This is a genomic window from Kribbella sp. NPDC055071 (assembly GCF_053608045.1).
Genome location: NZ_JBSGUS010000025.1, coordinates 1 through 92370 on the forward strand (window position 1 = coordinate 1; position 92370 = coordinate 92370).

Genomic DNA, 92370 nt, shown 5'->3' on the forward strand with positions numbered 1-92370 from the left:
CCACACAGCCAACGAAGCCACCAGGCGCCCGCCCCGGAACACATCCGGGACGGGCGCCTCGGCCTGCCCCTTGACAAGAGGTCTCGACATATCAGTCGCCAAGCGCTACCGCCTCGACACCCGCGATGCCCGGCGTGATGTCAAACTCGCTCGCTCCCTGCCCCAACACCTCATCGTCGCCGCCGCCCTCACTGACCCGGCCCAGCCATTGCACCCGGCCAAAGCCGCAGTCATCACTGCGGCGCTGGACCGCATCGCCGCCCGGGTCCCTGTCGAACACCGCGACATCGCCGAAGAACAACTCGTCAAACTCGCCGCCCACCTGGCTCCCAGTGAGCTGGCCAAGTCCACCCGGGAGATCTGCGAACTGCTGGATTCCGACGGCCCAGAACCAGACGAGAACGCTGCCTATGCGCGCGAATCGCTGATCCTGATCCCCGCCGAGGGCGGCGTGAAGTTCCGCGGCTACCTCGCCAAGGAGCACGCCGAACTCCTCTGCTCGACGACCGACGCCGGCGCCCGCCCCCACAAGACCCCTGAGGGCGAACTCGACCCCCGCTCCCGAGCAAAGCGCCAAGCAGACGCCCTCACCGACACTCTCCTGATCGCCGCCGCAGCCATGGACGCCGCCAGCACACCCCCCGCCGGCGCCACAGCCAGATCAGCCACCACCGCTGACGCCAGCGAGACCGCCCCTACCGCGAGCGCAACCCCGCCCGAAGCCGAAGCTGCTGCCACTGCCCAGAACCAGAGCAGCACCGCCGACAACGCAAGCCGGTCCGAAGCCGAAGCCGCTGCCGGCACCCAGAGCAGCACCGCCGACAACGCAAGCCGGTCCGACGCCGAAGCCGCTGCCGGCAACCAGAGCAGCACCGCCGAGAGCGTAGAACCGGCCGGAGGCGGAGACGGAAGCGACACCGCAATCGGAGCGGGAGCCGCGGGAGCCGCCGACAAGGCAGCCGATACACCCACCATCGGCGCCGGCCAGACCGGAGTAAAAGGCAATGGCGCTGGGGTAGGCGGTCGTGCGGCCGGAGTCGACGGCAGTGGGGCGCGAACGCGCGGCGCTGGACCTGAGGTAGGCGGTGCCGTGCCTGGCTACGGCGCCAAGGCCACCATCACAGTCACCATCGACTACGACGACCTCAAAGCCGCCACCGCTCGGGCTACCGGCGACCTCGTCTACTGCGACGGACTCTCTGCCGCGACCATCAGACGGCTTGCCTGCGATGCGAAGATCATCCCGCTGGTGATCGGCTCGACCTCCGAACCACTCGACGTCGGACGCAGCCAACGCTTGGTTACCCGGGCGATGCGCCGGGCGTTGAATGCACGCGACAAAGGGTGCGTCATCTGTGGCGCCCCGCCGATCCACTGCGACGCCCATCATCTTCAATCGTGGATCGACGGCGGCGCCACCGCCACCCACAACCTCGTCCTGCTCTGCCGTGGGCATGCCGGCTGGCCTGCTGGGTGGTCGGGTGACTAGTGAGCTGGCCGGGTGGCTTCGGGGGCGGCTGTTCGCGGGACGTTGTTGTGGGATTACGGGAGGGTGAGGATCTGGGGGCCTTCCGGGGTTATGGCTACGGTGTGTTCGGCGTGGGCTCCTCGGGTGTGGTCGGCGGAGCGGAGGGTCCAGCCGTCGTCGTCGATGCTGTAGGCGGAGCCTGGGCCCGACCAGAACCAGGGCTCGATGGCGAAGACGTGGCCCGCGCGGAGTTTGAGGCCTCGGCCGGGCCGGCCGTCGTTCGCCAGGTGTGGTTCCTCGTGCATCCGGCGGCCGATGCCGTGGCCGCCGAAGTCGAGGTTGGTGCCGACCCCCGCGGCCTGGCGGATCCTCCCGATGGCCGCGCCGACGTCGCCGAGGCGGTTGCCCTCGACCGCGGCGGCGATACCGGCGGCGAGCGCCTTCTCGGTGGTCGCGATCAGCTCCAGATCTTCGGGCCGCGGCGTACCGACGCAGAAGCTCGTCGCGGCGTCCGCGCACCAGCCGTCGATCGACGCGCCGCAGTCGACGTTGAGGAGATCGCCGTCCTCCAGCCGAAGGTCGGTCGGCAGGCCGTGGAGCACGGCGTCGTTGACCGACGTACAGATGACACCGCTGAACGGGCTGGTCGCGAATCCCGGCTGGTAGCCGTCGAAGAGTGAGACCGCGCCGGCCGACCGGAGAACCTCCCGTGCGACCGCGTCGAGCTCGAGCAGCGAGACCCCAGCAGCGGCCGCTTTCTTCACCGCTGCCAATGCCTGGCCGACGACGCGACCGGCCGCGCGCATCTGCTCGAGCTGTGCCGGTGTCTTGAGGTCGACCATCTGTGCTTCCTTCACTTGACTGGAGTTCTCAACTTCACAACATAGTTGTCCTGCGGGGCGCAGCGCGGGCGACTTGGCCGCGTAGATCACAATCGGGGCACCGCCTCAACCAACCACGGAATCCCGGCGTCTCCTTGCCTGACAGGGGTTGAGGCTTGGGGGCTTGCGATGGTGGTACGTCGACGTGCGGTGCTCGGGGGATTGCTCGCTGGAGTCGGTGCACTGGCAACTGCCGGGTGCGCTGCCGCCACAGCAGCGGACACCGGCGGCGCCCCCAAGGTCAAACACTCCGGACCCGAAGCAGGCAAGGGGAATCGGCCCGACCGGCTCACCCTGGTCGCGACCGGAGACGTCCTGTTGCACGAACGGCTCTGGACTACCGCGAAGCGTGACGGCAACGGCGGCGGTTGGGACTTCGCACCGTTGATGGCGAGCGTCAAACCCCTTGTCCAGAAGGCCGATCTCGCCATCGCGCACCTCGAGACGCCACTCGCGCCACTCGGCGGTCCGTATCACGGCTACCCGCTGTTCCAGGGACCGCCGCAGATGGCCGCCGCGCTCAAGCAGACCGGGTACGACCTCTGCACGACAGCAAGCAATCACAGCTTCGACGGTGGCGCGGCCGGTGTTGATCGGACCCTGAAGACTTTGGAGCAGGCGGGTCTTCGTCACGCGGGGACGGCGCGGACCCGAACGGAGTCGGAGACGCCGACCATCATCGACGTACAGGGTGTGAAGATCGCGTCGCTGTCGTTCACCTTCGGCTTCAACGGCCTCCCGTATCCGAACGGTCAGGCCTGGCGGGCCGGCACACTGGACGCTGCGACGATCCAGCGGAAGGCGAAGGAAGCTCGCGATCGCGGCGCCGAGATCGTCGTCGTCAGCTGCCATTGGGGGACGGAATACTCCAAGTCGCTGAACGATCAGCAGCGCGAGCTCGCTCCGAAACTGCTTGCTGATAGCAACATAGACCTGGTGATCGGGCATCACGCGCATGTCGTGCAGCCGATGGAGCAGCTCAACGGGAAATGGGTCGCGTACGGTCTCGGCAACCTGGTCGCCGCGCACCGCGAGCCCAGCAGTACCAAGGCCGAGGGGCTCCTGGTTCGGTTCACCTTCCGGCGCGATGGTGATCGGTGGAGCACCGAGCAGGCCGAGTACGCGCCGTTGCTGATGACGGACACGTTGCCGGTCCGGGTTCTCGACGTACGGCGGGAGCTCGCAACCGCCACCGGGTCGAGGCGTAGTCGGCTGGAGCTGGCGGAACGTCGTACGACGGCAACCGTCACGGCGCTCGGTGCGGCACCGAAAATGCTTTGAGCGCGGGTGGTCGGGCGGTCTAGGGTCGGCGCATGATTACGTACTTCGTGATGGTCCGTCGTGCCCGGCTACGGGCAGGCTCGGGGTGCCTGGGGATGGCATCCGCTCGATAGTCGTTGGGCCCAACGGGTTGTGGACGCAGCCGGGATCAAGCCCGGTGAGCTCGTCCTCGACGTCGGAGCTGGGCTCGGTGCGCTGACCGCACCGCTTGTCCGGGCCGGAGCTCGGGTCATTGCTTTCGAGCTTCATGCCGGCCGGGCTGATCGGTTGCGCCGGCGGTTCGAGGATGCGTCGGTGACGGTGGTCCGGGCCGATGCGACGGATCTCCGGTTGCCGGCTCGGCCGTTCCGGGTGGTGTCGAGTCCGCCGTACAACATCTCCACCGCTCTGCTGAAGCGCTTGCTGGCGCCGGGGACTCGCCTGGTGTCGGCTGATCTGGTGCTGCAGCGGCAGGTGGCGAATCGGTGGGTGCGCGGCGACGTGCCGGGAGCGAACCGATGGCTCCGACACTACGACCCGTCGATCGGCCTCCGGCTACCCCGCAATGCCTTCACCCCACCACCCCACGTCGACTCAGCCGTACTAATACTACGAAAACGCTAGAAAAGCAGCCAAATCCCCCCACCCGATCGGGTGGGGGTGATGGGGAAGCGGGTTAGCCGTGCCAGGAGTGCCATAGGGCGGCGTAGGAGCCTTGGCGGGCTACCAGGTCTTCGTGGCTGCCTAGCTCGGTGATGCGGCCGTCCTCTACTACCGCTACGCGGTCGGCGTCGTGGGCGGTGTAGAGGCGGTGCGCGATCGCGATAACCGTCCGGCCTTCGAGTACGGCGGCCAGCGAGCTCTCCATGTGGCGAGCGGCCCGCGGGTCGATCAGCGAGGTCGCCTCGTCCAGCACCAGCGTGTGTGGATCCGCCAGCACGAGGCGCGCCAACGCCAGCTGCTGTGCCTGCGCAGGCGTCAGCGCCAACTGACCCGACCCAACCCGCGTGTCCAGACCGTCCGGCAACGCCTCCGCCCAACCCCGCGCGTCAACGGCAGCGAGCGCGTCGAGCAGCTCGGCATCGGTCGACGACGGACGCGCCATCGCGAGGTTGTCGCGCAGCGTGCCGACGAACACGTGATGCTCCTGCGTCACCAGCGCCACCTGCTTGCGCAACTCGTCCAGCGGCAGTTCGGTCATCCCAACCCCGCCGACCGTCACCGAACCAGTCCGCGGTGGGTGGATCCCCGCGACCAACCGCCCCAGCGTCGACTTGCCTGCGCCGGACGGGCCGACCATCGCGATCCGCTCTCCGGGCTGGATGACCAGCTCGACCCCGTGCAGAACATCGCGGCCCTCGACGTACGAGAATCGCACGTCGTGCGCCTCCACCAGCTCACCCGACGGCGTGCGACCCGATGGCGTCCGGTCGTCCGGTACGTCGCTGATCCCCAGCAACCGTGCGAACGCCGCACCACCCGACTGCAGCTCGTCCATCCACGAGATCAACCGGTCGACCGGATCGATCAGCTGGTTGACGTACAGCACGCCGGCCGTGACCGCGCCGAGTGAGACATGCCCGTTGAGATGCAGCCAGCCGCCGAACAGCAGCGTCCCGACGACCGGGACCAGGTACCCGATCTCGACGACCGGGAAGTACACCGTCCGCAGGAACAGCGTGTACCGCTCGGCGAGGTATGAGCCGCGGATGTCCGCATCGCTGCGGTGCACGCGCTCGTCGTACCGGCGCAGGGACTCGACCGTCCGTGCGCCCTCGACCGTCTCGGCCAGCGAGCTCGTCAGTTGGGCGTACGCCGCGTTCTCACGCAGGTAACCGTCCTTGGCGCGACGCAAGTACCACCGCGTGCTCAGCCAGAGCAGCGGCACCATCGCAGCCATCGGCACCAGCACCCAGGCGCCGACCAGCACCGCGGCCGCGACCGTGAACAGCACCGTGACGAACGCGATGATCGTCTCGGGTACGGCGAATCGCACCGTCCGCGAGAGTGTGTCCACATCACGCGAGGTCCGGGACAGCAGGTCGCCCGTGCCGGCCCGCTCGACCGTGCCGATCGGCAGGGCGAGGGCATTGTCGACGAAGTCCTCCCGCAGCTCGGCGAGCACCTGCTCGCCGAGCGCGAATGATCGGTACCGCGCCCAGCGCGTCAGCAACGACTGCGCGACGATGAACACCGCGATCACGATGATGACCTGGTTGACCTTGCCGGCGGTTGTCCCGTTCTGAACGTCTTCGACCAGGTTGCCGATCAGACGTGGCGCGGCCAGCCCGGTGACGGCGGCCAGCGCGTGCAGCACCAACGCGATCAGCAGCGGCCGCGGATGCCGTTTGGCGAGTCGACGCGCATGCCGCCGGATCTCAGCCGGTCCGGCCACGGGCAGGATCTGCCTCATCGCAGCGCCTCCTCCTCTTCGGTCTGGCGGGTCACGGTCCGGCGGTACCGCGGATCGGTCTCGAGCAACGTGCGGTGGTTGCCGGTAGCAACAACACGGCCGGCGGCGACGAAGATCACCTCGTCGACCTGGTCCAGCAGCAGCGGGCTCGCGGTCAGTACGACGGTGCTCCGCCCGGCCCGGTAGGCACGCAACCGCTCCGCGATCCGGGCCTCGGTGTGCGCGTCGACCGCCGACGTCGGCTCGACCAGCACCAGCACGGACGGATCGATCAGCAACGCCCGCACCAACACGAGCCGCTGGCGCTGCCCACCGGAGAACGACCGGCCCTTCTCCTCCACCTCGGAGTCGAGCCCGTCTGTCAACGCGACCAGCACGTCCTCGGCGGACGCCGTGTGCATCGCGGCCATCACTTCGTCATCCGTACGACGGCCGCCCGGATCGAGCTCCGCCCGCAACGTGCCGGTGAACAGTTGTGAGCCGGTGTCGCTCACCAGGATCCGCTCACGCACGTCCGCTCGTGATGCACTGGCCAGCGTGACTCCGCCGTACCTGACTTCGCTCGACTCGTCATAGCGACCTAGGCGGTCAGCCAGCTCGGCGTACCGGTCTGGCTCGGCCGAAACGATCGCAGTGAGCAGGCCGCCGCGGGCGCGGATGCCGGAGACCGGATCGACCAGATCACCGTCGGAAGGCAGGCGCATAGGATGCGCCGGCTCGGTGATGTCGGGCTGCAGCCGCAGCACTCGAATCACTCGGCCGCCGGCGACCAGACCGCGCATCAGTTGGTTGGCGAACTCCGTGGCAGTCCGCAGCGGCAGCACCAGGAAGGTCGCATAGCCGTAGAAGGCGACCAGCGAGCCCGCGCTCAGCTCCCCGCGCAACGCGAAGTGCGCCCCGAGGCCGACGACGAGCACGACGAAGATGCCGGGCAGCAGCACCTGCGCGGCATCCAGCACGGACTGGATCCCCGCAACGCGAACCCCAGCCTTCCGGACCTGCTGTGACTCCGCGCGGTACCGCCGGGAGAACGACTCCTCGCCACCGATGCCACGCAGCACTCGCAGACCGGCCACGATGTCCGAACCCAGCGAGTTCAGCTCGCCGACCGCCTCGCGTTGCGCGAACTGCGTCTTGTGCAGCGGGCGCAGCATCGGGCCGAGGGCGAACAGCATCACGGGCACACCGATCAGCACGACCAGACCGAGCGTGGTCGACGACGAGAGCAGGATCGAGGCGACCACGAAGAACGCCACGATCGCGCCCGCGAAACGGGCCGAGTTCTCCATCAGGTTCCCGACGTACGACAGGTCGCCGGCGCCGACGCTGACCACCTCACCGGTCGCCAGGTGCTTCGGCAGGGTCGCGCCGAGGTCGGCCGACTTCCGGGTCACGACCTGGACCGTGCGGTACGCGGCGGTCAGCCAGTTCGTCACGGCGAACCGGTGGCGCATGATCCCGGCCAGCGCCTGCACCACGCCGACCCCGAACAGCACCGCGGTCCATTGCAGCAGCCGCTGACCGTCGCGCGCCGCGATGCCCTCGTCGATCGCCTTGCCGAGAACGGCGGGGATGAAGGCCTGCGCAGCCATCCACACGATCCCGAACGTCATCCCGCCCAGCATCGTGCGCGTCTGCCGCCGCGCCACCCACCACAGGTAGCGGGCCGGCGAGCGGTCATCGGGAACGCCGGGATCGGCGACAGGAAGTTGTCTCATGGCACTCTCAGGCTAGGCGCGACCACCGACACTCCGCATGCGAATTGATCGCGGCTGGTGCCCCGGCTTGTCAGTACCAATGCGTGACATCGTGCCGAGCGTTGGTGACAGTCGGTAGACCTTCACCTTGCGTTGGGCAACGAGTTCCCGATGAGCAATGTCCTGCCCCTGTCCTGGGATCATGTTGGTGATCGCGCATCGGGGAGCGAGTGGCTACCGCCCGGAACACACGGCGGCCGCGTACCGCCTGGCCGCGGCCCAGGGGGCCGACTACCTCGAGCCCGACCTGGTCGCCACCCTCGACGGCGTGCTGGTGTGCCGTCACGAGAACGAGATCTCCGGTACGACGGACGTCGCGCGGCACCCGGTCTTCGCCGACCGCAGGATCACCAAGATCGTCGACGGCACCGCCGTGACGGGCTGGTTCGCCGAGGACTTCACCTACGCCGAGCTGCGGACGCTGCGCACCGTCGAACGGATGCCGGGTCTGCGCGCGAGCAACACGGCGTACGACGGCATCGAGGAGATCCCCACGTTCGACGACGTGGTGGCACTCGCCCGGCGGGAATCGCTGCGGCTCGGGCGGCAGATCGGCGTCATCCCGGAGATCAAGCACCCGCAGTACTTCCGCAGGCTCGGACTGCCGCTGGAGGAGCTGCTGACCGAGCGGATCCTCGCGCTGGGGCTGCGTGAGGACGAAATCATGGTGCAGTCGTTCGAGCCGACCAGTCTGCGTCGGCTGTCGGTGATGACGCGCGTACCGCTGGTGCAGCTCGTGGACTCCGAGAGCGCGCCGAGTGACTTCCTCCGCGCCGGTGACGGGCGCACCTACGCCGATCTGATCGAACCAGCCGGCTTGCGCGAGATTGCGACGTACGCGCAGGTCCTCGCACCCCACAAGGACCTCGTCATCCCACGCACCGCGAACGGCGCACTCGGCCAGCCCACCCGCCTGGTCGACCAGGCTCACCGCGCCGGCCTGGCCGTCCAGCTCTGGACGTTCCGCGCCGAACGCCGCTTCCTCCCCACAGCTACCGACTTCCCCACCGAACTGGCCCGCTTCGCCGCTCTGGGCGTCCAAGGCATCTTCTCCGACCAGCCCGACCAGGCGGTCGCAGCCCTGCGCAAACCAGCCCTCAACGTCTAGAACTCAGCCCTGAGCCTGCGGAGCAACCTCTCCGCGGTCGGAATGAGCTCCTGGTCGATGTTCCGCGACTCGTTGGTCCCGAGTACGACGCGTGCCGCTGTCGATGGCCTGGTGCGGATGAGCTTGGCGCGTAGGTAGGTCGGGGGATGGGTGGCGTCCGTTCTGGTCTCGCGGATCCGGCTGGCGCGGAGGCGTCGGTCGATCTCACGCTTCGGCACCTCGGTGACGGTACGACGAACGGCGTCCAACGGCTCGATCCCGGCCGGGAACCGCAGTGCGCGCAGCATCGCGTCGTACGAGGTATCGGCGAGCAGTGTGCGCTCGAGCGCCTGTGCCATCGCTTCTGACCCGGCGATCTCGCCGGCAGCGCGGTCGGCGAGGTATTCGTTGCGTTGACTGCTACGCAGTGCCAGACGGTCCAGTACCCAGCCGGTGATCCCTGCCATCGCGCCGATCGTCGCGTTGAAGATCCGGCCGAAGAGGCCGGCACCGGATCCGTCGCGCCAGCCGGCAGCACGGCGGATCCGTTCGAGGTGACCCGGTCTGAACGTGTGCCGAAGTTCCGCCAGCACGCCCTGTGCGTTGCCGATGAGCCAACCGCTCAGCAGATCGCCGTGACGGCCGTGGCCCAGTTCGTGCGCGAGGATCGCCACGCGCTCCTGGGGCTGGAGCCCTACCCAGAGCGGCAGGCCGATACCGACTACTGGCCGGAAGCGCCATCCGATCTGCCCGTACCAGAGGTTTGCGTGTGTATCGACGGCCACGGTGACTCGACGGGTACCTACGGCGTCGGCGAGCTGGTCGAGGACGGCGTACAGCGCGGGGGCGTTGGCACGAGGTACCAGCTCAGAGCGGCTGGGGAGCGAGAGCAGACGTGGCCGGAGGAGGAAGGCCACTGCGAGTGCGAGCACTACCAGCGGGATGCTGAACCACAGTGGGCGCAAGAAGATCAGCAGGTAGACGCCGGTCACGAGTGCGACCAGAGGCAGCAAAAGGATGAGCACGGAGAGCAGATGCGCTGCGATCCGGGCAGCCTTCCAGCCGGCGCGGTGGACGTTGCCCTCCAGCAGTTCGCCGTACAAGGACTCTGCCAGCCGGTGTTCGAGTTTCAGTCGCCAGGGCGGCGTCTGGTTCGGTGTGTGCGTCGGATCGAGGTTCCACTCGCACTTGTCGCACCAGGTGACGTACCGCCGGTCGATGCGGATTTGGTGTCCGCAGTCGGGGCACCGGGTGAGCTCATCGGCTTCTTGCACCGGCAAAGTGTGTCAGTGCGGCGGCAGGGTGAACAGACTGCTGTCACCCTGCCGCCAGTCCCGGCTGAGTGCGCCCTGGGGGAGGCGCGGGGGGATCACGCCGCCGGGGGCTTGTTGTTGGTGTCGTCGTAGATTCGGGAGGCGATGTCGGCCTCGGGGGTGGTGCGCTGGTCGTTGACCGACTGCTGGACGTTCTGCCAGACGGCCTTGCCGTCGGCCTCGGGGATCACGATCCAGGCGACCGCGTAGCCGAGCAGTGCGGTGCCGCCGGTGATCAGGGTGAGGCCGACGATGCCCAGGCGAACCAGGGTGACGTCGATATTGAAGTACTCCGCGATACCGCCGGAGACACCGGACAGCATCCGCTGCGAGCGGGAACGACGGAGGACCTTGCCGGAGAGGTTCGAGAACGGTGCGTTGGAGTTCGTCATGGCTCAACTCTCCCGTCCGGAGCCCCTCCACCACATCAGGATCGGTACCGACCGACCCCTGATCCGACCCCTGGGACCCTGATCCGGCACCCCTGACGACTTTCGTACCGAACTGTCGGTGGCGGTGGTTAGCGTGCTGGCATGGACGTCGACGTACTGAAGAAGGTGCTGGCGGGGCTGCCTGGGGTCGAGGAGCACGAGGGCTGGGCGGGGCAACCGGTCTTCAAGGTACGGAACAAGAGCTTCCTGTACATGTCGGAGGACGGGTCCAGTCTCCATCTCAAGGCGTTGCGGGAGGAGCAGGAGGCGCTCGTGGCCGAGGATCCGGACGTCTACGCGCCGTCCTGGGCGGGCGGCCGGTTTGCGTGGCTCGAGGTGGACATCGCTGCCGCTGACGGCGAGGAGCTCACCGAGCTGATCACCGAGGCGTGGCGGCTGACCGCTCCCAAGTACCTGATCGCCCAGCTGGAGGTCTAGTTCAGCTGCTGGCTTAGCCCAGCGTGCGCCGCTGGGGGCTGGCTTGCACTCACTTGGGGCGAGTGCTAATACTTGGTTAGCACTCAATGGGTGAGAGTGATAACTCCTGCCCGGACGGTGTGACAGAACAAGACGGCCTCGATGAGGTGCCGGAGTCGTGACGGGACGTGACCGTCATGGGACCGGCTCCGTCCGTCGCGGGCATCCGGCCGGCTGAACCACAATGACTCGACGCGGGAGGACTCGCGGAGAATGCCCAAGCTGATTGCTTTCAATGAAGAGGCGCGCCGCGGCCTCGAGCGGGGTATGAACACCCTCGCTGACGCCGTGAAGGTGACGCTCGGCCCGAAGGGCCGCAACGTCGTGCTGGAGAAGAAGTGGGGCGCACCCACGATCACCAACGACGGCGTCTCCATCGCCAAGGAGATCGAGCTCGAGGACCCGTACGAGAAGATCGGGGCCGAGCTCGTCAAGGAAGTTGCCAAGAAGACCGACGACGTCGCGGGTGACGGCACCACCACCGCCACCGTGCTGGCCCAGGCTCTCGTCCGCGAGGGTCTGCGCAACGTCGCGGCCGGCGCCAACCCGATGGGCCTGAAGAAGGGCATCGAGAAGGCGACCGAGGCGGTCAGCGAGCAGCTGCTCAAGCTGGCCAAGGACGTCGAGACCCGCGAGCAGATCGCGTCGACCGCGTCCATCTCGGCGGCGGACAACCAGGTCGGCCAGATCATCGCCGAGGCGATGGACAAGGTCGGCAAGGAAGGCGTCATCACCGTCGAGGAGAGCAACACCTTCGGCCTCGAGCTCGAGCTCACCGAGGGTATGCGCTTCGACAAGGGTTACATCTCGCCGTACTTCGTGACCGACACGGAGCGGATGGAAGCGGTCCTCGACGACCCCTACATCCTCATCGTGAACAGCAAGATCTCGAGCATCAAGGACCTGGTCCCGGTGCTGGAGAAGGTCATGCAGACCGGCAAGCCGCTGGCCATCATCGCCGAGGACATCGAGGGCGAGGCGCTGGCGACCCTGGTCGTCAACAAGATCAAGGGCACCTTCAAGGCCGTCGCCGTCAAGGCGCCGGGCTTCGGTGACCGCCGCAAGGCCATGCTGGTCGACATCGCGGTGCTGACCGGCGGCGAGGTGATCTCCGAGGAGGTCGGCCTCAAGCTCGACACCGTCGACCTGGAGCTGCTCGGCCAGGCCCGCAAGATCGTCGTCACCAAGGACGAGACGACCATCGTCGAGGGCGAGGGCGACGCGGACCAGATCTCCGGCCGGGTCAACCAGATCCGCGCCGAGATCGAGAAGTCCGACTCCGACTACGACCGCGAGAAGCTGCAGGAGCGGCTGGCCAAGCTGGCCGGTGGCGTTGCGGTGATCAAGGTCGGCGCGGCCACCGAGGTCGAGCTGAAGGAGCGCAAGCACCGCATCGAGGACGCCGTTCGCAACGCGAAGGCGGCCGTCGAGGAGGGCATCGTCGCCGGTGGTGGCGTCGCTCTTCTGCAGGCGTCCGTCGCGGCGTTCGAGAAGCTGGAGCTCGAGGGTGACGAGGCGACCGGTGCGCAGATCGTGCGCCAGGCCGTCGAGGCCCCGCTGAAGCAGATCGCCGTGAACGCCGGCCTCGAGGGTGGCGTCGTGGTGGAGAAGGTTCGCAACCTCGAGCCGGGCTGGGGCCTCAACGCCGCGACCGGTGAGTACGTCGACCTGATCGCCACCGGCATCATCGACCCGGCCAAGGTGACGCGCTCGGCGCTGCAGAACGCGGCGTCCATCGCGGCCCTGTTCCTCACCACCGAGGCCGTCATCGCCGACAAGCCGGAGAAGGCAGCAGCCGCTCCGGGCGGCGCCCCCGACATGGGCGGCATGGACTTCTGATCCCCTGAAGTCCGACAACACAAAAGCAGTAAAAGATGGTCCCGGGCGCTTAGCCCGGGACCATCTTGCTTTGTTGGAGAAGCAAGAAAAGAAGAGAGAGGTTATTCAGAAGAGGGTTATTCATAACCCCAGAGAAGAAAACAAGGAAAGAAAGAACAGAGACAGAGAAATAGAATGGCTGGGTGCCTGGCGGGCTCGGTGCGGAGGTGCGGCCGGTCGGTGGCCGGCGGGTGAGTGCAGCGACTCCCCGCATGCGAGGGATCGGTGCTGCCGAGGACCAGTCGGTGAGTGAGCGGGCTCCAGGCCATCACAATCCACGGTTCCGGTGGATGTCAGCCGTGAATCGCCTGCTGGACGACGATTGTGATGGCCTGGCGGTCGGGTGCAGCTGCTTTGAATGCTTGCCTAATGAGCCGAGGGCGTCATCAGCAAGCGGAACACAGTCCGGTGCGCGATCTCGCCGATCGTCGGTTCACCCGCCACTGCTCGCCACCATGACGCCGACCCTAGCCACTCTGTCTCTCATTTACCTGTTCTTATAGTCGGTGTGAACAAGAAATGACCTGTGCACACCCGCCACGAGCCTGCTGATCCGTCGGCCCGGAACAGTCAGCTTCGGGAGGATCTCTCCCCTGGTCAGGCGCGATATCCTCCCAAAGCTCCTTCCCGCCGCCGACCTCAGCCAGGGACCCAGTTCCCTGTTATTTTTTCTGCCCCTGTCTTTCCCTGCTTTTGTTCTTTTCTATTTTTCCTTGAGGGTTCTGAATAACCCTCTTTCTTTTAGGTGCCGGTTATCAGGGCGTGGGCGAGGGTGGGGGAGAAGGTGGCGAAGGGGAGGGTGGGGGTTTGGCCGCAGGGGCCGTCGGATTCGCCGGGGGGTTTTAGCCAGAGGGTCAGGTCGAGGGGGGTGGTGGCTCGGGCGGGTGGGGTGCCTAGTTTTCGGCCGGGTGGGTTGCAGGAGCTGCCGTTCGAGCCGTTGCCGTTGCGGCTGGTGTCGATCACGTAGTGGAGTCCGCCGCCGAGCGCGGTCAGGATCTCGCCGGCCCGGGCCGTCGACTCCGACGTCGTGTAGTAGTTCGCGGTATTGACCGCGAACCCCCGGATCTTGCCGACATCCGCGAGCCGCAAGCGCCGCGCCAGCTCGGCCGAGTCACCCGACGACACGTTCCCGGCGTCCAGATAGGCCCACGTATTCGGGTTCTTCACGGCAAAGAGCCCCACCGCGTACTTGAGCAGTGCGATCCGCCCCGCCCACTCCGCGTCCGGAAAACACTCGAGCCGCGCCAACGCATCCGGCTCGATTACCACCACCGCCGGCCGCGCTCCGATCCCGGCCGACACCGCCGCGATCCAGGTCCGGTACGCCGCAGCCGTCGCGGCCCCGCCTCCGGTCCCGCACTGGCGTCCCGGCAGATTGTCCGTCACCAGCACCGGCAGCTTGTCTGCCTTGTCCGCAGCCGTCGTGTACGACGCAACCGCGGCCTTCACGTCTCCACTCCAGGCGCCGAACCACCGCGCCGACGCCTGATCAGCGATCTTGGTCGCCAAGACGGTGTCCTCGGGGTGCCGCCGTACGTAGGCCGCCGCGCTCGAACCGGGATCGACGTAGAAGCCGCTGGTCAGTGTCAACGGATCCCCGGTTGCGACGGCCAGCCACGGTGAGGGCTGGCCGCCGATCAGTCCGAGAGCGAGCAGAGCACCTGCGACACGCAGCGCCGACATCGTGAAGGCCCTTCGATCAAGAGTAGTCACTCAACGTGTCGACGACGTTACCGTGTGCCGGTCAGTGGTTCGCGTCGACCTCGCAGAACGACGCGTAGTGGTTGCCGGTGTAGTAGACGTGCGCCGGGTTGGTTTTGGCGCCGCCGCCGATCAGCCGGCGGGCACCACGGTCGGATGAGCCCGGGGTCTTCACGGTGTACTCGTGGTAGTAGCTGCTGGACTGCGCCGGCAACAGGCCTTCCCGGTTCTGGAACACGACTCCGTCCTGGCTGTACGGGAACGGCCCGCCGGAGTGGATGAGATTCAGCGTGGTCCGAGCCTGCGACGGCAACGTGCTCAACGCACACGTCGGCAAGGCAGCCGGCAAGGCACTGGGTGCTGCGGAGACAGCAGGAGCGCTAGTGGGTACGGCGTACGCCGGAGAGCCCAGCGTGGTCGCGGTGACGAGGGTGAGGGCGGCGATGAGGGTTCTCATGCCGAGAAGGTTTCCCAGCCAAATCGACACCGGCACATCCCGGACGTGAATAACAGTTGGACTATGACCCCACGAACCTCTTGGATCCTCCTGGAGGTTCTATGCACATCCGCACCACCGTCGAGGCAGACCTCGACACGATTCACGCCCTGATCGAGAACCAGTCGGTCAACACCGTCACGCGCGAGCGCTACGACGAGTACGTTGCCGACGGCTACTACCGCCACGACTGGACCTGGGTCGCCGAGGAGGACGGCACGATCCAGGCCCTGGTGATCTGGTGGGGACCGCCCGAGGACGAGCAGCCATTCAGCATCGACGGGCTGTACTACGCCGGCGAAGGCGACCCTGTCCCGGTCTGGACCGCGCTGATCGCGCACATCCTTGCGAACCGGCCGGCCGACGCCGAGCCCCCGGAGTACCACCTCTTCCTGGACAGCGACTGGCGTGACCACCCTGAGGTGGTCGCCGCGGTCGAGACCCGCAGTCGAGCGGCCGCCGCGGCCGGGCTCACGGACGTCACCGACCGGCTGCGGTACGAGTGGAAACCGGAGTACGGGCTGCCGAAGCGGTCAACCCGGCTGCGGTTCGAGCCGGCCGACGACGAGGCGTTCGTGGACGTGTTCATGCGGGTCGCCCAAGGCAGTCTGGACGCCGGGACCGCGCGGGAGATCGCGCACCGCGGCGCCGAGGGTTCGGCACGCTTCGAGCTCGAGCTGTACAAGTCCATGCCGGCCGACCGGGGCTGGTGGCGGCTCGCGTACGACGACCAGGGCGGGAGCCTCGTCGGGTTCGTACTGCCGTCGGCCAACCAGGGTGGGCCGACCGTCGGATACCTCGGCGTCCTGCCCGAGCACCGCGGTCACGGGTACATCAATGACCTGCTGGCGGAAATCACGCACTTCCTCGCGGAGGCGGTGCTCCCGGAGACCGGCGCCGAGCACATCCGGGCCGACACCGACTTCGGCAACGTGCCGATGGCCAGGTGCTTCGAGCGCCAGGGATACCGGAACTTCAAGGTCCGCAGGGTGCTGTCCTACCCGCCGAGCTGAACCGCTGAGCTGAACTGCCCGTCGTCGAGGTGCTGACGGCGGGCATTCCGCGCCCTATGCTCCCTGACATGTCAGCAAGCTCCGGGGGGAGTCAGGACGGCGATGCGTGATATCGCGCTCATTCTGCATGTCGTAGCAGGGGTGTTGGCGGTCCTGGTCGGGCCGCTGGCGATTGTCCTGACGCTGCGGCGGCGTGGCCTGAACTGGGCCGGCGAGGTCTATCACTGGGCCGTCGCGCTGGTCTGCCTGTCCGCGCTCGTGATGGTCCCGTACGACTGGCGCCGGCTGTGGTTCTTCGGTCCGATCTCGATCGCGTCGTACCTGTTCGTCTACATCGGCCAGCGCGCCGCCGAAGCGCCCGGCGGTCTCTGGTACCGAGGCGTCCTGCGCGGGTACGGCGGTGGCTGGATCGCCCTGTGGACAGGCATCGCCGTCATCAGCCTGCCCCACACTCCGTGGGCGTGGGCCATCCCGCTCGTCGTCGGCTCGATCACGATCGAATGGCTCTGCTTCAAGCCCTCCCCAACCTGGACGCACCAGACCCAGTCCGGCTGACCGCGGCCCTCAGCGGAGTTAATCTCCCGCAGTGGACTACGACAGCTCGCTCAAACTCCCTCGCATCACCGCACTCGCGCTTTCCCGCGACGGATCCCGGTTGGTCGCGACGATCTCGCAGTACGACGAGGAGTCCGACAAGCAGGTCTCGTCGCTCTGGGAGCTCGATCAGACGGGTGCCGGTCAGCCGCACCGCCTGACGCACTCGGCGGAGGGGGAGAGCCAGCCCGTCTTTCACGACGACGGTTCGCTGTACTTCGTCTCCAGCCGGACGAACGACGGTAAGGCCGCGCTCTGGCGGCTGCCGGCGGTCGGTGAGGCCGAGAAGGTACTCACGAGGCCCGGCGGCATCGACGCCGTACGGACCGGTGGCGGGACCGTCGTGGTCCGTACCCCGGTGATGCCGGGCGCCGACGACGCCGAAGCGGACAAGAAGCTCCGGGAAGACCGCAAGTCCAGCGGCATCCTGCACACCACCTCGCCGGTGACCCATTGGGACCGTGAGCTCGGCCCCGACGAGTTGCGGCTGCAGGTCGTCGACGGCGTCGACCTCACCCCGGATCCCGGGCACGCACTCGTCGAGACCGACTGCGCGGTCGCGCCGGACGGCGGCACGGTGATCACCGGATGGACTGCCCCTGACGCTGGCTGGGCGCAGATCCAGGTGGTCGCGATCGACACGACCACTGGGGAACGCTGGGTGCTCGCGGACGATCCTGCCGCGGCCTTCCACGCCATGACCGTCTCGCACAACGGCCAGTACGTCGCTGCCAGGCGTGCTCAAGTCCCGCAGCCGGATGTACCCCCGTCCCAGTCACTGGTCCTGATCGATCTGACCACCGGGGAACTGCGCGACCTGGTGAACGCTGCCGACGCGTGGCCGACCTATCAGCCCGCACTCCAGTTCACCGAGGACGACAGCGCACTGTTCTTCGTCGCCAACGATCACGGCGAGCAGCCGATCATGCGCGTCGACCTCCAGACCGGTGAGCTGACCCGCATCACCCGGGACGGCAGCTATGCCGAACTGCAAGTGGGTACCGATGCGATCTACGCCCTCCGGCACAGCGTCGATTCGCCACACAGCCCGGTCCGAGTCGACCTCACCACCGGCGAGGTCGTCCACCTGATGCCACCGACCACTGTCGGGAAGGTGGAGCGAGTGGTCGTCACCGTTGAAGACGGCGTCACGGTCGAGGGCTGGCTGTTGCTACCCGACTCCACTGAGCCGGCACCGCTAGTCATCAACATCCACGGCGGTCCGCACATGGCCGCGGGCACCTGGAACTGGCGCTGGAACTCCTGTCTCTTCCTCGACGCCGGGTACGCCGTTCTGCAGCCGGACTACTCGTTGTCCGTCGGGTACGGGACCGCCTTCATCCAGCGCGGCTGGGAGGGCTGGGGCGCGACGGCGTACGACGACCTGATGGCAATCACCGATGCGGTGGTGCTGCGTCCGGACATCGACGCAGACCGGACCGCGGCGATCGGCGGCTCGTTCGGTGGCTACATGGTCAACTGGATCGCCGGTCACACCGACCGCTTCCGCTGCCTGGTCAGCCACGCCGGCATCTGGTCGTTCGAGAGCCAGAACATGGCCTCGGACTCCCCTGGGTACTTCGGACGCCAGTTCGGCTATCCGGAGGAGCGGCCGGAGCGGTACGCCGACCGCTCACCCAGCCGCTACCTCGCGAACATCACCACACCCACCCTGGTCATCCACGGCCGCAAAGACGAACGCGTCCCGTTCGGACAGAGCATCCACCTCTTCAACGACCTGCAGCGTCAGGGCGTCGAGTCGTCGTACCTGTCCTTCCCCGACGAGGGTCACCAGGTCTTCAAACCAGCCAACTCCCGCCTGTGGCACACCACTGTCCGCGACTGGCTGGCGAAGTACCTCTGATCAGGCCTGGCCGTTCTGCTCCTCCGGGGTTGCTTTGCGGACTACCAGGCGGGTCCAAGCGCCGACGTAGATGCGGTCGTCGGGATCCAACTCCTGGCGTTGGCCCGGGATGATCGGGTCCTCCGGGAGGGGGCCGGCGGCTGGGGCCACGTAGGTGCCGTTGGAGGACTGGAGGTCCTCGACCCACCAGCGCTGGCCATCCGTGGTGAGCTGGGCCTGGCGGCGGCTGACGCCGGTGTCGTCGCCGCAGTCGATCTCGGGGGAGATGGCCCGGGTCCGGGACGGGCGGCCGATCAGGACGCTCGTCTCGGTCAACGGGATGACCGCCGGGAGGCCCGGCGAGGGGCACGGGTCGTCGGACTGCTGTACGGCGTACCAGTCCGGGTCGACCCAGCGTTCTACGACCCACTCGGCGGTCTTCGCAGGCGCCGGCGGCACCGGGGGGACCGACGTCCCGGGGAGGTCGAGCAGGGACGCCGCCCGGGGCATCGTGCCGGTGGTGAAGTCGTAGCCGCAGTTCTCGCAGAACAGGGCGTCCGTCGGCGAGGGTGCCGAGCAGTTCGGGCAGGTCTGCGTGGCCGGACCAGGTGCCGCGACGGCCGGTGCTGGGACCGACGTTGCCGCCGGAGTGGCGGCGGCGCCGATCGGCAGGCCGCAGACGTCGCAGTAGTCGGTCGAGACGGACGGGTGCCCGCTCGGACAGTTCACGGTCATTTCTTCACCCGGGTGGTCTTGGTGGAGGCCGTGTCGAGGGCCATCTCGTCGGCCTTCTCGACCGTCCGCTTCAGCCGCACGGTACCCGCTTCCTGGTTGTCGATGTCGACGACCTTGCGCAGGCGGGTGGTGGCTTCTTCGTTGCCGGTCTGGGCAGCGAGCTGGACCGCACGGCCGAGCTTGGTGGTCGCGGTGGCGGTGTCACCGGCGGCCTTCGCGGCCAGGCCGTCCTGGATCGCCTCGGCCAGCTCGGTCTGTCCGGTGTAGTGCGCGACCTCCGGGCTGATCCGCGTGGTCAGCGCGTCGTCGGCGGACCACAGCGCCTTGACCAGACCCTGTGCGACCACGTCCGAGCCGATCCCCAGCTGGACCCGAGCGGCGAGCTGCTCCTGGCCGATGCCCTTCGCGGCCAGTCGGATCGCCACGTGGTAATCACGGGACTCGTCGCCCCACGAACCGGTCGGATACGAGCCCGTCAACGGATTGATCGCCGTACGACGAGAAGTCAGGTCCTCGACCGTGGGAGCGACCTGGCGGACGAACAGCACCTCGGCACCCTGCGGCGCCCAGACCCGCAGATCGGCCTCGGCCACACCGCGGCTCATCGCGTTCCGGATCAGCTTGGAGAACTCGGCGGCCAGCTGGTCCGGCGCCGGGATGATTCCGACCGTCCCCAGCAGCGCCTGCGCGATCCGGCGTACCTCGTCGACCTGCCAGGCCACGCCGACACCGCGGGTGTCGCACTGGAACTGGCCGGTGACGGCCCGGATGGTCTCGGTCAGCACCTCGGGCGTCTCGTGCTGGTTCTCGCCGTCGGTGAGCAGGATCGCGTGCTTCTGGATCAGCGACGGTACGGTCGCGAACACCCGTGAGGCGAGCCGCAGCCAGGTGCCCATCGCGGTCCCGCCGTCGGCGTAGAAGCGGGCGACCGCGTCCTTGGCCGCCTGCCGGGTGAACTGGTCCATCTTCACCATCACCGGCTCCGGCGACGGCGGGAACGCCAGCTGCGCCCGGTCGTTGCCGGAGATCACCGCGAACCAGACCCCGTCGAGGATCTGGTCGAGCGCGGTCTGCGCCGCGTACGCGGCGGCCTGGACGCCTTCGCGACCCATCGAGCCGGAGGTGTCGACGATGATGATCTCACCGGCGTCACCGCTGCCGGACTGGCCGGCCGCGCCGGCGCCCTTGCAGTTGATCGTGACGATCGCGTGGACGTCGGTTCCGCCGTCCGGCAGGAACTCGTTCTGGTACACGGTGGCGGTGAACTCGGCCATCTTCGGGTTCCTCCCTCAAATCCGCGCAAGCGCGACGGTGATGTTGTCCTGACCGCCCTGGGCGTTGGCCCAGTCGACCAGGGCGGACGCGGTGGCCAGTGGCTCGCCACCGCAACCCGCAGCGGTCTGACGGACGAGGTCGGCCAACGGTGCCGCCTCGGAGCAGTAGTTCCAGAGGCCGTCGGAGCAGACCAGGACCCAGCCCGGTCCGGCGACCCGGAGTGTCGTCGTACGAGGTGTGTGGTCCGGTGCGTCCTTGCCGAGCCAGCGGGTGATCGCGTGCGCGTGCGGTCCGGACTCGGCCTCCGCACGCGAGATACCGGTCGCGATCAGCTCGGCGGCCCACGAGTCGTCCACAGTCAGCGCCACCGCCTCGGCCGCGTCCGGGAACCAGTACGCGCGGCTGTCCCCGACGGTCCCGGCCACAAGCAGACCGTCCTCCAGAACCGCCGCCACGAACGTGCACGACGCCGGATTGGGGCTGTCAGGACTCGTGTTCGCCAGTACGGCGTCATTGGCCGCATCCGCTGATGCGTTCAGCCGGGCCACGATCGCGCTGGCCCGAGACGTCTCAGTGCCCATGCCCAGAGCGTGCCCAGCGGTCAGTACGTCGCGAGCCGCGCGGGCAGCCGCGAGTGAGGCGACATCTGAGTCGAGGGACGAGCTGACACCGTCGCAGACGACCAGCAACGCCCGACTGCCCGGCTCAAGGTCCGCGGCGATCGCCAGTGCGTCCTCGTTGCGACTGTGCCGGATCCCGCGGTCACACACCCCGGCCACCCACGGACTGGGCTGTTCGCTGAAGTGATCGCGGACCTTGGCGGCCTTGGTGCCACAGGTCTCGCAGTAGCCTTCCGCACCGATCACGCCGCCGCAGGACTGGCAGGGACCGGCCACTGGGGCGCCGGTGTCGATCTCGACCGTCGGCTCGGTGTCGGTGTCCAGGGCGGGCGTGCTGGGAGAGCTGGTGCCGGGGTTCAGCTCGGCGCCACACGCCTCACAGAACCGGTCGGCCTCCGACACCGGCCCGCCGCAGTTGGGGCAGACCGTTTGGGTCGTACTCGTCATCGCAACGTCCATCCTCGAACCTCGTTGGCCAGGTCGACCAGGGCGATCCGTTCCGACCGGTTTTCGGTCTGGCCGGCCAGCTGCCGGTAGGTGGCCTCGAGCCCGTCCCTGAGGGCGGGCTCGGTGGCCTCCCGGCCGTCGATCCGCAGTCCTTCCTGCGGACCGGACTGCTGCACCTCGGCCAGGGCGGTCCGGAACACGTTCGCGGCCAGGTTGGCCCGGTCGACCGGGTCGATGGTCAGCGTGTTGATGCTGTCCATCGCCTGGGCGAGCGCGGGAAGGCCACGCCCCGATCCTGCCAGCAGTCCGGCTCGCTGGCGACGCGCCGTCACGTACGAGCCGCTGGTGCGCGGTACGAGGTCCAGCGCGGCGAGGGCTCCGTCGAGGTCCTTCCGCTTGGTTCGAATGGCCGTCAGCCCGAAGGCCGAGGGCGCGATGTAGTTGGCGTCCGTGCGCGCACAGGTCTGGTAGAGGCCCTCGGCAACGTCGTACTCGCCGCTGAGCTGACAGGCGATCGCCAGCGCGAGTTTCGGCGCCAGCTCGCCTGGGACCTGGCCGTAGACCGCGTTGAAGGCGGACTGGGCCGCCGCTGCGTCACCTCGGGCCAGAGCGACCAGACCGGCCATCCAGACCGCCCGCCACTCCCACGGGTCGTCGGCCAGCAGGTCCGCGACCGCAGTGTCGACCATGTCGTAGCGTTCCGGGCCGGCCTCGAGCGCGGCCTCCGCGATCTCGAGCAGGATCTGTGGTGTCGACTCGGGCGCGTCGACCAGCAACTCGAGCCGCTTGGCGGCGTCCGGCACGCTGACGGTCTTCAGCCAGCCGGCCATCTTGTCGCTGTCGTCGGAGATCAGCGACGGCAGTTGCTGCCAGGGTGCGGCTGAGTCGCCGAGGCTCATCGACTTGTCGCCCGGCGAACCGAACAGCAGCGACGAGGCGGAGTGCTGCGCCGCCTTGACACCCTGCTTGTCCGCGACGATCTCCCGCAGTACGCCGAGCAACTGCACCCGGAGCTCGTCCGCGGACTGGAAGCGGTCCGCCGGGTCCTTCGCACAGGCCTTGAGCAGCAGGCGGTAGACCGAGTCGTACTGCTGGAACAGCGGGACCTCGCTCACCGGCGGCAGCGTGTCGACGTACCGGCCCTGGTACCCGCGGAACTCCATCGCCAGCACGCACAGCGTCCGGCCGAGCGTGTAGATGTCGGAGGCGACCGACGGGCCGACCTCGGCCACCTCGGGGGCCTGGAAGCCGACGGTGCCGTAGATCGCCGAGTCCGGGTCGTCAATCTTGCGGACAGCGCCGAGGTCGATCAGCTTGACCGCGTCACCGACCTGGATGATGTTGTCCGGCTTGAAGTCGCAGTACACCAGCTTGAGGTCGTGCAGGTACGAGAAGGCCGGCAGGATCTCCAGCATGTACGCGATCGCCTGGTCGATCGGCAGCGCGTCGTACTGGCCGTGGTTGGCGGTCATCCGTTGCTTGAGCAACGTCTTCAGCGACGTGCCGCCGACGTACTCCATCACGATGTAGCCGGCGCCGTCGTGGGTGACGAAGTTGTAGATCTCCACGATCAGCGGGTGCTCGACCCGGGCCAGGAACTGCTGCTCCGCGATCGCGGCGGCGACGGCGTCCGGGTCCTCGGAGTTCAGCAGGCCCTTCAGGACGACCCAGCGGTCGGACACGTTCTTGTCCTGGGCCATGTAGATCCAGCCGAACCCACCGTGGGCGAGGCAGCCGCGGACGACGTACTGACCGCCGACCACGTCGCCCGCCTTGAGCTTCGGCGAGAACGAGAAGCGGTTGCGGCAATGCGGGCAGAAGCCCTCGGTCCGGCCGGGCTTGCCGTCGCGGGACCGGCCGACCGGGTTGCCGCAGTTCGGGCAGTTCCGGCGGTCCTCCGGGACCTGCGGGTCGGTCAGGATCGCCTTGCTCGCGTCGATCGGCGGGATCGTCGGTACATGCGTCAGCCCGGCGCCGAGCCGCGCTCCGCGCAACCGGGTCGACGCCGTGCCGAGCTTGCGGGTCAGCTTCGACCCGGCCTGGGCGGCCCGGACCGAACCCAGTGGCGTCGAGGCGAGCCGGTTCGACGCGCGCGAGACGGTCGACGGCGTGCTGATCGGGTCCAGTGGCGTGTGCTCCGGAGCGGCGACGTCAGGGGCGCCGGCGACCGCCGACGGACTGACCGCGCCGGCCGGTGCGGGCGAGCCGCAGACGTCGCAGTACCCGTCGATGATCGTGCCCGTGCAGCCGGGCTGCGTGCAGGCGGTGGTCGTGCTCATTGGGTCCCTCCCGTGCTCTCCAGGTAGGCCTGGTACGCCGTGACGAGTGCGCCGAGCCTGATCAGGTCGACCGGCTCGGCCGCGATCACCGCGTGCCCACGCCGGGACAACTCCGCGAGATCTTCGTTGCCGTGGGCAACACTGTCCGCCTTGACCTGGTATGCGTCCAGGCGGGCGGCGAGCTCGTCGCGTCGTTCGAGTGCCGCGCCGTACGCCGATTGTGCCTGCCCCAACGCCCGTCGTACGGCGTCCAGCCGGGCAAGGTACTTCTCCAGCTCGGCCGGGGTGTTCGGCACCGGGCCGAGCGCGGTCACATCCGGTACGGCGAGGCGCGGGGCCGGCTTCACCGCGGCGACCGCCTTGCCGGCGAGCGCCCGTACTGCCGTGCCCTGGGCCTCGAGCTCACCGCGGAGCGTGCGCGCCCGGGCGACGTCGGCTGAGCGTTCCTTGCGGGTCGCGGCCCCGACGATCAGGTCGCGTTCGGTCCGCGCGGCGTCGATCTCGAGCGGGCCGATCAGCCCGCCGATGTCCGCACCGCGTTTGTTGCGGTCGGCAAGGTCTGTCACCCGGCGATCGAGATCGTGGTGCTCGGCGAGCGCGACGTTCCGGACGTTCACGGGCTCCAGCTTGACCAGGTCGCTGATCCGCTCGACGCCCGCCCGGAGTTGGCGCAGGCGCGCGGCCAGGTCGGCGTCACCGGGCTCCAGCGCGAGCTTGGCCCGCAGGCTGGACGCCAGTGCATCCGACAGTTTGCATGCCTCCGGCAACGAAACCGCCAGCGATCCGCCCGCGCCGCCGGTGTCCAGACCGCCCCAGATCAAGGTGGAGATCCGTTCGGTCTCCTTGACCCCGACCCGGCCGGAATCCCACGTCACCAGGATCAGTTCGTACCGATCCGACACGGCCTTCCACACGGCCATGCTGAGGACGACGTCCGCACTCAGCGCATCCGCGTCCGGCGCGTGCAGCGCCGCCTGGTCCAGCTCGTCGAGCTCGGCCTTGCGCCGGTCCCGCCAGGTCCCGAGCGCATCGAGGAACGAGAGCAGCTCCGTCGCCGGAATACTGCTCCCGATCCGCCCCGGCGGTGCCGGCGCGCTGACGGTCGGCGTTCGAACGGTCATTGCGTCCGGCCGTAGATCGCTGTCGGCGGCGCGGGCGCCGGGCCGAGCGCGGGCGCCAGCCACTTGTCGTACGAGACCTTCCACGCACCGCTGGCCTTCATCTGTGCGAGGGCGAGGTTCACGAACTTGACGAAGTCCTTGTTCTTCAGCGAGATGCCCAAACCGTACGGTTCCTGGCTGAAGGTCTCGTTTGGGATCACCCGTGCATAGGGGTCCTGGGCGGCGTCACCGGCCAGCACGGTGTCGTCCCCACTGATCCCTTGCGCCTTGCCTTGCTGGAAGAGCACCAGGCAGCCGGTGTCGGTGTCGGCGGTGATCGGAATGACCTTGTCGTTCTTCTTCTTGAGGTTGTCCAGGCTGGTCGATCCGGCCGGCGCGCAGATGGTCTGGCCGTCCAGGTCGCCGACGCTCTTGGCCTTCGAATCACGCTGTACGAGCGTCTTCTGGCCGGAGCGGTAGTACTCGGCGGAGAAGGCGATCTTGCTCCACCGGTCGCAGTTGATGGTCATGTTCCGCGCGACGATGTCGACCGGGTTCTTCGAGTCCAGCGACGGGATCCGCTGTGGGCTGGAGATCACCCGCAGCTCGACCTTGTGCGGCTGGCCCGGCGCGGGCGCGCCGAAGATCGCGTCGGCGACCATGTTGATCATGTCGATGTCGAAGCCCTCGATCACCCCGGTCAAGGGGTTCCGGGAGCCCAGGTTCAGGCTGTCGGCCGAGACACCGGCGACGAGTCGTCCATTCGCCTTGATCTTGGCCATGTAGGAGCCCGCCGGCATCTCCTTGGCGCCGGGGGCGGGGGTCGAGGCGTCCGGTGCGTACGACGCCAACGGTCCCTGACCGTCCGTGCACGGCTTCGGTGCGGGGGGAGCCGTCGTGGTCGTCGGGCCGGCTCCCGGCTCGACCGGGAGCTTTGTCTCCGCGTAGTTGCCGGAGCTGCAGGCGGTGAGCAGGACAGCGGCGGCGACTACGGCCGGGATGAGCTTCTTCATCGGTACTCCTCCAGTCGCTGCGCCATGCCCCATGCGACGAGCAAGGCCGCGAGGATTCCGATCGGCAGCCCGAGCCACCCGAACAAGCGAATTCCGCGGCGCGCCTCGGAGAGGTTGTCGGTCACGTCGCCGCTGGTCTGCGCCAATTGGTCGGCCGAGCCCTTGTCGAACGCGGTGAACGTCTCGACCGAGTTGTCGGTGAACTTCGCCGTACCGACCGCCATGGCCACGGCGTCGTCCCACTTGCCGCCGGTGTCGGCCGTGCGGATGGCAGTGTGCACGTCCTTGTAGGCCTTCCACAGCCCGTCCAGGCCGTCCGTCGTACCGGAGGCCTTGCGGAGCGAGTCGTCTACTGTGGCGGCCGACTCGTTGTAGGCCGCGTCGAACGCGTCACCCGAACCCCGGGCGATGAGGGTGAGGCTCTCGTTCGAGCGGGCGTCGTACGCCGCGATCCGGGCCGTCGACAACGCCAGCGTCTTCGCGTAGGCGTTGGACCGGGTGTCGGACGCGCTACTGGATGCTGTGGACAGTGAGGCCAGACCGACGATTGTGGTCAGCAGGATCAGCACTCCGCCGGCCGCGATCGGGATGTTGAGGTAGCGATGCGTACGCCGGGCCAGCCAGCGCAAGGTGATGAAGAGAACGACCAGCGCGAGCAGACCGAGGATCACAACCCAGTAGATGCCGTAGCCGATGCCGTCGAACTCTGTATCGGTCCGCTTCTCGTTCGCATCCACCAACGCCTTCACCAGTGGGAGCGAGTCGTTCTGCAGTACGGCGTTCGCGTCCTTGAGGTACTGCGAGCCGATCGGGAGCCCCTGGCGGTTGTTGGCGCGCGCCTGCTCGATCAGACCCTGGTAGGTGATCAGGGTGGTGTTCAGCTGACCCAAGGCGTTCTGGTCCGCGGGCTGCGCGGTGGCCGCCTCGGCGATCGCCTTGGCGGCCGCAGCCATCGAGTCGACGAAGTGCTGTCGTTGCGCGGGCGGCTCGAGGCCTCCGACCAGGAAGGCGTTGGTCGCGTCGGCGTTCGCGCTGACCAGGTTGGTGTGGATCGCCTGGATGCGGACCAGTTGGGCTGCGTTGGCCTCCGCGCGTTCGAGAGCGCCGTTCGACTGGCTGTATCCCTGGGCCGCGGCGAGGCCGAACACGATGCTGACCACCGCGCCCAGGATGAGGAACGCACGCATCCGGCCCGGGGTGCCTGCGAACCAGGCGCTGATGGCGTTGCGCCTGCTGGTCTGCGTAGGGCCGGACGGCTGCACGGTCTGTGGGGCCGGTGGCGACCAGGTCGCGGGCGGCGCACTCTGGGTTTGGGTCACGCCTCATCTCCTTGCTCGGACTGGTCTGCTGCCCCAGCGCCAGTTGCAGCGTCAGTTGCAGGGTCAATTGCAGCGTCGGGCTCGTCCGTCAGGTCCGCTGGAAGGATCTGACGCAGTTGGTCGGTCGTCGGTGCCGTCACGTCGCGGAGCCGCCAGGCCTGCCGGCCGATCGCGGCCTCCAGCACGTTGCGCGCGAACCGGCCGTTACCGAACGAACGGTCCCGCGGCGTCGCGGTCAGGATCTCCCGGAACTTCTCCAGCGCTTCGGGCACCAGCTCGTAGTCGGCGGCCTCGGAGAGCCCGCCGAGGATGTCGATGAGCTCGTCGTTGCTGTAGTCGTCGAACTCGATCGTGGTCCGGAACCGGCTCGCCAGCCCCGGGTTCGCTTCGATGAACGTCGCCATCGGCTCGGGGTATCCGGCCACGATCACGACCAGGTCGTCGCGCCGGTCCTCCATCTCCTTGACCAGGGTGTCGACCGCTTCCCGCCCGTACTGGTCGGCGCCAGTGTCACCGGACGTCAGGCTGTACGCCTCGTCGATGAACAGCACTCCACCGACCGCGGATGCGACCACGTCGGCGGTCTTCGTCGCTGTCTGGCCGAGGTACCCGGCGACCAGCTCGGACCGGTCGACCTCGATCAGCTGGCCCTTCGACAGCAGGCCGAGCGCTTTGTAGATCCCACTGACCAGCCGCGCCACTGTGGTCTTTCCGGTCCCTGGATTGCCCACAAAGACCAGATGCCTGGTGATGGTCGGACTCTTCAGACCAGCCTCGGTCCGCAGCTTCTCCACCCGCAGTACGGCGACCTGGCGGTGCACTTCCCGTTTCACTCGGGCCAGGCCGGTCAGGTCGTCCAGCTCCGCCAGGAGCTCCTCGACAGTCTTCGCCGGCTGTACCGCCGCCTCCTCGGCTGCCGCTTCCGCGGCTACCGTCTGCGCGGTGACTGCCGGAACCCCGGCCGGTCGGGTGGCGTCAGCCGGCGGAGTCATCAGACCAGCGCCTACCTGCAACGTGCGTGCGCCCGCGGCCTGCAGCTGCGCAGCAGCCGCCACGGATGCGTTTCCGACGACCCGCATGGTCGGCTCACCCAGCGTGCAGGCTGCGGATGCGATCTCGGCCAGCGCTTCGGCGTACGCCGCCTTCTCCGGCGAGGACTGCGCTACCAGCTCGGACAGCACGGCAGTCGGTGCACCACGCCAACGACGACCACGTACTGCGGCGTCGAAGAAGTCCTGTGTCGTCGCACCCTCGACTGCCTTGCCCCAATCGGCCGGTGCGCCCGGCGCGGACTCGGCCAGGGCGGCGGCCAGCGACAGCCCCTCTGCCCGGGCCTTGTCCTCCCCGACCCCGGCCCGAGCAGCCACTGCCTGCAGCTGTGATAGTGCCGCGGGTAGTCCCCCCTCGCCGCTCATGCCCCTCCTCGTCCAGGTGGTGGTTGTAACGGCCCGCTCGAGCCGGTGTCCGGTGGCGGCGTCGACGCAGTCGGACCGAGTGCCAGGCCGCCACCCGTCGAGCCGGTGCCGAACTTCTCCTGCAGGAACCGCCCGTGCGCGATCAGCGCCGCCGCGTCGGCGCGGTTCACTGCGTCGAACACTTTGTCCATCGTTGCGGCCAAAAGGTCCAACTGGTCGATCAGGATCATCAATGACGTCTTGCCGCGGTCGACCGGCCGCGTGTCGGCCCACTGCCGTGGCAGCCGCAGATACCCACCGATCGCCTCGGGCAGGTAGTCCGTCGCCGTCGCCATCACGGAGTACGCCTGCGCGCTCCCACCGAGGTTGCCGAGCCGCGGGATCGTCTCCCGAACGACGCGAACCACCCGGCCGACCCGGGACGCGACCACCGCCGGTACGGCGCCGTCCGCGACCAACTGCTCGACGCGGACGAGGGCTGCCAGCAGGTCGTCGTTCGTCGGGGCGCGGGGAGTCGGGGCAGGCTCGGGCTCCTCCTTGCGGCCAGTGAGCCGCGCGATGAAGTCACCGAACGCCATGCAGTTCCCCGTCCCCCAGCCGACGTTGGATCAGCGACCGAGGTCGAGGTCGAGGCTGCCGTGCACAACCCGCTGGTCCTGCTGCTCGACCCGCTCCAGGTAGCTGCGGGACTTGGTCACCTCGGTCTCCAGCGTGCCGATGGTGGCGGCCATGTTGTCGAGTGCCTCGACCTTGAACGTGTCGATCGCGTCCATGGTCGCGTAGATGTTCGCGAACGCCGCCTGCAGCTGCGGCAACCCGATCGTCGCCGACGCGGCCTGCTGCTGGATCGCCACCGAGTTGTCCCGCAGCATCTGCGAGGTGCGCTCGATCATGCCGCTGGTGGTCGTGTTCAGGGCGGTGATCTGGTCCAGCACGAGCTTCTGGTTACCCAGGGCCTGCGCGACGATGACCGCCGTACGCAGCGCCGAGACCGTGGTGGTCGACGCTCGGTCGACGCCCTTGATCAGCTCGATGTTGTTCTTGATCACGATGTCGATCGCCAGGTAGTTCTGAATCGACACGGCCAGCTGGGTGAGCAGGTCCTGGTGCTTCTGCCGGACGTAGAACAGCACGTCCTCGCGGAAGGCCTTCGCCTTGTCCGGGTTGGTCACCTCGAGCTCGGCGATCGCCGCGGACAACCGGGCGTCGAGCCGCTCGGCGACGTACACGTACTGGTTCAGTCGGCCCATCGCGTCCCAGAGGTTCTGCTTCTCCAGGTTCAGCGCGGCGTTGTCCTTGCCGAGCTCGTCCTGACCGTTGCGCAGGCTGTGCAGGATGCCGTCGAGATGGCTCTGCGCGCTCTGGTACTTGCGGAAGTAGTCCTCGATCTTGTTCCCGAACGGGATCATCCCGAGCAGCTTCTTCGGCCCGGAGGCTTCCTTCGGGTCCAGGTCCTCGACGGTACGGCGAAGGTCGAGCAGCGTCTTGCCGACGGTCGAGCCCTCGGACAGGCCGCCTTCCTGGAGCGCGCGGACCGGCGCCTTGAGCAGTCGGTTCGAGCTGTCCGCGGCGGCGCGGATGTCGACGTCGCCCATGCTCCGGACGTCGGTGGCCCTGGCGGCGAACTCCGGCGAGCGCGGCTCGGCGCTCATCAGCGCGGACAGGAACGAGTCGACCTTCGAGTCCAGGCCCGGGAGCGCGGCGGCGTCGACGGCCGGCGCGAGACTCGGCGCGGAGGTCGCGACCACGGCCTGTGAGGGCGGCGGCGCGGTCAGTATCAGGCCCGGCGCGGTGGCCGTCGGCGGCTGCAACGGGGCCATCGCCGGCTGCGCCGCCGCGGCACCTGCTGTGTTGTCTGCTTCGGTCATCGTCGTTCCCCTCCGGTGGCCTCTGCGAAGCGTCCCCAACGCCCGCGTGCTGTCACCTCACGTGACGCGCACACAATCTACGCGGTTCCAGGTCTTCCCGGTGGCCTCGATATCTACTCGTTGTTACCTGATCGGTCAGACGGCGATGGGGGCCTTGATGCCCGGGTGGGGGTCGTAGCCGACGAGCTCGACATCCGCGATCTCGTAGGAGTCGATCGAATCGCGCTTCGCCAACTCCAGGGTCGGCAGGGCGCGGGGCTCGCGGGTGAGCTGCAAGCGGGCCTGGTCGAGGTGGTTCAGGTACAGATGCGCGTCGCCGAGGGTGTGCACGAAGTCGCCGACCTCGAGGCCCGTCTGCTGCGCGACCATGTGGGTCAGCAACGCGTACGACGCGATGTTGAACGGGACTCCGAGGAAGATGTCGGCCGACCGCTGGTAGAGCTGGCAGGAGAGCCGGCCGTCGGCGACGTAGAACTGGAACATGGTGTGACACGGCGGCAACGCCATGTCGTCCACGTCCGCGACGTTCCACGCGCTGACGAGGTGGCGGCGGGAGTTCGGGTTCGTCTTGATCGACTCGATCACCTTGGTGATCTGGTCCACGTGCCGTCCGTCCGGAGTCGGCCAGGACCGCCACTGGTAGCCGTAGACCGGGCCGAGCTCGCCATCCGCGTCGGCCCACTCGTCCCAGATCGAGATGTTGTTCTCGTGCAGCCACTTCACGTTCGTCGACCCGCTGAGGAACCAGATCAGCTCCCCGATCACGGACCGCAGGTGCAGCTTCTTGGTCGTCACCGCCGGGAAGCCGTCGCGCAGGTCGTACCGCGACTGGTACCCGAACACGCTCAGCGTCCCCGTGCCGGTCCGGTCTCCCTTCTCGACTCCGTTGTCCAGGACGTGCCGTAGAAGATCCAGGTACTGCTGCATGCCGCCAACTTACAGCCCTGGCAGACTCGCGGCGTGGAACAGGTGCTGACTCTCGTGGTGCGAGTCGAGAAGAATGCGCGTCCGGCGCAGACGGACGCGTTGGAGACGGCGGCGCGGGCGGTGCTGGCGATCCTGGCCGACGAGCGGTCGGTCGGCGAGGGGGAGTGGGCCGAGGCGATGACTGCGTGGCAGGACGACCGGATCCGCAAGATCGTGAAGCGCTGCCGCGGGATCGAGTGGCGGCGGGCTTCGGCGCTGCCGGGGATCACCATGTCCGGAGTGACCGCGGAGGTCCGGGTGTTCCCGCCGACGCCGATGGACGCCGTACCGGCTGAGCTTGCGAACCTGCAGGTGAGTGGGACCGACTTCGAGGATCCCGACGAGCTTCCGGCGGTCGAGCCCGGCGTACCGGTGCTGTGGGTCAATCCGTCGCTGGAGATGTCCAGCGGTAAGGCGATGGCGCAGTGCGGTCACGCCGCGCAGCTCGCCTGGTGGGAACTGTCCGCCGAGGGCCGCAAGGAGTGGGCGGCGACAGACTTCGCGCTCGCGGTGCGTACGGCGACACCCGCGCAATGGGAGGCCTTGCTGGCCAGCGGCCTACCCGTGGTCCAGGACGCGGGCTTCACCGAGGTGGCACCCGGGTCCCGGACCGTCGTCGCGGATCATCCTTTGCTGACGCGATAATGCAGATGGGTGACCCGGTCGCCCTGGACGACGCGCGGGTCGTCGAGAAGGATCTGGTCGCCGACGTAGTCACCGAAGAAGCGGACGCCGGTGCCGAAGACCACTGGCGCGACGTTGTACGAGATCTCGTCGACCAAGCCGGCCGCGAGCGCCTGGCCGCCGATGTTGCCACCGGTCACCGTCACGTAGCGGTCGCCCGCGAACTCCTTGGCCTGCTTGATCGCCGCCTCGATCCCGTTCACGAACGTGAAAGGGGCATCGGGGAACGGCCAGTCCGTCGGCGGCTCGTGCGTGACCACGAAGACGTGGTCCCCGACGGCGGGTACGCCGTTCCAGCCGTTGGTGATGTCGAACAGGTGCCGGCCGATCACGCAGGCTCCGACCGTCGGCCAGGTCGAGTTCATGTAGTCGGCGCTGGCCTGGCTGACGTGGAACGGCCGACCCTGATCGGTGCCGTACACCTCGACCGGTCCGTTGTTGTACCAGTCGAACAGCGGCCCGACCGCGTCGTCGGTGTCGGCCACAAATCCGTCCAGCGACACCACTGCAGAGACGACAACGTTGCCCATAGCTACTTCTCCTTCGTGACTCGATAAGTGAGGTGTTGCGCGGCCGGAGTCGAGATCGACTCGACCAGCTCCAGGCCGATCGGCGGTGCGGCCTCGGCCGGGAACAGCCGGGTGCCGTCGCCCAGTACGACGGTTGCCACGTGCAACCGCAGTACGTCGGCCAACCCGGCGGCGAGGACCTCGTGGCAGATCTGGCCGCCGCCCATCACGACCACATCCTTGCCATTAGCAACTTCCTTGGCGCGGGCGACCGCTTCGGCAGGAGAGTCGACGAACGTGAACCGATCCCCGAGTCGCGTCTTCTCCGGTGCGGAGTGGGTGACGACGAAGATGGGTGGATTCACCACGCCGGTCCGGTTCGCGTGGTACCCCAGCTCGTCGCTCCACCCCTGCGGACCATCGATGATGTCGAACAGGTTCCGCCCCTGGATCACCGCGCCGGTGGTGTCGAACGCCGCGTCGAGAACAGCCTGGTCCGCGTCGTTGCCGTGGAAGACCCAGTCGTGCAGGGCCATACCGCCGTCGCCGAGTCCGTTGTCGAGAGCGACGTTCGGGCCGGTGACGTAACCGTCGAGAGAGACCGAGATCTCGACGACGACCTGGGTCATCGGTCAGCCCTCCTTGGCGACGAGCTCGGCGAGGCGGTCCATGGAGTCGCGGATGCCGTGTTCCATGCACTCGATCGACTGGTCCCGGCTCTGCACCGATGGGAAGACCGACTGCTGGTGCAGCCGGACGCCCTTCTCGGTCGGCTCGAAGGTCGCCTTCTCCAGGCAGACCTCGCCCGGAGCGCCTTCCCACTCGAAGGTCTGGACGATCAGCTTCTCCGGCTCGACGGTGTGGAAGACGCCACGGAACGCGTACTCACCGGAGTTGTCGCGGTGGATGTAGCGGTAGGTCCCGCCCGGGCGTACGTCGTACTTCTCGACGGTCGCCTCCAGTTCGCGCGGGCCGAGCCACTGCGCGACGAGGTCGGGGTCGGTCATGATCCGGAAGAGCTGGGCCGGCGTGGCGTCGAACTCGCGGGTGACCTCGACGAACGGGGTGCCGGCCGGGGTGTTGATGACGGTGCCAGTCACTGGTTCTGCTCCTTCAGTAGTGCTTCCATCCGGCGGAAGCGGCGTTCGGTCTCGAGCCGGTAGTTGTCGATCCAGCTCGTGAGTGCTTCGAGGGCGGTCGGCACCAGGTGGCACGGGCGGCGTTGCCCGTCGCGGGTCCTGGTGATCAGCCCGGCGGTCTCGAGCACCTGGATGTGCCGCGACACCGCCTGCTTGGTGATCGGGAACGGTTCGGCCAGTTCGTTCACGGTGGCCGGGCCGCGGGACAGTCGCGCGATCATCGCCCGCCGGACCGGATCACCGAGCGCGGTGAAGGCCCGATCGAGCTGCTCGTCGTCAACCGTCATCTTTATCAACCATTTCCTTGATCAACTGATGTGTTGACTATAGGAACGGATCGCGGCTGTCGTCAAGGGCTAGCAACCCAGGTTGACAACTGCGACCTGTCAACCTAAGTTGCTTATATGACCGAGTTGGTGGACCCCAAGGACCCCGCGGCCGGACTCGCCGCGGTGGTTGCGTTACGCCGGCTGGCCGACCGGCTGGAGGACAGCCAGGTGGAGCAGGCGATGCGGGCCGGCTGGAGCTGGGCCGAGGTCGCCGAAGTGCTGGGGATCACCCGGCAGGCCGTGCACAAGAAACACGCCCGGCGGCTGATGGCCGCCGGAGTCACCCTGAGGAGGCGCTGATGCCGTCGGATGCACCCGGACGCGATGAGCGGTCCAGTGATGTCAAGGATGTTCGCGCGCTGCTGGTTCGCGGCGCGCGCGAGGAGGCCCGTCGGGACGGGTCCCGCACGGTCGAGGCGGAGCACGTGCTGCTCGCTCTGGCCGCGACCAAGACCACGTCAGCCGCGCGGATGCTGGCCGAGGCGGGTCTGACCGAGGACGCGATCCGGTCCGCGCTGGATCGCGAGTGGGAACACAGCCTGGCCGTCGCCGGCGTCCTGTTCCGGGTCGGTTTGTTGCCATCGGCAACAGTGGACCGACAGCGCGAACCGTCGATCGGCGAGACGACGAAGCTGGTGCTCAGGCGTGCCATGGACGCACCCCCGAAACTGTCCGGCCGGATCGGTCCGACCCGGATCCTGGTAGGCCTCCTCGACACCGACCGCGGCCGAGTGGCCCGCGCCCTGGAGGTAGCAGGCGTAGACCGAGCCGCCCTCCGCGAAAAGGCAGCAGGCGCCCTCGCCGACGGCGACCACTGACGGAGAACCATCAGGTATTGGCCGGAGGCTAGGTGAGGTGGCCCAGGGGTGCGACGGTGATGCCTGCGCGTTCGCAGACCCAGTGGGGGTCGGGGCCGAGCTCGGGCTCGATGCGGAGCTCGTGGTCGTGGAGGTCGTCGCAGGCGGTGCAGCGCGGCCAGCGAATGCCGGAGTCGACCAGACGGTCCTGGACGTCCTGGGCGACCAGCCCGGCGATGTGCTCAGCGCCGTCCGGCCACTGGTCCAGCCACCACTGCCGCCCGGCGACCGCGTCCTCGAGCAGCGACACCATCACGGCGTCGTCGAATCCCCGCGCGGCCAGATCATGCAAGATCATCGCTCGCGCGGTCAGTAACACCCCTGGCTCACTCATCGCCCTTCAGAGTGCCAGACCCAACCGACAAAACCCCACCCCAGCCGGGCGACCCCCGCCGCCGGCCGCTCGCCGCCGGCCGCCGCTCGCCGCCGCTCATGGCGACTTTGTGCACGGGATCCGTACGTGAGTGGCGTCTGGATGCGGATCCGGTGCACAAAGTCGGCTGTGGTGGGTCGGTTCGGGTGGCGGAGGGGCGGGCGGGTTCGGGTGGTGGTGGGTTAGTTGCAGGTGGGGTTGGGGTCGAGGCGGTTGGCGAGGCGGAGTTCGCGGTCGGCGGTGCTGCGGAGGGTGGCGCTGAGGCGGGCGCGGACCGCGGTGAGGCGGCGCGGGGCCGGCTCGTCGTACGGCTGCTGGGGAGCGTTCGGGAGGGCCGACTGTGCCAGGGCCCGAGCGTTCTCGACTGCGGTGTTGGCGGCGAAGAAGGACATGGTTCTGCTCCCTTCTGAGAGCATGGTGGGTCGGCCGGCGGACCGGGTGGCCGTCGGAAGTCGTGCGGTATCACCCCGGGAACCCGAGTGGGTCCTGGGTGCGGTGTGGAGTTGTCAGCGCTTCGGTGCGGGTCCGCTGCTGGAGCGGACGACCACCTGCGTGGGCATCAGGATCTGGCGCTCGGTGGCGGCCGGGTCGAGCAGGATCCGGCCGACCGCGCGGCCCTTGTCCTTGATCGGCTGCCGGACCGTGGTCAGTCCGGCCGGTGCGGCGGCCGGGATGTCGTCGAACCCGGCCACGGTCAGATCCCGCCCAGGGACCAGTCCGCGGACCTTCATCGCCTCCATCGCGCCGAGTGCCTGTACGTCGCTCAGTCCGACGATCGCAGTGGGTCGATCCTGCGAGTCGAGCACCCACTCCGCGCCGGCAAGCCCAGAACTGAAGGCGTTGTGACCACCCGAGACGATGCGCAGCCGGGCGTCCGGCATGGCCTTCTGCAGGCCGCGAATCCGCAGCTCGCAGTCGGTGTAGCCGACCTCGTCAACTGACAGCTCGACCGGACGTCCACCGGCCGCCTGGGCGTTGTCGACCAGTACTACGATCTCGCGGTGACCGAGCCGGGCCAGGTGCTCGCCCAACTGCGCCGCCGCCTCCACCTCGTCGATGGCGACCCAGGACAGGTCCGGGTGGTCGCCGCGGTCGGTGGAGACCGCCGGGATGCCACGGTTGGCGAGGATGTCGAGGGCCGGGTGTCCACTCGGCACGCAGAAGATCGCGGCCGCGTCGATGGCTGCTTGCTGGACGGCGTTGCTGCCGCCGGCGATGTCGGTCGAGCTGAGCGGCATCAGCATCAAGCTGGTGCTGAACTCCTCTGCCACCTCGGCCAGGCCGGCCAAGAAGCCGACCGCGTACGGATCCGAGAAGGCGTAGGAGAGCTTGTCGGTGAAGAGCACCCCGATCGCACCGGCCTTGCCGCTGCGCAGAGCCCGGGCGGATGCGTCCGGACCGGAGTACCCGAGCTCCTGGGCGGTGCTCAGGATCCGCTCGCGCAGCGCGGCGGACAGTTGGTCGGGTTTGTTGTAGGCGTTCGACACGGTCGACGGCGACACCCCGACTGCCTTGGCAACCGTCTTGAGCGTGACCCCGGCCATCGCGCCCACCTTTCTGCATCGTTCTTCTAAATCGTTCTTCTAAATCGTTCTAGAAAAACGATACAGAAGACCCCGGCGGAGTGCAACACCAATTTCTGTGACGTCCGGGGGATGATTGCGCCCATGGGTTCGTTGCTCGAGATCATCGCCTTGCACCCAGCGGATGCCGAGGCGGCGCAGGAGGGTGGGGCGGACCGGCTGGAGTTGTGCGCGTCGATGGAGGCCGACGGGTTGTCTCCGTCGGTGTCGACCGTCAGCGCGATCCGGCGGTCGACCGATCTGCCGTTGCGGGTGATGCTCCGGCTGACGAACTCGTTCACGATCAACGGCGCCGAGCAGAACCGGCTCACCGCGATGGCCCAGTCGTACCTGTCGGCCGGCGCGGACGGGTTCGTGCTGGGGTTCCTGACTCCCGACAACACGGTGGACGCGGAGTCGGTGGCTGCACTCGTGAGCACCTTCGCCGGGACGCCGTGGACATTCCATCGCGCGATTGACGCCGTACTCGAGCAAGCGTCGGCTTGGCGGGCACTGCGGTCTCTGCCGGGGCTGGACTGTGTGTTGACCGCAGGGTCGTCGCTCGGTGTCGGACATGGGCTCGATGACCTGTGCAGGCTGGCAAAGGAGGACTCCGCCGTGGCCGGCGTGATGATGGCCGGCGGTGGTCTCCAGCCAGAGCACGTGCCCTGGCTGTACCAGAGCGGCGTACGGCGATTCCACGTCGGCTCATCGGTCCGTCAGGACGGCTCGTGGACCAAGGCGTACGTGAACTCACGGTTCGTCCGGGCCTGGCGCAACCTGCTCGACGCCCAGGACGCGCGCGAATGATCCTCATCGACCCACCAGCCTGGCCTGCCTGGGACAGAGTCTGGTCCCACCTGGTCAGCGACGAGTCACTCGAAGAGCTGCACACGTTCGCCAAGGCCGCCGGCATCCCGGCCCGCGGCTTCGACCGCGACCACTACGACGTCCCCAGCGACCGGTACGACGCCCTGGTCGCCGCCGGCGCCGTACCGGTCTCCAGCCGCGAACTGGTCAGCCGCCTGATCGCCGCCGGCCTCCGTCACCGCAAAGGCACCTGACAACGGAACGGCCCCCAACCGTGTGGTTGGGGGCCGTCTGTCAGTCGAGTAGCTCGGTGACTGTGCCTGCGGCGACTGTGTGGCCGCCTTCGCGGACTGCGAAGCCGAGGCCCACGTTCATCGCTATGGGCTTCTCCAGCTGTACTCCGAGCTCGATGGTGTCGCCCGGCATGACCAGGTTGATCTCACCCAGGTCGATGCCACCGGAGACATCCGTCGTACGGAAGTAGAACTGTGGGCGGTAGTCCGCCGCGAACGGCGTGTGCCGGCCGCCCTCGGCGGTGGAGAGTGCGTGCAGGTTCGCCCGGAACTTCCGGTGCGGGTGCACGCTGCCCGGCAACGCCACCACCTGGCCGCGACGGACCTCGTCGCGCTTGATGCCACGCAGCAGCACCGCCGCGTTGTCGCCCGCGTCCGCGGACTCCAGCGACTTGCCGAACGTCTCCAGACCGATAGCCGTACTGGTGACCGTCGGACCGAGACCGACCACCTCGACCGCGTCGCCCAGCTTCAGCGAACCACGCTCGACCGCACCGGTGACCACTGTCCCGCGGCCGCTGATGGTGAGCACGTTCTCGATCGGCATCAGGAACGGCTCGCCCAGCTCACGGTCCGGCACCGGCACGTAGTTGTCCACCGCGTCCAGCAGGTCACCGATCGCCGCGGTCCACTGCGGGTCGCCCTCGAGCGCCTTCAGGCCGGACACGCGCACCACCGGTACGTCGTCACCCGGGAAGCCGTACTCCGACAGGAGTTCACGGACCTCCAGCTCGACCAGGTCGAGCAGCTCGGGGTCGTCGACGGCGTCCGCCTTGTTCAGCGCGACCACCAGATACGGCACGCCGACGCGCTGCGCGAGCAGCACGTGCTCACGCGTCTGCGGCATCGCACCGTCCTGTGCGGAGACGACCAGGATCGCGGCGTCGACCTGCGCGGCGCCGGTGATCATGTTCTTCACGTAGTCGGCGTGACCGGGCATGTCGACGTGCGCGTAGTGACGGGTCGCCGTCTCGTACTCGACGTGCGAGATGTTGATGGTGATCCCGCGCTGGACCTCCTCCGGCGCCCGGTCGATCCCGTCGAACGCGACGAAGCGGTTGACGCTCGGGTCGCGCTCGGCGAGCACCTTGGTGATCGCGGCGGTCAGAGTGGTCTTGCCGTGGTCGACGTGACCCATCGTGCCGATGTTGAGGTGCGGCTTGGTCCGCACGAACTGGCTCTTGGCCATGAGTGTTTCCTTTGCTGGTCAGAAGATTGTCGAAGAGCCAGGACCCTCCGGCAGGCCTTCCGCAGCGCTGTCACCGCGCGGAGGGGGCCGGTCTCGGGCCACCCTCCTCCGCGGGTCCTGATCTGCAGGAGGAGGGTCAGCTTCGAGTAGCGGCTGAATCGACTGACGCAGCCCACGTGGGAGCGCCCGTCAGGCCGGTGCCTGACAGGTCGAGCTCGAAAACCACGCGGTACATGCGGATCACGGTAGTTTCCAACACCCGACCCGGCAACGTAATTCCCAGGTGGTCAGTTGAGGGCGAAGAGCCTCGTGCCGTCGGAGAAGACCGGGCGGGCGCCGGCCACTGTGACGGCCGGCTTGTTGCAGGTGACCTCTTCGGACTGGGCTACCGAGGCGGCGGTCGGGCCGGCCACGATCTGGCGGGGCTGGATGCCGGTGGTGCCGATGAGAACCGGGGAGCAGCTGCCGTTCTGTTGCGGCATCAGTGTGACCACGCGCCCATCCGGGAGCAGTCCGAAGCCGTCCCGTGGGTACTCCGGCTGCTGCAGCTTCGGTGGTACCTCCAACAGGTGGTGCCACTGCGGCGTGCCATCGGCCGGGCTCAGCGCGGAGACGTCGTACGTCTGGGGCTGTCCGGAGTCGGTGGCGTTCCGGCAGGTGATCAGCACGAGTGAAGCGTGGGTGGCGGCCAGTTGTGCGTCACACGACGAGGAGCCGAGTCGAGGCCGCGGTGTGCCCGGCACTGGCGTCGTCCAGAGGATGCGGCCTTCGCCGACGTCGATCGACCACTGGTACAGCGTCCCGCCCGCGGCAGCGGTCCAGATCAGACCAGACACCTCCCGGGTGTCAGGTACGGCGACCAGATCGCCAACCCACGTGGACGGATCCAGCTCGGCACTGAGGTCGAACCTGTCGCTCAGACTGACCTCCCAGCGTTGATCGCCGGTCTTGAGGTCCAGTCCGCGTACGACGGCGCCGTTGCCACCACATGCGTCCACGACGACCGCCTGGTCGCCCATCAACTCGCCCTGCGTCACCTGGCACCGCAGTTGGGTCCGCCAATGCGTTGGACTGCTCACGCCGTGCGCGACCACGTAGTTGCCTTCAGCCACGAGCAGCTGATCCCGGGAAACGGCCAGTGCGGTCCCGTCGGTGTGGACCTCGGTCAGGACCTGACCGGACACCGCATCGAGTACGGCGTACGTCGGCAGGTCGATGCCCGCCGGTTCGCGGTACGCATACGGAAGGTGCGCCGCGACAGTCTGCCCATCAGCCGATACCAGTAGCCCCTTGGAGCCGCTGGAAGCCGCGTCCCGAACGTCGGTCCGCGAGTACCGCCACCGGATCTGACCAGTGGTCGCGTCGGAGACAACGACCCCGTCGGACCGCAGCTCGGCCACTCCACCCGCTGTACCCGCGATAGCGCCGGTCGCGGGCACCTCGCGGCTCCAGGCGAGCGTTCCGTCGAGCTGCACGGGCAGCTGGTTCGGTTGGATCGTGGTCGTCGTACTGACCGTGTTGGCGGTCTCCAGCCGGGCCTGCACGAACGGCTCACCGGCCGACACCACAACCCAGGCCAGCAACGCCCCACACACCACAGTGACGCCGAGACCCAACGCGCGGGGCGGAGCCTGTGCGTACGGCGGTGCGAGCCGCAACCGCCGTGCCAACGCCAGTAGTGCACCCACCAGCACCAGGGAAACCGACGCGAGCATCAGATACGGCCAACGCTCGGACAGCGCCGCACCGGGCTGTGCGGCCGGCCAGCGCCACCAGCAGAGTCCAATGGCGACCAGCCCGACCGCCACGAACACGAGCGCGGGGATCGTGAGCAGTCGCGCCTGGGACCGCCGGAACCATGCACTCGCCAGGCCGGCTGCCAACGCCGTACCGGCGATCGGGGCCCAGACCGGGAAGCCGCCGCTGTCACTCGGGTCGGCCGGCCACTTGGCAGCCGCACCGAGGCCACGTCCGAGCAGGACCGAGGCTGCGATCAGCACTCCGAGCGCAGCACCGAAGTAGACGATCGGGATCAGCCCGCCGATCGGCCGGGCCGCCTTAGGGCCCAGAGACTCGATCTCCCTGGCGATGTTGTCCCGGGCGGCCCGTTCCCACTCGCTGTGCCCTCGGTCGGTCGCGTACAGCCGCGTTTCGGCCAGGCTCTGCAGGAACGACATCCGGCCGCGGGCGAAGTCCCGGTCGCTGACGTGTCCGTACTCCTGCCGGATGCCGGCCGCGTACTCGTCGTACCGCTCCGGGGACAGGCTGAGGATGCGCAGGTCCGCGTCACACAGGACGGCGCCGTTGTGGTCGTCCGGATCGCAGTCGTGCTTGGCGGTCAGCCGGACCAGCCGGCCGATCTCCTCGACCCGTTCGGCCTCGACGCCGTACGCCGCCAGCTCGAGCTCGGCCAGCTGGGCCGAGACCTCCTCGTTCTCGCCGGGGTCGGCCTGCGGGTCGTAGATCGCGTCGTGGAACCAGGCCGCCAGCCGTACCGCGTTCGCGTCGTCGGCGGTCTCGGCCAGTTCGTCGATCGTCTGCAGCATCTCGGTGAGGTGCCGCTGGTCGTGATAGGAGCGATGTTGCTCTGCGTAACGACCCAGCAGATCCTCGCCCAACGGCTGCGCGTGCGGCAGCAGGCGATTCCACTGGTCGCGCAGGTCCATGGCATGGGAGTCTCGCACCTGCCGGGAGTCCCCGCCGACCGATCCGGGGGTCACGGATAGTCTCGTGGCCAAAGCGATATCGGCTCGTGTCCTAGCGCCCCTCAAAGGGAGGGTCGAAGGGTGCGGCAGGCATCGAATTCCAGCGGTGGAATTGCGGTACAGGTCACAATTTCTGGTGAGGAGCGCTGATGCGGTTCGGCTTGGTGGGCACGGGTCCGTGGGCGCGGATGGCGCACGGACCGGGGTTGCTGGCCGCGCCCGAGGTCGAGTTGGTCGGCGTCTGGGGCCGGCATCGTGACAGCACCGTCGCCTTCGCTACAGAGTTGGGCGTGACTCCGTACGACGATTACGCTGAGTTACTCGAATCGGTGGACGCCCTGGCGTTCGCCGTACCGCCGAAGGTTCAGGCCTCGATGGCGCTGGAAGCGGCCGCCGTCGGCAAGCATCTGCTGCTCGACAAGCCGGTCGCGGACACCGTCGACGACGCTCGCGCACTCGCCGACGAGGCCGCGAACGAGGGGATCGCGTCGGTGGTGTTCTTCACGCAGCAGTTCGATCCGGTCATGCGCGAGTTCTTCGCCGACATCAAGGCGCGTGGTGGTTGGCGCGGTGGCTGGGCCCGGCTGCTCGCCTCGCTGGACGCGCCGGACAATCCGTTCCGGGAATCGGTCTGGCGACGCGAGCCGTGGGCGGCCCTGTGGGACGTCGGTCCGCACGCCCTGTCGAACCTGACCGCACTCCTCGGCCCGATCGCAGAGCTCACCGCAGTGGCTGGAGCAGACGGCCTGGCCCACTTTGTCCTTACCCACGAGTCAGGTGCGACCAGCACTGCCAGCATCACCCTGTCCGCCCCACCCGGCGGCACCAGCTTTGAGACGGCGGTCTGGGGCGAGTCCGGTACGGCGTACCTCCCGGACAGCCCCACCTCCGGCGCGGAGTCCATTCCACTCGCCGCTGCGGAGCTGATCGCCGCGGCCGAGTCAGGTGAGTCGCATCCGATCGATGTCGCCTTCGGGACTCGCGTGGTCGAGCTACTGGCATCCGCCGAGCAGCAGCTGCGCTAGTGCAATGCGATGACGGTGTTGGTGCCTGACGCCAGCACCAGGTTGCCGATGGCGCGGGGGTCACGGCCGCACGAGATGCCGGTGGGGAGTGGCACCTGACGGAACGCCGTCCGGCTGATCACGCTGGCGACGCAGCCGGTCGCGCCGAGCCCAAGCGAGATGACGCGGCCGTCGGTGGTCACGGTGACCTTCACCCGTGGCCTGACCGGTGCGGTCCGCTGCCAGGCGGTCAGACCGGTGTTCGCGTCGATGGCTGTGACCACGGTGCTCTGGTTCTCGAGAGTGTTGGGGCCAGGGCAGTCCACGACGATCACGTACTTGCCGGCCGCGTTCAGCAATGTCCGGCACGACCACGTCCGCGGCACCGGCCAGCGCCAGCGGATGTCACCCGTCCGCGGCTCGATGGCAGTCAGCGCGACGGGTACGTCGGAATCCCCGCCAGGCTCGGCCACAACCACCAGACCGGCCACGACGACCGGACGTCGATAGGTGTCGGCGGACGCCTTGGTCCAGAGCTGCTTCCCGGACTTCAGGTCCAGTGCGGTCAGCTCGTCGGGCTTGTCGTTGCAGCTGTGTCCCAGGAATGCCACCACGGTCTCAGCCGTGGAGACGGCGTTGACGTCGGTGCAGCCACCCGGCTCGAAGGTCCACCGCTCATGGCCGTCCGGCTCGACGCCGTGCAGCTTGCCGGATCCGCCGGCTGCTGGCTCGCCGGTCAGCAGCGGCTCGGCCTGCTGGATGAGGTGCCCCCGGGATCGCCCCGGCCAGGCCGCTGCGCGCTGACCGGTGTTCGCGTCGAGCAGCAGGTAGCCGACGTCGGCGAACTCCGCCAGCACGTAGTCACCATCGCCGGTGGCCACGATGTTCGGCGGTTCGTCGGAGTCGGAGCGGCTGTAGCGCCAGCGCAGGTCGCCGGTGGCGGCGTCCAGCATCTCGATCACGCCGCTCGGCCGCGGGATCGCGATGCCGTACCGGGTGCCGATCGCGCCCTCGGCGCCACCTTGTGGCGTCTTGCTGACCCAGGCGACCGTGCCGTCGAGCGTCGATGCGGTGGCCTGACCTGGCTCCCGCGGTGTGCCTTCCACTCGCTCGTTGGAGTTCAGTACGTAGTTGCGCGCCAGCGGCTGCACGATCAACAGCAGGATGAGCGCCACTGTTGCCGGCACTGCCAGCCACGCGAGCTGCTGACCGACATTGCGGGCCGGGAGAAACCGGGCCGTCCGCGTACGCAATAGCGAGGCGACCAGTGCCGCTGTGCCGGCCAGAAGCAGTAAGAGGAGCGCTGAGATCAGTAGCGGCACTCTCAGGCCGACGCCAGTCGCGGGGTTGGTCTTGGGGACCCGAGCCCAGGCGATGAGCAGACCGGTGACGGCAATGGCGACGACCGCGCCCGAGATGAGCCGCGAGCGTTGACTGGCACTCCGAGCACACCGGAACAACACTGGTGCGCTGAAGAACGCGGCCGCGGCCAGTACGACGGGCGGCCAGCCGACCTCGGTCTCGACGGCCGGGACCGACCAGGATGCGCCGGATGCCGCTATGGCGACTACCGCGGCAGCGATTGCGCTGAAGGTGGCCGTCGCGGTCAGAGTGGCTTGCTGCCAACCGCGCCAGGGCGCCGGGAGTTCGCTGTCCAGTCCGCTGAGCTCTGACTCCAGATTGACGCGTGCGACTGGGCCGAGCCGTTGTCGGGCCAGTTGGGTGCGATAGAGATGGCCGTCGAGCAGTTGGCGGACCTCGTCGTACCGCTGCTCGATCGTGGCCTTTCGGTCGCCGGCGTCCCGGCGCACCTCGGCGGTGTGGGCAATGTACCGGCTGGGGTCGGCTGCCAGGACTGCGTTGACGGCGTCGAGCAGTACGTCGCCGTTCGCGTCGCGGCGGGGTGGTGCGTAGGAGTCCGGTGGGGGAGCGGCCAGCGCACCGGTCAGGCGGATCAGGCGGGCCACCTCGGCGATGCGGATCGGCGGGACGCCGTACCGCGGGAGGAGCTGTTCGGCCAGTCGCGCCGAGGACTCCGCATCCTCTGCCGGTCCGCCACCGGGCTGATGCACCGCGCGGTGAAACCACGCCGCCAACCGGACCGATGTCGGGTCGGTGGAGAGCTGAATCAGCGAATCCAGTGCATTGAGCACGATAAGGAGGTAGTGGTCCCGATAGGCGCGTCGTGTGCGCTCGACGTACCGGGCGACCAGCTCGTCTGCCAGCGAGGCCGAGCCGGGCACCAGCTCGTCCCACCTCTCACGGAGCTCGACCACCGCACCAGTTTGCCAGTCGCACCCCTACAACCACCGCTCGATCAACCCACCACCAGCTTGCGGTTGCCGTGCGGCTTCACCCGGCGTGTGCGATCGGCTACTGACGGGCGGTGAGCACGCCGGACAACAAGCCCGGATACAGGCTGTCGAGGTCCTCGCGACGGAGGATGCTGACCCGCCGCGTCCCCTCGGCGTGGGTGGACAGCACGCCGGCCTCGCGCAGCGTCCGCAAGTGATGTGCGCGGGTGGACGCGGTCACCGGAAGCTCGATGTCGCCGCAGCGGATGCCCTCGGGATGGTCGGCGAGTGCCCGGACGATCTGCAGCCGGACCGGCTCGCCGAGGGCCTGCAGCACCGCCTCGACGCGGATCTCGTCGCGCTCCGGCTGCGGAAGAACCTTGGTGACCATGAGTCCATAGTACGACGTCGGTCGAAGTTCGATGAGTTTCGTAGTACGATCATCATCGAATTACTGAACCTCGTCCGGAAGGTCCCCGATGTCCGCACGGATCTACCTGCTCGGCGCCGGCGCGTTCGCCGTCGGCACCAGCGCGTACGTCGTGTCCGGCGTGCTCCCCGATGTCAGCTCCGAGCTCCACGTCTCGCTGACCGCCGCCGGCCAGCTCGCCACCGCGTTCTCGCTGTCGTACGCCGTCGGTGCGCCGATCCTGGCCACACTCACCGGCCGCTGGGAGCGCCGTACCCTCCTGATCGCCGCACTCGTCTTGGCTGCACTGGGCAACCTCATCGCCGCGGTCGCCACCAACTACCCCGTACTGATCGCCGGCCGGATCGTGGCCGCACTCGGCGCCGCTATGTACACCCCGGCGGCCACTCTGTTCGCTACTGGGCTGATGCGTCCCGAAGAGCGGGGTAGAGCGGTCGCCATCGTGTTCGGCGGCCTGACCTTCGCTCTGGTGCTCGGGGTCCCGGCCGGTAGCCTGCTCGGTCCGACGCTCGGCTACAAGGGTGTCTTCGCACTCATCACCGCGGTCGCGGTTCTGGTTGCGATTGTGGAGCGTTCGGCGCTTCCGAAGGTTGATGCGCCACCTGTGGTCGGACTGCGTGAGCGGTTCGCCGGTGTGGCCGATCGGCGCGTGCAGATCATCCTCGCGATGACAGTGCTGGCAGTGCTCGGCGCATTCAGCGTCTATATCTACATCGTGCCGCTCTTGAAGCACACCGCCGGTCTGTCGGGCAGCATCACCGGCATCCTCCTGCTCTTCTACGGCATCGGCGCAGTGGTCGGGAACTTCGTCGGCGGACGTGTCACGGACCGCTTCGGCAGTCTGCGTACGTTGCTGGTCCTCTTCGTCGGTATCACTGCGCTCGTTGGCACGTTGGACCTCACGCTGACCACCGAGGTCGGCGCGGCTGCCGCACTGTTCATGTGGGGCATGTTCACCTGGGCCTTCAACCCACCGATCCAGAATCTGCTGCTGGAGCTCGGCGGCGGCCTGTTGATCTCCCTCAACGCCTCGGCGATCTACCTGGGCGCCGGACTCTCCGCAGTGGTTGGCGGTCTGGTCATCCAGTCCATCGGTGTCGGCTACCTGCCGCTGCTGGCCGGGGTCCTCTCACTCGTCGTCCTCGGCCTCCTCTACGCCCTCTGGCGCGACCCAAGCCTTCAGCGTGTCGAGGAACTCGAGCGAGACGAAGACATCTACTTGACGGCAGCAGCCGACTGACTGGAGCCAGCGCTGGGTTGACCGGGTGGTGGACAGGGCGGGAATTGTTAGGTAACTTTCCTGTTAGTTACTGGACAACCCATCTGACAAATTGCTCCCGACCCGCCCCTCTGGAGTCTCCATGTCGCGTCTTCGTGTGTCCCTGAAGTTGTTGCCGCCGTTCCTGATCGCCGCGCTCGTGGCCGGCTTCGGAGCGAATGCGAGTGCCGAGACCGCCGCCACGGATGTCCTGTTGTCGCAGCGAAAACCAGTTCTGACGTCGAGCGTCGAGAGTGCCACGTACGCCGGTGCTCTCGCCGTCGACGGCAGTACGACGACACGATGGGCCAGCGCGGAAGGCGCGGATCCGCAATGGATCCGGGTCGATCTCGGCCAGGCCGCCACGATCCACCGGGTCAAGCTGAGCTGGGAGGCGGCGTACGGGAAGGACTACCGGATCGAGGTCTCCGACGACGGGACCACGTTCAGTCCGGTCAAGGATGTTGCTAACGGCAACGGCGGGACGGACGACCTGACCGGTCTGCAAGGGCATGGTCGGTATCTCCGGCTGGTCGGCACCAAGCGCGCCACCAGCTACGGCTACTCGCTGTGGGAGTTGGAGGTCTACGGCTCTGCCGACTCCAGCGGTGACACCGAAGCGCCGACCGTGCCGAGCGGGCTGGCGGCGAGCGGAGTCACGGCGACGACCGCGACGCTGAGCTGGACGGCGTCGACGGACAACGTCGGTGTGAGCTCGTACGACGTCTTGCGCGACGGCGTAGTGGTTGCCAACGTCACCCAGTCGCCGTACACGGACACCGGCCTGGCCGCGAGTACGTCGTACAAGTACACCGTAAAAGCGCGCGACCTCGCGGGGAACGTTTCTGCGGCGAGCAGTGCGGTCACGGTGCAGACACCGGCGGGTGGTGGTGGCGGTGGGTTCGTGATCGCGGCAGCAGGCGACATCGCGGAGCGATGCACCGCGTCCGATCCGAACTGCGCTCACCCGAAGACTGCCGCGGTGGTGCAGGCGATGAACCCGGTGAACGTCATCACGATGGGCGACAACCAATACGACGATGCGCATCTGTCGGACTTCCAGAAGTACTTCGACAAGACCTGGGGCAAGTTCAAGCCGATCATGAAACCGGCCGTCGGCAACCACGAGACGTACGACGACGTGCCGTTCGACGGGTATCGCAAGTACTTCGGGTCGATCGCGACACCGCAGGGCAAGAACTACTACAGCTGGGAGCGCGGCAACTGGCACTTCATCGCGCTCGACTCCAATGATTTTGTCAAAGAGGATGACAAATCTGCCGCCGCTGACCCGCCGCAGCTCGCGTGGCTGAAGCAGGACCTGGCCAAGAACACCAAGGGATGTATCGCGGCGTACTACCACCACCCGCGCTTCAGCTCGGGCGACCACGGCGACCAGCTGGACGCCGCTCCGCTCTGGAAGACCTTGGTCGACGCCAAGGTGGACCTCGTGCTGAACGGCCATGATCACCACTACGAGCGGTTCCTGCCGCAGAACGTCGACGGTCAGCCGGATCCGAAAGGCCCGGTGCAGATCATCGGCGGCATGGGCGGCGCCAACCTCTATCCGGTGAACCCGGCGCATCCGGCCACGGCCAAGATCATCCACGACACGTACGGCGTGCTGAAGCTCTCGATGACCGACACCACGTTCACCGAGCAGTTGATCGGCGTGGACAACACGGTGCTGGACAGCAGCCCGACCTACACCTGCCACTGACATGTACCTCGCCACGACCCGGGCCGCCGACAGTGGCGGCCCGGCCACCGGCATCGGTTGGCGCCGGGTCTCGGGCAATGTCGTCGCACTGGGCCTGGTCAGCCTCGTCACCGACGTCTCCGCGGAGATGGTGACGGCCGTCCTGCCGCTCTACCTCGTGCTCGGACTCGGCCTGAACCCCTTGCAGTTCGGGCTACTGGACGGCCTGTACGCCGGTGCGACCGCCGTACTGCGTCTCGTCGGTGGGTATGCGGCAGATCGGTGGCACCGGCTCAAGACCGTCGCAGGTATCGGCTATGGGCTGTCCGCGATCTGCAAGCTCGGCCTGATGCTCGCCGGGTCGTCGGTGGCCGCGATCGGCGCCGTACTCGCGGTCGACCGGGCGGGGAAGGGAGTTCGAACGGCCCCGCGCGATGCGCTGATCTCGTTGAGCAGTGCGCCGGACTCGCTCGGCCGGTCGTTCGGCGTGCATCGCGCGCTGGACACCGCCGGCGCCTTCCTCGGGCCGCTGGTCGCGATGGGAGTGCTGTGGGTCAGCCTCGGCGACTACGGGTCCGTCTTCGTAACGAGCTTCTGCATCGCGGGATTCGGCGTCGTGCTGCTGGTCCTCGCCGTACGGGACAAGGTCAGGACTCAGCGGGCGTCGGGTGTGCCGTTGCGGGCGATGTTCGGCCTGCTACGGCGGCGGAGCTTCCGGTGGATGTGCGGCTGGGCGGCGTTGCTCGGGCTCGTGACGATCACGGATTCCTTTGTCTACTTGGCTTTGCAGCGACGATGGGACATCAGTACGACGCTGTTCCCGCTCTTGCCGCTGGGTACGACGGGAGTCTTCCTGTTGCTCGCGGTTCCGTTGGGACGGCTGGCCGATCGGGTCGGTCGCTGGCGGGTGTTCATCGGCGGACATCTCGCGCTGGTGGGCGCAGTGCTGCTGGTTTGCGGCTCGGTCGGCGGTGTGTGGTCGGCTGTGGTTGCGCTGGCCCTGCATGGTGCCTTCTACGCCGCCACGGATGGAGTGTTACCTGCCGCGGCCGGACCGTTGTTGCCGGAAGGTTTACGCGCAAGTGGGTTGGCATTGCTTCAGACCGGTCAGGCGCTGGCCCGGATGGCGTCTGCCGTGCTCTTCGGGCTGGCGTGGACGCTGTGGGACCTGCGCCCGTCCTTGCTCGTGACTGCCGGGCTTCTGCTGACGGTCACGATCGCCGCCGGCGTCGTCAAACCCTGGGAGTCGCACGGATGAAGAAGGTCCTGGTCGGGTTGGTCGGATTCGTCGTCTTCGCGGGGGTGGGGATCACGTACGTCGTCTCCGCTCGCGGCAACGAGCCCGCCGAGAATGCGGTCCCGGTGATCACCGGGCAGTCGATGTCGTTGGACGGCCGGACGCTCTTCTTCCGAAACGTTGCCAAGGGCCCGGACTTCGGCAAGCTGGCCGCCGTGCCGACGACGGCACCGGCCGGGCCACGAAAGGTCGGGGACCTTCGCTGCGATCGGTACGCGGCCGCTCGGGGTACGGGCGTGTGCCTGAGCCTTCGACCCGGGTCGCTGCCGCCGCTGACCGACCTGCTGATCCTGGGTCCCGATCTCTCGGTTCGACATCGGGAGACGCTGCCTGGGACGCCAAGCAGAGCGCGGGTTTCGCCGGATGGACGATTCGTGGACTGGACCTTGTTCGTCACCGGTGACTCGTACTCCGCGACCGGCTTCTCCACCCGCAGCGGACTCTACGAGGTGCCGACCGGTCGGCTGGCCAAGAGCATCGAGGAGCTTGCGGTCTTCGTCGGCGGGCGACGCTACTTCGCGTCGGACGTCAACTATTGGGGGATCACCTTCGGTGCCGATGGCAACCGGTTCTACGTGACGCTGGCCAGTAAGGGGAAGACGTATCTCATCGAGGCGGACTACCAGCGGTACCGTGGCGAGGCGATCCTCGAGAACGTCGAGTGCCCGTCGCTGTCGCCGGACGGACGCCGGATCGCCTTCAAACAAAAGATCTCTCCGGGCGAGTGGCGGCTCGCGGTGGTGGACCTGGCCACGCGGCGGGTGACCAGGTTGGCCGAGACTCGTAGCGTCGACGACCAGCCGTTGTGGCGAGACGACTCGACGATTCTCTACGGATTGCAGTCCGATATCTGGTCTGTTCCGGCCAACGGAAGTGGCTCGCCGGCGCTGCTCGTGCCGGACGCGACCAGTCCGGCTTACGGCTAGAGCTCGGCGAGGACGGCGGGAAGGTCGTCGCGGTGGAGTACGGCCAGCGAGGTGACGGCGCGGGTGAGGCAGACGTAGAGGCGGCGCAGTCCGGTCCGCTCGTCCGCTTCGCCCGCCACGATGCCGGCCGGCTCTACGAGGACGACATGGTCGAACTCGAGGCCCTTGGCCAGTGAAGCCGGTACGACGTCGAGGTGCGCGTCGGCGTCGTCCTCGTCACCCAGGACGGAGAAGCCGATACCTTTGCCCTGCAAGGCTTTTCGGCTCGCCGGCACCATGGCGTCCGGGACGATCAGGCCGATCGTTCCAGGTGCCGAGATCTCGTCCACCGTTGTCACCGCGGCGGCCAGGGCATCGGGTACGCGGGTGATGGTGAGCTCGCCGCGCGCACGTCGGACGGCAGTCGGCGGGGTGAGGTGGGGTGCGATCTGGGGGAGGAGGCGGGCGGCGTACTCGATCACTTGGCCGGGGACGCGGAAGCCGGCGGTCAGCTCCTCGGTGTGGGCGCCGGTCTTGCCCAGGTGCTTCAGTGCCTCGTCCCACGACGGCGTGGCCCACGGAGTGGTGCCCTGGGCGATGTCCCCGAGGACAGTCATCGATCCGGTCGAGCAGCGGCGACCTACTGCGCGCAGCTGCATGGCTGACAAGTCCTGCGCCTCGTCCAGCACCACGTGCCCGAGTGACGGCGTCCGATCGACCAGATCGGCGATCTCGTCGATCAGGGTGGCGTCAGCGACCGACCACTTGGCCGCACCGGCCGACCGTGGCGCCTTGTCCCACGTCAGCATCGCCTGCTCCGCAGGGGTGAGGATGCCGTCGGCGTGCTCGGCCAGCAGGGCCGGATCGGTGTACAGGCGGAAGAGCAGCTTCGCAGGGTCCACAGCCGGCCAGAGCGCTTCGGCGTACTGCTTGACGGGTCGACTACGCGCCACTGCGTCCTGCACTCGGTCGTCAGGTGAGTCACCGGCGGACTCCATCCGCAGCAGCACGGCGTGTGCGAGTCGCTGCGGCAGCATCGACCGGCCGGCGCCGTACCGGACGCCGCGAGTGCGGAGCTCGGTGACCAGCTCTTCGGCCTCGTACGTCGGCACCCGCCACTTGTGCGACCCCCGGGGCACGACCAGCGCCTCCTTGGGCAGCTGTATCTGCGACCACACGGCGCGGTGCAGTACGTCGGCCATCCGCGCATCGCCCTTGAGTACGTCGACCAGCGCGGGACCCGGCCCAGCGACCTTCACCCGGCCGACCAGCTCCTCGACGGTCGTCTGTTTGGCCTCGATCTCGCCCAGCGCGGGCAGTACATCGCCGATGTACCGCAGGAAGCTCGCGTTCGGGCCGACCACGAGCACTCCGGCCCGGCTGAGCTGATCACGATAGGCGTAGAGCAGGTACGCCGCCCGGTGCAGCCCTACCGCGGTCTTCCCGGTTCCAGGCGCGCCCTGGACGCAGATGGTGTCCTCGACCCCGGCCCGGACGATTACATCCTGCTCCGGCTGGATGGTGGCGACGATGTCGCGCATCGGGCCGGAACGGGGTCGCTCGATCTCGGCGTCGAGGATGTCGCTGTGCTCGTCGACCGGCTTGGCAGTGGTCAGGTCCTCGTCCTCGTAGGCCGTCATGACCCCATGCGTGAAGCCGAAGCGCCGTCGTACCCCGACCCCCATCGGCTCGGTCCGGCTGGCCCGGTAGAACGGCACCGAGATGTCGGCGCGCCAGTCCACCACCAGCGGCTCACCGGAGTCGTCGTTCACGTGCCTGCGGCCGATGTGGAACGTCTCGTCGGTCGGCTCGAGGTAGTCGAGTCGACCGAAGAACAGCGGCACCTCGGGGTCGTCCTCGAGCTCCTTCATCCGGCGCCAGATAGCGGCCAGCAGGTACTCCTGGTTGACCCGGTCCGCGCTGTGGACCTCCAGGGCGCCCGTCTTCTCCCGCATCGCTGCCAGTGCGGCCCGGGACGCCGCCAGGTAGTCCTTCTCGGCCTGGAGGGTGTCGGACACGTCAGACGGCATGGGGTACCTCCGGCAGGGGTGGGGGGAGCCCAGCCACGTTACTCGACACCCCGCGCCCGGCAAACCGAATTACCCTTTCACCGCGCCGGTGAGCACGCCCTTGGCGAAGTGGCGCTGCAGGAACGGGTAGACGAGCAGGATCGGCACGATCGAGACGACCAGGATCGCCATCTGGATCGACGCCTGCGGTGGCAGCAGTTCGGTGCCGAGGTCGGCGCTGCCCAGCTGGGTGTCGTTGATGACGTACGTTCGTAGTACCAGTTGCAACGGCCACAGCTTGGAGTCGTTCAGGTACAGCAGGGCCGAGAAGAACGCGTTCCAGTAGGAGACCGCGTAGAAGAGGCCGATCACCGACAGCACGGCCTTGGACAGCGGCAGCACGATGTACAGGAACGTCTTCAACTCACCCGCGCCGTCGATCCGGGCGCTCTCGGTGATCTCGTTCGGCAGGTTCATGAAGAACGCTCGCAGGACGACGACGTTGAACGCGCTCACCATCGTCGGCACGATCAGCGCCCAGATGCTGTCCAGCAGCCCGGCTCCCTTGACCGTCAGGTACGTCGGGATGATGCCGGGCGAGAACAGCATGCTGAAAAGGACCACCAGCAGGATCGGTTTGCCCGCGGCGAATCCGGGCCGGGACAACGCGTACGCGAGCAGGCAGGACACCGTCAGACTCAGCAGCGTCCCGGCGACCGTGACAAAGATGCTGACGAGCAACGCCTGTGTCACCACGCCGCCGGCGAACAGCGACTCGTACGCCGCGAAGTTGACCGACTTCGGGAACAGGACCAGACCACCGGACTCGTTGATCTGCTTGTTCGGGGCCACGCTGGTCGAGATCACGCCGACGAACGGGATGATCACGACCACGCAGAACACCAACAACACCAGGCCTTTGACGATCCGCATCGGCCAGGACGGTATGGGTACGCCCTGCACGATCTTCCGAGCCGGTGCGGTACGACGGGACACGACGGCCTGCGTCATTTCTGGTACACCCCTTGCTCTCCGAAGATATGGGCGACCTTGTTCGCGGTCAGCACGAGGATCACGCCGACGATGCCCTTCACCAGGCCGACCGCGGCCGCCACACCCCACGCGCCGCCGAGGACGCCGTTGTTGTAGACGTAGGTGTCGAGCACCTCGCTGACATCTCGCCCGACCGCCTGCTGCTGCAGGATGATCTGCTCGAAACCGACGGTCAGCGAGTCACCGAGCCGCAGGATGAACAGCAGGATGATGATCCCGCGCAACCCCGGCAAGGTGACGTGCCACAGCTGCTTCATCCGGCTCGCGCCGTCCACACTCGCCGCCTCGTACAGCTGCGAGTCGATCTGCGACAGCGCGGCGAGGAACAGGATCGTGGCCCAGCCGGTGTCCTTCCACATGATCTGCGACGTCAGCAGGACGTGGAACAACTCCGAGTTCCCGATGATGTTGATCGTGGCCAGGTCGTGCGACCGCAGGTAGTTGTTCAGCAGCCCGCTGCCGCCGAGCATCTGCTGGAACAGCGCGACCACGATCACCCACGACATGAAGTGCGGCAGGTACAGGATGCTTTGCGCGATCCGCTTGATCCGCTCGGAGAACAACGAGTTCAGCAGCAGCGCCAGGACGATCGGCGCCGGGAACACGAAGACCGACTGCAGAACGGTCAGGATCAACGTGTTCTTCAACGCCCGCAGGAACACCGGATCGCCGTTGAAGATGACGCCGAAGTTCGCCCACCCCGACCAGTCGCTCGCGCCGATCCCGAGAAACGGCTGATAATCCTTGAACGCGATCACGTTGCCGAGCAGAGGCACGTAGTGGAACGCGATGATCAGCCCAACCCCGGGCAGCGCGAACAACAACAACACCCGATCCCGCACCAACCGCCGCCCGAGACTCAGCTGCTGCGACTGCGGCTTGGTCCGCTGCAGCATCTACTTCCCTGCCGTGTCGGCGAGTGCCTGCTCGAGCTCACTGCGCATCTTGTCGCCGCCCGACGACTTCCAGGTCTGCACGGCTCCGGCCCAGTCGGACACGGGCTTCTTGCCCTGCACGATCTGGTTCTCCAGGTCGTCCATCGACTTCTTGAGCTGCGTCTGCTTCTTCGAAAGCGTGTCGGAGTACAGCCCGTACGACGCGTCGTACGCGAGCCGCTTCGCGACCTTCTCCTGGATGGCGTGCTGCTTCTGCGGGACGTCCGGCCTCCCGGCCCAGTACAGCGCCAGAGTCGAGTCGCTGATGTACTGCAGGCCAATGCCGGTCTCGACGACTCCTACCTTGGTCGGCACCGGATCCGTGCCCTGCAGGGTGTAGTGCCGGCCGGCGACGCCGTACTTGCGGAACAGGTACTCCTCGGTGCCGAACGGCGCGGCCATCCAGTTCGCGATCTTCAGCAGCGTCTCGGGCGTGTGCTTGCTGTTCTTGCTGAACGACGTGATGTTGTTCAGCGCCCCACCCATCCACGGCGCACCGTCGCCACCGTCGAAGCCCGGTACGTCGAGCATGTTCACCCCGAACGCGTCCCCGGCGGTGTTGTCGCTGTAGTACTGGTTCCAGGCCACGAAGCTGTCGTAGTCGAAGACAGCGATGCCGCCGTTGAACCACTGCTTGCGGGCGCTCGCCTTGTCATTGAACGCGTCCGGGTTCACTACGCCGGCGGCAACCATTGTGCGGCCCGCCTCGAGGGCCTGCTGCTGCGCCTCGTGCTCGTACATCGAGGTGAACTTGCCGCCCTTCTCGTCCCAGACGTTCGGAATCGACAGCATCATCCGGATCGTCGACATCGGGACCCGCGTCCAGGCCCACTTGTTCTGCTTGGCCGCGGTCATCTCCTTCGCCAGGTCGAAGAACTCCTCGAAGTTCTTCGGTGCCGGGTCCTTGATGCCCTTCGCGGCAAGGAGGTCCTCGCGGTAGAGGGCGAGCGACGTACGGGACATGCCGCGTGGCACCGGGACGCCGTAGATCGCTCCGTTGAAGACGCAGCCCTTCCAGAACTCGGTCGGGAGGTTCGCCAGGAACGGGTACTTGTTCACCGCGTCGCCGGACAGGTGCTCGGTCAGGTCCATGCACTTGGACTTCACCAGGCCGGGGATCTGCGGCGTGTCCGGCGGGATGTTCAGGATGTCCGGCAGGTCGCCCCCCGCGATCCGGGTCGCGAACTTGTCCTTGTACTCGTCGTTCGACGCCATGCTGATCTGCAGCTCGGAGCCGAGGCGTTTGTTCAGCTCTTGCCAGAACTGGTTCTTGTCGACCGCGGGCGGGATGGCGCCGGGGATGTTGGTCAAGAACGTGATCGGTTGGCCGTCGCCCGGGGCCTCGGCGATCGCCTTTACCGGGTTGGCCGGGTATTTGAGGAATCCGTCGAGGACGACGTCGGTGCCGGGGAGGTCTGGCTTGATCTCGCCGTACTTGGTGTAGGTCGGCAGCTTGACGGCCGCGTTCGCCGCGGCAGTGTTCTTCTGGTCGGACGCGCACCCCGCCAGCAGCGGCGTACCCGTGACCGCGACAGCGGCGGCGGCCAGCCCACCGCCGAGGAAAGATCTTCTGCTGACTGGCATGAGGCCTCACTTCCATCGGAAGGCCTCACCATGACATAGTACGTCCTATGTCTTCAAGAGTCGGTGCGCTGGAAATCCCCTCGGCGACGGTCTTCGACCCGGCCGGGAGTGGCTATCACACCTTCCGGATTCCGTCGGTGGTGGCGAAGGGTTCGGTGGTGCTCGCGTTCTGCGAGGGACGGCTGCACGGGTCCGGTGACGCGGGCGAGATCGAGATCGTGCTCCGGCGTTCGCTCGACGGCGGGCGGACCTGGCTGCCGTTCCAGGTGATCTCCGCCGTACCGGGCAAGACGTGCGGAAACCCCGTGCCTGTTGTCGATCCGGCCAGTGGCGACATCGTCCTCGTGTCTGTGGAGAACGGCGCGGACGCGGTGGAGCTGTCGCTTGCCCGAGGCACCGATCCGGAGTCCGGTCGGCGGGTCTACGTGCAACGATCCGCTGACGACGGTGTGACGTGGAGTCCGACCGTGGAGATCACCGGACAGGTGAAGCCGGGGGACTGGGGTTGGTACGCAACCGGGCCGTGTCACGGGATCGCCTTGCGCTCGGGGCGTCTCGTCGTACCAGCGAACCACTCGTTTGTGCCGTCTGAGCCTGTTGACGACCTGATTCGGTTGAACGGTGGACACTGCATCGTCAGCGACGACGGTGGGGTGACGTGGTCGGTGGGCTTCGTGGATCGCAACGACGGCGCCGAGATCAACGCCAACGAGACCGCGGTCGCTGAGCTGTCGGACGGGCGGTTGTACTTCAACGCACGCAACCATCAGGGGACTGCGTCGGCGCGGGTACACGCCTGGTCGTCGGACGGTGGTTCGACGCTGGATGCGCCGTACGTCGGCATCCCGGAGATCACCGCGCCAGGGATCCAGGCGAGTGTGCTCACCCTTCCGGACGGTCGGCTGTTGCTGTCGACTCCGGTCGATCCTTCGGTGCGGCGCGAGCTGACTGTCTTTGTGAGTGACGACGCCGGTCAGACCTGGCAGCCGGGTCTGGTGGTGCACTCCGGCATGGCTGGCTATTCAGACCTGGCGTTGCTGCCGGATGGCTCGGTCGGCATCTTCTACGAGGCCGGTGAGACCTCGTCGTTCGCCACTCTGCGCTTTGCCACCTTCGATTGTTAGGGGACCCCTTGTCTGACACCGCCCACTTGACTGGCGTCGTACCGCCGCTGGTTACGCCGTTCACCGCTTCGTACGACGTCGACACCGCGTCGCTGGCCCGGTTGATCCAGTACCAGTTGGCTGGGGGTGTGAACGGGGTGTTCGTACTCGGCACCTCGGGTGAGGGCACGTTTCTGACCGACGAGCAGCGGCAGGTCGTACTGGAGACCACCGTGGCCGAGGCGGCTGGGCAGGTGCCGGTGCTGGCCGGTGTGATCGACACGTCGACCGCTCGCGTCGGTGCGCATCTGTCTGCCGCGCTGAAGGCCGGAGTGGACGGTCTGGTCGCGACAGCGCCGTTCTATGCAGCAACGCACCCAGCCGAGATCGAGCGGCATTTCACTCGGCTGGCGTCGCTGGCGGGGGACACTCCGCTCTATGCGTACGACATCCCATCCCGTGCAGGCACCAAGCTCCCCGCAGCTCTTGTCACATCCCTGGCTGAGCAAGGCGCTATTGCTGGAGTGAAGGACTCGTCGGGCCAGGAATCTTCGTTGCGCGAACTCGTCCTGTCCCGGCGCGAGAAGCAGCTGACGAATTTCGCGATCATGACCGGGTCGGAGGTGACGGTCGATTCCGCGCTGGCGTTCGGCGTGGACGGCGTCGTACCTGGTCTGGGAAATGTCGACCCTGGTGGTTATGTTCGGCTGTTCAATGCTGCGGTAGCCGGCGACGCGGCGGCAGCGCGTGCGGAGCAGGATCGCCTGTTCCGCCTGTTCGACATCATCACCGTCGCGGATCGGTCTCGGATGGGGGCGAGTTCGGCGGCGCTGGGGGCGTTCAAGGCCGGGTTGTATCTGCTCGGGGTGATCGACTGTCCGATGACGGCGTACCCCGGGATTCCGTTGGACGACGCGGAGATCGCGGCGATCCGTCCCTTACTGGACCGCGCCGGTTTAGACTGACGGGTCCTATGACTGGAGGAGGGGCCGGCGTGACGACGGGTGGGCTCGGCCGGGCACGTGGTGCGGCGGGGAATCAGTCCTTCATCCGCGACCAGATGAAGTCGTACATCCTGGAGCGTGGGCTGAAGGCGGGTGATCCCCTGCCCAACGAGCAGGAGCTGATGGCCCAGCTAGGAGTCGGCCGGCACCCGCTGCGCGAGGCGATGAAGGCCCTGCAGGCCGTCGGCATCATCGAGATCCGCCACGGCTACGGCACGTACGTCGGCGAGGTCTCGCTGCAGTCCCTCGAGGACGGTCTCGCCTTCCGCATGTCCCAGTCGATGGCCGGCGACCTCCGCGACGTCCAGAACGTTCTAGAGGTCCGCCAAGCCCTAGAGGTAGGCATGGCCGACGACGTAGTAGCCCACTTCACCTCCGCCGGCTACGACGCCCTCGAACCCATCGTCGCCCGAATGGAAGCCGAAGCAGCAGCCGGCCGCTACTTCCCCGACGAAGACTGGTCCTTCCACCAAGCCCTCTACGAGCCCCTGGGCAACGCATTGGTCATCGATCTGCTGTCAGTCTTTTGGCGCACGTTCGCCCAAGTCGACGCCCGCCTACCAGGCGCCCGCTACACCCCCGCCGACGCCGCCGCCTGGCACCGAGACCTCCTCAACACCCTCCAAACCGGAAACCCCGAAGCCTTCGCCCACTCCATGAAAAACCACTTCAACGGAATCCACACCCGCCTCGGCGACTAGCTTCAGGCGAAGAGGTTTTCGGCGTCTACGATTGTGTAGGCGTAGCCCTGTTCGGCCAGGAAGCGTTGGCGGTGGGCGGCGAATTCTGCGTCTACGGTGTCTCGGGCGACGATGGAGTAGAAGTGGGCGGTGCGGCCGTCGCCCTTGGGGCGGAGGACTCGGCCCAGGCGCTGGGCTTCTTCCTGGCGGGAGCCGAAGGTGCCGGAGACCTGGATGGCGACGGACGCCTCGGGGAGGTCGATGGAGAAGTTGGCGACCTTGCTGACCACCAGGCGGTTGATCTCGCCGGTGCGGAAGGCCTGGAACAACCGCTGCCGTTCGCGGACCGTCGTCTCGCCCTTGATCACCGGGCATTCCAGCCGTTCGCCGAGCTCGTCGAGTTGGTCGATGTACTGGCCGATCACCAGCAGCGGCTCACCCGCGTGATGCTCGGCGATCCGTCGTACCAGCCTGGACTTCGCGGGAGTCGACGCGGCCAGCCGGTAGCGGTCCTCGGGCTCGGCGGTCGCGTACACGAACCGCTCGGTCTGCTCGAGGTCCACCCGCACCTCGACGCAGTCGGCCGGCGCGATCCAGCCCTGCGCCTCGATGTCCTTCCACGGCGCGTCATACCGCTTCGGCCCGATCAGTGAGAACACGTCGCCCTCGTGACCGTCCTCCCGGACCAGCGTCGCGGTCAGACCGATCCGCCGCCGGGTCTGCAGGTCCGCGGTCATGCGGAAGATCGGTGCCGGCAGCAGATGCACCTCGTCGTACACGATCAGGCCCCAGTCGCGCGCGTCGAACAGCTCAAGGTGCGTGTAGACACCCTTCCGCCGCGTCGTCATCACCTGGTACGTCGCAATCGTGACGGGCCGGATCTCCTTGCGGGCACCGGAGTACTCGCCGATCTCGTCCTCGGTCAGAGTGGTGCGCTTGAGCAGCTCGTCCTTCCACTGCCGCGCGGACACGGTGTTCGTGACCAGGATCAGTGTGGTCGCGGACGCCTGTGCCATCGCGGCCGCACCGACGATCGTCTTGCCGGCGCCACAGGGCAGTACGACGACGCCCGAGCCACCATGCCAGAACGAGTCGACCGCCTGCTGCTGGTACGGGCGCATGTCCCAGCCGTCTCGTACTAGCTCGATCTTGTGCGTCTCACCATCGACGTACCCGGCGAGGTCCTCAGCGGGCCAGCCGAGCTTCAGCAGGGTCTGCTTGAGGTGACCGCGCTCGGACGGGTGCACGATGACGGTGTCGTCGTCGAGGCGGGCGCCCAGCATCGGCTTGACCTTCGCACTGCGCAGCACCTCCTCCAGCACCGGGCGGTCGGTGCTGACCAGCACCAGCCCGTGCTGTGGGTGCTTCTCGAGCCGCAGGCGACCGTAGCGGTCCAGCGTCTCCGCGATGTCGACGAGGAGCGAGTGCGGGACCGGGTAGCGGCTGTAGCGCAGCAGCACGTCGATCACCTGCTCGGCGTCGTGCCCTGCGGCCCGCGCGTTCCACAGGCCGAGCGGTGTCAGCCGGTAGGTGTGTACGTGCTCCGGAGCCCGCTCCAACTCACTGAACGGCGCAATGGCCTTCCGGCAGTCGTTCGCGTCCGGATGTGCAGTCTCGAGTAGAAGTGTCTTGTCCGACTGCACGATCAGTGGACCGTCTGTCACTGCATCTCCCTAACGTCGCCCCGACCCTCCATTGTGCCGGAGGGGGTCAAACCACGGGTCGAGCGGTGGAGATGCGGTGGAGGGCGTAGGTGCGGGGCTGGTCGGTGGCGTCTTCGTAGGCGGTGAGCCAGCCGTCAGCGACTCGGACCGGTTCGACGATGCGTTCCGAGGCGGTGCCGTTGTGATCGACGTACGAGATCCACGTCCGGCTGTGAGCCTCCGCAGCATTGGTCAGGATCGCGATCGTCTCCGCCGGAGCGGTCGGCTCGACCAGTCCGTCGTCATCCGGCCGTTCGGCGGCGATCCGATCGCCGGCCCGGACCTTCTCGATCACAGCCTTCACCTGCTCGTCAGTGAGGTCCAAGGGGTTGTCGACGAAGTCCCGGCTGGTACGACGACGCGGTGCCTCACCACGCCGCCGCCCGATACCAGTGACGTGCACTGCTCCGTCGAACGTCTCCGCCAAGGGAGCCAACCCCGCCTCACGCAACCGGCTCAACACCACGTCCGGCGGCGAAGGCGAGACGACCACAGTCGGCGCCAACCGCCGGAACCGAATCCCCGGCAGATTCGACCCCAGCAACTGCGTGATGACCGTCTCGTCATCACAGCGCAGGTACGTCGTCGCCGTGCCCATCCGGAGTACGCCGTGCCGTCTTGCCACATCATCAATCAGGTACGACAAGGGCTGCGGGACCGGAGTCCGTGAATGCTCGGCCAGCCACGCATGCAACTGATCGGCAGTCCGTCCAAGGTCGAAGGCACGCCGTACGGAGTTCTCGCTGAAGCGGTAGACCCCAGCACCACCGTGGGATTCCACGTCGGCCATGGCCGACAGCTCGTCCTGCACGACGCGCACTAGCGGGCCAGGCGCGACCGCAGTGAGGTCAGCTTGTAGGAGCAGCTCAGACACCGGCTCCGGCACCAGCGGACGGATCGCCTCGGCCAGCTCATCTGCAGTCGGCTCAGCTGTCAGCAACGGCCGCGCATGCCCAGCAAAGGTGCCCAACCCGGTCAGCCCGAGCAGTGCGGCCTCGTTGATGCTCCACTCGACCAGCTCGTCGCGGAACTGCCCACCCCGGCGCGGCCGATGCCACGCGACCCACGTAACAACGGACTGCACAGCCGGCGCCACCCCGGCTCCGGCGTCGGCCAACGCCTGCAAGGTCAGCACTCGAATCTCTGGCGCCAGCAACCGCTCCAGATCCGGTGCGAGCGCGTTGATCAACCGCTCGCGCGCAGCGGCCGTAGCGCCGCCGCTGTCACGCCGACCGATCAGTCCGATCGCCCTAAGACCACCGAACCAGGCAAAGACCAGTTGAGCCCACCGATGCGCCAGATCCAGCTCAAGCCAGTCGTCATAGGCGCTGGTCGGCAGCCATAGCTCACTATTGCCGGCTTCCACGGCCGCAACGAGTCCAGCGGCGTACGCGATCTCCAGCACGGCTGCGGCGTTCTGCTCGTCCGCACCGATCTTGTTGGCCAAACTGCGGAGCTCACGGACACCAATCCCACCTGTCCGCAGTACGGGTGGCGGCTCGGATCCAAGCTGCTCCAGAGCCCGGTCGACGAGCCCGACGAGATCGAGTGCGGCACCAGCCGCAGCCCGGTCGGCGATCGCGGCCGAAACCTGCTTCCCGTCCAATGGCGGCGGAACGGGCCGCGTCGACGCCAGCACCCGCCCACCGCGCAGATGCAGTCCGATCTGCCGCGGAAGCACGACAGTGTTCGGATCCTTCGGTACGACGAGACCACGGGCGAGCAACCGCTCCACCGGCGTACGTGCCGAGGCGATCGTCACCGGACGCTCGGCCTTCTCCACCGACCCGGTCGGCGGACCCCAGGTCAGCTTGTCGAGCACCTCACGCGCATCGGGACCGGCGTCCTCGATCAGCTGGTCCAGGTCACCGAAATGCCTGGTCGTGATCGGACCGAGCCCGGCCGGCGTCGGCCCGAGCAGCTCATGTACGGCGCGGATCGGCCGCAGGTCGTCCTCAGAACCCCACACCAGCGCCAGCTCCAGCAGCTCGGCCACGCGAGGCTGAACCACCTGCACCGATTGACCTACCCCGGCAGCCAACGCTTCGAGATCCACCGGCTCGGGCAAGGCGGATAACGCCTCGAGCAGATCCACCCCGAACTCATCCAGCCGATTGATCGCCCGCGCCGCCGACGCATTCGTCGTCGCCCGCGCGGCCAACTGCCCGGTATCAGCTGGGATCGGCATCGCCAGGTCCGGCCGCTTCAGCAACAACTGCCCGAGCGCGCCGTCGCCCCAAGTACGCAGCGCCTCGGCGAGCGTACGCGGGCGGCTCCGCTCAGTTGTGCTCATCCCTACTACGGTACGGCCCGATCCCTACTAACTACCAACCGTTCGTCCAGATCGGCCAGGATCTTGGAGAGGGTTTGCTCTTGCGTGCTGCCCGGACCGATGACGGACTGCTCGAGGGTCGGCAGCAGGTCGCGTTCGCGGTACCAGTCGCGCATCATGTCGGCGGTCACGTTGGCGGCCCAGTCGCGGTTTGCGTGCCGGACCAGGGTTTCTTCGAACGGGATGTCGAAGTAGTAGTGCAGGGTCTGGCCGCGATGGTCCGCGGTCAGCCGGCGCAACATGTCGCCGTACCGGCCGGCGTCCAGGATGCCTTCGAGGATGACGTCGTACCCGTGGTCGAGCGCGTAGCGGGCGTTCGCGTCGATCAGGCCGATGTTGACGCCGTTCGGGTAGTCCTTCTCCCACAGGAGGATCCGGCGGATCTGGTCCTGTTCGATCCACGCCGTACCGCGGCCGAGGCGTTCGCGCAGCAAACGGGCGGTGGTGGACTTCCCGGAGCCGGAGTTCCCCCGCAGTACGACGAGGCGCGACGTCGGACTGCCCGTCACTCCGCTGCCCCGGCGCTCCCGATCCGGTGGAAGCCGACGCGCTCGTAGACCGCGGCGACCGCGTCCGACTCGGCGGACAGCAGGACGAGGTCGACGCCGTTCGCGAACGCGTGGTCGATCAAGGTGGTCGTGACGGCCGCGCCCAGGCCCTTGCGGCGCATGGCGGGGAGCGTCGCGACGCCGACGATTTCGGTGCTGGACTCGACCGGCTGGTGTGCGCCGCAGGCCACGATGCCGTCGTCGGTGAATGCACCCGCAGTCACCGTCGCTCCCTTGAGCGTACGGGCGCGCAGGCCGGCGACCATCTCGTCCGCGAGTTCGGCTGCGGCGGCGTCACGTTCGGCCGGTCCGGCCACTCCGACTGCCGTACCCGGGTCGCTGAACGCGAGGTTCTGGACTGCCCGCGACTGGCGGATCACGTCGTCCTCGGCCGGCAGGATCTCGCAGCGCGCGTCGGCCGAAGCCGGGCGGAAGTCGGCCCGTTCGAGCACGAGCAGCGGATGCTCGACCACGCTCAGCCCAGCCGCGGCCGCCGCCGGTCCAAGCGATGGGCAGGTCTCGACGACCCACTCGAAGCTCAACGGGATGCCGAGCTCGGCACAGCGAGCCCGCACCAGCTCGATATCGGCCGGCTCGACGGTCGCCCCCGCGCCCGGCACCGGACGCGCGTAATAAGGCCAGATCGTCGTACTCCGAAACAGCGTGAACGGCCCAACCTGCTCGGCGAACGAGCCGGACAACGGAACCGCATGCAGGTAGTCATCAACTCTCGTGATCATCGCGGGCAGTGAATCACCCCGCCCACCCTCACGCCAAGAGAATTCGGGCGCGCTCTTGACGAAGACAAATAGAGTCATGAAGCTAGATTCATGAATCTAACTCGGCTCGTCGTTCTCGGGCTGCTCGCCGAGCGAGGCCCGCGGCACGGTCACCAGTTGCGGCGCGACGTGGAGATCACTCGCGCGGATCAGTGGGCCGCGATCGGCACCGGACCGATGCACCGGGAGCTGCGGGAGCTGGCGGCGGCCGGATTCATCGAGCCGGTACGCACGGAGCAGATCGGCCGGCGCCCGCAGCGCACGATCTACCGGATCACCGCGACCGGGAGTGCGGAGCTGGACCGCCTGCGCGAACAGGCGATCGCGCCGTACCGGCAGCCGGTCGACCCGGTCTCGGTGGCCCTCGTCTTCGCCGCGAGCGGCACCGACACCCTGGCCGCGCTCCTGGCCGAGCATCGCCAGGCCGTCGCCGCGGAGCTCGAGCGACTCGCAGCCGAACGCAAGCGCGGCCACGCCGAGGGCTTCCTCGACTCGCCGGCCCAGGCCGCGTCGTTCCGCCGCGCTGAGCTGCACGCCGAGGCCGAGCTCAGGTGGCACGACGAACTCGGGGACTGACTGTGCAGGCGCGTCCGCCCGTCGCGCTGAGATCTCCGGCCTTCACCCGGCTCTGGCTGGGATCGATCATCTCGTCGGTCGGCACCCAGATGAACATCGTGGCCGCCGCCTGGGTGCTCTATCAGCAGACCCACTCGACGATCCCGCTCGGCATTCAGGGCTTGTGCTTCTCGATCCCGATCGCCACCGTCCCGTTGCTGGCGGGCCCGATCGTCGACCGACTCGATCCGTTCGCCGTCGTGAAGGTCGCCTTCGTGGTCGAGGCGGCGACGGCGGGCACGCTGGCGGTGGCTGCCGTGACAGGCGTTTTGCATCCGCTGTTCTTCTACGCGGCCGCGGTGATCGACGCCTGCCGGCTCGCGTTCGTGATCCCGGCGCAGACGGCGCTGACACCGGCTCTCGTCCCACCGGACGCGCTGTTGTCGGCCCAGTCGCTGTCGATGGCGGTCTGGTCGTCGTCGGCGCTGGTGGGTCCCGCGGTGGGAGGACTGCTGCTGGCCAGTACCGGTACGGCGACGGTGTTCGCGGTCAACGCTCTGGTCACGGTGATCGCACTGGCCGCGATCGTGTCGCTGCGGACTCCGCACCGCCCTGACCGGTTGGAGTCAGCGGATCGGCTCACCGACGGCCTGCGCTATGCCCTGACACATCGCTGGGTGCTAGCCCTGCAGCTGGTCCTGGTCGCCAGCAGCACGCTGGCCATCAGCGCGGAGACGCTGCTACCGGCTCTGGCGGTCACTACCTGGGACTCGTCCAGCACCGGATACGGCTTGTTGCGCGCGGCTCCAGGAGTGGCGGCGCTGGCCACGGGACTCTCGATGTCCATGATCGCCAAGGTCCCTCAGCGACCCCTACGGCTCATCACGCTCGGTCTAGTCGCCGGTGCGAGCTGCATAGCCCTCTTCCCGCGCACACCGACAATTCTGTCGGCCTGGGTGGTGCTCGGCGTCGCATCACTCGCACTGACCGGGACCCAGATAGTCACCGGCACACATCTGCAACGGCACATGCCCCCGCAGTTCCTGGGCGCGCTGGGAGGCCTCAACGCCATCAGCCAGAGCGGTCTGCCCGGCATCGGCGCAGCAGCCACCGCCACGGCAGCGCAGTTCACCGGCCCGACCACCGCACTCACCGCCGCGGTCTGTCTAGCGGTTGCGTTGACGGGGGCCGCCCTGATCGTCCGGCGCACCTGAACGCCGTGTCGAACCCTATGGATGCGTTCAGGCGCGCCGGGGCTATCAGTCGGTGACGATTTCGATCGTCACCTTGTTCGGGTAGAAGGCGACGTGGTCGCGGATGTCGGCGACTGCGTCGTACGGCGCTTCGTACGTCCACACCGCGTTCACTCCGTCCGCTCCGGCGGGGAGAACGCTGTAGTACGACGCGTCGCCCTTGTAGGGGCAGTAGGTCTCGTTGTCGGTGCGCTCCAGCTGCGTGAAGTCGACGTCCTTGCGCGGGATGTACTGCACCGCGCCGTAGCTCGCCTCTTGCAGCGACAGGGCGTCCCGGGTGTCGGCGATCACCTGGTCGCCGACCTTCACCACCACGCGGTCCGGATTCTTCCCGACGGTGATCGGGTGGTCCGGGCCTGGAATCTTCACGGTCTTCTCCGCCATTGCCGTCAGCTCTCTGTGGAGGGAACAGTCCAGGCTTCAACAACCAACCGGCGTCCGGCGGCATTCCCGGATCGGCCATCATCGTGAGATGGAGTTGCGCCAGATCCAGTACTTCGTGACCGTCGCCGAGATCCTCAACTTCGGCCGGGCCGCGGAGCAGCTCGGGATGGGTCAGCCGGGGGTGAGCCAGCAGATCGCCCGGCTCGAGCGTGAACTGGGTGTGCCGTTGTTCGACCGCTCGGCCCGTGCGATCCGCCTGACCGAAGCCGGCCAACGGTTCCTGCCCGCGGCCCGTGCGGTGCTCGCCTCGGTCGAAACCGCCCGCGCCGCCGCGACCGGCCAACCGGGCCGCACGCTGCGGCTGGGAACCAGTACAGGACTCGGCGAGCGGCTGGAGACCGTGGTCGCGGAGCTGTCGTCCCAAGGTCTGCACGTCGATCTGGTCAGTACGTCGACGCGCGCCAGGCTCGACCGGGTCCGCGCCGGCCAACTCGACGCCGCCTTCGTCCGCGGCACCGACGAGGCGGCCGGCCTGGAGTTCATCCCGGTCTGGGAAGACGCCCTGCTTGTCGCCCTCCCCGCATCGCTCGCTCCGGACGGCGAGATCCCGGTCAGGGATCTCCGTGAGTTGCCGCTGCGGATCACCGAGCGCCGGACGAATCCACCGCTCGTCGACCTGGTGATGTCGGCCTGTACCGCGGCAGGGTTCGAACCGGTCCTGGGCCCGCGGTCGAGCAGCCTGCAGGACACGCACGCCGCGATCGGCGCGGGCACCCCGAGCTGGACGGTCATCTACGAGTCGCACGCCCGCCTGCTGCGCGAAGGGCGCGTGGTGTTCAGAAGACCACGTCCGCGGCTGGCCCTGACCACCAGCCTGGCCGTCCCGGCCGGGACCACGGTCGACGCGGACCTCGCCGTACTGCTGGAAGCGTGCCGGAAGGCGTCCGATCAGTTCGAGTGATGAGAGCAGATCGGATCTGCGTCTCGTTCGTCTCGGCCGCAGCGGCTGGAATGGGCTCAGAACCCAACGAACGAAAGGAAATCCGATGCCGATCGTCACCGTCCTGCAAGGCCCGCGGACGCCGGAGCTCAAGCGTGAGCTGGTCCAGAAGGTCACGGACGCCTTCGTCGACAGCCTCGGCGTACCGGCCGACAGCGTGCAGGTCTGGATCCAGGAGACCCCGCCGGACAGCTGGGCCGTCGGCGGCACTCTGACCGCCGACAAGTAGCTCAGTCGAGCGGGAACGGACAGCTGTTCACCGAGTGCCCCGGCGGCGTGGTCGGGTCACTCAACAGCTTCGAGCTCGACCACCAGGCAGGGGCCGCCGTCGAAGGCGCCACCATCGATGCCCAGGACCAGGCGGTCGGCGTACAGGTGCGGGCCGGTGAGGAACTCCGGGTCGATGCCGAGTTGGTCGGCGACGATGCTGTGCCCGTGCACGATGCGCCGACCGCCGAGGTGATGCAGCATGATCCGGGCCGCCCGCGGTCCTTCCGTCCCGCGGAAGGCGAACCGCGAGGTCATCCGCCGCCAGATCTCCCACCACACCTCGAGATCGGCGCTGTGCAACTCGGATCGAGCGGTGGCATTGATCTGGTCGAGCGTGTCACCCCATTCGACGTACTCCACCGTGTCGGAGTGCATCAGCAGGTGATCCGCGTCCACCGCGAGCATCGGCCGGTCGAGCAGCCACTCGACCTCCTCCTCGGTGAGCAGTTCCTGGTCACGGTCCTGGCCGCCGTTCAGCGCCCAGGACCGCTCGAAGCTGCGGGCGCTGATGCCGTCGTGCGGGACGAACGTGTCGCCGAACTTGTGCATCCCGAGCGCGAGGATCTCGTGGTTGCCGAGCAGGACGCCGATGTTCCCGTCCGGTGCCTGCTCGATCAGCTGTCGGACGAAGCGCAGTACGCCGATGCCGTCCGGACCGCGATCGAAGAAGTCGCCGAGGAACCACAGCCGCGCGTCACCGCCGGACCAGGTGCCCTCGGCATCGATCAGTCCCGCCGCCAGCAGCGAGGCCTTCAGTTTCTCCGGGTGGCCGTGGATGTCACTCACGGCGAACACCCGGCTCACGTCACCCCCGGAGCGTCAGCACGATCAGTACGACGTTCAGCGCCGTCACCGCGGTTGCTACCAGGCATGCGGCGAGAGTAGTCGCACGACGGTTGACGAAGTCACCCATGACGCGCCGTGAAGCGGTTAATCGGACCAAAGGCCACAGCACACACGGGATGCCGAAGCTCAGCACCACCTGCGAGATGACCAGCGCCCGGCTCGGATCGACACCGATCGCGAGGATCACCAGCGCCGGCAGCAAAGTGATCAGGCGGCGGAAGGCCAGCGGGATGTGTCGCTTCCAGAATCCTTCGAGGATCACGGAACCGGCGTACGTCCCGACGGACGACGACGCGAACCCGCTGGCCAGCAGCGCCAGCGCGAACAGCAACGCCGGCAGCTGGCCAAGGCGGTCGCCGATGGCACCATGCGCAGCGTCGAGCGAATCGGCTCCGGTGCCGCTCAGCGCCGCGGCGGCGAGGACGACCATCGCGAGGTTGACCGCGCCGGCCAGGGCCATTGCGATCGCCACGTCGACGCGAGTGGCGCGCAGTACGCGAGATTTGCCGCTCTCTGATCGGATGGACTTCCAGTGCCGGTCGGTGACGAGGGCGCCGTGCAGCCAGATCGCGTGCGGCATCACGGTCGCGCCGAGCATGCCGGCCGCGAGCACCAGCGACTCCGTGCCGTCGAGGCGTGGCACGAGGCCGCCGACCACGCCGCTCGCGGACGGATCCGATTTCACCGTCGACACCACGAAACCGACCAGAACCACCGCGAGCAGCCCGATGATCGCCGCCTCGAACGGTCGCTGCCCCCGCTTTGACTGATAGATGAGCAAGGCGAACGAGACCAGGCCCGTGACCACTCCGCCCAGCAGCAGCGGGATGTCGAACAACAGGTTGAGCGCGATCGCGCCACCGACGACCTCGGCCAGGTCGGTCGCGACCGCGACCAGCTCGGCCTGCGCCCACAACCCGGTCGACGTGGATCGCTTGAAGTGCTCCCGGCACAGCTGCGGGAGCGTACGTCCGGTCGCGATGCTCGCCTTGGCGGCCAGATACTGCACCAGGACGGCCATCAGGTTGGCGCCGACGACCACCCAGCAGAGCAGATATCCGTACGTCGCACCCGCGGCGATGTTGGTCGCGAAGTTCCCCGGGTCCACATAGGCGACGGCGGCAACGAACGCCGGTCCGAGCAGCAACAGCCCGGATCGATTCAGTTGCCGCCGTAGGGGCGCCGGAGCGTACATGGAAGAAGTCTCCACGACGGCACCGACAACGCAAGCCTGGATCTGGTTTTGAGACAGCAGTTAAGGTCTGGACCTGAACTCTCAGGCCCAGGAGAACTGGATCTCGAGCGAGACCTCGACCGTGGAGTCGCCCGGGGTGATGACGAGGGCGGAGTCGTAGGCCTTGCTGGACTCCATCCCTGCGGCGACCCCGCGGATCGGATGGAAGCCGGACGTCTCTGCGACCGAGGTGACCGAGCCGAGTGAGTACCCGGCCAGATCGGCGAGCTCGGCGGCCTTCTCGCGGGCCTGCCGGAAGGCGAGTTCGCGGGCCTGGGTGAGCAGTGCGGTCTTGTCCTCGATGTCGAACTGCAGCGCGTTCAGGCCGAGATTGTTGCCTGCGGCATCGACCGCCGCGTTCAGCAGCCGGCCGAACCCGGTCAGGTCCTTCGTGGTCACGGTCAGGATGTGCGATCCCCGGTACGTCGTCGCCGTCCCCGGCTCCCGGTACTCCTGGAAGACGTTCACCGTGGTCGTCGAAATGTCGGACGCGTCGATCCCTTGGTCGCGCAGCGCCGCCGTCACCGCGTCCGTCGCCTCGGTCACCTGTGCGACCGCGGCCGCGACATCCGATGCGACGTGTTCGACGCTGAACGACACCCGCAGTACGTCCGGTGCCGCACTGACCTGTCCTGACCCGACAACCCGCACCCCAGTGTCCATGTCCGTCAGTTTCGCATCATCTGGTGTCGGTTTGGGTGTTACTCGGGCAGTGCACACTGCACCATCGACCTTCCGCGCCCAAGGAGACTCAGATGCGCAGCCGAATCCTCCTCTGCACAGCTCTCGCCGGTGTTCTGCTCACCGGACTGACCACAGCCGACGCGACCGGGAAGGACTCCGGGGTCGCGCGCGCGTTCGAGGCGGCCGACCGCAGTACGGCATGGTCCCTGGTCGACCGGATCCCGCTGCGGTTCCCGACGTACCATCCGCAGGGTTTTGCGCTGGTGGGAGACCTGATCTTCCTGTCCAGCGTGCAGGTGCTGGAGGCGCCGGTGAAGTACCCGGTGCCGGTGGACGGGTACGACCGGACTCCGGGCAAGGGGATCGGGCATCTGTTCGTGATGGACCGGCAGGGGAATCTGAAGAAGGACATCCGGATCGGCGAGGGTACGGCGTACCACCCGGGCGGCATCGACTACGACGGCCAGAACGTGTGGGTCCCGGCCGCGGAGTACCGGCCGAGCTCGCGCGCGATCGTGTATACCGTCGACCCGAAGACCTATCGCGTGACTGAGCGCTTCCGGGTGCAGGACCACGTCGGGGGAGTAGTCCGCGACCGCACCACCGGCCAGGTCCATGGAGTCAGCTGGGGCTCCCGCACCCTCTACACCTGGACCCCCACCGGCCGCCGCCTGGACGCATCAGCCAACGAGTCCCACCTCCTCGACTACCAGGACTGCGACTACGTCGCCCGCGGCAAACAACTCTGCGGCGGCGTCACCACCCTTCCCGGCCCCAACAACACCACCTACGACCTAGGCGGTCTGGCCCTCCTAGACCTCCGCACCAACCGCATCCTCCACGAGATCCCCTTCCCCGCCTTCTCCCCCACCACCAACCACAACGCCACCCGCAACCCGGTAGCCCTCGAAACCACCCCCACCACCCTCCGCCTCTACACAGCCCCCGACGACGGCGAAGACCCCCAAGGCACAGAACTACAAATCTACGAATCCCCCCTCAAGTAACCGCGGTCAGTTGGTTTGGGGGGGTGGGATGGTGTGGAGGTCTACGAGCTCCCTCAAGTAGGTGTGACGACCTGAGCGCTCTCCAGCAACCGAGCAGCCCACTCGATACTCTTCGCTGCCTCTGAAGCTGACACCGAGCCCGCTTGGTACTGCGACTTCGACTTGAGCTTCAGCAGCCGGGACAGTGTCGTACTACTGTCCCGGCCCGCAGGCCCTGCACCTCTCAACTCGCCGACCGCTGAACTCGCGGGCCTTGGTGAGATGTGCTCGGGCCTCGTCGAGTGGGGTCACTAGCCGGCCTTTCGGTGCAGGGTTTGTTGGGGAGTGGTGCCGGTGATGGGTACAGCGTCGTGGCGGAGCTCGGTGATGAGGCGCTCGCCGTGGCTGATGAGGTCTTGAATCTCTTGTGCGCTGTACTCGACGACTTCGCACGAGTTGCCGGACCACAGGCTTGCGTGCGCGGCCAGTGTTTCGACCTGTTCGACCCAGCGAGGATCCGAATCGTCGATCTCGTCGGGACGCACGATCAACAGGTCGAGATCGCTCTGCGCGTCGCCTTGGCCGCGAGCGGTCGATCCGAAGAGCCAGATGGCCTTTGCGCGCAGCGCCCACGTCTCTGCCTCTGCCTTGATCCGCTCCAGCAGAACCTCGCGGAGCCGTGCGAGGAGGTCAATTGCCTGATAGGCAACGTGGTCCCGGTTCAACGTGTAGAGCCGAGCGCGTCCCGCAGGCTCGGCAATCACCACCCCGTTGTCGACGAGATCGTCAAGAACCCTTTGTACGCCGCTGGGGCTGGCCGGTGTCCGCAGCAACGCCGTCACCGCACGTCCGGTCAGTGGGCGCCCGGAACGCGCCAGTACGCCGAGCACGCGCCCATGTAGTCCGGGCACCACGCTCGACATCGGCTCGGGGAACTGCACGGCAACCACCTCCGATTGCCCACTATATCAGTCATATGCCCACTTTTCAGGACAAAGGTTCAGCTGGCTCGGGGGATTATTCGGGCTGGGATGTTGTGGAGGTGGCAGAGGGAGAGGAGGGCGGTGCCGTCGATGAGTTGGAGGGGTTTGCCGGTGGCGAACTGGTAGCTGGTGGGGCCGAAGCCGCTGGTGGTGATGAGGATGCCTTTGGTGGCGCCGGCGTCCAGGACGGTGCCGAAGAGGTCGCGGACGGCGGACGGGGGGACGGTGCGGGTCCAGAGCTTCGCCTGTACGACGAACTTGCCGCCGGTGATCGGACGGGGGTCGTACGCGACGCAGTCGATCCCGCCGTCCGTGCCGCGGCGGAACAGGCGCGTCTCCAGGCCCATCCGGGTCAGCAGGTTCTGGACCAGGTGCTCGAAGGAGTCGGGGCTCAGCTCCAGCAGGTTGGGCCGGCTGTCGAGCTCGCTGATCACGTCGACCGCCTCGATCGTGCGTGGATCGGCCAGATCGAACTCCAGTACCGGCTCCACCGGCTGGAGCTCCTCCGGATGCCGTGACACCTCGGCCGCGAAGTAGTGCCGTACACACGCCACCGGATCCAACTGGTCCAGCACGAGCGCCTGGAACTGCTCCCGCGTCGCCCGCAGGGTGATCAGGCACGGTCGGACGGTCTGTCCGGTGGTCAGGTCCACGGACTCGACCATCCCGTTGAACACCACCGTGTCGACCACGCCGTACCGATCGCTGCCGAAGACCAGGTGCAAGGCCCGCAACGCCAGCTGGGCAACGAGTTGCTGATACAGCCGCCGGAGCTCAGTCGTCTCCCGCGGCACCGCGAGTACGGCGTCGACCGTGCGGTCGTACCGGTACGACGCCTCGGCCGGTACGACGCTCACGTCCGGCAGATCCCATTCGAGCGCGAGCAGCGTGGACTCCGGCACGTATCCGACCTTCCGGCGCTGCGGGAAGTCGAACGGCTCGGTGATTCGCTCCAGCGCCTTCTGGAAGTACCGGGTGACCGATGCCCGGTCGCGGTGCTCCACCGCGCGTTCGTACGCGTCGATCCGCGCGTGCTGCTCCGCGGTCGCCTCGTCGAGTCGCCGCTGCTGTTCGACCTGGTCGCGCAACGCCCTGGCCACGCGCTCACGCCGGTTCTCCTCCGAGGCTCGGTGCCGTTCGATCGACTCGGCGAAGCGGTCCTCCGCGGCGGCGAGTCGTCGCGCGAACCGCCGCTCGGCACCCCACCAGCGGAAGCGACCCGGGGGGTGGGGCACGAACGCATCCCAGAGGGGCCCGGGATGCGGTTCGAGATCGGCCGGCGACACGGTCGGCGGGGCCCGCCGGGGCGCCCGTTTGAGCGTCTGCAGGTCGGTGCCGTGGACATCGATCGCGAGAGCGTCGGCCAGGATGTTGCCCAGGACCCGGACGCGCTCCTCTGCCGCAGCGGTTCGCTGTGCCGCCTCGGCGGTTCGCCCGGGCGGACGCTCGCTGCGGGCGTGACCTTCGACAGATCGGCCCATCGCCTCACACCTCTCTCCACCAATGTAACGGTCCAACCACGCAGGGCGACGAAAATGACGGAGAGTTGGAGAGGACATTGCTTGCCGTCCACCCCCTGTTTCCTGCTGCACGTGCACTTGCTCAGGCATTTAGCCGAAGGGACGATGGGTTTATGAGCCTTCCGTCGTACGCATCCGGGGTGTCCGAGGTCCCATTGCTGGGCGAGACGATCGGTGCGAATCTCCGCCGCACGATCGCGGCGTACGGCGAGCGGGACGCGCTCGTGGAGGTCCAGACCGGTAGACGCTGGACGTACGGCGAGTTCGGCGCCGAGGTCGAGCTGGTCGCGAGAGGCCTGCTGGCGCGGGGCATCGCGAAGGGTGACCGGGTCGGCATCTGGGCGCCGAACAAGGCCGAATGGACGATCACGCAGTACGCGACGGCGTTGATCGGCGCGATCCTGGTGAACATCAATCCGGCCTACCGGACCCACGAACTGGCGTACGCGCTGAACCAATCGGGCGTTCGTTTACTGGTCTCCGACACCGAGTTCAAGACCAGCAACTACCGCGCGATGGTCGAGGAGGTCCGGCCCGACTGCCCGGCGCTGGAGGAGACGGTCTACCTCGGCACCGGGGATTGGGACGCCCTGCGCGACGACGCCGACCGGATCACCGCCGCCGAACTTGCCGAACGCGAAGCAGAGTTGGCATTCGACGATCCGATCAACATTCAGTACACCAGCGGTACGACCGGATTCCCCAAGGGTGCGACGCTGAGCCACCACAACATCCTGAACAACGGCTTCTTCGTCACCGAAACGATTGCTTTCACAGCTGAGGACAGGCTGTGCATACCTGTGCCCTTCTACCATTGCTTCGGGATGGTGATGGGAAACATCGGGTGCACCACCCACGGCGCCTGCATGGTGATTCCCAGCCCGGCGTTCGATCCGGCCGCGGCGTTGCAGGCCGTCCAGGACGAGCGCTGCACCGGGCTGTACGGCGTACCGACGATGTTCATCGCCGAGCTCGGCCTGCCGACCTTCGACGAGTACGACCTGACCACCTTGCGGACCGGCGTGATGGCCGGGTCGCCGTGCCCGGTCGAGGTGATGAAGCGATGCGTCGCGGACATGCACATGGCCGAGGTCGCGATCTGCTACGGCATGACCGAGACCTCGCCGGTGTCCACGCAGACCCGTCGCGACGACGATCTGGACCGGCGCACGTCGACAGTCGGTCGCGTCCTGCCGCACGTCGAGGTGAAACTCGTCGACCCGGCCACCGGCCTCGTCGTCCCCAGGGGTGAGCCCGGAGAGCTGTGCACCCGCGGGTACTCCGTGATGCTCGGCTACTGGAGCGACCCCGAGAAGACCGCGGAGGCGATCGACCAGGCCCGCTGGATGCACACCGGCGATCTCGCGACCATGCGCGCGGACGGGTACGTGAACATCGTCGGCCGGATCAAGGACCTGGTCATTCGGGGTGGCGAGAACGTGTACCCGCGGGAGGTCGAGGAGTTCCTCTACACGCATCCGTCGATCGCCGACGTCCAGGTGGTCGGCGTACCGGACGATCGGTACGGCGAGGAGCTCTGCGCCTGGATCAAGCTCAAGCCGGGCGCCGACCCTCTCGACGCGGCGGCGATCAAGGCCTTCGCCACCGGCAAGCTCGCGCACTTCAAGATCCCGAAGTACGTCGTGCTCGTCGACGACTTCCCGATGACGGTCACCGGGAAGATCCGCAAGATCGAGATGCGCGAGAAGTCCGTGGAGCTCCTCGGCCTCGGGTAACCGCCTGCCTTCGGTGGTTTCGTGGTTACACACGCGAAACACCCCGGGCCGGTTTGGAAACGTGAGTTTGTTCCGGAGGCAATTGCGCGGCAATCGGGCGGTCCTTCACTGGATGTCATCCAGAACGGACCGAGACCCCGGGAGCCGGCATGCAACTCACAGACGGTGCGCACGTTCCCGTCGTCGTGGTGGGCGGCGGTCAGGCCGGGCTCGCGACAAGCTGGCACCTGGCCGCGCAGGGCCTGGATCACCTTGTGCTGGAGGCGGATCGGGTCGGCAGCGAGTGGCGCAACCGCCGGTGGGACTCGTTCTGCCTGGTGACGCCGAACTGGCAGTGCCGGCTGCCGGGATTCGCGTACGGCGGCCAGGATCCGGACGGCTTCATGCTGCGCGACGAGATCGTCGAGTACCTGGAGAACTATCGCCAGGCGTACGACGTCCCGATCGTGGAAGGTGTTCGCGCGACCCGACTCGACCACGGGTTCCGGCTCGCCACGACCGCCGGGACGATCACGGCGGACCAGGTGGTGATCGCGACCGGTCCGTACCAGCGTCCGCGGATCCCGCGGATCGCCGAGCGACTCGAGGTCACCCAACTGCACTCCTCGCAGTACAAGAACCCTGACCAGTTGCCGCCGGGCGAGATCCTCGTCGTCGGGACCGGGCAATCCGGCTGCCAGATCGCCGAGGACCTGCACCTGGCCGGGCGCACCGTGCATCTGGCCACAGGCAGCGCGCCGAGGGTTGCCCGGTTCTATCGCGGGCTCGACGTCGTGGCCTGGCTGGACCGGATGGGCTACTACAGCAAGGGTATCGACGAGTTCGACGACGTCGACGCGGTGCGGTTCCGGGTGAATCATTACGTCACCGGCCGAGACGGCGGCCGCGACATCGACCTGCGGAAGTTCGCGCTGGAGGGGATGCGGCTGTACGGCCGGCTCGTCGACGCGGATCAGGGCGTCCTGCGGTTCGCCGACGACCTCCGGCAGAACCTGGACCACGCCGACGAGGTCTCCGAAGGCATCAAGGACTCGATCGACGCCTATATCGTTGCCAACGGCATCGAAGCGCCGGAGGAGCCCCGCTACCGACCGGTCTGGACACCCTCGCAGACGCCGGAAACCCTTGATGTGCAGGGGATCGGTGCCGTGATCTGGAGTACTGGCTTCCACCGGGACGACGCGTGGATCCGGGTGCCGGTGTTCGATGGCCAGGGGTATCCGACCCACCAGCGTGGCGTGACGAGCGTGCCCGGCCTGTACTTCATCGGCTTGCCCTGGCAGCACACGTGGGGATCCGGCCGGTTCGGTGGAGTCGCGGACGACGCCCAGTACGTCGTCGAGCGCATCACCGAGCAACGGGCCGGCGTGCACTGGATCGCCGGCAAGCACCGGACGGTGGCGTGAGATGCACGTATCCGATGCTCACCGCCATCTCGGCGTACTCCCGGCGTACCCCTTCTACGGAGGGCCTCCGGTCAATCCCGATCTCACCGCGCGGGCGACGATCGACGAACTGATCGCCGATCTCGATGCCGAAGGCACCGAACGTGCGCTGGTGATCCCGAACTACGGCGTTCCCGACGTCGCGATCTCGTTCGGCTTCAACGAGCTCGTGGTCGAGGCGGCCGCGCGGGACGACCGGATCCGGGCCGGCCTGTGGGTGTCGCCGCGACCCCAGGACGCCGAGCTGACCGCGAAGGCGCTGACGCTCGCGACCGAGCCCGGCGTACGAGCGCTCAAGCTGAGCTTCCTGCTCGGCGGTCACCCCACCGACGATGCCGTCCGACCTCAGCTGGACGAGATCTTCGGGACCGCCCGCGAGCACGGCCTGATCGTGCACGTCCACACCTCACCCGGCGCCGCGTCCGACATCGACCACGTCGGACACCTGGTCGAGACGTACGCCGACGACGTGCCGCTGCACCTGGTCCACTTCGGTGGCGGGATGAGCGGACACATCAAGCTGATCGGCTCCCGGTTCTTCGACTGGATCGAAGCCGGCAAGCAGGTCTACACCGATCTGTCCTGGGCGATCGGATTCGCCCCGGGCTGGCTGGCCGCCGAGATCGAGCGTCGCGGCAGCGGGCACGACCGGGTGCTGTTCGCCAGCGACCAGCCCTGGGGTGACCACGCCGGCGAACTCGCCCGGATGCGCGCCGCGATGGGCGACGGCGAGCTCGGCGACCACGTTTTCCACCGCACCTTCTCCCACCTGTACGACTGACCCACCACAAGGAGCAACGATGCCCGAAACCGCCGAACTGACCGACCTCGAGACCAAGAGCCTCGGAGAGATCCCACACCCGTCGCTGCCGCAGGGCTCCAGCATCTACGGCGGCACCAAGGTGTTCCCGGACTACCAGGCCGAGGACGGCGAGACCTACTTCACCCTGGTGCACGGCATCGCGCACGAATCCTCGGTGAGCTTCGTCGCGATCCTCCAGGCGACCCGGGCGCAGCGGAAGGGGTTCGAGTCCGCGATCTACTTCTACGGACCGGGCTCGCTGAACTGCCTGGCCACCCGCGGCTTCCCGACCACCGGCAACTCGGCGTTCCCCGGCGAGCACAACATCAACGAGTCGCTGAAGACGTTCATCGCCGAGGGCGGCAAGGTGTACTGCTGCCGGTTCGGGCTGTCGCTGCACGGTGCTCGCGAGGAAGACCTGATCGAGGGCGTCATCCCGACGCACCCGCTGGACGTCCAGGACGCGCTGATCCACTACGCGCGCAAGGGCGCCATCATCAACTCGACCTACATGTTCTGAGGGGTATTCCCATGAGCGTTGGCACCGAAGAGTCCTTGGCGGTCCGGGCAGAGATGGCCGTGTACGGCGTTCAGGTGGACGCACCCGTCCGTCGCAGCAAGGGCGCCGGACCGAGCGACGACGGGCACCTGGTCGTCGACGGTGCCAACGCGACCCTCCCGATCGTTGCCGACAGCCCCTATCAGGTCAAGGACGGATCGGTCTTCCGTAACGGCCTGAACCTGGGCCTGTCGGTCGAGCCGGTCCGCCGGCCGAAGTTCTACGACCTGACCACGGCCGACGGCGTCCCGTACCGCCAGATCGCCTTGCTGCACGGCAAGGACGTGCTCGCGACGACCGTGGTCCAGACCTGCATCCGGTACGAGGAATCGACCCGCTGCCGGTTCTGCTCGATCGAGGAGTCGTTGCGAGCCGGCGCGACCATCGCGGCCAAGACCCCGGCCCAGTTGGCCGAGGTCGCCGAGGCGGCGGTCCGGCTGGACGGCGTGACCCAGATGGTGATGACGACGGGTACGACGACCGGCCCGGACCGCGGCGCCCGCAACCTGGTCCGGTCTGTTCGAGCCGTGCTGGCGGCGGTGCCCGGCCTGCCCATCCAGGTCCAGATCGAGCCACCCGGTGATCTGTCGGTGCTGACCGAGCTGCGGGAGGCGGGTGCGACGTCGATCGGGATCCACGTGGAGTCGCTCGACGACGCCGTACGGCGCAAGTGGATGCCGGGGAAGTCGACCGTGAGCATGCCTGAGTACGAGGCGGCGTGGGACGAGGCCGTGCGGGTGTTCGGGCGGAACCGGGTGTCGACGTACCTGCTGATCGGGCTTGGCGAGGACGCCGACGAGCTGGTCGCCGGGGCGGGGCGGTTGATCGAGCGCGGCGTGTACCCGTTCGTCGTACCGCTGCGGCCGATGCTCGGCACCCTCGCGCGGGCGGATGGGGTGACGGCCCCGGATCCGGAAGTGGTTCGGGACATCACCGCCCGCGTGGCCGCGTTGCTTGCCGAGGCCGAGATGCGGGGCGCGGATCAGGGCGCGGGGTGTGCCGCCTGCGGTGCCTGCAGTTTGTTGTCGGCGGCTGGCGCATGAGTACGACGGTGGTCCAGACAGCCGGCGTGATGCGGGCCGCGGACGTCCGTGCGCTGCTCGGCGATCCGCCTCCGGCCTTTCTGATCGAGGAGGCTGATGATGCGGCCAAGCGCGCGTATTGCGAGCTGCGGCGGCTCGCGTTCGTCGAACAGCAAGGCCTGTTCGCACACACCGACCGCGACGACCGCGACGACGATCCACGAACGATTGTCCTGGTAGCTCGCGACACCCAGCGTGAGGTCATCGGCGGGGTCCGCCTCGGCCCGGCGACCGGGGGTCCCGACATCGGCTGGTGGCAGGGCGGCCGCCTGGTCGCCGCACCAGGAACTCACCGAGGCGTGGGCGCGGCACTCGTGCGGGCCGCCTGTGCTCGGGCCGAGGCGGAGGGTGCTCTGCGCTTCGACGCGACCGTGCAGCTCGCCACTCAGCGGTTCTTCCAGCGGCTTGGGTGGGACACCATGAGGCCGGTGACTGTTGCCGGGACGCCACATGTGCTGATGCGGTGGCCGATCGAGCGGATCGCGCGGTTGGCCGAGGCAACCAAGAGTGAGCTGGGCCCTTTACTCCAAGGGATTGGGACGAAGGGGTTCGTCGGTGACGACGGTGCGCCGGTGCCGGGGAGCGATCTCGTCGCGGCGTGCGACGCGATCCTGCCGGCGATGGTCGAGCGGGATCCGGAGTGGGCCGGCTGGTGCTCGGTCCTGGTCAATGTCAACGACCTGTCCGCGATGGGTGCCGAGCCGGTCGGACTGCTCGACGCGCTCGGTGCTCGGGACGCTGCTCAGGCGGCCCGGGTGCTGGCCGGACTGCAACGGGCCGCGAAGGTGTACGGCGTACCGATTCTTGGTGGGCACACGCAGCTCGGCGTGCCGGCCGCATTGAGTGTGACCGCGCTTGGCCGAACCGCGCATCCGGTGCCCGGTGGAGGCGGCCGACCTGGACAGCGTGTCCGGCTGACCGCGGATCTCGGTGGTGCCTGGCGGCCTGGGTACGCGGGACGGCAGTGGGACTCGACGAGCCACCGGCGACCGGAGGAGCTGCGAGCGATGCTGGCCGCAGTCGGCCGGGCGCAGCCGGCCGCGGCCAAGGACGTGTCGATGGCGGGCGTCGTCGGGACGCTGGGCATGTTGGCAGAGGCAAGTGATTGCGCAGCGATCCTGGACGTTGCCGACGTACCGAAGCCCGCGGCGGCGACGATCGGGGACTGGCTGACCTGCTTCCCCGGCTTCGCGATGCTCACCGCCGGACCACAAGAACTCGAAGCTGGGCCCGCCGTGAGTGCCGAGTGCGGCGAACTGACCACTGGGCAAGGCGTCACCCTGCGCTGGCCGGACGGCGACGTCACGACCGCGCTGACCGCCGGCGTGACCGGGATGGGAGCAGCATGAGCCTCCGGATGGCGGCCGTGGCCGCGAACTTCGACCGCGACCTCGAAGGCGACTTCGCCCGCGTCGAAGCCCTGATCACACAGGCCCGCGAGGCCGGTGTCCAACTGCTCGCCCTTCCCGAGGGCGCCCTCGGCGGCTACCTGCTGAGCCTCGACGGTACGGCGCAACCGCCGCCGGCCTTCGACCTCGACGGGCCCGAGATCAAGCGACTCGCCAACCTGGCCGGCGACCTGGTCGTCACCGCCGGGTACGCCGAAGCCGCTGACGGACTGATCTACAACAGCGCGGTGTGCGTCACGGGTGACGGCGTACTCGGACATCACCGCAAGGTCCATCAGCCGTTGCGCGAGGACGAGCACTATGCGGCCGGGGACCGGTTCGAGGCCTTCGACACCCCGGTCGGGCGGCTCGGCCTGATGATTTGCTACGACAAGGCGTTCCCGGAGGCGGCCCGCACGCTCGCGCTGGACGGCGCCCAGATCATCGTCTGCATGTCGGCGTGGCCGGGTGCCCGGACGAACCCGGATCCGGACCTGGCCAAGGATCGGTGGAAGCGGCGGTTCGATCTGTTCGATCGGGCCAGGGCGCTGGAGAACCAGGTGGTCTGGCTGTCGGCCAACCAGTCCGGGATGTTCGGCTCGCTGCGGTTCGTGGCGAGTGCCAAGGTGGTCGATCCGGGTGGCGAGATCCTCGCCGACACCGGCGTGACCGAAGGGATGGCGATCGCCGAACTGGACGTCGAGCAGGCGCTGGAGCTGGCTCGTCGATCGATGGGACACCTGCGTGACCGGCGGCCGGAGACCTACGGATCGCCCGAGCTTGCGACGGTCTGACCGTGGGTCTACGGATCGGCGCGGTGGCGGCCGGGTTCACCCGGGACCTGGAGTTCGATCTGTCCCGGGTGGAGGCCTTGATCTGGCACGGGCGTCGCGAGCAGGTGCAGCTGCTCGTCCTGCCGGATGCGGCCCTTGGCGGGTATCTCACCGATCTGAGCAGCCCGTCGCTCGATGATCTGCCGCCGGCCCTCGCCCTCGACGATCCGCTGATCTCCAAGGTGATCGCGATGGCGGGCGAGATGGTGGTGTGCTTCGGCTTCTGCGAGGCGGACGGGCCGGACCGCTACAACACCGCGCTGTGCGTCACCGGTGACGGCATCCTCGGCAAGCATCGCAAGGTGCACCAGCCGCCGGCCGAGCGCGCGATGTATGCCGCGGGCAACGGGTTCGCCGCGTTCGACACCCCGGTAGGCCGACTCGGGATGATGATCGACTACGACAAGACGTTTCCGGAGGCGGCCCGGGCCCTGGCTGTCGACGGCGCGGACGTGATCGCGTGCCTGTCCGCCTGGCCGACCAGCATCACCAACCGGGCGCCGCGGATGAACGAGGACCGCCAGTCCCGGTTGTTCGACCTCTACGACCGGTCGCGCGCCGCCGAGAACCAGGTCGTCCTGGTCTCGTCCAACCTGACCGGCTCGATCGGCGGCCTGCGGTTCCTCGGCCAGTCCAAGGTGGTCGGACCCGGTGGCGACATCGTCGCCCGGACCTGGTCGAAGGCCGGGATCGCGATCGCGGACGTCGAGGTCCGGGCCGAGATCGAGACCGCTCGCCGGGTCCTGCACCATCTCGACGAACGCCGGCCGGAGGTGTACTGATGCGGATCGCGCTGCTCAGCTACTCGACCAAACCACGCGGCGGTGTCGTGCACACGCTGTACCTGGCCGAGGCTCTGGCGGCGGCCGGCGCCGACGTGACGGTGTGGTCCTTGGCCCGTGGCGGCGACACCGGCTTCTATCGCCCGGTCGATCCGAGGGTGCGGTTGTCCCTGGTCCCGTTCCCAGATGTCCCGGGCGAGCAGACCGGACCCCGGATCCTGCGCTCGATCGCCGTACTGCGGGAAGCCTTCGACGGAACGCAGTACGACGTCGTGCACGCCCAGGACTGCATCAGCGCGAACGCGGCGGGCCGGTGCGTCCGGACCGTGCATCACCTCGACCACTTCACCACGCCCGAGTTGGCCGCGTGCCACGAGCGGGCTCTGGTGCAGCCCTTCGCGCATCTGTGTGTCTCTGCGGCGGTCGCGGCCGAGTTGCTGGCCGGATGGGGGATCAAGGCAACAGTCATCCCGAACGGGGTCGACGCGTCGCGCTTCGCCACAGCGGCCGCCGACGTCCAAGAGCGGTGGCGTTCAAAGCTGGGCCGATACGTCCTCACGGTCGGCGGGATCGAACCTCGCAAAGGCTCGCTCGAACTTCTCGAGGCCTACGCGCTGCTGGACGATCCTGAGCTGAGGCTGGTGATCGCGGGTGGCGAGACGCTCTTCGACTACCGTGACTACCGATCCGCCTGGGACGCCCGCGCCGCTGAGCTCGGTGTCGCGCCGATCGTGCTCGGGCCGGTCGACGACGCCGAGTTGCCCGGTCTGGTCGCGGGCGCGGAGGTCTTCGCGTTTCCTTCGGTGAAAGAGGGCTTCGGCCTCGCCCCGATGGAGGCGCTCGCCGCCGGGGTCCCGCTCGTCGTCTCCGACCTGCCGGTCTTCCACGAGATCTTCGGCGCGGCCGCGACGTACGCGACCGGTCCGGCGGACTTCGCCGCTGCTTTGCGCGCGGCCGGCAGCGACGACAGCCGTGCGGACCTGGGCCGAAAGCTTGCCGCGGGCTACACCTGGGAAGCCGCCGCGGCCGCACACCTGGAGTTCTACGACATCATCAGTGCACCGAGAGCAAAAGCTGCCCCGAGTGCGCACACGCCGGTCCAGCCGGCCCACTCGTAGACAGCGGTCGACGCGATCGCGCCCAACCCGCTGCCGATCGAGTAGAACACCATGTACCCACCGATCAGCCGACTACCGGCATCGGGGCGGAGCGGGTAGATCCTGCTCTGGTTACTGACATGAACGGCTTGCACGGCGAGATCGAGGACGATAGCGCCGATCGCCAAGGCGAGCAGGGATTTCGGCGTCCAGACGAGCAGAAGCCAACTCGTTGCGAACAGCACCGAGGCTGTTCTCGTCACCAGTTGCCCATGGCCCCGATCGGCGAGTCGCCCGGCCGGGCCGGCGGCCAGAGCCCCAGCCGCGCCGATCAATCCGAACAGGCCGATCTCGGTGTGTGACAGCGAACGTTCGGTCAGCGGGAGTGCCACCGAACTCCACAAGGTGCTGAACGATCCGAAGATGAAGAACGCGCGGATCGCACTCGCCCGGAAGAGCGGTTCGTCTCGCCACAACTCCACGGTCGAGCGCAGCAGGGCGCCGTACGAAAGGTTGGTTTTCGGCTGGGGAGGAGCGCGGAACAGGGTCGCGGCGATCAGCAGGCTCAGTCCGGCGGAGATCAGGTAGACCGAGCGCCAGCCGGCCAGGTCGGTGAGCAGGCCGGCCGCGGTCCGGGCCAGCAGGATGCCGATCACGATGCCGCTCGTGATCGTGCCGACCGTTCGACCACGCTCGGCCGGTGGGCTGAGTGATGCGCCGAAGGCGACCAGCGACTGAGTGACCACCGCGAGGCCACCAACGGCGGCCAGCCCGATCAGGAGGAAGGCGGCGTTCCGGGCGACGCCGACGAGCAGCAGCGCGGCAGCCAGCAGGACGAACTGGACCCGGATGAGTCGCCCGCGGTCGAGCCGATCGCCGACCGGAACCAGGAAGAACAGGCCGAGGCCGTAGCCGAGCTGCGTCACGGTGACGAACGCGCCGACCGTGCTGGCGGCGATCCCGAGGTCGGCGCCCATCGTGACCAGCAGCGGTTGGGCGAAATACACGTTCGCGACCGCGATTCCGGCGGCCATCGCGAGGAACCGCCGATGTGGTTGCATCTTGCTACCGTAGGAGAAGTTGGTAGCATGTTGCAACCAGGAGGTGGGAGATGGTCAAACGGACCAGGTTCGACGACGAGAGTTGTCCGGTCGCGCGATCGGTGGACGTGGTCGGCGACTGGTGGTCGCTGCTGATCGTCCGCGACGCCTTCGACGGCAGCCGGCGCTTCGGTGAGTTCCAGCGCAGCCTCGGGGTGGCGAAGAACATTCTCAGCTCCCGGCTGAAATCCCTGGTCGACCACGGGATCCTCGAGCACACCGATCCCGACTACGTCCTGACCGCGAAGGGCGAGGCACTGTTCCCGGTCGTGGTCGCGCTGCGCCAGTGGGGCGAGGCGTTCTCGTTCGAGCCCGGTGAGCCACACTCCGAGCTCCTGGACCGGCGCGACTCGTTGCCCTTGAGGCGGCTCGAGGTCCACGCGGCCGATGGCCGGACGGTCGGGCCGGCGGACACCGTCGTACGGAAGGTCGGCTTTAAGGAAGTCTGAAGGCCGGTCCGCACGATGACGCCATGCGAGCAATCGTCAAGAAAGCAGCGGGCGTCGGCGTCCTGGCCGCGTCCATCGTCGCCATCGGCTCAGTTGCCTCGGCGGCCGTGCCGGATCCGACCGTCAACGCCTGCGTCGGCAAGCTGACCGGGCTGGTCCGCGTCCTCGATCCGGCCAAGAATCAGACCTGCACCGCGTTCGAGAAGCCGCTGAGCTGGAACCAGCGCGGCGTAGCCGGTCCGGCCGGCGCAACCGGTCCTGCTGGTCCAGCCGGCGCAGCCGGCGCAACCGGCGCAACCGGCGCAACCGGTGCCACTGGCGCAGCGGGTCCAGCCGGCGCAACGGGCCCCGCCGGACCGACGGGGGCGACGGGGCCCGCTGGACCGTCCGGTGATGACAACGTGCTGTGGGCGCGGGTCCAGACGCGAGCTCGTGATGACGGTTGGTACACCATCACGGTCGCCAATCAGAAGCACGTGACCGGAGCACTGATTCGCGGTGACTACCACTATCGGGTGACCTTCGATCGGCCGGTCGACCAGTGTGCTGCTCAGGTGACGCCGGTCAACAACCACTACGGCGCCGTCGACAGCTTCGGGCTGCCGACCAACGAGCTTGATGTGACCTTCTTCATCCAAGGCTTCGACAGCCCGGTCGCCAGCGACTTCTCCATCACCGTCAACTGCTAGCGGACCGCTGCGAGAGCGGCTGAGTCTTCTTCGCCGAAGGTGTCTTCGAGCTTCTCGGGGGAGTAGTCGAGGTCGATCCCGGCGACGTCCGCGCCGACCGCGGACTCGATCGCGCCGAGGCGTCGGGTGGCGCGGTCTCCGGCGTACGTCATCAGGGCGGTCGGGTTGATCTCCGGTGGGAGCTCGGGGGAGTTGTCGAGGGCCCACTGGATCTGGGTGAGCGCGTGCGGGAGCAACTCCTCCATGGTGTCGGTGACGACCTTCCAGTTCGACTCGTCGCCGGCCACGTGGCGGCGGCAGGTGAACGTGCCCCACGCCATGTGGCGGCGTTCGTCGTCGCCGATCCGGCGGATGAGCTCCTGCATGCCGGGGAGAACGCCGCGGGCGGTGCAGAGCAGGTTCCACGCGTGGTAGCCGGTGAGGGCCAGAGTCCCTTCGACGACGTGGTTGTACGTGACTGACGCGCGGACCTGGTTCGCCGGCGACGGGTCGTCGGCGAGGGACTTCAGCGAGACCGGGAGGGCCTCGTAGAAGATCGCGCGGTAGCCCGGGTTGTTCTCGACGTACCGATGCAGGTCTTCAGTGACACCGACCGCGTCCAGCCAGAGCCGGAAGACCGCGGTGTGCTTGGCCTCCTCGAAACAGAACTGGGTCAGGTACATCTCGTCACCGAACCGGCCCTCGGCCGCCATCGCCTGCAGGAACGGCTGCAGATCCTCGGTCACCGCCTCCTCCCCGGCGATGAACTGCGAGCACAGCATCAACGCGTTCTCTTTGTCGTTGTCGTCGAACTCCTGCCAGTCCTTGGCGTCCTGGCTGAAGTCGATGTCGCGCGGATTCCAGAACTTGCTGTTGCCCTTGTCGAACAGCCGCAGCGGCAGGGCGTCCCAGTTCAGCCCACCGGACCGCAGTGAGCTGAAACCCTGTCGATAAAGGGGATTCGTCATGCGTTCTGCCTCCTGGATTCGACAAGAAAGGGTGCGAGGACGCGACTCAGCTGCGCGGCCACGATCGCCGGGGGAGGGCCCGGAGTGACGATGTGACTCAGGACGACGCGCAGAGCGACGTCGACACAACTGGTCGCGTCCTCAGCCGGCACCTCCGGCCAGTGCTCGCGGACGTGAGCATCCAGGCGGAGATGAGCCAGCTCCAGCACCTGCTGTCCCCGTGTGGTCAGCAGCTGACTGGCCTGATCGGACCCTGGCTGGCTCAGGGCTGCCTTCACGAGCGGGTTCTCGCTCGCCAGCGTGAGTGCCCGCTCGACCGCGGCCCGCAAACCGTCGATCGGGCCGGACTGCTCGGCAAGCGCTGCGTTGACCTCCACCAGGAATCGCTCGGTCTCGCGGGCGACGAGTGCCTCCAGCACACCCCACTTGTCGCCGAGCTCGTTGTAGACGGTCTGTCGCGAAACCCCGGTACGACGGGCCACGTCAGCCATCCGGAGCCCGTCGTACCCGCCGGAGACGACCGCGTCGTACGCGGCATCCAGCAGTTCGTCGCGCAAACGGCGCTTGGTCCGGTCGGCGAACGAGTCCATGCGGATCATGCTTTACAAAATCGACTCCAGTGTCAAGGTGGCGGACAAAGCGAAATCAATTGTCAAGTGACGAGAAGTGCGCGGCGTCGCCGGTCCGCGGGGTGCTGCGGACGCCGTCCACACTGACCGGGACGTCGCCGGCCAGGGTGATCCGGTGCAGTCGCCGCGGCTGATCGTCGTAGTCGGCGACGCCGTAGTGCTGGGTGGCGCGGTTGTCCCAGATGGCCAGATCACCCGGCTGCCACTGCCAGCGGACCGTGTTGTCGAGGTTCGTGACGCGCTTCTGCAAGAGCTCGAACAAGGCCGTTGTCTCGGCCGAGCCGAACCCGACGAAACGCCGGACGAAATGACCGAGCACGAGCGAGCGCTCGCCGGTCTCGGGATGAATGCGGACCACCGGGTGCTCGGTCTCGAACAACTTCGACACGAACTGCTGGCGGTGCTCCTCCACCTTCACGTCCACGCCACCGATCCGGCTCTCGTCCTTGTGGCCGGCGTAGTCGTAGACGTTGCTGTGGACCGCCCACAGCCGATCCACCAGCGCTTGCAGTGCGACGGGAAGGTTCGCGTACGCCGTGACCGTGTTGGCCCATGTGGTCGCGCCGCCGTACGCCGGCAGGGTGACGGCCCGGAGCAGGCTGATCGCGGGGATCCGGTCGATGAACGTGACGTCGGTGTGCCAACTGTTCGCCTGGCCGTAGTCGGAGTCGATCGGCAGCACGTTCGCGGCGCCCTCGATGCTCTTCGAGGTCGGATGCGCGAGTGTCGGCGTACCGAGCAACTTGGCGAAGGCGAGCTGACCTTCGTCGTCCAGGTGGTGCTGGCCGCGGAAGAAGATCACCTTGTGGTCGAGCAGGGCTTGCAGGATCGCGGCAACGGTCTGCGGGCTCAGGTCCCCGCCGAGCGCGACATTGCCGATCACAGCGCCGATCGCGCCGCCGGCCTTGGTGACGGTGAGTTGTGGTGCTTCGAGCTGGGTGGTCATGGGATGGCTCCTCTCGGTTAATACCTATAATCCAACTGAATTAGTAGACTTAAGGCTCGTTTCGGGATGCGAGACCGGCAGCGGGAACCGACGACGTAGGGTTGGGGACGTGTCAACCGCCGAGATCCAGCCCGCCCAGGGAAGTACCTTCGACGTTCCGGAACTGGTCGTCGGGTTCGACCTGGACATGACGCTGATCGACTCACGGCCGGGAATCAAGGCCGTCTGGGACCTGCTGGCCGCGGAGACCGGCGTACCGATCGACTCCGCGTTGGTGGTGAGCCGGCTCGGGCCGCCCCTGACCTGGGAGATGTCGAACTGGTTCCCGCCGGAGCAGGTTGACCCGATGGTCGCGCGGTACCGCGAGCACTACCCGGAGCACGCGATCACCGGGAGCCTGCCGATGCCCGGCGTGACCGAGTCGCTCGCCGCGATCCGCGCGCTGCGTGGGCGGACGATGGTGGTCTCGGCGAAGTACACCCCGTCGGTGCGGCTGCACCTCGAGCACCTCGGCCTCGACGTCGACGAGCCGGTCGGCGACCTGCATGGAGCCGAGAAGGGTACGGCGCTCCGCGAGCACCAGGCCACGATCTTCGTCGGCGATCACACCGCCGACATCGACGGCGCGCGGGCGGCCGGTGCGGTGGCGGTATCGGTCGCGACCGGCCCGTTCAGCGCTGACGAGCTTCGCGCGTACGGCGCGGACGTCGTACTGAACGACCTCACCGAGTTCCCTGCTTGGCTCGACGCCTACGTGCTGGAGCAGCGGCTGGAAGCGTTGATGCGGCGCTTGTCGAGCTACGACAAGATGGTGGTCGCCTTCAGCGGCGGCGCCGACTCCGCGTTCCTGCTCGCTGCCGCGGCCCGGGCGATCGGTCCGGCCAACGTGGTCGCCGCGACCGCGATCTCGCCCTCGCTGCCGGCCGCTGAGCTCGAGCCGGCGGCGCGGTTCGCTGACGGCATCGGCGTACGGCATGTCACGCCCGCCACGCACGAGATGGACCGCGAGGGATATCAGGCCAACGCCGGAGACCGGTGCTACTTCTGCAAGGCCGAGTTGGTCGAGACGCTGCAGCCGATCGCGGACGAGTTCGGCATCACCGTGATCGCGACCGGGACCAACGCCGACGACGCGATCGCCGGCTTCCGGCCCGGGATCCGGGCCGCCTTCGAGCGGGGTGCGATCACGCCGCTGAAGGATGCCCGGTTGACCAAGGCGCAGATCCGTGCAGCGTCGCGCAGTTGGGGGCTCGAGACCTCCGACAAGCCGGCGGCCGCGTGCCTGTCCAGCCGGATCGCGTACGGCATCCGCATCACTCCGAACCTGTTGGCGCGGGTCGATCGGGCCGAACAAGCGGTCCGTTCGCGGCTCACGGCGTACGGCGTTCAGAACGTTCGCGTCCGTGATCTCGGTGAGGCCGCGTCGATCGAGATCGATGCCGGACTGCTGGATCGGGTGGACCACCAGGAGCTCGTCGACGCCGTCGTCGCCGAGGGGTTCCGGGCCGCGCGGCTGGACCAACGCGGGTTCCGGTCCGGGTCGATGAACGAGCAGCTGAAGGATCCGGAGAAGTACCGATGAGGTGTGGGTCCGCGCGGATGCGGGCAGCCTCCTGGATCGGGTAGTTTCCCGGAGGCGCCGCGGCGCCGGTTCACGTACGCTGGGTTCCCGATCGGCCGCCTGTCCGATCGTGTTCCGACGATTGACGTCTGTCTGTTTTCGATAGAGGGGTTCCCGTGCCCGTAGGCAAGGTCAAGTGGTATGACTCCGAGAAGGGGTTCGGCTTCCTCAGCAAGGAGGAGGGCGGGGACGTCTACGTCCGGGCCGAGGCGCTGCCCGCGGGAGTGACCAACCTCAAGCCGGGGCAGAAGGTCGAATTCGGTGTCGTCGAGGGACGCAAGGGCGAGCAGGCCCTGCAGGTCCGCCTGATCGACCCGCCGCCGTCGGTGGCGAAGGCGATGCGGCCCAAGCCCGAAGAGATGCAGCTCGTGATCGAGGACCTGATCAAGCTCCTCGACAACCTCGGCGAGAGCTACCGCCGCGGCCGCCAGCCCGACGGCAAGGCCGCCCGCCAGGTAGCCACCGTCCTCCGCGGCGTAGCAGACAAACTAGACGTCTGACCACCCGCCTCCTTGATGGGATGTCCGGCTGTTGCGTCGGACATGTGGTTCGATCGGTCACCGCTTCGCGGCGGCTCCGTCGGTTGCCGCCTGCGGCGGGGCGCGGATGGTGCATCCACGTTCAGCTGATTTGCGCGAGCGGTCTGTCGTCGCGTCGGCCCTTGCGGAGAGACCGTGGCTGGGGCCTTGCGGAGGGGCTGTGGTTGGGTCGGGGCCTTGCGGAGGGACTGTGGTTCGCGGTCTCCGCTGCGTGATGGTGCTAGTCACGGCGGCGTGCCTCAAGGGCGCCTTCGGCGTCGCTGCGCGATCTTCGACCCTTGACCCACACCGCCGCGACCAGGAAAGGACGCAGCTACGCGGATCCCGCGGGGAGTTGTGAGCCGGGTGGTGTGGATCCGGTTGGTCGGTGTGGTGGCGGGCTGGTGTGGTTCGGTGTGGTTGGTTGCGGAGTCCGGTGGACGGGCCGGTCCCGGTCTGCTGGTGTGCGCGAATCAGTTTTGCGGGGGGCTGTGCCGGGCTGGGGTCTCGCGATCCGGGCAGATTCATCCCACTCGCCGGTCCAGCAGCCCGTGTCTCGCGGGCTGGGGTGGATCTCTTCCCGTTGCGGGTAGAAGATCCTCCCGACCCTCTTCCCTGCCAGGGGAATCCCGTCACCCGGACACCCCCGACCACATCCCGGGATCCACACCTGCTTCTGGGCTGCCATCTCGTGGGTTATCCGGTGAGTTTGTCGGTTCTCGGGTGAGATTTCGGTGGGAGAAGGGACAAGCTCATGGGGTAACCCGTGAGTTGGAGACCGCCTGGTTGGGGCAGCCCCGTCGCGTCGTCGGCCGGCTGCTGTGAGGTCTGCCCGGCGGCACGCCGAACCGCCACCCACTACGATCCGTCACCGTGATCACGCCGCGGCTTCATCCAGACCGGCCCGTCACCACAGCCCACCTCCGTGAACACATCGGTGCCCCACCCCGGCCGTCGGCCTCACCACAGTCCACCGCCGTGATCACGGTGGCGTCCACCTAGATCGGCCCGTCGGCCTCACCACAGTCCACCGCCGTGATCACGGTGGCGTCCACCTAGATCGGCCCGTCAGCCGCACCACGGCCCACCACCGTGATCGCGCTGGCGCCCGACGCGGGCCGGTCCGTCGGCCTGACTGCGGTTCGCCCCTGTGATGACGCTGCCGCCTATCTAGATCGGCCCTTCAGCCTGACCGCGGTTCACCGCCGTGATCACGTCCGATGTGCGACCACTCGGGTGAGCGGCTCCGGGATAGACGGTATGGAGTGACGCACGGGTTGGCGGGTGTTCTGGGGGGCCTGGTGTTTCCTCGCTCG

The 92370-nt window shown here is 67.8% G+C and carries 87 protein-coding genes; 40 read left to right on the plus strand and 47 right to left on the minus strand.

Annotated elements, in window-relative coordinates:
- A partial coding sequence (locus tag ACWF4Z_RS32085) for a DUF222 domain-containing protein (RefSeq protein WP_452246928.1) occupies positions 1-1489 on the plus strand: 1489 nt, incomplete at its 5' end.
- A gap of 53 nt (positions 1490-1542) precedes the next feature.
- On the opposite strand, the gene map is transcribed toward ACWF4Z_RS32085, so the two are convergent.
- Positions 1543-2310 carry a type I methionyl aminopeptidase gene (gene map, locus ACWF4Z_RS32090; RefSeq protein ID WP_452246929.1) on the minus strand — a complete coding sequence of 256 codons (768 nt, stop codon included), beginning with the start codon at positions 2308-2310 and terminating at the stop codon, positions 1543-1545.
- A gap of 168 nt (positions 2311-2478) precedes the next feature.
- Here map and ACWF4Z_RS32095 point away from each other — a divergent pair, with 168 nt between their 5' ends.
- Both ACWF4Z_RS32095 and ACWF4Z_RS32100 read left to right on the plus strand, forming a co-directional pair.
- Positions 2479-3630 (plus strand): CapA family protein, encoded by a 1152-nt coding sequence (locus tag ACWF4Z_RS32095; protein WP_452246930.1) that lies wholly within the window; start codon positions 2479-2481, stop codon positions 3628-3630.
- Between the two features lie 60 nt (positions 3631-3690).
- Positions 3691-4233 (plus strand): rRNA adenine N(6)-methyltransferase family protein, encoded by a 543-nt coding sequence (locus ACWF4Z_RS32100; RefSeq protein ID WP_452246931.1) that lies wholly within the window; start codon positions 3691-3693, stop codon positions 4231-4233.
- Between the two features lie 52 nt (positions 4234-4285).
- Here the strand turns inward: ACWF4Z_RS32100 and ACWF4Z_RS32105 are convergent, their stop codons facing one another.
- Both ACWF4Z_RS32105 and ACWF4Z_RS32110 read right to left on the minus strand, forming a co-directional pair.
- On the minus strand, positions 4286-6022 hold the full coding sequence (locus ACWF4Z_RS32105) for an ABC transporter ATP-binding protein (protein ID WP_452246932.1): 1737 nt from the start codon (positions 6020-6022) through the stop codon (positions 4286-4288).
- Positions 6019-7740, minus strand: coding sequence for an ABC transporter ATP-binding protein (locus tag ACWF4Z_RS32110; protein ID WP_452246933.1), 1722 nt, complete (start codon positions 7738-7740; stop codon positions 6019-6021). The genes ACWF4Z_RS32105 and ACWF4Z_RS32110 overlap by 4 nt, the downstream gene beginning before the upstream one ends.
- Before the next feature lie 181 nt (positions 7741-7921).
- Between ACWF4Z_RS32110 and ACWF4Z_RS32115 the strand changes: the two genes are divergently transcribed.
- Positions 7922-8887: a glycerophosphodiester phosphodiesterase family protein gene (locus ACWF4Z_RS32115; RefSeq protein ID WP_452246934.1), complete on the plus strand. Its 966-nt coding sequence runs from the start codon at positions 7922-7924 to the stop codon at positions 8885-8887.
- On the opposite strand, the gene ACWF4Z_RS32120 is transcribed toward ACWF4Z_RS32115, so the two are convergent.
- Both ACWF4Z_RS32120 and ACWF4Z_RS32125 read right to left on the minus strand, forming a co-directional pair.
- Positions 8884-10140: a M48 family metalloprotease gene (locus tag ACWF4Z_RS32120; protein ID WP_452246935.1), complete on the minus strand. Its 1257-nt coding sequence runs from the start codon at positions 10138-10140 to the stop codon at positions 8884-8886. The genes ACWF4Z_RS32115 and ACWF4Z_RS32120 overlap by 4 nt on opposite strands.
- A 95-nt stretch (positions 10141-10235) precedes the next feature.
- Positions 10236-10571, minus strand: coding sequence for a PspC domain-containing protein (locus ACWF4Z_RS32125; RefSeq protein ID WP_452246936.1), 336 nt, complete (start codon positions 10569-10571; stop codon positions 10236-10238).
- A 141-nt stretch (positions 10572-10712) separates the two neighbouring features.
- Between ACWF4Z_RS32125 and ACWF4Z_RS32130 the strand changes: the two genes are divergently transcribed.
- On the plus strand, positions 10713-11048 hold the full coding sequence (locus ACWF4Z_RS32130) for an MmcQ/YjbR family DNA-binding protein (protein WP_452246937.1): 336 nt from the start codon (positions 10713-10715) through the stop codon (positions 11046-11048).
- Between the two features lie 252 nt (positions 11049-11300).
- The gene (gene groL, locus ACWF4Z_RS32135) at positions 11301-12926 is read left to right on the plus strand and encodes a chaperonin GroEL (RefSeq protein WP_452246938.1); all 1626 of its coding nucleotides are present in this window, start codon (positions 11301-11303) and stop codon (positions 12924-12926) included.
- A gap of 780 nt (positions 12927-13706) precedes the next feature.
- Here groL and ACWF4Z_RS32140 read toward each other — a convergent pair.
- Both ACWF4Z_RS32140 and ACWF4Z_RS32145 read right to left on the minus strand, forming a co-directional pair.
- Entirely contained in the window at positions 13707-14648 is a 942-nt protein-coding gene (locus ACWF4Z_RS32140; RefSeq protein WP_452246939.1) for a glycoside hydrolase family 6 protein, read from the minus strand.
- A gap of 61 nt (positions 14649-14709) precedes the next feature.
- A complete protein-coding gene (locus ACWF4Z_RS32145) occupies positions 14710-15123 on the minus strand; it encodes a ribonuclease domain-containing protein (protein ID WP_452246940.1) in 414 nt (137 codons plus the stop codon).
- A gap of 101 nt (positions 15124-15224) precedes the next feature.
- On the opposite strand from ACWF4Z_RS32145, the gene ACWF4Z_RS32150 reads away from it, so the two are divergent.
- From ACWF4Z_RS32150 to ACWF4Z_RS32160, 3 genes are all read left to right on the plus strand, one after another.
- A complete protein-coding gene (locus tag ACWF4Z_RS32150) occupies positions 15225-16175 on the plus strand; it encodes a GNAT family N-acetyltransferase (protein WP_452246941.1) in 951 nt (316 codons plus the stop codon).
- Between the two features lie 102 nt (positions 16176-16277).
- Positions 16278-16730 (plus strand): hypothetical protein, encoded by a 453-nt coding sequence (locus ACWF4Z_RS32155; RefSeq protein ID WP_452246942.1) that lies wholly within the window; start codon positions 16278-16280, stop codon positions 16728-16730.
- A gap of 31 nt (positions 16731-16761) precedes the next feature.
- On the plus strand, positions 16762-18633 hold the full coding sequence (locus ACWF4Z_RS32160; protein ID WP_452246943.1) for a S9 family peptidase: 1872 nt from the start codon (positions 16762-16764) through the stop codon (positions 18631-18633).
- On the opposite strand, the gene ACWF4Z_RS32165 is transcribed toward ACWF4Z_RS32160, so the two are convergent.
- The 11 genes from ACWF4Z_RS32165 to ACWF4Z_RS32215 all read right to left on the minus strand — a co-directional run bounded on the left by ACWF4Z_RS32165 (position 18634) and on the right by ACWF4Z_RS32215 (position 31610).
- On the minus strand, positions 18634-19347 hold the full coding sequence (locus ACWF4Z_RS32165) for an FHA domain-containing protein (protein ID WP_452246944.1): 714 nt from the start codon (positions 19345-19347) through the stop codon (positions 18634-18636).
- On the minus strand, positions 19344-20621 hold the full coding sequence (locus ACWF4Z_RS32170) for a VWA domain-containing protein (RefSeq protein WP_452246945.1): 1278 nt from the start codon (positions 20619-20621) through the stop codon (positions 19344-19346). Before ACWF4Z_RS32170 ends, ACWF4Z_RS32165 begins: the two co-directional genes overlap by 4 nt.
- 15 nt (positions 20622-20636) lie before the next feature.
- On the minus strand, positions 20637-21701 hold the full coding sequence (locus tag ACWF4Z_RS32175) for a protein phosphatase 2C domain-containing protein (RefSeq protein ID WP_452246946.1): 1065 nt from the start codon (positions 21699-21701) through the stop codon (positions 20637-20639).
- The gene (locus ACWF4Z_RS32180; protein ID WP_452246947.1) at positions 21686-23968 is read right to left on the minus strand and encodes a tetratricopeptide repeat protein; all 2283 of its coding nucleotides are present in this window, start codon (positions 23966-23968) and stop codon (positions 21686-21688) included. The genes ACWF4Z_RS32175 and ACWF4Z_RS32180 overlap by 16 nt, the downstream gene beginning before the upstream one ends.
- Positions 23965-25089: a hypothetical protein gene (locus tag ACWF4Z_RS32185; RefSeq protein ID WP_452246948.1), complete on the minus strand. Its 1125-nt coding sequence runs from the start codon at positions 25087-25089 to the stop codon at positions 23965-23967. The genes ACWF4Z_RS32180 and ACWF4Z_RS32185 overlap by 4 nt, the downstream gene beginning before the upstream one ends.
- On the minus strand, positions 25086-26081 hold the full coding sequence (locus ACWF4Z_RS32190; RefSeq protein WP_452246949.1) for a glutamate ABC transporter substrate-binding protein: 996 nt from the start codon (positions 26079-26081) through the stop codon (positions 25086-25088). The genes ACWF4Z_RS32185 and ACWF4Z_RS32190 overlap by 4 nt, the downstream gene beginning before the upstream one ends.
- On the minus strand, positions 26078-27400 hold the full coding sequence (locus ACWF4Z_RS32195) for a hypothetical protein (protein ID WP_452246950.1): 1323 nt from the start codon (positions 27398-27400) through the stop codon (positions 26078-26080). Before ACWF4Z_RS32195 ends, ACWF4Z_RS32190 begins: the two co-directional genes overlap by 4 nt.
- A complete protein-coding gene (locus tag ACWF4Z_RS32200; RefSeq protein ID WP_452246951.1) occupies positions 27397-28815 on the minus strand; it encodes an AAA family ATPase in 1419 nt (472 codons plus the stop codon). Before ACWF4Z_RS32200 ends, ACWF4Z_RS32195 begins: the two co-directional genes overlap by 4 nt.
- Entirely contained in the window at positions 28812-29393 is a 582-nt protein-coding gene (locus ACWF4Z_RS32205; protein WP_452246952.1) for a hypothetical protein, read from the minus strand. The genes ACWF4Z_RS32200 and ACWF4Z_RS32205 overlap by 4 nt, the downstream gene beginning before the upstream one ends.
- 30 nt (positions 29394-29423) lie before the next feature.
- Positions 29424-30683: a toxic anion resistance protein gene (locus ACWF4Z_RS32210; protein WP_452246953.1), complete on the minus strand. Its 1260-nt coding sequence runs from the start codon at positions 30681-30683 to the stop codon at positions 29424-29426.
- Positions 30684-30818: 135 nt separating this feature from the next.
- Positions 30819-31610 (minus strand): thymidylate synthase, encoded by a 792-nt coding sequence (locus tag ACWF4Z_RS32215; RefSeq protein WP_452246954.1) that lies wholly within the window; start codon positions 31608-31610, stop codon positions 30819-30821.
- A gap of 33 nt (positions 31611-31643) precedes the next feature.
- Between ACWF4Z_RS32215 and ACWF4Z_RS32220 the strand changes: the two genes are divergently transcribed.
- Entirely contained in the window at positions 31644-32294 is a 651-nt protein-coding gene (locus ACWF4Z_RS32220; RefSeq protein WP_452246955.1) for an aminoacyl-tRNA hydrolase, read from the plus strand.
- Here the strand turns inward: ACWF4Z_RS32220 and ACWF4Z_RS32225 are convergent.
- From ACWF4Z_RS32225 to ACWF4Z_RS32240, 4 genes are read right to left on the minus strand one after another with little or no spacing between them, the layout of a single operon-like run.
- Positions 32273-32863 (minus strand): dihydrofolate reductase family protein, encoded by a 591-nt coding sequence (locus tag ACWF4Z_RS32225; RefSeq protein WP_452246956.1) that lies wholly within the window; start codon positions 32861-32863, stop codon positions 32273-32275. The two genes, ACWF4Z_RS32220 and ACWF4Z_RS32225, sit on opposite strands and share 22 nt — an antisense overlap.
- A gap of 2 nt (positions 32864-32865) precedes the next feature.
- The gene (locus ACWF4Z_RS32230; protein WP_452246957.1) at positions 32866-33471 is read right to left on the minus strand and encodes a dihydrofolate reductase family protein; all 606 of its coding nucleotides are present in this window, start codon (positions 33469-33471) and stop codon (positions 32866-32868) included.
- Between the two features lie 3 nt (positions 33472-33474).
- Positions 33475-33942, minus strand: coding sequence for an SRPBCC domain-containing protein (locus tag ACWF4Z_RS32235; protein ID WP_452246958.1), 468 nt, complete (start codon positions 33940-33942; stop codon positions 33475-33477).
- Positions 33939-34268, minus strand: a complete 330-nt coding sequence (locus tag ACWF4Z_RS32240; RefSeq protein WP_452246959.1) for an ArsR/SmtB family transcription factor — start codon at positions 34266-34268, stop codon at positions 33939-33941. The genes ACWF4Z_RS32235 and ACWF4Z_RS32240 overlap by 4 nt, the downstream gene beginning before the upstream one ends.
- Before the next feature lie 117 nt (positions 34269-34385).
- Here ACWF4Z_RS32240 and ACWF4Z_RS32245 point away from each other — a divergent pair, with 117 nt between their 5' ends.
- Together ACWF4Z_RS32245 and ACWF4Z_RS32250 are read left to right on the plus strand one after the other, a co-directional pair.
- A complete protein-coding gene (locus tag ACWF4Z_RS32245; RefSeq protein WP_452246960.1) occupies positions 34386-34610 on the plus strand; it encodes a hypothetical protein in 225 nt (74 codons plus the stop codon).
- The gene (locus tag ACWF4Z_RS32250; RefSeq protein WP_452246961.1) at positions 34610-35128 is read left to right on the plus strand and encodes a Clp protease N-terminal domain-containing protein; all 519 of its coding nucleotides are present in this window, start codon (positions 34610-34612) and stop codon (positions 35126-35128) included. Before ACWF4Z_RS32245 ends, ACWF4Z_RS32250 begins: the two co-directional genes overlap by 1 nt.
- Positions 35129-35156: 28 nt before the next feature.
- Here ACWF4Z_RS32250 and ACWF4Z_RS32255 read toward each other — a convergent pair whose 3' ends face one another.
- The 3 genes from ACWF4Z_RS32255 to ACWF4Z_RS32265 form a co-directional block, all read right to left on the minus strand.
- Positions 35157-35501, minus strand: a complete 345-nt coding sequence (locus ACWF4Z_RS32255; protein WP_452246962.1) for a hypothetical protein — start codon at positions 35499-35501, stop codon at positions 35157-35159.
- A 221-nt stretch (positions 35502-35722) separates the two neighbouring features.
- Positions 35723-35932 carry a hypothetical protein gene (locus ACWF4Z_RS32260; protein ID WP_452246963.1) on the minus strand — a complete coding sequence of 70 codons (210 nt, stop codon included), beginning with the start codon at positions 35930-35932 and terminating at the stop codon, positions 35723-35725.
- A 114-nt stretch (positions 35933-36046) separates the two neighbouring features.
- Positions 36047-37084 carry a LacI family DNA-binding transcriptional regulator gene (locus ACWF4Z_RS32265; RefSeq protein WP_452246964.1) on the minus strand — a complete coding sequence of 346 codons (1038 nt, stop codon included), beginning with the start codon at positions 37082-37084 and terminating at the stop codon, positions 36047-36049.
- A 123-nt stretch (positions 37085-37207) separates the two neighbouring features.
- Here ACWF4Z_RS32265 and ACWF4Z_RS32270 point away from each other — a divergent pair, with 123 nt between their 5' ends.
- Both ACWF4Z_RS32270 and ACWF4Z_RS32275 read left to right on the plus strand, forming a co-directional pair.
- Positions 37208-37912: a copper homeostasis protein CutC gene (locus ACWF4Z_RS32270; RefSeq protein WP_452246965.1), complete on the plus strand. Its 705-nt coding sequence runs from the start codon at positions 37208-37210 to the stop codon at positions 37910-37912.
- Positions 37909-38166, plus strand: a complete 258-nt coding sequence (locus ACWF4Z_RS32275) for a DUF4031 domain-containing protein (protein WP_452246966.1) — start codon at positions 37909-37911, stop codon at positions 38164-38166. The genes ACWF4Z_RS32270 and ACWF4Z_RS32275 overlap by 4 nt, the downstream gene beginning before the upstream one ends.
- Positions 38167-38206: 40 nt before the next feature.
- Here ACWF4Z_RS32275 and tuf read toward each other — a convergent pair whose 3' ends face one another.
- On the minus strand, positions 38207-39394 hold the full coding sequence (gene tuf / locus ACWF4Z_RS32280; RefSeq protein WP_452246967.1) for an elongation factor Tu: 1188 nt from the start codon (positions 39392-39394) through the stop codon (positions 38207-38209).
- A gap of 287 nt (positions 39395-39681) precedes the next feature.
- Positions 39682-42060, minus strand: coding sequence for a hypothetical protein (locus ACWF4Z_RS32285; RefSeq protein WP_452246968.1), 2379 nt, complete (start codon positions 42058-42060; stop codon positions 39682-39684).
- 188 nt (positions 42061-42248) lie between these two features.
- Here ACWF4Z_RS32285 and ACWF4Z_RS32290 point away from each other — a divergent pair, with 188 nt between their 5' ends.
- Positions 42249-43124, plus strand: coding sequence for a Gfo/Idh/MocA family protein (locus ACWF4Z_RS32290; protein WP_452246969.1), 876 nt, complete (start codon positions 42249-42251; stop codon positions 43122-43124).
- On the opposite strand, the gene ACWF4Z_RS32295 is transcribed toward ACWF4Z_RS32290, so the two are convergent.
- Positions 43121-45379, minus strand: a complete 2259-nt coding sequence (locus ACWF4Z_RS32295) for an outer membrane protein assembly factor BamB family protein (RefSeq protein WP_452246970.1) — start codon at positions 45377-45379, stop codon at positions 43121-43123. The two genes, ACWF4Z_RS32290 and ACWF4Z_RS32295, sit on opposite strands and share 4 nt — an antisense overlap.
- 97 nt (positions 45380-45476) lie before the next feature.
- On the minus strand, positions 45477-45788 hold the full coding sequence (locus ACWF4Z_RS32300) for an ArsR/SmtB family transcription factor (protein ID WP_452246971.1): 312 nt from the start codon (positions 45786-45788) through the stop codon (positions 45477-45479).
- An 88-nt stretch (positions 45789-45876) separates the two neighbouring features.
- On the opposite strand from ACWF4Z_RS32300, the gene ACWF4Z_RS32305 reads away from it, so the two are divergent.
- From ACWF4Z_RS32305 to ACWF4Z_RS32320, 4 genes are all read left to right on the plus strand, one after another.
- Positions 45877-47067 (plus strand): MFS transporter, encoded by a 1191-nt coding sequence (locus ACWF4Z_RS32305; protein ID WP_452246972.1) that lies wholly within the window; start codon positions 45877-45879, stop codon positions 47065-47067.
- A gap of 121 nt (positions 47068-47188) precedes the next feature.
- The gene (locus ACWF4Z_RS32310) at positions 47189-48805 is read left to right on the plus strand and encodes a discoidin domain-containing protein (protein ID WP_452246973.1); all 1617 of its coding nucleotides are present in this window, start codon (positions 47189-47191) and stop codon (positions 48803-48805) included.
- A gap of 1 nt (position 48806) precedes the next feature.
- The gene (locus tag ACWF4Z_RS32315; RefSeq protein WP_452246974.1) at positions 48807-50042 is read left to right on the plus strand and encodes an MFS transporter; all 1236 of its coding nucleotides are present in this window, start codon (positions 48807-48809) and stop codon (positions 50040-50042) included.
- Positions 50039-51007 (plus strand): hypothetical protein, encoded by a 969-nt coding sequence (locus tag ACWF4Z_RS32320; protein WP_452246975.1) that lies wholly within the window; start codon positions 50039-50041, stop codon positions 51005-51007. The genes ACWF4Z_RS32315 and ACWF4Z_RS32320 overlap by 4 nt, the downstream gene beginning before the upstream one ends.
- Here the strand turns inward: ACWF4Z_RS32320 and ACWF4Z_RS32325 are convergent.
- The 4 genes from ACWF4Z_RS32325 to ACWF4Z_RS32340 all read right to left on the minus strand — a co-directional run bounded on the left by ACWF4Z_RS32325 (position 51004) and on the right by ACWF4Z_RS32340 (position 56567).
- A complete protein-coding gene (locus ACWF4Z_RS32325) occupies positions 51004-53016 on the minus strand; it encodes a HelD family protein (RefSeq protein WP_452246976.1) in 2013 nt (670 codons plus the stop codon). The two genes, ACWF4Z_RS32320 and ACWF4Z_RS32325, sit on opposite strands and share 4 nt — an antisense overlap.
- Before the next feature lie 69 nt (positions 53017-53085).
- Entirely contained in the window at positions 53086-54006 is a 921-nt protein-coding gene (locus ACWF4Z_RS32330) for a carbohydrate ABC transporter permease (RefSeq protein ID WP_452246977.1), read from the minus strand.
- Positions 54003-54944, minus strand: coding sequence for an ABC transporter permease (locus tag ACWF4Z_RS32335; RefSeq protein WP_452246978.1), 942 nt, complete (start codon positions 54942-54944; stop codon positions 54003-54005). Before ACWF4Z_RS32335 ends, ACWF4Z_RS32330 begins: the two co-directional genes overlap by 4 nt.
- Positions 54945-56567 (minus strand): extracellular solute-binding protein, encoded by a 1623-nt coding sequence (locus tag ACWF4Z_RS32340; RefSeq protein ID WP_452246979.1) that lies wholly within the window; start codon positions 56565-56567, stop codon positions 54945-54947. It abuts the gene before it with no gap.
- A 47-nt stretch (positions 56568-56614) separates the two neighbouring features.
- Between ACWF4Z_RS32340 and ACWF4Z_RS32345 the strand changes: the two genes are divergently transcribed.
- Genes ACWF4Z_RS32345 through ACWF4Z_RS32355 form a run of 3 tightly spaced genes read left to right on the plus strand, consistent with a single transcriptional unit; the run spans position 56615 to position 59375 of the window.
- Complete coding sequence (locus tag ACWF4Z_RS32345) at positions 56615-57691, plus strand: sialidase family protein (RefSeq protein WP_452246980.1); 1077 nt, start codon at positions 56615-56617, stop codon at positions 57689-57691.
- Between the two features lie 8 nt (positions 57692-57699).
- Positions 57700-58635, plus strand: coding sequence for a dihydrodipicolinate synthase family protein (locus ACWF4Z_RS32350; protein ID WP_452246981.1), 936 nt, complete (start codon positions 57700-57702; stop codon positions 58633-58635).
- 8 nt (positions 58636-58643) lie between these two features.
- A complete protein-coding gene (locus ACWF4Z_RS32355; RefSeq protein ID WP_452246982.1) occupies positions 58644-59375 on the plus strand; it encodes a FadR/GntR family transcriptional regulator in 732 nt (243 codons plus the stop codon).
- A gap of 2 nt (positions 59376-59377) precedes the next feature.
- Here ACWF4Z_RS32355 and ACWF4Z_RS32360 read toward each other — a convergent pair whose 3' ends face one another.
- Genes ACWF4Z_RS32360 through ACWF4Z_RS32375 form a run of 4 tightly spaced genes read right to left on the minus strand, consistent with a single transcriptional unit; the run spans position 59378 to position 64677 of the window.
- Entirely contained in the window at positions 59378-61018 is a 1641-nt protein-coding gene (locus ACWF4Z_RS32360; protein ID WP_452246983.1) for a DNA repair helicase XPB, read from the minus strand.
- A gap of 46 nt (positions 61019-61064) precedes the next feature.
- Positions 61065-63350: a helicase-associated domain-containing protein gene (locus ACWF4Z_RS32365; protein WP_452246984.1), complete on the minus strand. Its 2286-nt coding sequence runs from the start codon at positions 63348-63350 to the stop codon at positions 61065-61067.
- A gap of 5 nt (positions 63351-63355) precedes the next feature.
- A complete protein-coding gene (locus tag ACWF4Z_RS32370) occupies positions 63356-63898 on the minus strand; it encodes an AAA family ATPase (protein WP_452246985.1) in 543 nt (180 codons plus the stop codon).
- Complete coding sequence (locus ACWF4Z_RS32375; protein ID WP_452246986.1) at positions 63895-64677, minus strand: GNAT family N-acetyltransferase; 783 nt, start codon at positions 64675-64677, stop codon at positions 63895-63897. Before ACWF4Z_RS32375 ends, ACWF4Z_RS32370 begins: the two co-directional genes overlap by 4 nt.
- A gap of 90 nt (positions 64678-64767) precedes the next feature.
- Between ACWF4Z_RS32375 and ACWF4Z_RS32380 the strand changes: the two genes are divergently transcribed.
- Both ACWF4Z_RS32380 and ACWF4Z_RS32385 read left to right on the plus strand, forming a co-directional pair.
- On the plus strand, positions 64768-65292 hold the full coding sequence (locus ACWF4Z_RS32380; RefSeq protein WP_452246987.1) for a PadR family transcriptional regulator: 525 nt from the start codon (positions 64768-64770) through the stop codon (positions 65290-65292).
- 2 nt (positions 65293-65294) lie between these two features.
- Positions 65295-66485, plus strand: a complete 1191-nt coding sequence (locus ACWF4Z_RS32385; RefSeq protein ID WP_452246988.1) for an MFS transporter — start codon at positions 65295-65297, stop codon at positions 66483-66485.
- 45 nt (positions 66486-66530) lie between these two features.
- Here ACWF4Z_RS32385 and ACWF4Z_RS32390 read toward each other — a convergent pair whose 3' ends face one another.
- Positions 66531-66908 (minus strand): DUF427 domain-containing protein, encoded by a 378-nt coding sequence (locus ACWF4Z_RS32390; RefSeq protein WP_452246989.1) that lies wholly within the window; start codon positions 66906-66908, stop codon positions 66531-66533.
- An 88-nt stretch (positions 66909-66996) separates the two neighbouring features.
- Here ACWF4Z_RS32390 and ACWF4Z_RS32395 point away from each other — a divergent pair, with 88 nt between their 5' ends.
- On the plus strand, positions 66997-67869 hold the full coding sequence (locus tag ACWF4Z_RS32395) for a LysR family transcriptional regulator (RefSeq protein ID WP_452246990.1): 873 nt from the start codon (positions 66997-66999) through the stop codon (positions 67867-67869).
- A gap of 85 nt (positions 67870-67954) precedes the next feature.
- On the plus strand, positions 67955-68137 hold the full coding sequence (dmpI, locus tag ACWF4Z_RS32400; protein ID WP_452246991.1) for a 4-oxalocrotonate tautomerase DmpI: 183 nt from the start codon (positions 67955-67957) through the stop codon (positions 68135-68137).
- A 56-nt stretch (positions 68138-68193) separates the two neighbouring features.
- Here the strand turns inward: dmpI and ACWF4Z_RS32405 are convergent, their stop codons facing one another.
- The 3 genes from ACWF4Z_RS32405 to ACWF4Z_RS32415 all read right to left on the minus strand — a co-directional run bounded on the left by ACWF4Z_RS32405 (position 68194) and on the right by ACWF4Z_RS32415 (position 70921).
- On the minus strand, positions 68194-68964 hold the full coding sequence (locus ACWF4Z_RS32405) for a metallophosphoesterase (RefSeq protein WP_452246992.1): 771 nt from the start codon (positions 68962-68964) through the stop codon (positions 68194-68196).
- Positions 68965-68983: 19 nt separating this feature from the next.
- Positions 68984-70219: an Nramp family divalent metal transporter gene (locus ACWF4Z_RS32410; RefSeq protein ID WP_452246993.1), complete on the minus strand. Its 1236-nt coding sequence runs from the start codon at positions 70217-70219 to the stop codon at positions 68984-68986.
- Positions 70220-70300: 81 nt separating this feature from the next.
- Complete coding sequence (locus ACWF4Z_RS32415) at positions 70301-70921, minus strand: SIMPL domain-containing protein (RefSeq protein ID WP_452246994.1); 621 nt, start codon at positions 70919-70921, stop codon at positions 70301-70303.
- 92 nt (positions 70922-71013) lie between these two features.
- Between ACWF4Z_RS32415 and ACWF4Z_RS32420 the strand changes: the two genes are divergently transcribed.
- Positions 71014-71949, plus strand: a complete 936-nt coding sequence (locus ACWF4Z_RS32420; protein ID WP_452246995.1) for a DUF6454 family protein — start codon at positions 71014-71016, stop codon at positions 71947-71949.
- A 290-nt stretch (positions 71950-72239) separates the two neighbouring features.
- On the opposite strand, the gene ACWF4Z_RS32425 is transcribed toward ACWF4Z_RS32420, so the two are convergent.
- Both ACWF4Z_RS32425 and ACWF4Z_RS32430 read right to left on the minus strand, forming a co-directional pair.
- A complete protein-coding gene (locus tag ACWF4Z_RS32425) occupies positions 72240-72770 on the minus strand; it encodes a nucleotidyltransferase domain-containing protein (RefSeq protein WP_452246996.1) in 531 nt (176 codons plus the stop codon).
- 158 nt (positions 72771-72928) lie between these two features.
- Positions 72929-74392 carry a restriction endonuclease gene (locus tag ACWF4Z_RS32430; protein ID WP_452246997.1) on the minus strand — a complete coding sequence of 488 codons (1464 nt, stop codon included), beginning with the start codon at positions 74390-74392 and terminating at the stop codon, positions 72929-72931.
- A 152-nt stretch (positions 74393-74544) separates the two neighbouring features.
- Between ACWF4Z_RS32430 and ACWF4Z_RS32435 the strand changes: the two genes are divergently transcribed.
- The 9 genes from ACWF4Z_RS32435 to ACWF4Z_RS32475 all read left to right on the plus strand — a co-directional run bounded on the left by ACWF4Z_RS32435 (position 74545) and on the right by ACWF4Z_RS32475 (position 84176).
- Complete coding sequence (locus ACWF4Z_RS32435) at positions 74545-76167, plus strand: AMP-binding protein (protein ID WP_452246998.1); 1623 nt, start codon at positions 74545-74547, stop codon at positions 76165-76167.
- A 149-nt stretch (positions 76168-76316) separates the two neighbouring features.
- A complete protein-coding gene (locus ACWF4Z_RS32440; RefSeq protein ID WP_452246999.1) occupies positions 76317-77573 on the plus strand; it encodes an MSMEG_0569 family flavin-dependent oxidoreductase in 1257 nt (418 codons plus the stop codon).
- A gap of 1 nt (position 77574) precedes the next feature.
- Positions 77575-78393 (plus strand): amidohydrolase family protein, encoded by an 819-nt coding sequence (locus ACWF4Z_RS32445; protein ID WP_452247000.1) that lies wholly within the window; start codon positions 77575-77577, stop codon positions 78391-78393.
- A 19-nt stretch (positions 78394-78412) separates the two neighbouring features.
- Positions 78413-78934: an MSMEG_0572/Sll0783 family nitrogen starvation response protein gene (locus ACWF4Z_RS32450; protein WP_130441080.1), complete on the plus strand. Its 522-nt coding sequence runs from the start codon at positions 78413-78415 to the stop codon at positions 78932-78934.
- 11 nt (positions 78935-78945) lie between these two features.
- Complete coding sequence (locus tag ACWF4Z_RS32455; RefSeq protein WP_452247001.1) at positions 78946-80016, plus strand: MSMEG_0568 family radical SAM protein; 1071 nt, start codon at positions 78946-78948, stop codon at positions 80014-80016.
- Positions 80013-81404: an MSMEG_0567/sll0787 family protein gene (locus ACWF4Z_RS32460; RefSeq protein WP_452247002.1), complete on the plus strand. Its 1392-nt coding sequence runs from the start codon at positions 80013-80015 to the stop codon at positions 81402-81404. Before ACWF4Z_RS32455 ends, ACWF4Z_RS32460 begins: the two co-directional genes overlap by 4 nt.
- Positions 81401-82237 carry a carbon-nitrogen hydrolase family protein gene (locus ACWF4Z_RS32465; RefSeq protein WP_452247003.1) on the plus strand — a complete coding sequence of 279 codons (837 nt, stop codon included), beginning with the start codon at positions 81401-81403 and terminating at the stop codon, positions 82235-82237. The genes ACWF4Z_RS32460 and ACWF4Z_RS32465 overlap by 4 nt, the downstream gene beginning before the upstream one ends.
- Positions 82238-82239: 2 nt before the next feature.
- A complete protein-coding gene (locus tag ACWF4Z_RS32470; protein WP_452247004.1) occupies positions 82240-83058 on the plus strand; it encodes a carbon-nitrogen hydrolase family protein in 819 nt (272 codons plus the stop codon).
- The gene (locus tag ACWF4Z_RS32475) at positions 83058-84176 is read left to right on the plus strand and encodes an MSMEG_0565 family glycosyltransferase (RefSeq protein WP_452247005.1); all 1119 of its coding nucleotides are present in this window, start codon (positions 83058-83060) and stop codon (positions 84174-84176) included. The genes ACWF4Z_RS32470 and ACWF4Z_RS32475 overlap by 1 nt, the downstream gene beginning before the upstream one ends.
- Here ACWF4Z_RS32475 and ACWF4Z_RS32480 read toward each other — a convergent pair.
- Positions 84101-85216: an MFS transporter gene (locus tag ACWF4Z_RS32480; RefSeq protein WP_452247006.1), complete on the minus strand. Its 1116-nt coding sequence runs from the start codon at positions 85214-85216 to the stop codon at positions 84101-84103. The genes ACWF4Z_RS32475 and ACWF4Z_RS32480 overlap by 76 nt on opposite strands.
- A gap of 50 nt (positions 85217-85266) precedes the next feature.
- Here ACWF4Z_RS32480 and ACWF4Z_RS32485 point away from each other — a divergent pair, with 50 nt between their 5' ends.
- Together ACWF4Z_RS32485 and ACWF4Z_RS32490 are read left to right on the plus strand one after the other, a co-directional pair.
- Complete coding sequence (locus ACWF4Z_RS32485; RefSeq protein WP_452247007.1) at positions 85267-85704, plus strand: winged helix-turn-helix transcriptional regulator; 438 nt, start codon at positions 85267-85269, stop codon at positions 85702-85704.
- 23 nt (positions 85705-85727) lie between these two features.
- Positions 85728-86393 carry a hypothetical protein gene (locus tag ACWF4Z_RS32490; protein WP_452247008.1) on the plus strand — a complete coding sequence of 222 codons (666 nt, stop codon included), beginning with the start codon at positions 85728-85730 and terminating at the stop codon, positions 86391-86393.
- On the opposite strand, the gene ACWF4Z_RS32495 is transcribed toward ACWF4Z_RS32490, so the two are convergent.
- Genes ACWF4Z_RS32495 through ACWF4Z_RS32505 form a run of 3 tightly spaced genes read right to left on the minus strand, consistent with a single transcriptional unit; the run spans position 86390 to position 88915 of the window.
- On the minus strand, positions 86390-87340 hold the full coding sequence (locus tag ACWF4Z_RS32495) for a R2-like ligand-binding oxidase (protein ID WP_452247009.1): 951 nt from the start codon (positions 87338-87340) through the stop codon (positions 86390-86392). The genes ACWF4Z_RS32490 and ACWF4Z_RS32495 overlap by 4 nt on opposite strands.
- Positions 87337-87939, minus strand: a complete 603-nt coding sequence (locus ACWF4Z_RS32500) for a TetR family transcriptional regulator (RefSeq protein WP_452247010.1) — start codon at positions 87937-87939, stop codon at positions 87337-87339. The genes ACWF4Z_RS32495 and ACWF4Z_RS32500 overlap by 4 nt, the downstream gene beginning before the upstream one ends.
- A gap of 46 nt (positions 87940-87985) precedes the next feature.
- Positions 87986-88915, minus strand: a complete 930-nt coding sequence (locus tag ACWF4Z_RS32505) for a TauD/TfdA dioxygenase family protein (protein ID WP_452247011.1) — start codon at positions 88913-88915, stop codon at positions 87986-87988.
- Between the two features lie 109 nt (positions 88916-89024).
- Between ACWF4Z_RS32505 and larE the strand changes: the two genes are divergently transcribed.
- Together larE and ACWF4Z_RS32515 are read left to right on the plus strand one after the other, a co-directional pair.
- On the plus strand, positions 89025-90497 hold the full coding sequence (larE, locus tag ACWF4Z_RS32510; RefSeq protein WP_452247012.1) for an ATP-dependent sacrificial sulfur transferase LarE: 1473 nt from the start codon (positions 89025-89027) through the stop codon (positions 90495-90497).
- Between the two features lie 155 nt (positions 90498-90652).
- Positions 90653-91036 carry a cold-shock protein gene (locus tag ACWF4Z_RS32515; RefSeq protein WP_452247013.1) on the plus strand — a complete coding sequence of 128 codons (384 nt, stop codon included), beginning with the start codon at positions 90653-90655 and terminating at the stop codon, positions 91034-91036.
- Positions 91037-92370: the final 1334 nt, after the last annotated feature.

Excerpts from the sequence above, each read along its gene's own strand:
- map (WP_452246929.1), bottom strand. The coding sequence starts at position 2,310 with ATGGTCGACCTCAAGACACCGGCACAGCTCGAGCAGATGCGCGCGGCC.
- ACWF4Z_RS32095 (WP_452246930.1), top strand. The coding sequence starts at position 2,479 with ATGGTGGTACGTCGACGTGCGGTGCTCGGGGGATTGCTCGCTGGAGTC.
- ACWF4Z_RS32105 (WP_452246932.1), bottom strand. The coding sequence starts at position 6,022 with ATGAGGCAGATCCTGCCCGTGGCCGGACCGGCTGAGATCCGGCGGCAT.
- ACWF4Z_RS32110 (WP_452246933.1), bottom strand. The coding sequence starts at position 7,740 with ATGAGACAACTTCCTGTCGCCGATCCCGGCGTTCCCGATGACCGCTCG.
- ACWF4Z_RS32115 (WP_452246934.1), top strand. The coding sequence starts at position 7,922 with ATGTTGGTGATCGCGCATCGGGGAGCGAGTGGCTACCGCCCGGAACAC.
- ACWF4Z_RS32125 (WP_452246936.1), bottom strand. The coding sequence starts at position 10,571 with ATGACGAACTCCAACGCACCGTTCTCGAACCTCTCCGGCAAGGTCCTC.
- ACWF4Z_RS32130 (WP_452246937.1), top strand. The coding sequence starts at position 10,713 with ATGGACGTCGACGTACTGAAGAAGGTGCTGGCGGGGCTGCCTGGGGTC.
- groL (WP_452246938.1), top strand. The coding sequence starts at position 11,301 with ATGCCCAAGCTGATTGCTTTCAATGAAGAGGCGCGCCGCGGCCTCGAG.
- ACWF4Z_RS32140 (WP_452246939.1), bottom strand. The coding sequence starts at position 14,648 with ATGTCGGCGCTGCGTGTCGCAGGTGCTCTGCTCGCTCTCGGACTGATC.
- ACWF4Z_RS32145 (WP_452246940.1), bottom strand. The coding sequence starts at position 15,123 with ATGAGAACCCTCATCGCCGCCCTCACCCTCGTCACCGCGACCACGCTG.
- ACWF4Z_RS32150 (WP_452246941.1), top strand. The coding sequence starts at position 15,225 with ATGCACATCCGCACCACCGTCGAGGCAGACCTCGACACGATTCACGCC.
- ACWF4Z_RS32155 (WP_452246942.1), top strand. The coding sequence starts at position 16,278 with ATGCGTGATATCGCGCTCATTCTGCATGTCGTAGCAGGGGTGTTGGCG.
- ACWF4Z_RS32165 (WP_452246944.1), bottom strand. The coding sequence starts at position 19,347 with ATGACCGTGAACTGTCCGAGCGGGCACCCGTCCGTCTCGACCGACTAC.
- ACWF4Z_RS32170 (WP_452246945.1), bottom strand. The coding sequence starts at position 20,621 with ATGGCCGAGTTCACCGCCACCGTGTACCAGAACGAGTTCCTGCCGGAC.
- ACWF4Z_RS32175 (WP_452246946.1), bottom strand. The coding sequence starts at position 21,701 with ATGGACGTTGCGATGACGAGTACGACCCAAACGGTCTGCCCCAACTGC.
- ACWF4Z_RS32180 (WP_452246947.1), bottom strand. The coding sequence starts at position 23,968 with ATGAGCACGACCACCGCCTGCACGCAGCCCGGCTGCACGGGCACGATC.
- ACWF4Z_RS32185 (WP_452246948.1), bottom strand. The coding sequence starts at position 25,089 with ATGACCGTTCGAACGCCGACCGTCAGCGCGCCGGCACCGCCGGGGCGG.
- ACWF4Z_RS32190 (WP_452246949.1), bottom strand. The coding sequence starts at position 26,081 with ATGAAGAAGCTCATCCCGGCCGTAGTCGCCGCCGCTGTCCTGCTCACC.
- ACWF4Z_RS32200 (WP_452246951.1), bottom strand. The coding sequence starts at position 28,815 with ATGAGCGGCGAGGGGGGACTACCCGCGGCACTATCACAGCTGCAGGCA.
- ACWF4Z_RS32205 (WP_452246952.1), bottom strand. The coding sequence starts at position 29,393 with ATGGCGTTCGGTGACTTCATCGCGCGGCTCACTGGCCGCAAGGAGGAG.
- ACWF4Z_RS32210 (WP_452246953.1), bottom strand. The coding sequence starts at position 30,683 with ATGACCGAAGCAGACAACACAGCAGGTGCCGCGGCGGCGCAGCCGGCG.
- ACWF4Z_RS32215 (WP_452246954.1), bottom strand. The coding sequence starts at position 31,610 with ATGCAGCAGTACCTGGATCTTCTACGGCACGTCCTGGACAACGGAGTC.
- ACWF4Z_RS32225 (WP_452246956.1), bottom strand. The coding sequence starts at position 32,863 with ATGGGCAACGTTGTCGTCTCTGCAGTGGTGTCGCTGGACGGATTTGTG.
- ACWF4Z_RS32230 (WP_452246957.1), bottom strand. The coding sequence starts at position 33,471 with ATGACCCAGGTCGTCGTCGAGATCTCGGTCTCTCTCGACGGTTACGTC.
- ACWF4Z_RS32240 (WP_452246959.1), bottom strand. The coding sequence starts at position 34,268 with ATGACGGTTGACGACGAGCAGCTCGATCGGGCCTTCACCGCGCTCGGT.
- ACWF4Z_RS32245 (WP_452246960.1), top strand. The coding sequence starts at position 34,386 with ATGACCGAGTTGGTGGACCCCAAGGACCCCGCGGCCGGACTCGCCGCG.
- ACWF4Z_RS32250 (WP_452246961.1), top strand. The coding sequence starts at position 34,610 with ATGCCGTCGGATGCACCCGGACGCGATGAGCGGTCCAGTGATGTCAAG.
- ACWF4Z_RS32255 (WP_452246962.1), bottom strand. The coding sequence starts at position 35,501 with ATGAGTGAGCCAGGGGTGTTACTGACCGCGCGAGCGATGATCTTGCAT.
- ACWF4Z_RS32260 (WP_452246963.1), bottom strand. The coding sequence starts at position 35,932 with ATGTCCTTCTTCGCCGCCAACACCGCAGTCGAGAACGCTCGGGCCCTG.
- ACWF4Z_RS32265 (WP_452246964.1), bottom strand. The coding sequence starts at position 37,084 with ATGGCCGGGGTCACGCTCAAGACGGTTGCCAAGGCAGTCGGGGTGTCG.
- ACWF4Z_RS32270 (WP_452246965.1), top strand. The coding sequence starts at position 37,208 with ATGGGTTCGTTGCTCGAGATCATCGCCTTGCACCCAGCGGATGCCGAG.
- ACWF4Z_RS32275 (WP_452246966.1), top strand. The coding sequence starts at position 37,909 with ATGATCCTCATCGACCCACCAGCCTGGCCTGCCTGGGACAGAGTCTGG.
- tuf (WP_452246967.1), bottom strand. The coding sequence starts at position 39,394 with ATGGCCAAGAGCCAGTTCGTGCGGACCAAGCCGCACCTCAACATCGGC.
- ACWF4Z_RS32285 (WP_452246968.1), bottom strand. The coding sequence starts at position 42,060 with ATGGACCTGCGCGACCAGTGGAATCGCCTGCTGCCGCACGCGCAGCCG.
- ACWF4Z_RS32290 (WP_452246969.1), top strand. The coding sequence starts at position 42,249 with ATGCGGTTCGGCTTGGTGGGCACGGGTCCGTGGGCGCGGATGGCGCAC.
- ACWF4Z_RS32300 (WP_452246971.1), bottom strand. The coding sequence starts at position 45,788 with ATGGTCACCAAGGTTCTTCCGCAGCCGGAGCGCGACGAGATCCGCGTC.
- ACWF4Z_RS32305 (WP_452246972.1), top strand. The coding sequence starts at position 45,877 with ATGTCCGCACGGATCTACCTGCTCGGCGCCGGCGCGTTCGCCGTCGGC.
- ACWF4Z_RS32310 (WP_452246973.1), top strand. The coding sequence starts at position 47,189 with ATGTCGCGTCTTCGTGTGTCCCTGAAGTTGTTGCCGCCGTTCCTGATC.
- ACWF4Z_RS32315 (WP_452246974.1), top strand. The coding sequence starts at position 48,807 with ATGTACCTCGCCACGACCCGGGCCGCCGACAGTGGCGGCCCGGCCACC.
- ACWF4Z_RS32320 (WP_452246975.1), top strand. The coding sequence starts at position 50,039 with ATGAAGAAGGTCCTGGTCGGGTTGGTCGGATTCGTCGTCTTCGCGGGG.
- ACWF4Z_RS32325 (WP_452246976.1), bottom strand. The coding sequence starts at position 53,016 with ATGCCGTCTGACGTGTCCGACACCCTCCAGGCCGAGAAGGACTACCTG.
- ACWF4Z_RS32330 (WP_452246977.1), bottom strand. The coding sequence starts at position 54,006 with ATGACGCAGGCCGTCGTGTCCCGTCGTACCGCACCGGCTCGGAAGATC.
- ACWF4Z_RS32335 (WP_452246978.1), bottom strand. The coding sequence starts at position 54,944 with ATGCTGCAGCGGACCAAGCCGCAGTCGCAGCAGCTGAGTCTCGGGCGG.
- ACWF4Z_RS32340 (WP_452246979.1), bottom strand. The coding sequence starts at position 56,567 with ATGCCAGTCAGCAGAAGATCTTTCCTCGGCGGTGGGCTGGCCGCCGCC.
- ACWF4Z_RS32345 (WP_452246980.1), top strand. The coding sequence starts at position 56,615 with ATGTCTTCAAGAGTCGGTGCGCTGGAAATCCCCTCGGCGACGGTCTTC.
- ACWF4Z_RS32355 (WP_452246982.1), top strand. The coding sequence starts at position 58,644 with ATGACTGGAGGAGGGGCCGGCGTGACGACGGGTGGGCTCGGCCGGGCA.
- ACWF4Z_RS32365 (WP_452246984.1), bottom strand. The coding sequence starts at position 63,350 with ATGAGCACAACTGAGCGGAGCCGCCCGCGTACGCTCGCCGAGGCGCTG.
- ACWF4Z_RS32375 (WP_452246986.1), bottom strand. The coding sequence starts at position 64,677 with ATGATCACGAGAGTTGATGACTACCTGCATGCGGTTCCGTTGTCCGGC.
- ACWF4Z_RS32380 (WP_452246987.1), top strand. The coding sequence starts at position 64,768 with ATGAATCTAACTCGGCTCGTCGTTCTCGGGCTGCTCGCCGAGCGAGGC.
- ACWF4Z_RS32390 (WP_452246989.1), bottom strand. The coding sequence starts at position 66,908 with ATGGCGGAGAAGACCGTGAAGATTCCAGGCCCGGACCACCCGATCACC.
- ACWF4Z_RS32395 (WP_452246990.1), top strand. The coding sequence starts at position 66,997 with ATGGAGTTGCGCCAGATCCAGTACTTCGTGACCGTCGCCGAGATCCTC.
- dmpI (WP_452246991.1), top strand. The coding sequence starts at position 67,955 with ATGCCGATCGTCACCGTCCTGCAAGGCCCGCGGACGCCGGAGCTCAAG.
- ACWF4Z_RS32410 (WP_452246993.1), bottom strand. The coding sequence starts at position 70,219 with ATGTACGCTCCGGCGCCCCTACGGCGGCAACTGAATCGATCCGGGCTG.
- ACWF4Z_RS32415 (WP_452246994.1), bottom strand. The coding sequence starts at position 70,921 with ATGGACACTGGGGTGCGGGTTGTCGGGTCAGGACAGGTCAGTGCGGCA.
- ACWF4Z_RS32420 (WP_452246995.1), top strand. The coding sequence starts at position 71,014 with ATGCGCAGCCGAATCCTCCTCTGCACAGCTCTCGCCGGTGTTCTGCTC.
- ACWF4Z_RS32430 (WP_452246997.1), bottom strand. The coding sequence starts at position 74,392 with ATGGGCCGATCTGTCGAAGGTCACGCCCGCAGCGAGCGTCCGCCCGGG.
- ACWF4Z_RS32435 (WP_452246998.1), top strand. The coding sequence starts at position 74,545 with ATGAGCCTTCCGTCGTACGCATCCGGGGTGTCCGAGGTCCCATTGCTG.
- ACWF4Z_RS32440 (WP_452246999.1), top strand. The coding sequence starts at position 76,317 with ATGCAACTCACAGACGGTGCGCACGTTCCCGTCGTCGTGGTGGGCGGC.
- ACWF4Z_RS32445 (WP_452247000.1), top strand. The coding sequence starts at position 77,575 with ATGCACGTATCCGATGCTCACCGCCATCTCGGCGTACTCCCGGCGTAC.
- ACWF4Z_RS32450 (WP_130441080.1), top strand. The coding sequence starts at position 78,413 with ATGCCCGAAACCGCCGAACTGACCGACCTCGAGACCAAGAGCCTCGGA.
- ACWF4Z_RS32455 (WP_452247001.1), top strand. The coding sequence starts at position 78,946 with ATGAGCGTTGGCACCGAAGAGTCCTTGGCGGTCCGGGCAGAGATGGCC.
- ACWF4Z_RS32460 (WP_452247002.1), top strand. The coding sequence starts at position 80,013 with ATGAGTACGACGGTGGTCCAGACAGCCGGCGTGATGCGGGCCGCGGAC.
- ACWF4Z_RS32465 (WP_452247003.1), top strand. The coding sequence starts at position 81,401 with ATGAGCCTCCGGATGGCGGCCGTGGCCGCGAACTTCGACCGCGACCTC.
- ACWF4Z_RS32475 (WP_452247005.1), top strand. The coding sequence starts at position 83,058 with ATGCGGATCGCGCTGCTCAGCTACTCGACCAAACCACGCGGCGGTGTC.
- ACWF4Z_RS32480 (WP_452247006.1), bottom strand. The coding sequence starts at position 85,216 with ATGCAACCACATCGGCGGTTCCTCGCGATGGCCGCCGGAATCGCGGTC.
- ACWF4Z_RS32485 (WP_452247007.1), top strand. The coding sequence starts at position 85,267 with ATGGTCAAACGGACCAGGTTCGACGACGAGAGTTGTCCGGTCGCGCGA.
- ACWF4Z_RS32490 (WP_452247008.1), top strand. The coding sequence starts at position 85,728 with ATGCGAGCAATCGTCAAGAAAGCAGCGGGCGTCGGCGTCCTGGCCGCG.
- ACWF4Z_RS32495 (WP_452247009.1), bottom strand. The coding sequence starts at position 87,340 with ATGACGAATCCCCTTTATCGACAGGGTTTCAGCTCACTGCGGTCCGGT.
- ACWF4Z_RS32500 (WP_452247010.1), bottom strand. The coding sequence starts at position 87,939 with ATGATCCGCATGGACTCGTTCGCCGACCGGACCAAGCGCCGTTTGCGC.
- ACWF4Z_RS32505 (WP_452247011.1), bottom strand. The coding sequence starts at position 88,915 with ATGACCACCCAGCTCGAAGCACCACAACTCACCGTCACCAAGGCCGGC.